Source organism: Paenarthrobacter sp. AT5 (assembly GCF_032764245.1).
In the GTDB taxonomy this organism is placed as follows: domain Bacteria; phylum Actinomycetota; class Actinomycetes; order Actinomycetales; family Micrococcaceae; genus Arthrobacter; species Arthrobacter ureafaciens.
In genome coordinates, this window is the sequence record NZ_CP136441.1 from 4527395 (window position 1) to 4639399 (window position 112005).

General features: G+C 62.8%; 114 protein-coding genes, 1 tRNA gene and 2 pseudogenes (2 of these 117 only partly in view). 42 read left to right on the plus strand and 75 right to left on the minus strand.

Going from position 1 to position 112005, the window contains the following annotated elements; translation table 11 throughout:
- Both RI444_RS21080 and RI444_RS21085 read right to left on the minus strand, forming a co-directional pair.
- On the minus strand, window positions 1–2242 hold the 5' portion of the coding sequence (locus RI444_RS21080; protein WP_179011411.1) for an ATP-binding cassette domain-containing protein. 653 nt of this gene lie to the left of the window's left edge; the window shows 2242 of its 2895 coding nt (coding positions 1–2242); its start codon is at window positions 2240–2242; the stop codon falls past the left edge of the window.
- Entirely contained in the window at window positions 2239–2808 is a 570-nt protein-coding gene (locus RI444_RS21085) for a hypothetical protein (RefSeq protein WP_021474507.1), read from the minus strand. The genes RI444_RS21080 and RI444_RS21085 overlap by 4 nt, the downstream gene beginning before the upstream one ends.
- Window positions 2809–3073: 265 nt before the next feature.
- On the opposite strand from RI444_RS21085, the gene RI444_RS21090 reads away from it, so the two are divergent.
- From RI444_RS21090 to RI444_RS21100, 3 genes are all read left to right on the plus strand, one after another.
- Complete coding sequence (locus RI444_RS21090; protein WP_192551631.1) at window positions 3074–3559, plus strand: flavin reductase family protein; 486 nt, start codon at window positions 3074–3076, stop codon at window positions 3557–3559.
- A 164-nt stretch (window positions 3560–3723) separates the two neighbouring features.
- Window positions 3724–4155, plus strand: coding sequence for a DoxX family protein (locus RI444_RS21095; RefSeq protein ID WP_021474509.1), 432 nt, complete (start codon window positions 3724–3726; stop codon window positions 4153–4155).
- A gap of 74 nt (window positions 4156–4229) precedes the next feature.
- Window positions 4230–4874, plus strand: a complete 645-nt coding sequence (locus RI444_RS21100; protein WP_031217239.1) for an NADPH-dependent F420 reductase — start codon at window positions 4230–4232, stop codon at window positions 4872–4874.
- Between the two features lie 539 nt (window positions 4875–5413).
- Here the strand turns inward: RI444_RS21100 and RI444_RS21105 are convergent.
- Window positions 5414–5536: a hypothetical protein gene (locus RI444_RS21105; protein ID WP_276514968.1), complete on the minus strand. Its 123-nt coding sequence runs from the start codon at window positions 5534–5536 to the stop codon at window positions 5414–5416.
- Window positions 5537–5684: 148 nt separating this feature from the next.
- On the minus strand, window positions 5685–6275 hold the full coding sequence (locus RI444_RS21110; protein WP_207605354.1) for a TetR/AcrR family transcriptional regulator: 591 nt from the start codon (window positions 6273–6275) through the stop codon (window positions 5685–5687).
- A 406-nt stretch (window positions 6276–6681) separates the two neighbouring features.
- Between RI444_RS21110 and RI444_RS21115 the strand changes: the two genes are divergently transcribed.
- The 4 genes from RI444_RS21115 to RI444_RS21130 all read left to right on the plus strand — a co-directional run bounded on the left by RI444_RS21115 (window position 6682) and on the right by RI444_RS21130 (window position 11954).
- Window positions 6682–8157, plus strand: a complete 1476-nt coding sequence (locus tag RI444_RS21115) for an MFS transporter (protein WP_207605353.1) — start codon at window positions 6682–6684, stop codon at window positions 8155–8157.
- Window positions 8144–8752, plus strand: a complete 609-nt coding sequence (locus RI444_RS21120; RefSeq protein ID WP_207605352.1) for an NAD(P)-dependent oxidoreductase — start codon at window positions 8144–8146, stop codon at window positions 8750–8752. Before RI444_RS21115 ends, RI444_RS21120 begins: the two co-directional genes overlap by 14 nt.
- A gap of 71 nt (window positions 8753–8823) precedes the next feature.
- Window positions 8824–9792 (plus strand): alpha/beta hydrolase fold domain-containing protein, encoded by a 969-nt coding sequence (locus tag RI444_RS21125; protein WP_207605351.1) that lies wholly within the window; start codon window positions 8824–8826, stop codon window positions 9790–9792.
- A gap of 803 nt (window positions 9793–10595) precedes the next feature.
- Window positions 10596–11954 carry an MFS transporter gene (locus RI444_RS21130; protein ID WP_207605350.1) on the plus strand — a complete coding sequence of 453 codons (1359 nt, stop codon included), beginning with the start codon at window positions 10596–10598 and terminating at the stop codon, window positions 11952–11954.
- 1584 nt (window positions 11955–13538) lie between these two features.
- Here the strand turns inward: RI444_RS21130 and RI444_RS21135 are convergent.
- The 7 genes from RI444_RS21135 to RI444_RS21165 all read right to left on the minus strand — a co-directional run bounded on the left by RI444_RS21135 (window position 13539) and on the right by RI444_RS21165 (window position 20105).
- Window positions 13539–14006, minus strand: coding sequence for a nuclear transport factor 2 family protein (locus RI444_RS21135; RefSeq protein ID WP_207605349.1), 468 nt, complete (start codon window positions 14004–14006; stop codon window positions 13539–13541).
- Window positions 14007–14023: 17 nt separating this feature from the next.
- The gene (locus RI444_RS21140) at window positions 14024–14782 is read right to left on the minus strand and encodes an HpcH/HpaI aldolase family protein (RefSeq protein ID WP_207605348.1); all 759 of its coding nucleotides are present in this window, start codon (window positions 14780–14782) and stop codon (window positions 14024–14026) included.
- Window positions 14772–16238, minus strand: a complete 1467-nt coding sequence (locus RI444_RS21145) for an MFS transporter (protein ID WP_207605347.1) — start codon at window positions 16236–16238, stop codon at window positions 14772–14774. The genes RI444_RS21140 and RI444_RS21145 overlap by 11 nt, the downstream gene beginning before the upstream one ends.
- A 117-nt stretch (window positions 16239–16355) precedes the next feature.
- Complete coding sequence (locus RI444_RS21150) at window positions 16356–17336, minus strand: PDR/VanB family oxidoreductase (RefSeq protein ID WP_207605346.1); 981 nt, start codon at window positions 17334–17336, stop codon at window positions 16356–16358.
- A gap of 2 nt (window positions 17337–17338) precedes the next feature.
- On the minus strand, window positions 17339–18472 hold the full coding sequence (locus tag RI444_RS21155) for an amidohydrolase family protein (RefSeq protein WP_207605345.1): 1134 nt from the start codon (window positions 18470–18472) through the stop codon (window positions 17339–17341).
- A gap of 2 nt (window positions 18473–18474) precedes the next feature.
- Window positions 18475–18858: a Rieske (2Fe-2S) protein gene (locus RI444_RS21160; protein ID WP_207605344.1), complete on the minus strand. Its 384-nt coding sequence runs from the start codon at window positions 18856–18858 to the stop codon at window positions 18475–18477.
- Window positions 18858–20105: an amidohydrolase family protein gene (locus tag RI444_RS21165; RefSeq protein ID WP_207605343.1), complete on the minus strand. Its 1248-nt coding sequence runs from the start codon at window positions 20103–20105 to the stop codon at window positions 18858–18860. Before RI444_RS21165 ends, RI444_RS21160 begins: the two co-directional genes overlap by 1 nt.
- Before the next feature lie 116 nt (window positions 20106–20221).
- Here RI444_RS21165 and RI444_RS21170 point away from each other — a divergent pair, with 116 nt between their 5' ends.
- From RI444_RS21170 to RI444_RS21205, 8 genes are all read left to right on the plus strand, one after another.
- Window positions 20222–20989, plus strand: coding sequence for a FadR/GntR family transcriptional regulator (locus RI444_RS21170; protein WP_207605342.1), 768 nt, complete (start codon window positions 20222–20224; stop codon window positions 20987–20989).
- A gap of 150 nt (window positions 20990–21139) precedes the next feature.
- Window positions 21140–22387 (plus strand): FAD-binding protein, encoded by a 1248-nt coding sequence (locus RI444_RS21175; RefSeq protein WP_316963851.1) that lies wholly within the window; start codon window positions 21140–21142, stop codon window positions 22385–22387.
- A gap of 156 nt (window positions 22388–22543) precedes the next feature.
- Entirely contained in the window at window positions 22544–23341 is a 798-nt protein-coding gene (locus RI444_RS21180) for an SDR family NAD(P)-dependent oxidoreductase (RefSeq protein ID WP_242703242.1), read from the plus strand.
- 139 nt (window positions 23342–23480) lie between these two features.
- The gene (locus RI444_RS21185) at window positions 23481–24539 is read left to right on the plus strand and encodes a 2,3-butanediol dehydrogenase (RefSeq protein ID WP_207605339.1); all 1059 of its coding nucleotides are present in this window, start codon (window positions 23481–23483) and stop codon (window positions 24537–24539) included.
- A gap of 323 nt (window positions 24540–24862) precedes the next feature.
- Entirely contained in the window at window positions 24863–24997 is a 135-nt protein-coding gene (locus RI444_RS21190) for a hypothetical protein (RefSeq protein ID WP_276514967.1), read from the plus strand.
- Between the two features lie 322 nt (window positions 24998–25319).
- Entirely contained in the window at window positions 25320–26060 is a 741-nt protein-coding gene (locus RI444_RS21195) for an SDR family NAD(P)-dependent oxidoreductase (protein ID WP_207605338.1), read from the plus strand.
- A gap of 382 nt (window positions 26061–26442) precedes the next feature.
- Window positions 26443–27612 (plus strand): serine hydrolase domain-containing protein, encoded by a 1170-nt coding sequence (locus RI444_RS21200; protein ID WP_207605337.1) that lies wholly within the window; start codon window positions 26443–26445, stop codon window positions 27610–27612.
- Window positions 27613–28248: 636 nt separating this feature from the next.
- Window positions 28249–28464, plus strand: coding sequence for a transcriptional regulator (locus tag RI444_RS21205; RefSeq protein ID WP_031216780.1), 216 nt, complete (start codon window positions 28249–28251; stop codon window positions 28462–28464).
- Window positions 28465–28478: 14 nt separating this feature from the next.
- On the opposite strand, the gene RI444_RS21210 is transcribed toward RI444_RS21205, so the two are convergent.
- The 4 genes from RI444_RS21210 to RI444_RS21225 are packed head-to-tail and all read right to left on the minus strand — an operon-like array spanning window position 28479 to window position 34331.
- Window positions 28479–29876: a carboxylesterase family protein gene (locus tag RI444_RS21210; protein WP_207605336.1), complete on the minus strand. Its 1398-nt coding sequence runs from the start codon at window positions 29874–29876 to the stop codon at window positions 28479–28481.
- Window positions 29873–31855, minus strand: coding sequence for a flavin-containing monooxygenase (locus RI444_RS21215; protein WP_207605335.1), 1983 nt, complete (start codon window positions 31853–31855; stop codon window positions 29873–29875). Before RI444_RS21215 ends, RI444_RS21210 begins: the two co-directional genes overlap by 4 nt.
- A gap of 17 nt (window positions 31856–31872) precedes the next feature.
- Window positions 31873–33486, minus strand: a complete 1614-nt coding sequence (locus tag RI444_RS21220) for an FAD-dependent monooxygenase (protein WP_410510793.1) — start codon at window positions 33484–33486, stop codon at window positions 31873–31875.
- Between the two features lie 2 nt (window positions 33487–33488).
- Complete coding sequence (locus tag RI444_RS21225) at window positions 33489–34331, minus strand: fumarylacetoacetate hydrolase family protein (protein WP_207605334.1); 843 nt, start codon at window positions 34329–34331, stop codon at window positions 33489–33491.
- Window positions 34332–34455: 124 nt separating this feature from the next.
- Here RI444_RS21225 and RI444_RS21230 point away from each other — a divergent pair, with 124 nt between their 5' ends.
- Window positions 34456–35160, plus strand: coding sequence for a GntR family transcriptional regulator (locus RI444_RS21230; protein ID WP_021473255.1), 705 nt, complete (start codon window positions 34456–34458; stop codon window positions 35158–35160).
- 31 nt (window positions 35161–35191) lie between these two features.
- Here RI444_RS21230 and RI444_RS21235 read toward each other — a convergent pair whose 3' ends face one another.
- The 13 genes from RI444_RS21235 to RI444_RS21295 all read right to left on the minus strand — a co-directional run bounded on the left by RI444_RS21235 (window position 35192) and on the right by RI444_RS21295 (window position 46588).
- Window positions 35192–36067: a VOC family protein gene (locus RI444_RS21235; protein WP_021473256.1), complete on the minus strand. Its 876-nt coding sequence runs from the start codon at window positions 36065–36067 to the stop codon at window positions 35192–35194.
- A 33-nt stretch (window positions 36068–36100) separates the two neighbouring features.
- Window positions 36101–36826: an SDR family oxidoreductase gene (locus RI444_RS21240; RefSeq protein ID WP_021473257.1), complete on the minus strand. Its 726-nt coding sequence runs from the start codon at window positions 36824–36826 to the stop codon at window positions 36101–36103.
- Window positions 36823–37512: a TetR/AcrR family transcriptional regulator gene (locus tag RI444_RS21245; protein WP_207605333.1), complete on the minus strand. Its 690-nt coding sequence runs from the start codon at window positions 37510–37512 to the stop codon at window positions 36823–36825. Before RI444_RS21245 ends, RI444_RS21240 begins: the two co-directional genes overlap by 4 nt.
- Window positions 37509–38345 carry an ABC transporter ATP-binding protein gene (locus RI444_RS21250; RefSeq protein WP_207605332.1) on the minus strand — a complete coding sequence of 279 codons (837 nt, stop codon included), beginning with the start codon at window positions 38343–38345 and terminating at the stop codon, window positions 37509–37511. The genes RI444_RS21245 and RI444_RS21250 overlap by 4 nt, the downstream gene beginning before the upstream one ends.
- Window positions 38335–39108 carry an ABC transporter permease gene (locus RI444_RS21255; protein WP_207605331.1) on the minus strand — a complete coding sequence of 258 codons (774 nt, stop codon included), beginning with the start codon at window positions 39106–39108 and terminating at the stop codon, window positions 38335–38337. Before RI444_RS21255 ends, RI444_RS21250 begins: the two co-directional genes overlap by 11 nt.
- Window positions 39105–39935 (minus strand): ABC transporter permease, encoded by an 831-nt coding sequence (locus tag RI444_RS21260; protein ID WP_242703182.1) that lies wholly within the window; start codon window positions 39933–39935, stop codon window positions 39105–39107. Before RI444_RS21260 ends, RI444_RS21255 begins: the two co-directional genes overlap by 4 nt.
- A gap of 102 nt (window positions 39936–40037) precedes the next feature.
- Entirely contained in the window at window positions 40038–41033 is a 996-nt protein-coding gene (locus tag RI444_RS21265; protein ID WP_207605330.1) for an ABC transporter substrate-binding protein, read from the minus strand.
- 122 nt (window positions 41034–41155) lie between these two features.
- Window positions 41156–42799 carry a bifunctional 3-(3-hydroxy-phenyl)propionate/3-hydroxycinnamic acid hydroxylase gene (locus RI444_RS21270; RefSeq protein ID WP_207605329.1) on the minus strand — a complete coding sequence of 548 codons (1644 nt, stop codon included), beginning with the start codon at window positions 42797–42799 and terminating at the stop codon, window positions 41156–41158.
- Window positions 42796–43548 carry an HpcH/HpaI aldolase family protein gene (locus tag RI444_RS21275; RefSeq protein ID WP_207605328.1) on the minus strand — a complete coding sequence of 251 codons (753 nt, stop codon included), beginning with the start codon at window positions 43546–43548 and terminating at the stop codon, window positions 42796–42798. The genes RI444_RS21270 and RI444_RS21275 overlap by 4 nt, the downstream gene beginning before the upstream one ends.
- Window positions 43545–43997, minus strand: a complete 453-nt coding sequence (locus RI444_RS21280; protein ID WP_207605327.1) for a nuclear transport factor 2 family protein — start codon at window positions 43995–43997, stop codon at window positions 43545–43547. The genes RI444_RS21275 and RI444_RS21280 overlap by 4 nt, the downstream gene beginning before the upstream one ends.
- Window positions 43990–44784: a 2-keto-4-pentenoate hydratase gene (locus RI444_RS21285; RefSeq protein WP_207605326.1), complete on the minus strand. Its 795-nt coding sequence runs from the start codon at window positions 44782–44784 to the stop codon at window positions 43990–43992. The genes RI444_RS21280 and RI444_RS21285 overlap by 8 nt, the downstream gene beginning before the upstream one ends.
- Before the next feature lie 5 nt (window positions 44785–44789).
- Window positions 44790–45650 (minus strand): alpha/beta fold hydrolase, encoded by an 861-nt coding sequence (locus RI444_RS21290; RefSeq protein ID WP_207605325.1) that lies wholly within the window; start codon window positions 45648–45650, stop codon window positions 44790–44792.
- Window positions 45647–46588, minus strand: a complete 942-nt coding sequence (locus RI444_RS21295) for a 3-carboxyethylcatechol 2,3-dioxygenase (protein WP_207605324.1) — start codon at window positions 46586–46588, stop codon at window positions 45647–45649. The genes RI444_RS21290 and RI444_RS21295 overlap by 4 nt, the downstream gene beginning before the upstream one ends.
- Before the next feature lie 185 nt (window positions 46589–46773).
- Here RI444_RS21295 and RI444_RS21300 point away from each other — a divergent pair, with 185 nt between their 5' ends.
- A complete protein-coding gene (locus RI444_RS21300; protein ID WP_207605323.1) occupies window positions 46774–47808 on the plus strand; it encodes an LLM class flavin-dependent oxidoreductase in 1035 nt (344 codons plus the stop codon).
- A gap of 77 nt (window positions 47809–47885) precedes the next feature.
- On the opposite strand, the gene RI444_RS21305 is transcribed toward RI444_RS21300, so the two are convergent.
- Window positions 47886–48809: a LysR family transcriptional regulator gene (locus RI444_RS21305; RefSeq protein ID WP_069696557.1), complete on the minus strand. Its 924-nt coding sequence runs from the start codon at window positions 48807–48809 to the stop codon at window positions 47886–47888.
- A 160-nt stretch (window positions 48810–48969) separates the two neighbouring features.
- Between RI444_RS21305 and RI444_RS21310 the strand changes: the two genes are divergently transcribed.
- A complete protein-coding gene (locus RI444_RS21310; RefSeq protein WP_069696558.1) occupies window positions 48970–49311 on the plus strand; it encodes a CBU_0592 family membrane protein in 342 nt (113 codons plus the stop codon).
- A gap of 13 nt (window positions 49312–49324) precedes the next feature.
- Here RI444_RS21310 and RI444_RS21315 read toward each other — a convergent pair whose 3' ends face one another.
- Window positions 49325–49525: a hypothetical protein gene (locus RI444_RS21315; protein ID WP_069696559.1), complete on the minus strand. Its 201-nt coding sequence runs from the start codon at window positions 49523–49525 to the stop codon at window positions 49325–49327.
- A gap of 152 nt (window positions 49526–49677) precedes the next feature.
- Between RI444_RS21315 and RI444_RS21320 the strand changes: the two genes are divergently transcribed.
- From RI444_RS21320 to RI444_RS21330, 3 genes are all read left to right on the plus strand, one after another.
- Window positions 49678–52176 (plus strand): CHAT domain-containing protein, encoded by a 2499-nt coding sequence (locus RI444_RS21320; RefSeq protein ID WP_207605322.1) that lies wholly within the window; start codon window positions 49678–49680, stop codon window positions 52174–52176.
- Window positions 52173–52526, plus strand: coding sequence for a CU044_2847 family protein (locus tag RI444_RS21325; protein ID WP_207605321.1), 354 nt, complete (start codon window positions 52173–52175; stop codon window positions 52524–52526). The genes RI444_RS21320 and RI444_RS21325 overlap by 4 nt, the downstream gene beginning before the upstream one ends.
- Window positions 52527–52673: 147 nt before the next feature.
- Entirely contained in the window at window positions 52674–53180 is a 507-nt protein-coding gene (locus RI444_RS21330; protein WP_069696562.1) for a universal stress protein, read from the plus strand.
- Window positions 53181–53533: 353 nt separating this feature from the next.
- On the opposite strand, the gene RI444_RS21335 is transcribed toward RI444_RS21330, so the two are convergent.
- The 5 genes and pseudogenes from RI444_RS21335 to RI444_RS21355 form a co-directional block, all read right to left on the minus strand.
- Entirely contained in the window at window positions 53534–54925 is a 1392-nt protein-coding gene (locus tag RI444_RS21335; RefSeq protein ID WP_207605320.1) for a GntP family permease, read from the minus strand.
- A gap of 22 nt (window positions 54926–54947) precedes the next feature.
- Window positions 54948–55583, minus strand: coding sequence for a bifunctional 4-hydroxy-2-oxoglutarate aldolase/2-dehydro-3-deoxy-phosphogluconate aldolase (locus RI444_RS21340; RefSeq protein WP_069696564.1), 636 nt, complete (start codon window positions 55581–55583; stop codon window positions 54948–54950).
- A pseudogene (locus RI444_RS21345) lies at window positions 55580–57234 on the minus strand (N-acyl-D-amino-acid deacylase family protein). The gene RI444_RS21340 and the pseudogene RI444_RS21345 overlap by 4 nt, the downstream one beginning before the upstream one ends.
- Before the next feature lie 7 nt (window positions 57235–57241).
- A complete protein-coding gene (locus RI444_RS21350; RefSeq protein ID WP_021473279.1) occupies window positions 57242–57736 on the minus strand; it encodes a hypothetical protein in 495 nt (164 codons plus the stop codon).
- Window positions 57737–57916: 180 nt separating this feature from the next.
- Entirely contained in the window at window positions 57917–59230 is a 1314-nt protein-coding gene (locus RI444_RS21355) for an LssY C-terminal domain-containing protein (RefSeq protein WP_207605319.1), read from the minus strand.
- 265 nt (window positions 59231–59495) lie between these two features.
- On the opposite strand from RI444_RS21355, the gene treS reads away from it, so the two are divergent.
- Entirely contained in the window at window positions 59496–61769 is a 2274-nt protein-coding gene (gene treS / locus RI444_RS21360; protein WP_082694619.1) for a maltose alpha-D-glucosyltransferase, read from the plus strand.
- A 96-nt stretch (window positions 61770–61865) separates the two neighbouring features.
- On the opposite strand, the gene RI444_RS21365 is transcribed toward treS, so the two are convergent.
- Complete coding sequence (locus RI444_RS21365; protein WP_207605318.1) at window positions 61866–62555, minus strand: hypothetical protein; 690 nt, start codon at window positions 62553–62555, stop codon at window positions 61866–61868.
- On the minus strand, window positions 62552–63079 hold the full coding sequence (locus RI444_RS21370) for an RNA polymerase sigma factor (RefSeq protein WP_179011319.1): 528 nt from the start codon (window positions 63077–63079) through the stop codon (window positions 62552–62554). Before RI444_RS21370 ends, RI444_RS21365 begins: the two co-directional genes overlap by 4 nt.
- 300 nt (window positions 63080–63379) lie before the next feature.
- Here RI444_RS21370 and RI444_RS21375 point away from each other — a divergent pair, with 300 nt between their 5' ends.
- The gene (locus RI444_RS21375) at window positions 63380–64642 is read left to right on the plus strand and encodes a helix-turn-helix transcriptional regulator (RefSeq protein WP_021473284.1); all 1263 of its coding nucleotides are present in this window, start codon (window positions 63380–63382) and stop codon (window positions 64640–64642) included.
- A gap of 2 nt (window positions 64643–64644) precedes the next feature.
- On the opposite strand, the gene RI444_RS21380 is transcribed toward RI444_RS21375, so the two are convergent.
- From RI444_RS21380 to hxlB, 3 genes are all read right to left on the minus strand, one after another.
- A complete protein-coding gene (locus tag RI444_RS21380; protein ID WP_021473285.1) occupies window positions 64645–65631 on the minus strand; it encodes a glucose-6-phosphate dehydrogenase assembly protein OpcA in 987 nt (328 codons plus the stop codon).
- Window positions 65632–65712: 81 nt separating this feature from the next.
- Window positions 65713–66336: a 3-hexulose-6-phosphate synthase gene (hxlA, locus tag RI444_RS21385; RefSeq protein WP_021473286.1), complete on the minus strand. Its 624-nt coding sequence runs from the start codon at window positions 66334–66336 to the stop codon at window positions 65713–65715.
- A 52-nt stretch (window positions 66337–66388) separates the two neighbouring features.
- On the minus strand, window positions 66389–66991 hold the full coding sequence (gene hxlB / locus RI444_RS21390; protein ID WP_021473287.1) for a 6-phospho-3-hexuloisomerase: 603 nt from the start codon (window positions 66989–66991) through the stop codon (window positions 66389–66391).
- 201 nt (window positions 66992–67192) lie between these two features.
- Here hxlB and RI444_RS21395 point away from each other — a divergent pair, with 201 nt between their 5' ends.
- The 3 genes from RI444_RS21395 to RI444_RS21405 are packed head-to-tail and all read left to right on the plus strand — an operon-like array spanning window position 67193 to window position 70234.
- Window positions 67193–67555: a metal-sensitive transcriptional regulator gene (locus RI444_RS21395; RefSeq protein WP_021473288.1), complete on the plus strand. Its 363-nt coding sequence runs from the start codon at window positions 67193–67195 to the stop codon at window positions 67553–67555.
- A 49-nt stretch (window positions 67556–67604) separates the two neighbouring features.
- Window positions 67605–67838 carry a heavy-metal-associated domain-containing protein gene (locus RI444_RS21400; protein WP_021473289.1) on the plus strand — a complete coding sequence of 78 codons (234 nt, stop codon included), beginning with the start codon at window positions 67605–67607 and terminating at the stop codon, window positions 67836–67838.
- An 8-nt stretch (window positions 67839–67846) separates the two neighbouring features.
- Window positions 67847–70234, plus strand: coding sequence for a heavy metal translocating P-type ATPase (locus RI444_RS21405; protein ID WP_207605317.1), 2388 nt, complete (start codon window positions 67847–67849; stop codon window positions 70232–70234).
- 23 nt (window positions 70235–70257) lie between these two features.
- Here RI444_RS21405 and RI444_RS21410 read toward each other — a convergent pair whose 3' ends face one another.
- Complete coding sequence (locus tag RI444_RS21410; protein ID WP_021473291.1) at window positions 70258–70530, minus strand: DUF2277 domain-containing protein; 273 nt, start codon at window positions 70528–70530, stop codon at window positions 70258–70260.
- Window positions 70531–70690: 160 nt separating this feature from the next.
- Between RI444_RS21410 and RI444_RS21415 the strand changes: the two genes are divergently transcribed.
- Window positions 70691–70954: a WXG100 family type VII secretion target gene (locus RI444_RS21415; RefSeq protein ID WP_021473292.1), complete on the plus strand. Its 264-nt coding sequence runs from the start codon at window positions 70691–70693 to the stop codon at window positions 70952–70954.
- Window positions 70955–71001: 47 nt separating this feature from the next.
- Here the strand turns inward: RI444_RS21415 and RI444_RS21420 are convergent, their stop codons facing one another.
- Entirely contained in the window at window positions 71002–72000 is a 999-nt protein-coding gene (locus RI444_RS21420) for an EamA family transporter (protein WP_170828588.1), read from the minus strand.
- Between the two features lie 89 nt (window positions 72001–72089).
- Between RI444_RS21420 and RI444_RS21425 the strand changes: the two genes are divergently transcribed.
- Complete coding sequence (locus RI444_RS21425) at window positions 72090–72638, plus strand: CGNR zinc finger domain-containing protein (protein WP_179011311.1); 549 nt, start codon at window positions 72090–72092, stop codon at window positions 72636–72638.
- Window positions 72639–72696: 58 nt separating this feature from the next.
- Here the strand turns inward: RI444_RS21425 and RI444_RS21430 are convergent, their stop codons facing one another.
- The 4 genes from RI444_RS21430 to aztD form a co-directional block, all read right to left on the minus strand.
- Window positions 72697–73044, minus strand: a complete 348-nt coding sequence (locus RI444_RS21430; RefSeq protein WP_021473295.1) for a hypothetical protein — start codon at window positions 73042–73044, stop codon at window positions 72697–72699.
- A 73-nt stretch (window positions 73045–73117) separates the two neighbouring features.
- Window positions 73118–73690: a hypothetical protein gene (locus RI444_RS21435; protein WP_241650903.1), complete on the minus strand. Its 573-nt coding sequence runs from the start codon at window positions 73688–73690 to the stop codon at window positions 73118–73120.
- Window positions 73691–73699: 9 nt separating this feature from the next.
- Window positions 73700–75040, minus strand: a complete 1341-nt coding sequence (locus RI444_RS21440) for an MATE family efflux transporter (RefSeq protein WP_179011309.1) — start codon at window positions 75038–75040, stop codon at window positions 73700–73702.
- Window positions 75041–75228: 188 nt separating this feature from the next.
- Window positions 75229–76518 (minus strand): zinc metallochaperone AztD, encoded by a 1290-nt coding sequence (gene aztD, locus RI444_RS21445; protein ID WP_207605316.1) that lies wholly within the window; start codon window positions 76516–76518, stop codon window positions 75229–75231.
- A gap of 295 nt (window positions 76519–76813) precedes the next feature.
- On the opposite strand from aztD, the gene RI444_RS21450 reads away from it, so the two are divergent.
- Window positions 76814–77800 carry an acyl-CoA thioesterase gene (locus RI444_RS21450; RefSeq protein WP_021473299.1) on the plus strand — a complete coding sequence of 329 codons (987 nt, stop codon included), beginning with the start codon at window positions 76814–76816 and terminating at the stop codon, window positions 77798–77800.
- A 16-nt stretch (window positions 77801–77816) separates the two neighbouring features.
- Here the strand turns inward: RI444_RS21450 and RI444_RS21455 are convergent, their stop codons facing one another.
- The 5 genes from RI444_RS21455 to RI444_RS21475 form a co-directional block, all read right to left on the minus strand.
- On the minus strand, window positions 77817–78572 hold the full coding sequence (locus RI444_RS21455) for a ZIP family metal transporter (RefSeq protein ID WP_031216794.1): 756 nt from the start codon (window positions 78570–78572) through the stop codon (window positions 77817–77819).
- 50 nt (window positions 78573–78622) lie between these two features.
- A complete protein-coding gene (locus RI444_RS21460) occupies window positions 78623–79279 on the minus strand; it encodes a GntR family transcriptional regulator (RefSeq protein WP_021473301.1) in 657 nt (218 codons plus the stop codon).
- A 111-nt stretch (window positions 79280–79390) separates the two neighbouring features.
- Complete coding sequence (locus RI444_RS21465; RefSeq protein ID WP_207605315.1) at window positions 79391–80401, minus strand: transketolase family protein; 1011 nt, start codon at window positions 80399–80401, stop codon at window positions 79391–79393.
- Window positions 80398–81288 carry a transketolase gene (locus tag RI444_RS21470; protein WP_021473303.1) on the minus strand — a complete coding sequence of 297 codons (891 nt, stop codon included), beginning with the start codon at window positions 81286–81288 and terminating at the stop codon, window positions 80398–80400. Before RI444_RS21470 ends, RI444_RS21465 begins: the two co-directional genes overlap by 4 nt.
- Window positions 81289–81351: 63 nt before the next feature.
- Complete coding sequence (locus tag RI444_RS21475; protein WP_021473304.1) at window positions 81352–82689, minus strand: MFS transporter; 1338 nt, start codon at window positions 82687–82689, stop codon at window positions 81352–81354.
- Between the two features lie 201 nt (window positions 82690–82890).
- Between RI444_RS21475 and RI444_RS21480 the strand changes: the two genes are divergently transcribed.
- The 6 genes from RI444_RS21480 to RI444_RS21505 are packed head-to-tail and all read left to right on the plus strand — an operon-like array spanning window position 82891 to window position 87555.
- Window positions 82891–83766, plus strand: a complete 876-nt coding sequence (locus RI444_RS21480; protein ID WP_207605314.1) for a sugar phosphate isomerase/epimerase family protein — start codon at window positions 82891–82893, stop codon at window positions 83764–83766.
- Window positions 83763–84536 (plus strand): SDR family NAD(P)-dependent oxidoreductase, encoded by a 774-nt coding sequence (locus tag RI444_RS21485; RefSeq protein ID WP_021473306.1) that lies wholly within the window; start codon window positions 83763–83765, stop codon window positions 84534–84536. The genes RI444_RS21480 and RI444_RS21485 overlap by 4 nt, the downstream gene beginning before the upstream one ends.
- Before the next feature lie 33 nt (window positions 84537–84569).
- Window positions 84570–86309: a dihydroxyacetone kinase family protein gene (locus RI444_RS21490; protein ID WP_207605313.1), complete on the plus strand. Its 1740-nt coding sequence runs from the start codon at window positions 84570–84572 to the stop codon at window positions 86307–86309.
- A gap of 10 nt (window positions 86310–86319) precedes the next feature.
- Complete coding sequence (locus tag RI444_RS21495) at window positions 86320–86778, plus strand: ribose-5-phosphate isomerase (protein ID WP_021473308.1); 459 nt, start codon at window positions 86320–86322, stop codon at window positions 86776–86778.
- Window positions 86779–86808: 30 nt separating this feature from the next.
- A complete protein-coding gene (locus RI444_RS21500; RefSeq protein WP_242703181.1) occupies window positions 86809–87150 on the plus strand; it encodes a DUF1304 family protein in 342 nt (113 codons plus the stop codon).
- A 21-nt stretch (window positions 87151–87171) separates the two neighbouring features.
- A complete protein-coding gene (locus RI444_RS21505; protein ID WP_021473310.1) occupies window positions 87172–87555 on the plus strand; it encodes a VOC family protein in 384 nt (127 codons plus the stop codon).
- 6 nt (window positions 87556–87561) lie between these two features.
- On the opposite strand, the gene dnaB is transcribed toward RI444_RS21505, so the two are convergent.
- Window positions 87562–88947 (minus strand): replicative DNA helicase, encoded by a 1386-nt coding sequence (dnaB, locus tag RI444_RS21510; protein WP_031216797.1) that lies wholly within the window; start codon window positions 88945–88947, stop codon window positions 87562–87564.
- A gap of 626 nt (window positions 88948–89573) precedes the next feature.
- Between dnaB and RI444_RS21515 the strand changes: the two genes are divergently transcribed.
- Both RI444_RS21515 and RI444_RS21520 read left to right on the plus strand, forming a co-directional pair.
- A complete protein-coding gene (locus RI444_RS21515) occupies window positions 89574–90026 on the plus strand; it encodes a hypothetical protein (protein ID WP_021473312.1) in 453 nt (150 codons plus the stop codon).
- 8 nt (window positions 90027–90034) lie between these two features.
- Complete coding sequence (locus tag RI444_RS21520) at window positions 90035–90610, plus strand: hypothetical protein (RefSeq protein ID WP_021473313.1); 576 nt, start codon at window positions 90035–90037, stop codon at window positions 90608–90610.
- Here the strand turns inward: RI444_RS21520 and RI444_RS21525 are convergent.
- The 6 genes and pseudogenes from RI444_RS21525 to RI444_RS21550 form a co-directional block, all read right to left on the minus strand.
- A complete protein-coding gene (locus RI444_RS21525; protein ID WP_373325249.1) occupies window positions 90607–90960 on the minus strand; it encodes a zf-TFIIB domain-containing protein in 354 nt (117 codons plus the stop codon). The genes RI444_RS21520 and RI444_RS21525 overlap by 4 nt on opposite strands.
- Window positions 90961–91009: 49 nt before the next feature.
- Window positions 91010–91591 carry an FMN reductase gene (locus RI444_RS21530; RefSeq protein WP_316963853.1) on the minus strand — a complete coding sequence of 194 codons (582 nt, stop codon included), beginning with the start codon at window positions 91589–91591 and terminating at the stop codon, window positions 91010–91012.
- Window positions 91592–91638: 47 nt separating this feature from the next.
- Entirely contained in the window at window positions 91639–92658 is a 1020-nt protein-coding gene (locus RI444_RS21535; RefSeq protein ID WP_225740121.1) for an IS3 family transposase, read from the minus strand.
- Window positions 92622–92813, minus strand: a pseudogene (locus RI444_RS21540) (transposase); the annotation flags it as partial. The gene RI444_RS21535 and the pseudogene RI444_RS21540, both read right to left, overlap by 37 nt.
- 174 nt (window positions 92814–92987) lie before the next feature.
- Entirely contained in the window at window positions 92988–94073 is a 1086-nt protein-coding gene (locus RI444_RS21545; protein WP_207605312.1) for an alpha/beta hydrolase, read from the minus strand.
- Between the two features lie 93 nt (window positions 94074–94166).
- Window positions 94167–94616, minus strand: a complete 450-nt coding sequence (locus RI444_RS21550; protein ID WP_069696576.1) for an SRPBCC family protein — start codon at window positions 94614–94616, stop codon at window positions 94167–94169.
- A gap of 110 nt (window positions 94617–94726) precedes the next feature.
- Here RI444_RS21550 and RI444_RS21555 point away from each other — a divergent pair, with 110 nt between their 5' ends.
- Window positions 94727–95608, plus strand: coding sequence for a hypothetical protein (locus tag RI444_RS21555; RefSeq protein WP_242703180.1), 882 nt, complete (start codon window positions 94727–94729; stop codon window positions 95606–95608).
- A gap of 2 nt (window positions 95609–95610) precedes the next feature.
- Here the strand turns inward: RI444_RS21555 and RI444_RS21560 are convergent, their stop codons facing one another.
- Window positions 95611–96510: a diacylglycerol/lipid kinase family protein gene (locus RI444_RS21560; protein WP_193592443.1), complete on the minus strand. Its 900-nt coding sequence runs from the start codon at window positions 96508–96510 to the stop codon at window positions 95611–95613.
- A 24-nt stretch (window positions 96511–96534) separates the two neighbouring features.
- The gene (locus tag RI444_RS21565) at window positions 96535–97386 is read right to left on the minus strand and encodes a PhzF family phenazine biosynthesis protein (protein WP_207605311.1); all 852 of its coding nucleotides are present in this window, start codon (window positions 97384–97386) and stop codon (window positions 96535–96537) included.
- Between the two features lie 57 nt (window positions 97387–97443).
- Here RI444_RS21565 and RI444_RS21570 point away from each other — a divergent pair, with 57 nt between their 5' ends.
- Window positions 97444–97866, plus strand: coding sequence for a DUF1801 domain-containing protein (locus tag RI444_RS21570; protein ID WP_062098873.1), 423 nt, complete (start codon window positions 97444–97446; stop codon window positions 97864–97866).
- 138 nt (window positions 97867–98004) lie between these two features.
- Here RI444_RS21570 and rplI read toward each other — a convergent pair whose 3' ends face one another.
- The 4 genes from rplI to rpsF form a co-directional block, all read right to left on the minus strand.
- A complete protein-coding gene (gene rplI, locus RI444_RS21575) occupies window positions 98005–98457 on the minus strand; it encodes a 50S ribosomal protein L9 (protein WP_062098874.1) in 453 nt (150 codons plus the stop codon).
- An 18-nt stretch (window positions 98458–98475) separates the two neighbouring features.
- On the minus strand, window positions 98476–98715 hold the full coding sequence (rpsR, locus tag RI444_RS21580) for a 30S ribosomal protein S18 (protein ID WP_003800144.1): 240 nt from the start codon (window positions 98713–98715) through the stop codon (window positions 98476–98478).
- Between the two features lie 63 nt (window positions 98716–98778).
- The gene (locus RI444_RS21585) at window positions 98779–99366 is read right to left on the minus strand and encodes a single-stranded DNA-binding protein (RefSeq protein ID WP_021473323.1); all 588 of its coding nucleotides are present in this window, start codon (window positions 99364–99366) and stop codon (window positions 98779–98781) included.
- A gap of 50 nt (window positions 99367–99416) precedes the next feature.
- On the minus strand, window positions 99417–99722 hold the full coding sequence (gene rpsF / locus RI444_RS21590) for a 30S ribosomal protein S6 (RefSeq protein WP_021473324.1): 306 nt from the start codon (window positions 99720–99722) through the stop codon (window positions 99417–99419).
- A 225-nt stretch (window positions 99723–99947) separates the two neighbouring features.
- Here rpsF and RI444_RS21595 point away from each other — a divergent pair, with 225 nt between their 5' ends.
- The gene (locus RI444_RS21595; protein WP_021473325.1) at window positions 99948–100286 is read left to right on the plus strand and encodes a YnfA family protein; all 339 of its coding nucleotides are present in this window, start codon (window positions 99948–99950) and stop codon (window positions 100284–100286) included.
- A gap of 82 nt (window positions 100287–100368) precedes the next feature.
- Here the strand turns inward: RI444_RS21595 and RI444_RS21600 are convergent.
- Window positions 100369–100451, minus strand: a tRNA-Leu gene (locus RI444_RS21600).
- A gap of 137 nt (window positions 100452–100588) precedes the next feature.
- Here RI444_RS21600 and RI444_RS21605 point away from each other — a divergent pair.
- On the plus strand, window positions 100589–100942 hold the full coding sequence (locus RI444_RS21605) for a cupin domain-containing protein (RefSeq protein ID WP_021473326.1): 354 nt from the start codon (window positions 100589–100591) through the stop codon (window positions 100940–100942).
- A gap of 119 nt (window positions 100943–101061) precedes the next feature.
- On the opposite strand, the gene RI444_RS21610 is transcribed toward RI444_RS21605, so the two are convergent.
- The 9 genes from RI444_RS21610 to RI444_RS21650 form a co-directional block, all read right to left on the minus strand.
- Entirely contained in the window at window positions 101062–101424 is a 363-nt protein-coding gene (locus tag RI444_RS21610; RefSeq protein WP_225740073.1) for an ArsR/SmtB family transcription factor, read from the minus strand.
- Between the two features lie 60 nt (window positions 101425–101484).
- On the minus strand, window positions 101485–102465 hold the full coding sequence (locus RI444_RS21615) for a DMT family transporter (protein WP_207605310.1): 981 nt from the start codon (window positions 102463–102465) through the stop codon (window positions 101485–101487).
- Between the two features lie 189 nt (window positions 102466–102654).
- Window positions 102655–104070 (minus strand): amino acid permease, encoded by a 1416-nt coding sequence (locus tag RI444_RS21620; RefSeq protein WP_207605309.1) that lies wholly within the window; start codon window positions 104068–104070, stop codon window positions 102655–102657.
- Window positions 104071–104306: 236 nt separating this feature from the next.
- On the minus strand, window positions 104307–105608 hold the full coding sequence (locus tag RI444_RS21625; protein ID WP_021473330.1) for a M18 family aminopeptidase: 1302 nt from the start codon (window positions 105606–105608) through the stop codon (window positions 104307–104309).
- A gap of 19 nt (window positions 105609–105627) precedes the next feature.
- Window positions 105628–106335 (minus strand): response regulator, encoded by a 708-nt coding sequence (locus tag RI444_RS21630; protein WP_021473331.1) that lies wholly within the window; start codon window positions 106333–106335, stop codon window positions 105628–105630.
- Window positions 106335–107615 carry a sensor histidine kinase gene (locus RI444_RS21635; protein ID WP_021473332.1) on the minus strand — a complete coding sequence of 427 codons (1281 nt, stop codon included), beginning with the start codon at window positions 107613–107615 and terminating at the stop codon, window positions 106335–106337. The genes RI444_RS21630 and RI444_RS21635 overlap by 1 nt, the downstream gene beginning before the upstream one ends.
- Window positions 107616–107633: 18 nt before the next feature.
- Window positions 107634–108485: an ABC transporter permease gene (locus RI444_RS21640; RefSeq protein WP_021473333.1), complete on the minus strand. Its 852-nt coding sequence runs from the start codon at window positions 108483–108485 to the stop codon at window positions 107634–107636.
- Window positions 108485–109432: an ABC transporter ATP-binding protein gene (locus tag RI444_RS21645; RefSeq protein ID WP_062098882.1), complete on the minus strand. Its 948-nt coding sequence runs from the start codon at window positions 109430–109432 to the stop codon at window positions 108485–108487. Before RI444_RS21645 ends, RI444_RS21640 begins: the two co-directional genes overlap by 1 nt.
- A gap of 167 nt (window positions 109433–109599) precedes the next feature.
- Complete coding sequence (locus RI444_RS21650) at window positions 109600–111105, minus strand: bifunctional phosphatase PAP2/diacylglycerol kinase family protein (RefSeq protein ID WP_021473335.1); 1506 nt, start codon at window positions 111103–111105, stop codon at window positions 109600–109602.
- Window positions 111106–111188: 83 nt separating this feature from the next.
- Here RI444_RS21650 and RI444_RS21655 point away from each other — a divergent pair, with 83 nt between their 5' ends.
- On the plus strand, window positions 111189–111893 hold the full coding sequence (locus RI444_RS21655; RefSeq protein WP_062098884.1) for a phosphatase PAP2 family protein: 705 nt from the start codon (window positions 111189–111191) through the stop codon (window positions 111891–111893).
- Here RI444_RS21655 and RI444_RS21660 read toward each other — a convergent pair.
- On the minus strand, window positions 111829–112005 hold the final stretch of the coding sequence (locus tag RI444_RS21660) for an MFS transporter (RefSeq protein WP_069696584.1). 1023 nt of this gene lie beyond the right edge of the window; 177 of the gene's 1200 nt are visible here — the last part of the coding sequence; the start codon falls outside the window, past its right edge — the gene reads right to left on this strand; its stop codon occupies window positions 111829–111831. The two genes, RI444_RS21655 and RI444_RS21660, sit on opposite strands and share 65 nt — an antisense overlap.

Sequence of the window (112005 nt, forward strand, 5' to 3'; positions counted from 1 at the left end):
CCACCACCGCCAGCGGCGCAATGGCAAGAGCCGCATAAGGAAGTGCGGCTGCGGCATCCTGGGGAAGCGCGGCTGCGACCAAGGGCCAGCAAAACGCTCCCAGGGCCAGCACGTTTGCTGCCGCGAGGATGGCCACTTCGACGGACCGCGGCATGCGGAAATGCCGGGTAGGGCGGCGGGTAGCGTGCAGTGCGGGCATGGCAACGTGGTCATGCCTTGGGTTCGCACCATGCAGGGAGATGGACTCCGGCATCGCCTCCGCCGGAACAGCCGGAGCAGGAGCTGGCGCAGCAACTGGCACGGGAGTAGGCCCGGGAACAGCAGGAGCCACACCCTCACGCATCGGGAGTATCCGGGCGCCGATTTGCCGGGCGAAATCAAGATCGTGCGTGGCAATCAGGACCGCCGTGCCTGTCCCCGCCGCCGCGCGCAGCGCCGTCGCCACGGCACCCCGGGCTGTGGGATCGAGGCCCCTGGTGGGTTCGTCGATGAGGAGGACCTGGGGGTCGTCGGCTGTCTGCAGGGTGATGGCAAGGATGCGCCGCTCCCCTGCCGAGAGATCCCGTGGGTGCTCGGTTCCGCCGGGCATCCCTGGCTGTCCACGAAGGAGTGCCAAGCGGGCCCAGGCCGGGATGGTTGATCCGGCAACCGTATCCCGTCCGCCGGCGCTGGCTGCATGCCGGGCGGTGCGTCGATCTGCCGCACGGAGTTCTCCTGCCACGGTATCCCGGGTGAAGAGGTCATCTGAGGCGTCGGGTACCAAGGCGATACGGCCGCCGTCGATCTTCGCTTCGCTACCGGTTCCCTCGCCGAGGGCCAGAGCAACCAGCAGCGACGATTTTCCGGCACCGTTCGGCCCAACCAGCGCCACGATCTCGCCCCGGTGCACGGACAGCGAAGCATCGCGCACCAGCGCCTTGCCCTCCCGGTGCACTGACAGGTTGCTCGCGGAGAGCACGCGTTCGGCTCCCCGAGGCTCTTCGATCGCCGCCGACGTCGGGCTTTCCTCGACCGGAAGCGAAGGTGCGGGTGCAGCGGCCGGTACCAGGCCGCCGTCGTGCATTGTCCACCAGGCGTCGGCGATCGGCACCAGGGGCCGCGCACGGTGCTCTGCGACGATGACGCAGGCTCCCGACTCCCGCGCGAGGCTGTTGAGGACGGCGATGACACGGTGCCGGGCATTCGGGTCGAGGTCGGCGAGCGGCTCGTCCACCAGAAGCACGGGCGGGCGGTCCACCACCGCGGCGGCGATGGCCACGAGGGTCGCTTCCCCTGCCGAAAGTGTGCTGAGGTCCCGGTGCAAGAGCGCCGTGACGCCGATGCGTTCCGCGACCTCGAGCGTCCGTGCCTTGGCGTCCTCGCGCGGTTCCCCGCGCAATTCCAGCGCGAGCGCGATCTCGTCCTCAACGCGCGTGCTCGCGAAGGCGGCCCGCGGATTTTGAAGCACGACGCCGATCAGACGGGCCGTGTCGCGTGGCGGCGCATCCGCCCTCTTCACACCGCCGATGTGGACCGTGCCGGAGAAATCTCCGCCGTCGACGTGGGACAGCAGGCCGGCAATGCCGCGAAGCATGGTCGATTTGCCGGAGCCCGTGGGGCCGGTGATCACGGTGACCGAACCGGGCGCAGGACGGAAATTGTCGATGCGGAGCCGAGTGCTGCCGATGGTGAAGAAGGCCTCATTGATCTCCACGGGTGCCCGGCCGGTTCCGTGGGGCGCGTGCCGGCTGTTCCGGCTGCCAAAGCCGCGCAACTCAAGGGCCGCGGCTACCCGGCTGGCATGCTCGAGCGTGCGTTCCAGCATGGGCACCAAGGCCCGCGGGCCGAATTTCTCGCCCCTCAGCCGGAAGGCCAAGCGGACGGAACGAGCGGCGTCGGCGAGCGCCGGAAGCGCGGCCCACGCGACCACCAGCGTGCGCGCGATGCCCTGGAACGGACCGCCGCGGGCAAGGCGCACAAACCCCCGGGCTACATCCACCCAGGCGTTGACCAGGCCGAAAGCGAGAATCAGGCCAGCGATCGGCAAGGCCGACAACACCGCGTCCCACAGCCCCGGTGCGGTGACAGGGCCGAGCAGGACGACGTGGGCGAACGGCGCCGGCAGCCTGACCGGCGGCAGGTTGAGAAGAACGGGACCGTCGGCGCCCGCTCCGTTAAAGAGGATGCGATAGATGACCCGCGCCGCAACGAAGATAACGGCGAGTGCCGCTGCCGCGCGTAACGGCGCGGGCCTGAAGGTCATGCCGTGGGTGTGGCGGGTGCGCCGTCAACCGTGTAGAGCAGTTCCAGGCTCTCGCCCGGCTTGACCTGCTGGGTGGCCAGGCCTTCCTGCGCGTAGGTCCAGTCACCGGAGGCGGGCTTGATCCAGATAGCCCAGTAAGCGAAGGCTGCCGGCATGGTGGCGCATTCTTCGCGGTAGGTGCCGCCCTTGTGGGTGATGTCGAAGTCGGCAGCGGGCACGCCGTTGACGCGGCAGACCAGCTCGGCGGGGTACTGCTTGGTGCCCTCGGTCTTCACGTCGGCTTGTTCGAGGACTTTGGCTGCGGTGGTGGCCTCGCTGACGGGCACGCAGACGGACTCGGTGGCGGCAGCTTGCTTGATGGCGCCGGAATCGACAATGACCTTGACGCCGTCGCAGGGGCCGGATTCAGCGGCTGCGCTGGCAGAGGTGCTTGATGCTGCTTCGCTGGAGGTCGCGGTGGGGTTCGGCCGGGTGGAGGCCGGCGTGGAACATGCTGCGAGGGTGATGAGGAGACCGGCGGCGGCGAGGGTGCTCGCGGCGGCGGTGCGGATCTTGGGAAAAGTCACGGATTAAGGGTAGGGGTTTTAGGCGTTTTGGGGCTTGGGAACAGCCTTGTGTGACGCCGGGTGGCATGCGGTCCGCGTTGTCCTATGCCGCCGGCCCGGTCCTTGCGCCCGCCACCTTGGCCGGGGCGCCTTGGCCCGTCGCTGTCGATTGGACCTCAACAATTGTTGAGGTCCTAGGGTAGTAGGGACCCCGGAAACCCGGGGACTGCTACGAAAGCGCAGGCCCATGCCCCCCTCCAGTGCCCCCGCAGACTCAAATCCCACGATGACCGACCTCTTCCGCAGCGCCTTCCGGTCCCACCCTGCCGGCGTAACTGTAGTGACCGCCGTCGGGCATTCCGGGCCGGTGGGCCTGACCGCCTCCTCTGTCGCGTCGGTTTCCGCGGATCCGCCGGCGCTTTCCTTCTCCCTGTCCGGCAGCCGTTCCGCCGAGCAGCTGATCGAGGCTGAAACGGTGGTGGTCCACATGATGGCTGCCTCCCAGGTGGACCTCGTGAAGATGTTTTCCAAGCCCGGCACAGAGCGGTTCACCGCCGGCATGGACTGGACGACGCTGCCGACCGGGGAGCCTCTTTTGGGAGGAGTCCTGTGGGCGCTGCGCTGCAGGATCACGCACAGGGTTCCGGTAGGCGCCTCGATCCTGCTGGCGGCGGAGGTGCTTGAGGTTGTGGGTCAGCCTGGACAAGGTACGCCGCTGGTCTACCGTGACCGCGGTTTCTACCGGCTGACGGAGGAGGCGCGGGTCGGGTAGAAGAGCCCGACGGCGGCAGGCGGGCCGAGGCTGGCGCAGATCTACTGTGGCGTTTACTTGACACTTCAACTTATTGCGTGCGACGCTAGTTGTAGCTTCAACTAATGCGTAGCGACAGTCCGACTCTCAGGACGTCGCTCCCCCTCGTTCGAACGGTAACCATCATGAATCAGTTCTCCCCCGCCGCAACCACGGCAGTGACCGTCCTGCGGGTCCTCGCAGGCTTCGTCTTTGCCGCCCACGGCTGGCAGAAGTTCAGCCAGTTCACCATTGCCGGCACCCAGGCGTCCTTCGCCGAAATGGGCGTCCCCGCAGCAAACATCGTCGCTCCGCTCGTGGCGACCCTGGAACTTGCCGGTGGAATTGCCCTGATCCTGGGCGTGCTGACCCGCGTGTTCGCCGCACTTCTCGCCGTGGACATGCTCGGAGCCCTGTTCCTGGTTCACGCACCGGCCGGCGTCTTCGCGGCCGATGGTGGCTATGAGCTGGTCCTGGTCCTGGCTGCGGCAGCAATCGCTATCGCGCTCTTTGGCCCGGCCAAGTTGTCGGGTGACTACGCCCTGTTCAGCCGGACAAGGTTTAAGGCCCTCGTCTAATACCGCCCGGCCCTTCCACAACCGAAATGATCCCCGTGAACTTCCTGTCCCGCCTTTTTGGAAAGAAGAAGAAAATGACTGATATCACCATCATCGGAACCGGCAACATGGCCCGCGGCCTGGCAACCCGGGCAATCGCCGCCGGCAAGAGCGTCCAGCTGCTCGCACACGAAGACAAGGCCAAGGCCCAGGTTCTCGCTGCGGAACTCGGCGGCCGGGTCTCAACCGGGGTTGTGGGCGACGAGCTCACCAGCAACCTCGTGATCCCGGCGGTCTACTTCGACGCAGCCAAAGCCATTGTTGACCGTTACGGCGATGCCCTGAACGGCAAGGTCTACGTGGACATCACCAACCCCGTGGACTTCGCAACCTTCGAAGGCCTGGCAGTGCCCGCAGACAGCTCTGCTGCCGAAGAACTCCAGAAAATCACCGGCGCAAGCGTCGTCAAGGCCTTCAACACCACGTTCGCGGCGACCCTCGGTGAAGGTGCCGTAGCAGGACACGTCCTTGACGTCCTGATCGCCGGAGATGACGAGGCCGCAATCCAGACCGTCGTCGACTTCGCCGCCGGAGCCGGGCTCAACCCGGTGGTCGTCGGCCCCCAGCGCCGTGCCCGGCAGCTCGAGCAGACCGGCTTCCTCCACATCCTGCTCTCCGCCAATGACGAACTCCCGGCGTACCAGTGGAACTCCGGCCTGAAGCTGGTCCCCGCCGCGTAGTCCTGATCCCCGCCGCGGTCCTGGTCCCCGCCGCTTAGTCGAAGTACCGAGGCATCAACGCAGGCCGCGCCCCATACAGTGGGGTGCGGCCTTGTTGTCGAAAGGTAGGCTGCGACGACGAGAGTCACCGGGATTAGGTCGGTTTCATGATCCAGTCGGCAAGTTCGGCAGCAGTTTCTGAAGTAATGACATGACCGCCGGGATCTTTGTGGGCCTTCGTGTTTGGTGGTGTTACGGGAGCCGGAGAGCTGGGACGCCACCAGTTTGCGGAGTCAGCGCTGGGGGCATTCCGGCTTACGGCCCGGCGGGATCCCTTAGGGCGTTGAGCTGCCGTATCACGCACCGGTTCTGGCTGGGTACGTCAATCCTGCTGGCAGAAAAGGGGCGAATTGGGCTGGTACGGGCAGCATCCCTAGATTTACGAAACGTCCATTATCGGCGTTAGGGCACTCGCTCGTTCACTGTGAACGGCCTCCTAATGATCCCCATGCGACGGCCTCGGTCACGGCATCACAGCTCAAAGCCCCTGTGGGCTGCACTTAGGCCTTGCTGAGATCTGCCGTCAGCTCGGCCCGCAGCAGTCCCGCAGTTTTCGGGATCTGCCCAAACAGCGCCAGGGACGCGATTCCCGTCCATGGCCCCGGGCTGACTGGCTGTGGCATCTTTTGCTGCTTGAAGGGTCTTGCCTCTGGCGGCAGAGTGTTGTGGCGCGTCGACAATTCGGCCAGCACGTCCGGCCCGACAGGACCACCTATGCATGGGATCGAAGGTCCACTCGATGTCGATAGAAGCGTCCCGTGCGTCGAAGCGTCAGCCGCCCCCGTTGGCGGTGTAGCCCTCGGCGATCAGATCGTGGAGATGATGGAGCGATGAATCATCAGCTAGGGCGGCCCCCCGGACCCAGCTGAACGCTAGTGCGGCGAGGAAAAGGTCGCGGCCACGCACCGAAGGGGATGCCTTGCCGTCACGCTGAGCGGCGGCCAAGAACTCGTCGGTGTACTCAATAAATCCATAGCAGGTCGTCGCGAGTGGATTTTGTTCTTCCAGCAACGCGTTGCGCAACGGCTCAGGAAGACCGTCAAAGGCAGCGAAGTAGCTCTCGAGGGCCGCCAACCAGAGGTTGAGCGCGGCACCGCTGTCGGCGAGCGTTTTAATGCGGGCGCGTTCGCCATCGAGCCGAGTGTTACGGTCCTGCAGGAGTTCGGCGAGCAGGTCATCTCTCGTGGGAAAGTGACGATACAGGGTGGCCGAACCCACCCCTGCGCTGCGCGCGACTGTTTCCAGTGAGGCATTCACCCCATGGTTGCTGAAATGCTTCTCAGCTTGGTTGAGGATCTCCGAACGGTTCCGCTCCGAATCAGCACGGGGACGTCGGCTTTGCACTCCGCCAGCATGAATCACAGGGCTCGCCTCTCATCCAATCCGCACACCTTATTAGAGCGCATTCTGTACGTCGACAGCCTGCTCGCGCGGGAGCACTGCCGTCTACCAACCTCAAAACTATACGCCCTGTAACCGCAGGCGTACGCGGTAGGGCGAGCGGCACGAGAGCCACCCCAGGGGCGGGCCAAGCAATTGCTGACTGCACGCCGGACGCTCTCGGTGGCCATTCTAAGATGCCCCGCCATGCAGTGCCCGGCTCATGCATTAGCGATGATCCTTTCGCTGGCGGCGAAAGCGGCATGTACGGCATGTACGTAACTTGCTAAACGGGGCATGACTCCGTTTATATATGGGGGCACCCCCCGTTTATAGCCGGCCAGGAGATCGGCGCGGAAGGTAACCCGTTCAGGAAGCGAGCACCCGCATGACCACAAGCGTCACCTCATCCGTTCCGGGCTCGGAACCGGACCCCATCGTCCCGTCCGAGACTGCTGCAGCTCCACCGGTTAGCGAGGAGGTTCGCACGAGGACGGGCCTTTCCCGCGGGGACAAGCTCGTCCTAGGCATCCTGATGGCGTCCGCCTTCATCGTCCTTACCAACGAGATGCTGCTCGGAGTCGCAATCCCGACCCTCATCACGGATCTAGGCCTAACCGCGTCCACGGCTCAGTGGCTTACAACCGGCTACCTGCTGGTGATGGCGGTGCTGATACCAACCACCGGCTACATCATGCGCTCGTTCCACTTACGGACGATCTACCTGACATCGATGTCGCTGTTCATACTTGGGACTGCCCTCGGCGCCGTCGCACCCGGATTCGGCCTGCTTTTCACCGGCCGGATCGTCCAAGCCGTCGGAAGCGCGGTGTTCCTCCCCCTACTCATGTCGACCACGATGCGACTGGTCCCCGTGGAGCGCCGCGGTCGGTTCATGGCAATGGTCGTCGTTATCACCTCCGCCGGCCCGGCTCTAGCCCCGGGTATTTCTGGCCTGGTCCTATCCCAGCTTGGATGGCGGGGGCTCTTCTTCGGCATGCTTCCACTGGCACTGCTCGTGCTCGTGCTCGGTGTACTAAAGCTAAAAAACGTCACCACCCCCGAACCGGGCAAGGTAGACGTTTTTTCCGTCATGCTGTCGGTTGTCGGATTCGGGGCTCTCATCTACGGCTTGGCAACTATGGGCGAGTCGATCGGCGGCCACCCTGTGGTTCCGCTCTTCGTGCCGATCACGGTCGGGGTCCTGGGGATAACGGGATTCATCGTTCGCCAGGCGATCTTGCAGCGCAGTGGTGAGCCGCTGCTCGACCTCCGCATCTTCCGCGCCGGCGGCTTCGTCCTTCCGCTCGCCGCGATGCTCGGACTGACCCTCACCGGTTTTGGTAGCGGAGTAATCTACCCACTGGTCCTGACCAGCATCCGCGGACTCGAGCCGCTCAACATCGGTTTCCTCCTCATCCCCGGAGGTGTGACTGTAGCCATTGTCTCGGCCATCGGAGGGCAGGTCTACGACCGTGTCGGGCCTCGTCCGCTTGTTATCTCCGGTGCGCTCATCGTGGCCGCGTCATTCGCCATGATGATGCAGGTGACCTCGGAAACCACAACTGGATTCATTGTGGCTGCGAACATCATCATGTTCGTTGGGCAGGCATTGATGTGGACCCCACTGACGACGGCCGCCCTGTCGGCGCTCACACCAGCCCTTTATCCCTTCGGCAGCGCCGCATTTGGAAGCATCCAGCAGCTCGGTGGCGCCGTCGGAACTGCAGTGCTCATCTCCGCATACTCCCTGGGAGCAGGATCCAGCCATACGGGTTCGTTGACTCTCGAGCAGGCGGTTTCAGCAGCGCAGGCTGCATTCACTGCCGGGCTCGTCATCGCTTGCCTCAGTGACACAGCATGATGCGGTCATTCGGGCTGCAGCCGCGGCGGAGGTCAGCGCACTTGCCTACACCAGCGTTTACCGCGCCTCTGAGAGCACGCTTCCGCTGGCTCCCATACACGCCGCTGCGGAGCGAGCCATCACCGCTACAGGTCTTCCCGCCGTGATTTTGCGGAACAACTCCTACACGGAGCTCTATCTCGGACCCGTCATCCGAGCACAAGAGACGGGCGTCATTACATCCGCAGCGGGCGGGGGGCGCATAGCCGCAGCAACGCGCCCCGACTTCGCTGAGGCCGCTGCCGTTGCCATCACCGACGACGCATATCTCGGTCGAACCCTTGAGCTCGCGGGCGACACGGCATTCACCCACGAAGATCTCGCAGCGGCAGCTGCGGAAATTTGGGAGCGCGAGGTCACGTACCGGGCGCTGTCCGAGGAACAACTGATTGCCGAGTTCTCCACCATGGGACTTGACGCGAAGACCGCGAAGCTCCTCGCCGCGATCGATGCTGCAATCGGAGCCGGGTACCTCGACTCCTCTGACCGCACCCTGAGCGAAATGATCGGCCGCCCGACCACCTCCCTGATAGACGCACTGCGCTCCGGTCTCTGATCCGACTGTCGGAGCCGTCGTGCCAGTCATCCGCAGACTTGCAGGAACCCCAACCAAAACAGGAGTACACCATGTCCCAACGCACCGACCGACCCCCCGTTGACCCCGCTCTCCAGGAAGTCCTCACGGCTCTTGCTGAAAAACTACCGGCATCAATGACCGAGGAAATGATCCCAATGATGCGCGCCGGCTCACCGGCAGATGTCATGCCGGAGACAATCGCCGCGCACAATCTCGTGCAACGTGATACCACGATTGACGGCTACGAGGGAGGGCCAATCGTCGTCACAACCATCGCCAGGTCTGATCACGCCGGACGCGGCCCGGGCTTCCTTCATGTCCATGCGGGAGGGATGGTGGCCGGCACTCGGACGACCGGCCTGGCGCCAATACTTCCTTGGATTGTGGAGCACGATGCGGTGATGGTAACCGTGGAATACAGGCTCGCTCCGGAGTTCCCCGACCCGTACCCGGTCGAGGACAGCTACTCCGCACTCGTATGGATGGCCGAGCACGCAACCGATCTCGGCATCGACCCTGACAGGATCATGATCATCGGAGCCAGCGCAGGAGCCGGAATTGCCGCCGGGACGGCGCTGCTCGCACGCGACCGCAGCGGCCCGAACCTGACCGGCCAACTGCTGATCGGCCCCATGATCGACGACCGCGATAGGACCATCTCCTCCGAACAGTACGACGGCATGCCGCCCTGGGACAGGAAGAGCAACCGTATGGGTTGGAAGGCTCTGCTCGGTGACCGCAGCGGAACAGACAACGTCTCCATCTATGCCGCACCGGCCCGGGCCACAAACCTGACCGGACTTCCGCCCACCTACATCGACTGCGGATCCGCAGAAGTGTTTCGGGACGAGGACGTCTCCTACGCCAGCGCACTCTGGGGGGCCGGCGTGCAGACAGAACTCCACGTCTGGGCCGGAGGCATCCACGGCTTCGACTTCGTGGCACCGGACGCCGCAGTCTCTCGCGCAGCTCGCGCAGCACGCACTGCCTGGGTGGCTCGCCACCTAGGAGACAAGTAGCCCGGCGGCCCCGCACACCTTCAAGGGTGCCGGTCCGATCTTCACCCGGACGGACAAACTGCCAGATTCGTTGTTTTCCTTGCCGATGAAGACCAGGCCTCGCACATCACCGAACAGGCCTGGTTCGTCAAAGCCGATCCGTCGGTTAACGCAGCAGGCGGACCATCGCCGCGCCCCGTGGGATGAGCAAAGTGGCGCCAGAAGATCCCGGTTGGCTCACCCCAACTAGGTCCAGACCGGTGTGGTTTTGTGGCGCGAAGGGCCGGCGCCCGCCCATCGAACCAAGATCTGGTTGAGAAGGTATCGCCGCCGACGCCCCACGGTCGGCACGAGGATCGTTCGGATCTACAGACTGCGTCCCTCCGCCGCCGTCAGGCTGGCCACGCCTGCATCGAGCCGTCAGCCGATAGTCGTCTAGAGGCCCGGGACTGTCGCAGCCCTTCGTGATCGGATTGCGGAGGTGACGAAACGATGAGTCTTCAACGCCGGGCCGGCACCGAGGGAGAGTCCCTTTTCTTAGTCTGAGTTGACCCTAGGAGTTCGAGGGCGTGTTCGGTGAAACCGCAGTACCTCGCCGCGCTCGTACTTGTCGGGGTACGCGGTCGCACCTCAAATTAGGAGCCTCTTTTACACAAGCCCAGGGGCTAATCTCAGTCGAAGAAGGGGGTTGCTAATTTATACAAATAGCACCCTATTTTCTGTTAACGCTGAAATGGTGTAGCAGCATCGCTACGTCATGCTCTGACGAGTCTGTCAGGAATCGTCCACGCCCTCACACTTTAGCGATCCAAGGGAGCATCGTTATGAAAGAAGCAAAGACCCGCGCCAACCGCGCATTGATTGGGTGCATCCTTCTAGTTTCAATGAACTTCGGCACCTTCATCGTGCTCTCGAACTACATCGGCGGGCTATCCGTGCAGTTCAGCGCAACGGTCGGCCAGATTATCTTGCTATTTTCTATCTCATCGATTGGCAGCTTAATCGCAAACCTCAGCCTTGCGCCCATGTTCCGACGCATGAGAATCCGCTCAATTCTCCTGATCGGGATCTCCTGCTATGCGGCCTTCTTCCTCCTTATGGCTTTCTCGACCTCGCTTCCGCTGCTCTATGTCGCTGCCCTGCTCTTCGGGATGGGTGTGGCTGGCTGCGGATTCGTCGTAGCCCAGGCCGTCATCATATGGTGGTTCGTTCGCGGTGTTGGGAAGAAGATCAGCTATCCCTCCATCGCCTACCCGCTGGTTTCCCTTGCTCTCTCCCCGGCGATTGCCTGGGGTATTGAGTCGGCTGGTTTCACTCCGACACTCTTGGTGCATGGGCTCCTTTGTGTTGCGGTGATGCTGTTTGCTGCTCTTGCGCTCATCCCTGAGCGACCCGAATTCTACGGACTGACCGCGTACGATCCCACACCGGGAACGAGGCTTGATGCCTCCTCGGCCGAAGTTCGGGAGGCCATCCGGGAGGCATCTGTAACAGGAGCGGAAGCGCCTTCCAACTCTGTGGTCAGCATGCCATCAGCGGAATCACCGGCAGGAATGACACTCAAGCAAGCATTGAGGACCCCTTCGTACTGGTTGGTGAGCGTCGCCGTATTCTTGATCGTCGGTGTGGCCACGGGGTTCGGTGGACAGGCGGTCGTAATTTTCGAGACCGCTGGCGGCGTTACAGCCATCGCTGCCGCTCTTATTCTTTCCGTGAAGAACCTCGCTGCAATGGCCTGGAACTTCGCCTATGGTGCTCTGGCTGACCGTATCGGCGGTAGTTCCGCCGGTCTTCTCTTCGGCTTGGGCGTCATGGTCTTCAGTTCAATTGCGGTATTCGTGTCCGGGACGGGGGGAGCGATCTTCATCGCTGCGGGCCTCGCGATCACGCAGTTCGGGGGAATGTACGCCGCCATAATTCTCCCCCGGATGTTTGGGCTGAAAGAGTTCGGAAGCATTCTTGCTTCAATCAATGTGAGCGCAGCACTCGGTGGCGCCGTCGTCGGAGCTCTCGGTGGTCTTATCTACGACGCCACGCTCAGCTACACAATGTACTTCATCTTTTTCGCAGCAGCGGCGGCAGCTATGGTGGTCCTCCAGGTCATGGCTACACGCCCGCGAGCCCTGAATCGCCTTGCGGAGACAGCTGCCGCGGAGCCAATCGAGGAGCGAATCACAACCTGACTTCCTACAGGAATGGCCACGTGATCGCCGAGCAAACCTGAAGATCTCTAAAACAAGCCGGATCGATACGTCGCTTCTTTGAGAACCCCGCGAAAGTCGTAAGTATCTGCGTGGATTGAGCCTCAAACCGAACCCCTTCGTCCGAATGATCGGTGATTTGCGCACGTTGACCCGCCCACGACGAACGCTTCGGCTGAACGCCTTCTTACGCCTCGTCGCGCGCTGTTGCGATGCTTCAACACGAGCACCTTCCGAGGCAGGTGCTCGTGTTGAAGCACTGGCGTATGCGGCTGTTATGACAGGCCGCACGCAGGCAATACTTCTTCGCCATCCGAAGTTCAGGGCGGGCACATGCAGATACCAACCTGGAATTCAACCGAGTAGCCGCCCGCGAGACCCACTTCGGAAAATGCAGGCCTACACGCGCAAAAGGGTCGGGTCCTGACCGGACTGGTCGAGCGGGCCGGTGGGCGCCTATGAGTTGCGGAACGCATTGGCAGAAGGGTGGATTTTCGACCGGGCCACCTGTTGAACTGCCGGCGTGGCCACGTGCGAGCCGCGGGAAACGACGACGCCCACGTCGAACGGGCGAACTGGACCCTGGGCGCGAGTCCTCGGTTACCGAGGTTACGACAGGGCGAGCTCAGCTGGGGCGGCCCAGCTTTCCAGATCTAGCTCGAACGCAAAGGTTTATTGCGGTCGGTCGAACCCGCGGTCCCGCCCGCAACTAGTCGGAACCCGTTCTGATCCGGCAGTGATTCGGGAAATCCCTATTGCATCGTGATGGCTCGGATTGAGCCAAGACGGATGGGCCTCAGATCGTATCGCGCATGCATCTTGCAACTTCCCGCACGGCAACGACTTGGTCCTGAAACCACATGATCTGAAACCCATCAGCGAGGGCGAGATCACTACGAGAGATCCTGCCGTGTCAAACCTCCTCGCGATAGCGATCCAAGTGTTGCCCCTCTTCCCTATGGCCCTGAGACTGTTCGTGCCAGCGCTGGTCGAAAAATGAGCCATTTCGTGGGCGTTTCATCTCTGCCAATTGCAACTCCTAAACGTGTTTGCAACGACTGCTAGACGCCAAGCCGTCACAATGGCTCACTTTTCGATCGTCACCGACAGTTCGCCCCCTACCTGCGCCAACAAGGTATCCATTGCATGAACGGCATAATTGCTGGCCTCAATGCTGAGGCGCGGGCAGCACGATGGATCCCGGCAGAACCTTGCTGCGGTGCCCAGGGGCGGCCAGCTGCAGCAATTCGCCGTCCCAAGGACTGCCACCCTCAGGACGATCCCAAAGGGAGGTCATCCGGCATCCTTCATTAGCGCATCAGTTCACGACGCATTTATTACACCGGTGGGGCTGAAATTCTGCATCACGGCGGCAAGCCCCCGGCCGACCGCCAGCAGTCCGGATATGCGACGGACCGCGTGTCAGTGGAGCCCATAGTGGACAGGCCTTCTGCCCTCTGAAAATACGAGAAAAGGACCCGCACCGCCGAGCGGTACGGGTCCTTCCTGGTTTGCTGAGGCCGACCTCGTCCTGTTGAAGGAGAAGGACGAGTTCGCTCGGATGAGCTAGGAGGTAAAAGGGGCTTCAAGGTCATCGAGGAGATTGGGCGGCTCAGCACCGTCCGGGAGGTAATAGGACTCCTCCATGTAGTGGATAAACCGCCATTGGCCATCGTCGTCAAGCTGGACCACCGCAGTGACGCGGGCAGCAGCGACTCGCGGTTGGTCGGATTCGATGCTGCGAATGCGCCATTTCACGACGAAGATCGCGAGCATCGTGTCCGGCGCAATTTCACGAATCCAGGATCTGGGGATGGAGACGGAAGCGTCGACGATCCTGGAGCGAGTGCGCGCCAGGTGACCTGCGATGGCAGTCCAACCTGACAGAATGTCGTCCAATTCCGGGGCCATGTAGGTGGTATCCGCAGATCGCGCCCACAGACTGGCCAGCGCGTCCCATTGCAGGGCTTCCCAGAACTGCTCGAATCGCTGGAGCACGGTCTGAACGTCGGATTTTTTAGTGGTCAGGGGCATGGAGGGATCTTTCGACATCAGTATGGTGAGTTCATTGTGGCGAAGCGAGCTTCGGCGCCTGAAGCCTTCAGCTGCTGATCAATTCCTGCAGCAACGAGTCGTTCCCCGTTGGCAAGAGTGAGCATGGTGAATCCGAGTTCGCGGAAGGTGTGGGCGAGCGTTGCATCCCCCGCATGGAGGGCTGCAATTTTCCTCGTCCGCTGTGCGGCGCTGGCGATGAGGCTGAGTGCGGCTCGCATCGGCTCGGACGGTGGGAACTGGTTTGCACCGTGTCCCAGAGCGATACCGAGGTCGGCTGGTCCTACGTAGCAGCCGTCGATGCCGTCGACGTTGAGGATCGCTTCGGCATTGTGTAGCCCGCTTTCGGTCTCGATCATGGCGAGGATGGTGACTCTCGAGTCGAGCTCGGACACGTCGCGGCTAAGCCATGTGGAAACAGGCCCGTAGCTTCGTTCTCCCCGGGGAGGGTAGTGGGCTGCTCGAGCAATCATCTGTGCCTGCTCCACGGAGTTGACCATTGGGACGATGATGCCGTCCGCACCAAGGTCGAGGGCGTATCCGATCTTCTGTGGGCTTGAGTCAGCCACACGAACGTAGCGGGGAACGCTGCTGGGTACTTCTAGCATTCGACGAAGGGTATGGTCCTCGATGCCATGTTGGCAGTCAATGCCGACGAAGTCTGCGGTGCTGCCTTCGATGGCCCTCAGCACTCCGATGTCATCGTTGGCGACCCAGAAGCCGTCGGTGGTCTTCCCGGGCGGGATGTCAGTGGACATGATTAGCTTCTGCGCTGTGATCCGGTCTGGCCGCCGCTGCGGTGGAAGCTGTCTTGTTGTGCCGAAGCACGCGAGCTGCAATGCCGGTGAGAACTAGCAGGATAAGGCCGGCTGCGGCGAGGACGGTGAACCCGGTGACATACGCCCCTGGGGCAGCCAGTGTTTTGTCCCCCAGGGTGACAGTCTGTGAGGCAAGGATTGCTGAGAACATGAGGGGCCCGGCGGCGAGCCCGACGGACTTCATCACCTGGTTGACGTTGCCGGCTTCGCTTGTGCGTTCGACCGGGACGCCGGTCATCAGCAGGATTGGGATTGCGGCATAGAGGAAGCCTGATCCGATAATCGCGATTCCGCCTCCGACCGCCAGTAGGAGGGGTGAGACCACGGGTGACAGCAGCAGAATCAGAGCTCCTGCCAGGACGAAAAAGCTTCCTGTGCCGAGCGCCGTGGGGACGCCGAACCTCCGAGTAAGGATTGAGGACAGCGGGCTGGCAAGGGCACCGCCGAGAACGCTGGCGGCACCCATGACTGCGGCGGTTGCGGCTGCGCCGAGACCCATACCAAGTCCTGCACCCGGCGGTGACTGTAAGGCGACCACGAGGACAAGCCAGAAGGCCAGCACGCCGAAAGCCATCACCAGCATCATAGTGTGGGCGACGGCTACCCGGCCGTCCTTAAAAGTACGGAAGTCGACTGCCGGGTGCGGGCTACGAAGCGAAAGAACGACGAATGCGGCGAGGGCAACGGCACCTGCCATGATGAGTGCGATGACTACTGCTCCGTTGGCCTTACCGAGGAGGGTGATTCCCAGGAGAATGGCGGCGACGGCGGCGGCAAAGATCAACCCGCTGCCCAAGTCGACGTCGCGGAGTTTGCCTGAGGCCGGGCTCGCAGGGAGCAGAATCAATACGAGGATCACGGTTAGTGCCGCGAGGCCGGCGCTGAAGGCGAAGATCGCCCGCCACCCGACCCCATCGATGAGGAGGCCGGCTACAAACTGGCCTATGGGCCCGCCGATGAGGGCTGTACCCGAGAGCAAAGACAGCACCATGGGCAGGTTGCGATCACCGAGCCGCTCGCGGGCGATGCCGAAGGCGAGCCCGAGGATGGCCCCGGTGGTTCCCTGGATCGCTCGGCCCAGAATGATGCCGGGGAGAGTGGGCCAGAGGAGAGCAACCATTGATCCCGCGGTGCCGAGAAGCAAAGCGGCGATCAGCACACGCTTTCGTCCCAACACGTCTCCGAGCCTGCCCGCGGTCGCGGCGGTAGCCGCTGCGACCAGAGCATATCCGGTTATCGACCATCCGACAGTGACGGGATCGCCGAAGTCGGCATAGAGGTGCGGCAGGGCGAGCTGAATCATGTTCTGCTCGAACGCGTGATTCATCTCCGCCAGCATCAACAGACCGATCAGCACGGGAGCGCTGACATGTGTCCACGCGCGAGTTTCGCTCATTCTTTGACTCCTTTGTCTGCGAAACGATGTAGACATGGGCTGCTGTCCACGTCTGAGGGGAGGAGCCGTGAAAGGTGAAGGACCGAGCTGCAGCCCTCCACCTTTCACGGGGATCGTTCAGAGGTCGAGGACAAGCCGACCCGATGCACATCGGGATACACAAATAGCCATCGTGCGGTCTTCATCGTGCTGCTCGGGAGACTTTGCCGAGTCAAGGTGCACGGGTGTGCCACTGACTACGCGCGTTTCGCACGTGCCGCACATCCCTTCCTCACATGAGGTAAAGACCAGCACGCCGGCCTCGCGGGCGACATCGACGATCGTCTGATCTTCCGGAACGGTGAGCACAAGTTCGCTTTCAACCAGCTCAATCTCGAAAGTCCCTGTTGGTCGACTGTCACTGACATCGCGCGCAACGAAGCGTTCCAGGTGCAGGTCACGGGCTGGCTTGCCCACGGCGTCGAAGGCCCCCACTACGGCATTTAACAATGGCTCGGGTCCGCAGGTATATACGAGTGCCTCACCGCTCTCGGCCATGACGTTCTTGAGCGGAATGAATCCTCTCTCGTCCTCGGGATAAATGTTGACCCTCTCGCCATATGCCAGCAGCTCCTCAAGAAACGCCATTGATGAGCGGGTACGGCCCCCATACCAGAGTGACCAGTTGGCACCGTTCGCTTCGGCGGCACGGATCATCGGCAGTAGAGGAGTGATGCCGATGCCGCCGGCCACGAACACATAAGTTTCCGAGTTGCGGAAGGTGAAGTTGTTCCTGGGCCCGCGGATGCGTATCTCTCCACCGGCCGACAGTGAGCCGTGAACCTCCAGGGAGCCTCCGCGACTGTTCGGGTCGAGCAGGACGCCGAACCGATATTGGCTGTGGTCGTCAGGGTCGCCGGCGAGCGAGTACTGTCGCACTAATCCGGATCTAAGGATGAAGTCGACGTGGGCGCCTGGAGTCCACTCGGGCAGCAGCGAGCCGTCCGTTGCCGACAACCTGATTTCGGCGACGCCATCGGCGGCAGCCTGTTTCATGGTGATCGTGGCATCGATCTCGGTTTCGAGTGACGTTGCCGTGCTGGATGTTGAGATGCTCATGGTTAGCTTCCGGTGATTGCCTGAGCGCCGATGGCGTTCAGGGCTGCGGTGTTCCCGAGCGCACGGAGCCGAGGCTCGTAGAGATCGGCGGCATTCCGGGACAGGATCCGCTCCCGGCCCTCGCTGGAGAGCCCGCTGGGCAGATCAGCCGGGCTCATCGAGGACCAGTGTGGGTAGTTACTGCCGTAGATGAGGAGCTCTTCAGCCCGGCTGACTTCCAGCCATGCCTTCTCTGATGCCTGGTCTGTTGGGGCTTCGAAACGGCTTGTGCGGAAGCGGAAATGGTCCAGGTGTTCGGACGGCATGTCGCTGACCCAGGGGGTTTCATGCCGGGAGATCCCCCAGTCCCCGTCCATCCGCCACAGGAACGGCATAAGCAGGTCGAATGCACCGTCCCCGAAGACGACGCGGAGGTCCGGAAGGCGGTCAACGACTCCTTCTAGGATGAAACTGGCCAGGTGGTACAGGCCGGAGATGTTCTCCTGGGAAGTGTACTCGATGTGCTTGGTGGGATAGCCGGCCATGGTCGGCTTGTAATTCGCCGCCGCCCCGCCGTCCGCATGTATGACAACGGGAAGCTTCAGTTCCGCAGCAGCCTTCCAGATCGGAAAGTAGTTGCGATGGCCGTAGGGGCGCCACGCGTCCAGCGGAACCCCGACCTGCACCATACGTGGATGGTCTGCCCACTTCTCGATTTCTGCGACCGCCTTATCGGGGTCTGTTGGGTTGACGCGGATGGTGCCCAGGAACCGATCCGCGGACTCGGGCGCGTCCAGCCAGGATTTCGCAAGCCATTGGTTGGTGGCGGCGCACAGTTCGGTGGCCATGTCGATGTCCGGTTGCGGACCACGGGTAAGGGGAGACAGCACGCCGACGCGGGCGTTGTCCCGGTCCAGTTTCGCCAGAATCTTGGCAGGACTAGACCCGGGAAGCGCTGACGCGTCGTCTTCCGGACGAGCCTCCTCAAGGTATTCCCCATAGGGTGCGATACCGGTAGGCGCGGTGTACATCTGACGAAGCACACCGGGCATGTGTCGCTTACTTGCCCAGGGCTCGGACATCCACAGATGCGGCTCGACCTCGGAGCGCCAGAAGGGTGTCACGCAAGTGTCGATGATGGGTGCGTTTTCGGACATTATTATGCAACTCCAAGCAGAATCACGTAGCCGTCCTCGACGACCACTTCGTAGCTTCGGACCTTTACTTTCGCGGCGGCGGCTTGCCCGGATTCGAGCTCAAACTCCCACCCGTGCCAGGGGCACTTGATGAACTCGTTTTCGCGCGAGAATTTTGACGAGTAGGGCTCCTCCCCTGCCGTCGTTTCACCGGTGAGCTGCCCGACACACATCGGACCGCCCCGGTGCGGGCAGTAATTGGCGATTGCCGACAGCTTGCCGTCGATGTTGTAGACACCGACGCCGAACTTGCCGGCGGGCACGACGACCATTGACCCGGGCAGAAAGTCTTCGATCTTGGCAACGACAGTGCGCGAGCCGACTGTTGTGGAGTTATTTGCTGACATCAGTCGGACCCCACAAATTCGTGCATGACCTGGAGCGTGTTGACCTGGGAGATGACGTGCCCCGAGTTGTCGACCTTGTTTTGATTCACGCCGTGGCTGTACCGCGTCATGGGGTCGGCGGTGAGGTCGAGTTCGTCGACGGGTCGGAACTCCGGCAGGTTGTACAGTTCACGGGCGTTCTCGAACAGGACCTTGTCCCGCCAGCTGGCCGGGAGGCGTCCGGCAATGAAGCGCGGGTCGTCGTAGTCCCAGTGTGGGTAGTCGCTCGAGAACATCAGCATGTCCTGTAGTCCGCCGGCTTCGATCAGCTTGATTACGTCCCGGGGGTTCTTCGGCTCCTCGAACGGTTGGGTGGTGATCCGAATCTGTTGGCGGATGGAGTCGCTGGGGCGGCGCTTGACGTTGGGAACCTCAGCGCCGAGCTCCTGCCAGTAGCGGTCGAACCGCCACATTGCCGGTGTGAGCCAACTGAAGCCGCCCTCGACGAAGACCACACGCAGGTCGGGAAGCTCGTCGAAGACACCGTCGAAGATGAGGCTGGCGAGGTGGTTGACGTAATAGTGCGACCACGAGCCCATGACTTCGATGTGGTAGGAGCTGTAACCGACGGGGGTCATCGACTGCATCGAGCCTTCGCGCGTGATGTGCATCGCGATGGGCAGACCGAGGCGGGCAGCCTCCCGCAGGACCGGGCGGTAAAGCGGATGCCCGATGGGATGCACGAGCGCCTCCGGTGCGAACTGAACCTGGGGAAAAAACCCGTGCCCGACCCATTTGTTCATCTCGGCGATCGCTCCGGCCGGGTCACCGGGTGAGATGCGGATACCTGCGCGGTAGCGGCCGTGCGAGTTGTTCGCAGACCCCAGCCAGTCGGCAGCAATGTACTCATTGATGCCAGTGCAGCGGGCAGTTTCCCATTCGGCGTCCCACCACTTTGCTCGGGTCAGGGGAAGGAGCATCGCGTAGTCAGTGCTGGATTCCTGGAAGACCTGCTCGGCGTAAAGCTGCTTGTCTTCACCAGGACGCATGCCCGTGACCAGGGCGTCAGTCCGTGCAGGGGTCGGGGACGCGTAGAAAAGGCGGGCATTCTCCACGTCCGCGGCCCTGTTGGTGTAGTACCTGGACCGCCACGGCTCCGGGATGTAATCGATCATCTCGTGCATGGGGACGTCCGGGTGCGTGTCCGCGTCGATCGTGGCGACGCGCTTCTGGTCGCCGATCTTCAGGTCGCTCGTTTCTTTCGTCATTGAGGAACCTCCTTGTCCGTCAAATAGGAGCCTATTTCCAGCCACTCGGGCCGTTGTAGTTGATGAATCTACGCGTGATACTGGTCATAAATAACGTCCTATTTAGGAGGTCAGAGATGATCGGAACGGGTGAATTCGACAAGGCCGGCGCAGTGACAGCCGACAGGATCCAGAACTGGATCAGCAATGAGGGCTGGCCGATTGGGTTGCGTTTGGGAACCGAGCCGGACCTGATGGCCCGCTTCACTGTGAGCAGAGGGGTGTTGCGGGAGGCTCTCAGGATGCTTGAGCAGCAAGGCGTGGTTGAAACCCGGCGCGGACGGGGAGGTGGGGTGGTGGTTTCTCAACCCTCAACAGATGCGGTTGTTGAAGCGGCCATTCCTTACCTCCGGTTCCGCGGGGTTCGGACGAATCACACCTTTGAGGCGCGTCGTGCGCTCGAACTGTCGATGGTGCCGCTGATCATCGACCGCATGAACAATGACAACGCCCGCACCCTGGAACAGTTCCTGGAATGGGAAGGGACCCTCGCCAAGGCACCAGACGAATTCTTCGAACGAAAACACACAGCCTTCCGCGGATTCCACACCATCCTCGCAGCGCTGACCGGCAACCCGGCACTTGAGTTGTTCGTCCACGTCCTGGAGTCGCTCACGTTCGCCGCTTACCGCCGAAACCGGGATACGGGGCAGATCCAGTTGGAAGACAACACGATCTACGAGCGGCACTGCGCCGTAGCAGCGGCACTAATCGCAAAGGACGCAGACCGCGCCCTGCGCGAGCTCGACGAAGCGATGGCGTTGGCGCGGGACCTATACGGGGAACCGGACCCTGTCGAACGTTTGAAGGCCCGGGCGGCCAGCATCCTGCTACCCGATAAATAGGACACCATAACGCTCGTCAGCTAGTGCCAATGTTGTCCATGCAGTCCGCACGGGCTGTTCGGCTACGGAGCCTTGATACTCGGCTCCTCTAAACAAAAATAGGAGCCTCCAACGATGACGATGGTGAGCAACCCGGCAGAGTTGACGATCATGTCTGACCAGCCAAAGGAAAACGAAGCGTGGTCCAACTGGGCCCAAAACTTCACTTCGAACCCGGCGTTGACTTTTTACCCTGATTCCGAGACCGGAGTGGCCGATGCCGTCCGAGTGGCAGTGCGCGAGAACCTCACCCTGCGCACGGCGGGCAGTAGCCTCTCCTTCTCTCCGCTGGTGACAACGCAGGGCGTTCTGCTGCACCTCGACAAGCTCACGGGCATCACTTCCATTGACGAGACGAAGCAGCGCGTTCGGGTCCGGGCGGGTACAACGATCAAAAACCTCGCGGCGGAATTGTGGGAGCGCGGCTGGTCGCTGAGCAACCAGGGCATCATTTGGGAACAAGCAATTGCTGGTGCTTTGAACACCTCTACGCACGGAACGGGCAGGGGCCTTCGCGGATTCTCCTCGATGCTGACCTGGGTGCGTCTGGTCGACGGCCGCGGCGAGATCATCGAGATCGGTGAAGATGACCCCCGCCTCCACGGCGTTCAAACCGGCCTCGGACTCATGGGCGTGTTCCTTGAAGTTGAGCTCAAGGTCGTCCCGCGCTTTTTCCTGGAAGAAAAGTTCCAGTTCCCGCACTGGGATGTCGCAGCGAATGCGTGGGAGAACGAGGTTGCGAATAACCGTAATCACGGCCTGATGTGGCTCAAAAGCGACACCTCAGCTCAGGAATACAGCCTTCCGTCTCCTGACGGCGAGAGTATGGCGAACCGGACTGTCTACTTCCAGGCCAACGAGATTGACCAGATTCCAGAGAAAGAATGGTCCGATGTGCTTGGTGCCCGTCGGGGCCCCGCATACCGCGTGCTGTCGGCGCCCATCGGCGAGGGCGCCAAATTGTTCTACGAACTCGAATACGCCGTTCCGTACGAGGACGTCCTCGAAGCAGTGGCCCTTGTTCAGCGCCAGAGCGAGGCCCACCCAGAGCAGAACCACCCGATCTTCATGCGGGTAATAGAAGCCGACGACTCATGGATGTCGCCGTTCTACCAGCGGAAATCAGCCACGATCTCGGTAGCTGGAATGCCGGGCACCGACTACTGGCCTTTTCTGCGCGCCGTGCATAACACGCTGCTGCCGTTTGCACCCCGGGCCCACTGGGGCAAGCTCCATCTCATGACCCGCGAGCAGATTCAGAGCGCCTATCCCAAGTTTGACGACTACGTCGCACTCCGACGTGAGCAGGATTCAAACGGCATCTTCCTCAACGACCACCTGCGGCCCCTATTCGGATAAATTCCCGCGGGGCCGGAGCAGCATTAGGAAGCGCCGGCCCCATCTGGCCAAGGTCCCCAGATATCCACACGACGGCATTTTTTGAACCCAGAAACGATATCGTGCACGCCCTGCTCACCGCCGCCGCAAACATGAAAGCAGATAAACGTGAACAGAATGACCGGTAAAGGAGCTGTTGTTACCGGGGCAGGCTCTGGGCTCGGACGGGCCGCCAGTATGGCACTGGCGAGGGAAGGCGCAGCCGTGCTCCTCGTCGACATTGACGCTGCGGGGCTACAAGAGACCGCTGAAAACATCCAGGCGGCAGGCGGGAAAAGCATCGTCTTCATAGCTGACGTTTCCAACGCCGAACAGGTGCGTGACTACGTGACCCGCGCACAACAGGAATTCGGGACCATCGACGCGTTCTTCAACAACGCGGGAATCATCGGGCCGCAAGCGCCCCTGGTTGAGTACCCCGAAGACGGTTTCGATAAAGTCATGGCCATCAATGTCAAAGGAGTTTTCCTCGGCCTCAAGTACATGCTGCCCGTCATGATGGCCCAAGGGTCCGGGGCCGTCGTAAATACCGGTTCTATGGCTTCCGCAGGCGCTTTACCCGGCAGTACAGCGTACGCGGCAGCCAAACATGCAGTCATCGGGCTGACCAAGACCGCTGCTGTCGAGACTGCCACGACCGGCGTACGCGTTAACGCAATCCTTCCGGGCAACATCAAAACAAAGATGGCACTGGCCGGCACTCCCGGGCAGACGATAGCTGAAAAAGAAGCCGTCCTTGGTGCAACGGTTCCCCAGGGACGGGCAGGGCAGCCCGAGGAAATCGCAGAGGCGGTTTTGTTCCTTGTCTCCGACCAGGCCCAGCACATAACAGGGGTTCAGCTGCCTGTAGACGGAGGAATTACCGCGCAGGTCTACCCCAGGGCCACGACTTCCCGCGCAACGTCTCTGACCTGAACACCAGGCTACAAAATTCCTTACTCCGTACCAGGCAGCCAAAGTCCGAGCACCAGATTTCCCAACCGGAGAAATCAGTCAGCGCACTGCCGCCCCACCCGGCACGGCGTCCACCGCACAACACAAAGAAGGAATCACAATGCGAACACTCCGCCTGCATGGCCCCCGAGACGCCAGGATCGAGGACGTAGAACGACCCGATCTACGACCCGGAACGGTCCGTATAGATGTCTCCTACGCCGGTATTTGCGGATCCGACTTGGCCCTCTACCAAGACGCTCCGGTTCCGAGGGACTACGCAAACCCAATAATTGGGGAAACAGGCCCTCACAGCCTCGGCCATGAATTCGCCGGCTACGTCGTCGAGGTCGCAGCCGATGTCGAATCGCTCACGATAGGTGACCTCGTCGCGGTGCAACCAAACTTTGCCGACGGGACGTGCCCATCCTGCCTGTCGGGGCACCCCAACATGTGCGACAACTACGCCTTTATTGGAATCCACGGCTGGGGCGGCGGTTTCAGCGAGTCACTTGTCGTGCCGGCGGACCACGCCTTCAAGCTACCGTCCGAATTTTCGCCCGAAATTGCTGCGCTCATTGAGCCCTTGGCGGTCGCATGGCACGCGGTGAACACCTCTGTCCTACCCGACGGCGGAACGGCCCTTGTGGTCGGCGCCGGACCCATCGGATTGAGTCTGCTGCTTTGCCTTAAGGCCCAAGGCGCTGGAACGGTCATCGTCAGTGAACTCAGCGAGGTGCGCAAACAGCTCGCGCTGGAGCTCGGCGCAGACCTAGTCATCGACCCACGCGAGGAAGACGTCGCACAAGCCGTATTGCGGGTTACGCACGGACGCGGTGCCGACGCTTCGTTCGACGCCTCCGGAGTCGGAAAGGCGAGCCTTCAGGTCGCAGTAGATTCACTCGCACCCGCCGCTCGAGCAGTTATCGTTGCAGGATTTCACCACGACGTACCCCTGGACGTCATGCCTTTCCTCTTCAAGGAAAAGATCCTGACCGGCTCGTTCGCCTACACCGCACAAGAATTTGAGGCAGTTCGCGATGCCATCGTCGACGGCCGGATTAAACCGGAACGCCTCATCAGCAGCACGATCAGCCTCTCCGAAGTCGTCGAAAAGGGCATTAAACACCTGCTAGGAGACGGACGCTCCTCAGAAGTCAAAATCTTGGTTAAGCCCTAATTTGCCAAACCCGCTGGATCCGCATTACACGTCAACCACCAGTGCAGCGTGCAATGCGGATCTCCGCGTCCTGCACAAATGGCCCATGCGGCGGAGCCCCGTGGACTTGGACAGTCATACCCGTCGATTCATCATGTATCCAGGGCAGCTTAGGAGGCGACATGAGTTCAGCAGCACCATCTGGAACTCCGTGGATGCCGAAAATTTTTCTTCAAGATTCTCGGTCCCGAACGAGTTATACACACCAAGTCCATGACTGGTCCGACCTCCGAGGGGCAACTGTGGAAGTTCGACTTAAGGGAACATATCTCAGAACCGGTTGCGTGGAAGAAGCAACCGCCGAAATGCTATGGCTGGAGCAGGATGGCGTCGAATCGAGAATGCTTATTGATAAACTCAATGGCTACGAACTCTGGATCGATCCCCAGCAACTCCCCTTCTTAAAACGCAGAGGATAGGACCCGAGCCGGTCCTTAACTGGTTGATGACCATCTCGAGAATTCCGATCTGTTGCAGTGCCAGGTAAGTGACGGAGACGTAGGCCAGAAGAGAGGAGTCGGGCAGTTCGTCTTGCCGCGATGCCGGCGCCTTAGGGAGCACCGATACAACGCACGGCTGCGCCGCACTATTCGACGGCAGGATATCTCCTCACGCATACCAGCGTCTAAATAGGGCCCACTTTAATGGCAACACAGAGGCTAGCATTTTCTTCCGTGCATGGCCTGTCAGAGGCCAGAGAACTTATATAGAAGCCTATTTGTAGGCGAAGGAGACATCACCATGGCACGGTTCACAGGGAAAGTTGCACTCGTAACGGGAGCGGCATCCGGTATCGGGGAAGCGATAGCGAGGAGGCTCCACGCAGACGGTGCGACAGTTATCGTTGCCGATGTGTCCGAAGCCCGCGACGAGATCGCGGAGTCTTTGGGAGAGAGGGCCGTGGCACGAAGGCTCGATGTAGCAGATGAAGCAGACGTTCGCGCCACGGAGGAATGGATACTGGCGGAGTACGGGAAGCTGGACATTCTTGCTAACAACGCCGGTATTGGTGGGGCGCAGGCTCTGACGCATGAATATCCGGTTGAAGAATTTGACAAAGTGATGGCGGTCAACGTCCGCGGACAGTTTCTGGTACTTCAGGCCGGTCTGCGATTGATGCTGGCCAATGGCGGGGGCGCTATCGTGAATACGGCGTCCGTCGGCGGTTTCCGCGCTACCCCGACCTCGATAGCGTACATTGCTTCGAAAGGTGCCGACGTGATGCTCACCCGCACGGCCGCACTGGAGTACGCCCCGCAGGGAATCCGCGTCAACGCGGTCGGACCGGGTACGATCGCCACCCCGATCCTTGCGAATTCACCTAAATCGTTTGTCGACATGCTGGAGTCGCAGATACCGCAGGGCAGGCTCGGCCGAGCGGAAGAAGTCGCCAACGTGGTTGCATTCCTTGCCGATGACGACCAGGCCTCGCATGTTACCGGACAGGTCTGGCTCGTCGACGGCGGCCGTTCAGCGGGTTAGCACAGCACACGGGCAATCGCCCCGAGGCAGGAGGACTGTAAGAGGTCCCAGAAGCTCTTGGGGCGGCCCGCTGCATCCTAGGCGTTGTTGGCCTTCGCGCTACCCTGCCATAGGTTTCGCCTGCACTCACTCTGTCCGGCGCGAGTCCCAAGACAGCCACTTCGCCTATTTACACCACACCCCAACCTGACGTCAGAATCCGTTGGACGTAGCGTCGGCTTAGGGCCGGAAAGTTGATTTCGTGACGACCTGCAGTGCAGGTCTGAGACTTCAATCTGACACCACCGCCACTCTCAGGACCGGGACGCGGATGGGTGGCGAGGGGGTGGTTCCGCACGCATTTTCGCTTGTTTTCCCTGGGAGGCGAGTGTAGAACGTCGCTATGGGCCATCGGCGGAAGTCGCCGGGCGGTGTCCTTGGCGTCTGTGTTGTTCTCCTGTTGACGGGTTGCACGGGAGGCAGTCCTGAGCCTGCGCCTGAGGTCTCCACCACTGCGGACCCAACGGATTCGCTGGAGCAGACCGTGCAGCGATTCATTGCGGACGGTGTCAGCTCTGTTGTCGTGCAGGTTCGGTGGCCTGGCGGCGAGTGGTCCAAAGGCTTTGGGCTGCGGGACCCGTATGGGCGCGAACCGGCACAGCCGCAGGACCGGTTCTCGATTGGCAGCGTGACGAAATCGATGGTCGCCGCCGCCACGTTGCAGCTCGTGGACGACGGCCTTATCGCTCTGGATGACCCGGTGAACGCCATGCTCGAAAGCTTCGGTGCGGGGTTGAAGCCGCCGACGCCGATCACCGTCCGCCAGCTGTTGAACCACACCTCGGGCATGCCTGACTATGTCCAGGCCCTTGAACGGACCAATCCACCCCAGGATGTGGTCTCTACGAGCGTGAGCGTCCAGCATGGCTTGGAACTGACAGCCGCCCTGCCGTGGGATTGGCGCAACGTGGGCTTCTTCTCATACTCAAACAGCAACTACCTGGCCTTGGGACAACTGGTTGAAAAGCTTCGTGGCCGGCCACTGGACGATGTACTCCGGGAACGCGTTTTCGGGCCCCTTGGACTTGATCGGACATCACTGAGCAACAGGGATCGGGCCGCGCCGGACAACCTGAGGGCATACATGTCGGTGGGTGGCGGCCGGCTTGAGATCACCCAACCTGAGGTCGTGACTGGCTCACCGGCAGGTGGAGTGGTGTCCTCAACCGAGGACGTCAACGACTTTTACCGTGGTCTCCTCAGCGGAGCTTTGTTGTCGCCAGGGACGCTGCAAGAGATGAAAATGGTCAAGTCCATGAACTACGGACTCGGCATCACCAGGTTCCCCGACGCTTGCTCGTCGTCAGCGTACCGGTACGGACATTTCGGCTCTGTCTACGGCTACCTCACCTCGTCCATCTCCAGCGAAGACGGCAGCCGGCAAGTCACCCTGGCCATGGCCTTACCCACTCTGCCAAGTGAAACGCCCGACCCCGTCACTGGCCGCCGCATCGATCAATACATCTCACAGATGGAACTCGCAGCGCAGAAAACCCTCGACCAACTGTGCTGAGGCGCGGACTGGCTGTTATCCGGCGGGATGGCCGTGAGTGCAGGAACTAGCTCCGGGTGCCATCTCATGGCCATACAAGCAGGTACGTTCCGGCGCCCGTGGAGCGCCGTGATGGGACCAGAACAAGCTGCTGGTCCCGCCGGTGACACCGGCATCCTCACGTTTAAGCCAGTCACCCAAATGCCGGCTCAACCGGGGGTGCGGTTTGCCCGGATTGGGTTTCTGGCCGCTGTTCTTCTTCATAGTCATGGTTTCCTCCTTGCGCTGGTTCAAGTTCTCGCGGGGCTTGACCGGGCAACCGGACCAGTTCCCCTTTCCGCAACGCTTGAGCCACTAACCTCACCCGGCCTGAGCATCACCTTCAGGTTTGAACTCTGGAAGACGACGGAAGAGCCAGCACTACATCAGGTCTACGCTCGCAATGCAACGGCGTCAATGAGCCGATAAGACACCGCCGGCATGCTGAGGGAAATCGTGCCGGACGTCCCGCGCAGGGAGTGGGATGAGCCGGCCTGCGCCGGGTGGCCGCCGCCGAAGGTCTCTACCGGGACGTGGACGCAGCCGACGAAAAACACTGTTCGCGGCTCTACGTCAACATTGGTTGACGCCCTTTCCGCCGTCAACTAATGTTGACGCATGGAGGTGGAACGCATGAAGACCTTGGTTGCATCCATGGACGGCAAAGGACCCGCCGAAGCGTTGCAAGCGATCACCGAACTACAGAAGGAAGTCAGCCGCACCGAAGCTTCCCTCGTCAGGAAAGCCCGGCAGTCGGGCCTTTCCTGGGAAGCAATCGCGCTGTGCCTCGGCGTGAGTAAACAGGCGGTCCATCGCAAGTACGGCAAGCGGTAACCGGGCGGGTGCCTCTACCCCAACACCCGCACTTCCGCCTCACGGACCGGCTCCCACCGCACGCCAGCGGTGTCAATCACCAGCGACCGCGGCGCCCCGGCGTCGTAACGGCTGCCTTCGGCCACTCCGCAATACAGGAACCGGCAGATCAGCTCCCGCATCGCGTTGGTCACCCGGGCAGTTTCTAAATCTGAGGCATCGACCATCATGGGGGAATCACCCCAGCGGTCTGTGCCGTCAAAGAGAAAGGCCAGCGGGAAGCAATGGGCTGCGTAAGCGCCATCGAGTTTGCTTTGGTGATCGAACCGGACCACTTGGGCAGGTACGGGTGAGTGCGCTGCGATCTCCAGGGCGGGGAGGCGGAATTGGGCCAACGTGGCGGCCCGGACCATCCGAAGATAAGCGTCGTCAGCCATCAGCAGTTCCGCGGCCAATGCCGGGTCCTTGAAGGTTCGCGCAAGGTACTCGTCCACGCCGGCATCGGAGAACCCGTCTCGCGGCTGGTTGCGCAGGAACGCCGCGGATTCCTCCGCCGTGGTGAGGATGAGCACGGCGCCGGTATGGATCCTCTGCACCGAATCCGCAAACCTCGCCACGTCGGCGGGAGCCTCCGTTGACTCGGCGGGCATGTACGGGAACGCCCGCAGCCCCGCCCTTGCAGCTTCCTGGGCATCAAGAAGCGCCGCAACAGGAGCCGTGGCGAGCTTCGACCCAAGAGCCTCAAATACGGCAGTGCGGTGGTTAAGCCACGCCTCTACAGGTAGGGGCGCCAAGCGGGGCATGCTGATCAGCAGGGTCTGGGCCGCCAAGCCTCGGAGAGACGGGTCAATGCTCAGCGCATAGGCATACCAAGCCCCGGCGGAGTCCCCGGCCAAGGTAACTCTGGCCGGGTCTCCCCCGAAAGCACTGATATTGTCCCGAACCCACGCCAGCGCGGCTTGAAGATCACGCAAAGGTTTGGTGGATTCGGAGGGATCTCCGAGCGGGCCAAAATGCCCGATCGCCCCGAGCCGGTAGTTCACGGTGACCAGAACAAAGCCACCGTTCCTGACCAGTTCCGGCGAGTCGTACCACCGGCTCTCTCCTGAGCCGGTGGTGAAACCGCCGCCAGGAATGAAGAAGAGCACGGGCAGTCCATGAGCAGCGGCAGGCGCCTGCACCCGCAAGGTAAAAGCATCCTCGCTCTGTTCGAGTTCGCTCAGCGCCGTACCCAGCAAGCCGTCCAACATGCCCGGCCGCTGTGGGAATGCCGCGGGACGGGTTTGCGGTTCACCAACAACCACGGCGGAAACATCACCGCTTCGTGGGCCCAAAAGAGCCGTGCCGTAGCGCAGTCCGGGCGCGTCCACCACTCCCGCAGAGAGGCTCGCCCGGACCCGCCCGGCGGGAGTATCAATCAGCTGAACCGTCACGCAAGGAACTCATGATCGTCGGCCTTGACCGTCTCGGTCGCTTCCCAATACTCCACATTGGTGTAGGGCCATACCTGCGAAACCCGACCGTGCGCGTTTTGGTACCAGCTGCGTACGTACGGCTGCCCCCACGCCATGCGCCGGTTGCCGGCGTCGACCCAGTCCACAAAGCGGTCCAACGCCGACTGCTTGACGTCGATCGCGGAGGCACCACGACGCAGGACCTCGTGGACGGCCTTGAGGGAGAACTCCACCGCCCGCTCAATCATGAAGTGCAGGCTTCCGGCCACAACACCGCCAACATTGGGCCCATACATCAGGAAGAAGTTGGGGAATCCGGGCACGGTGACGCCGTTGTAGGCCCGGGCGTCGCCCTTCCAGAAATCGTGGATCTCCAGGCCTCCGCGGCCAATGACTTCCACCTCATCGAGGTAGTCCGAGGGCTTGAACCCCGTAGCGAAGACAACAATGTCCACCTGGTGTTCAACACCATCGTTGTCAACAATCCCTGTTTCCGTGAACCGGTCGATCCCGGCAGTGACCACGGTGGTGTGCTCGGACTTGAGGGCAGCTGCCCATACTCCGTTGTCGCGAAGCATCCGCTTGGCCCCCGGCGGATAATTGGGAATGGCGTTCTCCAGCAGCTCGGGCCGGTCGGCCAACTGCTCCTTCAGGCGCTCGATCAGCACCTCCCGGACTTCCTGGTTCTTGGCGGAAACGCTCAAAGGCGCGCCCTGCCATCCGTCCTCCGCCGTGACGGTGTGCATGCGGCCCGGAATCCCCTGAAGTGTCACCCACAAGCGGTACCACTGGGCGTAGTGGGGCACCTTGCGCCGCAACCACGCGAAGGCGTCGCTGACGCCGTCGTGATAATTGGGTGCCGGCAGCATCCACGGCGCGCTGCGCTGGAAGAGCACCAGCCCGGAAACCTCGTCAGCCAGCGCCGGCACAATCTGGTAGGCGCTGGCACCCGTGCCGATGACCGCCACGCGCTTCCCGCGGTAATCGACGTCGTGCGACCACTCCTGCGAGTGCATGGTCACTCCGCGGTACAGCTCAGCGCCGGGGAAGTCGGGGATGTTGGGCCGGTCCAGTTGGCCCAGTGCGCTGACGACGGCGGCAAAGGCGCGGACCCGCTCCTGCCCGCCGCTATGGCGGGTGGTCGCCTGCCAGGTGAGGGACTCCTCGTCCCACACCAAGCGGACAAGACGGGTGGAGAACTCGATGGACTCCACCAGCCCTGCGCGCTCAGCCACGTCCCGGACGTAGTCCAGGACGTCTCCGCCTTCGGCGAATTGGTGTGGCCAGTCACCGCGCTGGGCGAAGGAATACGAATAGCCGAACGTGGGGGTATCGAGGCGGACACCGGGGTAGGTGTTCTTTGCCCAGGTGCCGCCCAGAGTGGGCGCGTCCTCCACCACGGTGAAGGGCACACCCGCCTGCGAATAGCGGTAGGCGGCAGCGATTCCGGCGATTCCGGCGCCGATGATCAACACCGGGAAGTCGCGTCCGTCAGCTACCTCATCGAAGGTCCACTGGGGAGCTCCGCCCTTGTCAGGAGCGAGGTCGAGCTCATGCTTCAACGACGCAAACCAGTGCTCGCGGCCACCGGTGAGGTACCCGAGGAGGTCCGTTACGGCGTCGTCCTCCAGCAAATCAACGCCGGTGACCTCCTTGTCCCGCAGTTGACGCAAGCCATCCAAAGCAAGTGCCCTGGCGCGTTCCTGCTGCTCCGGTGACATGCCTCCGTGCGGATGGGGCTGGGTGTCCACCAGGGTCAAAGGAGGCTGCAGATCGCTGTCAAGGAAAGAGGTGTCCCCCAGCGCCGCCGCGAGGGCGGCGAGCAGGACAGGAAGTTCCGCTTGGGCGACGATCTTTTCCAGTTCGACGTCGTCCTCGACGATCGGCTCTGAGCTTGCTTCCCAGTAGAGGTCGTCAAACCGCATCGTCTCAGACCTCATTTCCTGCATGCTGGGCATTTTTCCTCCTTGATTCCTCAGGACCGCGACAGCGGATCGACGTATGAACGCAGTTTGTTGATCACGGCCATCTCACTGTGGTCAGTGAATACAGCAGCGACGTAACGGTCCGGCCGGACCAGCACAGTGTGGGTTGTGGCCAGCCCGGGAAGCGCAAGAACGCGTCCCGCGTCCACGAGGACCTGCTCATCACCATTCCGGCGCGCGCTATGGGAATTCCCTGTGAGGGTGATCCGGCGAGCGCCCAGCAAGGACCAGAACTGGTTGCCCGCGATGGTCCCGGTGCTTCCTGCGCCAAGCGTGATGAGTGCCCATCCACTCCCCAGGTGGGAGTCCAGGGGTGCCACGGATCCGTCCTCATCAGCCAGGCCGGGTTGGCTAAGGGCAAGCCCCACCCAAGCTGCGAGCCGACGATCAACGTCGCGCGCGGCCTTGATGGCAACACCGTTGCGGTAGTCCGGCGGGGTGATGAAACGCATGGATCCCAGGTACCGGTGCACGGCGGGAATCAAGCTGACCGTACGGAAGGCAATATCCCGAAGATTGGTCCTGAAGGCACCGACGGCCATGACCACAGCGCCCGTCCGGCGCGAGACCTTGACCATCTTGGCCGCGTGCGTGCGGCGTTCGGACTCGTAGGTGGACAGCAAACGGTCTGTGCCCACGCCGCGGAGCACCTCCAGCAGCTTCCAGCTCAGGTTCAGGGCGTCCCGCAGGCCTGCGTTTAGTCCTTGTCCGGAGAAGGGAGGCATCAGGTGTGCCGCATCCCCGATCAGGAACGCCCGGCCCGAACGGTAGGTGCGGGCCAATCGCTGATGGGCTACATAGACCACAGCCCGCCTGACGTCTTCGGTGCGGAGCTCCGGGTGGAAGGGCCTGGACAACTCCAGGATCTTCTCCGGGGCGGTCATCACGTCCGGATCTTCGTGATCGAAAAGCATGAACTCAAGGCGCAGGCGGCCCTTGATTCCCGGAACCAGGACGTAGGGACGTGTCCCGTTGCCGTGGAACTCGGCGAAGGGTTCGCGCGCTCCTGGGACGTTGAGCAAGTCCACAACAATCCATCGTTCCTGCTGGGTGGACCCCACCAGGTCGATGCCCAGGCTTTCGCGGACGAAGCTGCGACCGCCATCTGCACCTACCAGCCACGAGGCTGTTACGGTGCCGGCGCCGGCGTCGGAATCGAATCCGACTGTTACCCCGTCCGCTTTTTGGCTGACGGAATTTACCTGGGCACCGGCAAGAAACTCAATCCCCTGATGGTCACGGGCCTTGTTCCACAGCAGTTCTTCCAGCACGGGCTGGTCGAACTGCGACTTCGCAGGATGCCCGATGCGGGAGGGAACAGGTGTGGACGACGCAAGTGGGCGGTCATTCAGCCCGAAGTAGCGGCTGCCGGTTCCCAGCAGCGATTCCGCTTTCAGTGCTTCCGCGAGGCCCAGCCGGTCCATCGTCCGGAAGGTCTCGTCAGCGATGCTGATGGCCCGCGGCAGGTCCATCGGCGCCTTCGCGGTTTCGAGCAGCGCAACGCGCGCACCGCCGTCGGCCAGCAGCAGCGCCGCTGTCAGCCCAACGGGCCCGGCCCCCACAACCGCAACATCGAAGTCATCCATAGTGTTTCCTCCACGCATCCTTAAACAACGAGGACGTTGCGAAGGGTGCCCAGTTTGCCGACCTCAACCTCAACGACGTCACCCGGAACCAGGAATGTGGGCGGCTCCATGAAGAGTCCCACGCCGCCGGGCGTACCGGTGACAATGACGTCGCCCGGCGCCAACGGAGTGAACGCGGTGACGTACTCGATGATGGCGGGGATGTCGAAGATGAGGTCGGCGACGGCGGCACGCTGCCGGACCTCGCCGTTGACGCGGGTTTCCACCACGAGCTCGGTGACGTCACCGACTTCCTGGGCGGACATGAAGTACGGGCCGAAGGCGCCGCTGAGCGGGAAGTTCTTGCCCGGAGTCCACTGGCCCGTGTGGCGCTGCCAGTCGCGGGCACTGAAGTCATTGAATGCGGCGTAACCGGCAATGTAGTTCCAGGCGTCTTCCGGCTTGACGTGATCAGCGTGGGCCCCGATCACCAGCGCCACTTCGCCTTCGTAGTCGTACATGGAGCTTTCGGCGGGAATGGGCAGGTCTGCGCCGTGGGCGGCCAGGGTATCGGAGAAACGTGCAAAGACGGTGGGCTTGCCTACCTCGTCCCGGCCGGTTTCTTCACGGTGGCTGCGGTAGTTAACGCCAATGCAGATGACCTTGCCCGGCTTGGACAGAAGGGGAAGGAAGGTGGTTCCTTCAACGGGCTGAACCGGCGCCTTGTCCCATTCCAGGGGAGCTGACAGCAGATCTTCTTCGATGGCCGCCTGCAGCGAAGGGCTGAGGTTGGCTCCGCTGGGACCGAGGTCCAGCAGCTCTCCGTTGGTCTCCAGGCCCCACGTAGGCTGGCCTTCCTGGTTCAAGTAACTCGCGTAGCGCATGTGAATCCTTTCTAGGGCCGGCGTCATTGCCTCCGGCGTGCCGGTGTTTGAACTATACGAAGAATGCATTCTTGCGTCAATAATGTACTTACGGTGCGTTAGTGCCTAAGTGTACGCTTGTCCCATGGCACGACAAGCAAATGCAGAAACCATCAGTGAAGTAGTCCGGGGCAAGTTGCGGGCCGACATCTTTGCTGGCCAGTGGGCCCCGGGCACCAACCTCCAGGTCGGTGAGCTCACCAAGCGGTACGGTGCCAGTTCCACGGTCATCCGGGAAGCACTGGTGCGTTTGGCTGGTGAAAAGTTGTTGCAATTCCGTCCCAACAGAGGCTTCTTCGTCTCCGAATACACCTTGGAAGAACTGCGCGGCCTCGGTGAACTTCGCTGCCGGGTGGAGGAGTACGGACTGACCCTGGCCATTGAACAAGGAGACGTTGCCTGGGAATCCGATCTTCTCGCCGTCCACCATCGCCTGGAGCGGACCCCGCGCCGCACCAGCGAGGACCCGAACCACATCTCGGTGGAATGGTTTCTGGCCCACCAAGCGTTCCACGCCAAGTTGCTGGAAGCCTGCCCGGTCCCCTTGCTCCAGGATTTCGCAGCCACCCTGGGCGAGGCTACCGCCCTCTACCGCCTCTGGACCGCGCCGGATAAACGCGCTCAATCCCGGGACATCGAGGCCGAGCACCGCGCGATTCTCGAGGCGACCATTGCCCGCGATGCTCCGACGGCCACCAGGCTCCTGCGTGAGCACTACATGCGCACGATCGATGTGATCGAAGAAGCCGAGTTCCATGCCGCCTCCGAAGCCGGGCTGCCCAAGGAGTAAGGTCAGCCCGGCCCGTTCCCATTTCGATGTGCTAGTTCAATGCAATGGGGAACGCTCCGTGCTTGCGGAAATCCTCGCCGTTGTAGACGCCCCACCGGTTGAACCACGTCCGGTCATCCTGATCCCATTCAATGGGCGGACGCTCCAGCTCGTAGATCTGCTCCAGGTCGGTGTAAAGCTCCACCACCGTCCCGTTGGGTTCAACGTAATACGCTGCGATGTTGTGTCCCGCACCGTGGCGGACAGGACCCCAGATCAACCGACGCCCCTTGGCGAACAACCGGTCGCCGAGGCGGCCAAGGTCGGCAATGGACTGCGTCTGCCACGCGTGGTGGTGGAGGGAGCCGCGGCCCTTGATCAGGGCAATACCGTGATGATCCGGGTTGCAGCGCAGGAAGTAGGCAAAGTCGTTGCCAATGATGTCCGAGACCTTGAAGCCAAAGAACTCCACCAGGAAGTCCTTCATGGCGGTGGGGTTCTGGGGATGGATGTTGATGTGGCCGTACCGGTCCGGGCCAAAGGACGACGGCCCGTGCCGGTGGTCCTTCATGCCCACATAGACGTGGTAGACGTAGCCTTCCGGGCCCAGGACGGCGAAGCCCTCGCCGATTTCCCGCTCAAGCGGGCTTCGGGTCAGGATCGGGAACCCTGCCGTTTCAAGGCGCTTGCGGATGATTTCCAGCCCCTCCGGGCTGTCTGCCACAAGGCCGACGTGGTCGATTCCGTCCTCGTCGCCTTTCACGTAGACCAGCTCGTGGTGGCGGTCCGCGGCGGACAGGTAGGCACGCTTGTCGTCGTTCAGCGTCATACGCAGGCCGAGGACGTCCGTAGCCAGTTCGAGGGACTCGTCATAGTCCCGGGTTCGCATTGCGAGATAACCCATTTCGGTGATCACACCAAGTGACATAGCTAAAAAAGCCTTTCTTTCAGGTGCCGGCCCCTACACGGAGCGCGACGAGCCACCATCCACGCGGATGTTTTGGCCTGTGATGTAGCTTGATTCCTCGCTGGCGAGGAACCGGATGACGCGGGCCACTTCCGTGGAGCTGGCGGCCCTGCGCAGCGGTATCCGGGTGGTCCATTCAGCCGGCACGGTACCGGGGTCCTCCTTGGTGAATCCCGGGAGGACGTTGTTCATTCGGATTCCGGACGGCCCGTACTCGTCGGAATACAGTTTGGTGAACGAGCCCAGGGCGGCACGGAAAGTGCCGGACACCGGGTAGTTCGGGTTGGGTTCAAAGGGGGAACTGGTGGATACGTTCACTATCGATCCCCCGCCCGCGGCCAGCAGGTGGGGAGTGACGATTCGGGCCATGCGGATGACGTTCATGAGGTACATCTCGTACCCTTCCAGCCACTCGTCGTCGCTGATCTCAAGCACCGGCTTCCTGGCCGCGTGACCGGCACTGTTGATGACGACGTCGATCCGGCCGTAAGTCTCCAGCGCCAAGTCAGTTATTGACTGCAGGTCCGCAACGGAACGGTTCGAACCGACCGCGCCAACCCCGCCGAGGCTGCGCGCCAACTCCATGGCGCTGCCGGAGGGTGAAAGGGCCGCAATCTTGTACCCGTCATCAGCCAGCGCCCTGGCAGCCGCACCGGCGATCCCGCGACCGCCGCCGACCACCAGCGCAACCCTGCCTGATGCGTCGACCGGCGCGTTCACCCCTTGTCCTCTGCCGCCCCGAGCTCGGCGTAGTGCTGGACGAGCTTGTCCATGGCGAGCGCAGAGAGCTCGGCCGCTTCAGTGAAGTCGATGTCGTCTCCTGCGGAAGCGGAAATGTAGAAACCATCCGTCAGGGCACGGCCCAGCATGACCACTTTCCGGGCAAGATCCGGCTTGACGCGCAAAGCCGCTTCCGGGAGTCCCGGCGTAACGGCCTGGACCATGAGTTCGTACATCTTCTCGCGCACTTCCAGGTACTTCTGGCGGGCCGCGTTTCCTGCCAGACGCTTCTCCAGGGCAAACAGCAGCCCGATGATCCAGAACGCCTCCTGCGCATTGGCAGGATCGGCTGAGTTGGCTGCGGAACCTGCGATGCTCGTGCGGAGGATGACCCTGTTTTCCGGGCCGCGGTGGCGCGTCTGCCAGTGTTCGAAGCAGTAGTCGATCAGCGCGGCAAAAAGACCCTCTTTGTTTTCGAAGTGCCAGTAGACCGAACCGATCGGCAGGCCGGCAACCCGGGCAACCTCGGCCATGGTGGTGCCTTCATAGCCCACTTTCACGGCCAGCTGGAGCACCGCCTCAAGGATGGCGCGTTCATTTTCCGGCGTGGACTGGTGGACCCGGCGACGCTTGCCGGTCTCGGTCTTGCCGTTGCTGCTGACGTCCGCGCCTGCCCGGGGGCTCATGCGTGCAACCCGTCGTGCGCGGTCATCCGTTCGCCGCCGGGATTGGTCTTGGCGAACTGAACCTCCTCGTACACCTGATGGCGAAGTTCGCCGAAGCGGTGCAGGGATCGCGTATCTGCCTGGCTGCGCTCATCGGGGAGGTCAATGTGGATATCGGCCTGGACGATGGTGGGCGAGCTGGACAACACCAGGACACGTTCGGCAAGGTACACGGACTCGTCGATGTCATGAGTCACGAAGAGGATGGTCATGTCCAACCGCTTCCAGACCTCGCGGACCAGGTCCTCCAACTCTCCACGGGTCTGCGCGTCCACTGCCGCGAAAGGCTCGTCCATGAGCAGGACGCTCGGGTTCGATGCCACAGCCCGGGCGATCGCAACGCGCTGCTGCATGCCGCCGGAAAGCTGCCACGGGTAGCTCTTGGCAGCGTGGGACAGCGTGACTGCCTCAAGCGCTTCCCGGACCCGCGTTTTCCGCTCAGCTTTGGGCACGCCGGAGGTCTTGAGCGGCAGCTCGACGTTGTCCTCCACACTCAACCAGGGGAAGAGGCTGCGGCTGTACTCCTGGAAAACCACGGCCATGCCTTCGGCTGGCCCGGAGACGCGCTTGCCGTCCAGGACCACCTCACCGGAAGTCGGATCCAGGAGGCCGGCGATGCATTTGAGCAGCGTGGTCTTTCCGGAACCCGAAGGCCCTACAAGGCAGGCGAACTCGCCGGCGTGGAGATCGAAGGTCAGCGACCGCACGGCCTCCACCTCGTTGCGCGTGCCCACACCGTAGACCTTGCGCACTTGCTGGACACTGAGCCGGATATCCGACTTGTTAGCCGTCATTGGAGGCCTCCTTCAGACCGTAGTACCATCCCAGAACCCGCTTCTGGATTGCCTGGAATACCACCGAAAGCAGCACTCCTATGATCCCCAGGAGAAATATTCCGCTCCACATTTCGGGGATCGCGATGCGGTTCTGGAAGTTAATAATGGAGTAGCCAATACCGTCGGTCGACGCGAACATTTCCGAGACGACCAAGAGGATAAGCCCCACCGCAAGGCTATGCCGGATTCCGGCCATGATGAGCGGCATCGCACCCGGCAGCACCAGGTAGCGCATGCGGTCGAAGCCGCGGAGCCGGTAGACGAGCGCCGTATTCTTAAGCACTTCGTCAAGGGACCGTACGCCTTCGATCGTGTTGAGCAGGACAGGCCAGAGGCAGCCCAGGACGATCACAGTGATCTTCATCGTGTCATTGATGCCGATGAGCAGGAGCAACACCGGGATGAGGATTGTTGAAGGCACTGCCCGGATGAATTCCAGCAAGGGTTCCAGGAACCAGCGCAGGGTGCGCGAGAGTCCGATTGCGATTCCCAGCGCCACCCCGAGTACCAGGGAGACGGCAAGGCTGATGAGGAGCCGGCCCATGCTGGGTATGACGTCGGTAAAGAACTTCTCGCTGAACCATACGTTGATGAACGTGGTGGCCAGTTTGTCCGGCTTGGGAACAAAGAAGTTGGCTCCCTGGGCTGTGAACGCCCACCAGATGGCAATGAGGATTGCGGGCAGGCCGAACCACATGCCCAGGCGTTTGAGGACGATCATGCCGCCACCTCCGAACGGACCGAGCCGTGCCAGAAGAGCAGCTTGCGCTCGATGAAGCGGAAAACAAGGTTCACCAGGATGCCCAGGAGACCCGATGTCAGAATCAGGGCGATCATCGCCGGTGGGTTGTCGTTGAGCTGGGCCTGCGCCACCGCCCTGCCGATTCCGGGCGTACCGACGATGAGTTCGGAACTGATCGCCAGGATCAGGGCCACCGTGGCAGCAAGACGGATGCCGGTCATCAGGTACGGCAGGAGCGTCGGCAAGACCAGGTGCCTGACCCGCTGGAGCCACGTCATCCGCAGCGTCCGAACGGTGTCGTCGGCCACCTTGTCAATGTCAGTGATGCCGTACATGACCTGGATCATCACAATCCAGAAGCAGCCGTAAACCACAATCAGGAGTTCGGCGCCGATGCGCGGTCCAAACAACAGTGCGGCCAGGGGGATGAGTCCTACAGCAGGAATGGGACGCAGGAACTCCACCGTGGTGTGCGTCGCGGCGCGCAGGAAGCTGCTCGAACCGATGAGCAAGCCAACTGCGAGGCCACCCAGGGTAGCGATGGTCAGCCCAAGGAACCAGGCCCACATTGTCTGGCCCACGGTAAGCCAGAACTGGGAGAACGTGAAGTTTTTGAGGAAGGTAGGAATGACCACGGAGGGTGGTGGGAGGTGGTGCTGGCTGACTGGGCCAAAGGCTGAGAAGAGTTCCCAGGCGATGAGTGCCGTCAGGATGCCGGCGACGCCCAGGACGTAGGGTCCCACAGCAGTCCACCGGGCAGCGCGACGCACTCTGTGCTCCCGCGTAGGCAGGGTACTCACAGCCACGCTGCTCAGGGTTGGAGTTTGCGTTTCCACGGTTTTTGTTCTGCTCTCATTTTGTGCGATCGGTTGGGGGTCGGGGCCGCCGGGCGGCCCCGACACCTTCAGTTACGGCTTCCAGATCACCTTGGCCACATCGGGCTTGGTGTTCACGATGCCGTACTTGACGAGCAGATCCGCGAACAGCTGGATTGTCTCCTCTGAGACATCCGGGCTGTAGAGCGAGAGCTGGGCTTTCTTCGCGGCGGCCGGATCAGTCCCGAGGGCTGCCGGCATCGCATCGCGGATCAGATCATTGTTTTCGGTCAGGAAAGGCAGGGCCTCCTTCATGGCTTCAGTGAACCGCTTGACCTTGTCCGGATCGCTTTCCACCAGTTTGCCACTGGAGATGGAGACCAGTTCGTTCTCGCCAAGACCGGTGTCGTGGATGAAGTCGCTGACCACCCGGCCGCCCTTGGAAACCACCTGCTGGATAAACGGGGAACCTGCCATGCCGGCGTCAATCTGGCCCGCTTCAATCTGCGCTGCAACTTCCGGGAAAGACAGCTGAACGAACGTCACCTTCTTGGGGTCGCCGCCGTCCTTGGCTACTGCCTCACGGATGCCGATTTCACCGATGCTGCCCAGTGCGTTGACGGAAACCTTCTTGCCTTCAAGGTCCCGGGCGGTCTTGATGCTGGACGAGGCGCCCACCACTACGGCAGTGGAGTCCTCCACGATCTTGGGATCGTTCCGGGTGACACCTTCAACGATCCGGACATCGAGTCCCTGGGTGGTGGCGGTCAGGGCCGTCACCGGGCTTGCCAGCATGAAGTCCAGGTCACCGGTGGCCAATGCCGGGAGCTGTGCTGCACTGCTGCCTGCGCCCACCACCAGTTGCAGGTCGATTCCATGCTTCTCGAAGAAGCCTTTGTCCTTGGCGACTTGGAAGGCTGCCACGGTGTTTGACGGGAAGATTCCGTAGGTGACCTTGGTCAGGCCTCCGGAGCTGCTTCCTCCCGCAGCGGGGGCGCTGCCGTCAACAGATCCGGATGCGCAGCCACTGAGCGCCAGTGCCAAGGCTACGGCGCCAATGGCCGCTGCGCGGGTTTTCTTGATGTTCATGGAATTCGCTCTCCCTTGAGTGAACGCTGCGCGGGCCTTTGCCTGCCGTCTTCAGCGACGAGTTGCAGCAACAGTATTGGTGGATAAAGCCTTTGTCAATGGATTATGCATTCTTGGATTTATTATGCGTTCTGTGGTTCAAAAGTGACAGTCGCCACACGGAAGACCTGGTCCAAAACATCGCCGAGTTCCTGCGCAAGGCACTCCGCCGCCACCACGTGGTCCGGCCGAACGATGATCGCAGAGAAGGGCCTCTCGTCGAACCAGGACTTCAGGACGCCGCTTTCGTCACCCACAACGCGAACCCCGGGTGCAGCAGCAGCTTTGGCCCATGGCAACTGCGTGGCCGGCACTGCATGCACCAGCACGCCGCCAAGCCGTGCGAGTTTCTCCGCCGCCACCTCACTCACGAACGCCATGGGATCGTTGTTCCAGACCACCACACGCCAGCCTTGGCCGGTGGCATCGTCCAGCAGGACCGACCTGCCGTCCTCGCTGCGGACTGTGGGCTGGGGGAACAGCGTTCCGACCGTCCGCGGCGCGTCTTCCCTGTCCGGCAAGGACTTCCACGTGGGGAGCTTCGATGGGACCACAATGCCGTGATCGTACTTCGGCATCGGCTTGTAGCCTTGGCTGTTCAGGCGGGCGCGGGCTTTGGGGAGCCGGTCCACCACGGCGGCTGCCATGTCACGAACAGCCGTGCGCAGCTTGTTGTGGTCCGTGACCAGGTTCGCCATGTTCAGCGACAACGCCACCATGGCCTTCACGTGCTCCCGGCGCTCGTCCTCGTAGGAGTCCAGCAACCTGTCGCCGGCCTTGCCTTGGACAACGGCCGCCAGCTTCCAGCCGAGGTTCAACGCATCCCGGATCCCCGAGTTCCACCCCTGGCCGGCCACGACCGGCATGACGTGGGCGGCATCCCCCGCCAGAAGGAAGCGTCCCACACGGAACTTCTCCGCGACGCGGGCATGATGGGCATAGACCCGACGGCGGATGATGTTCAGGCCCGCCGGATCGGGCACGTGGGGGGCAAGAAGGGAGAGGACGAACTCATCGTCCTCGGCCACTTCTTCCGACTCCCCTTCAAAGAGCGTGAACTCCCAGCGCCGGATACCGTGGGGCAGGCTGAGCGTGGCGTAACCGCGGTTCGGGTCGCCACCGAAGACCGCGTGCGGTGTGCCGATTGGATCGTTCGCGACGTCGATCACGAGGCCGCGCGTCGATCGCGTTTCGCCTTCGAACTTGAGCCCCAGGTGCGAACGGGTCAGCGAGCGGCCGCCGTCGCAACCCACCACGTAGCCGGCCGTAACCCGCTCCTCACCGGTGACCGTGCCGACTGTGGCGGTAACGCCGTCGGAATCCGACTCGAAAGCCTCCACGCGGCAACCGAAACGCACCTCCACATGGGGGTAGCGCGCCAAGCCTTCCAGCAGGGCCTTATCAACCAGGGGCTGGATAAAGCCATTCCTTCGGGGCCAACCGAACTCACGGGTGGTGGGGTTGATTTCCGCCAGTATCTTGCGGTCACCGTTGACGATCCGGATCTTCTGGTCCGGCACCGTGTGCGGAAGCACCTTGTCCACCAAACCGATGGTCTGCATGGTCCGGAGCGCCTCGTCGTCGATGCCCACAGCGCGCGGATAGTCAATGAGTTCGTCACGGCCTTCAAAGACCACTGTGCTGACGCCAAACTGGCCCAGGAGGTTGGCCAGGGTCAAACCGACCGGACCGGCTCCGATGATAATAACGTCCTTGCGGTCGCTCATTCTGTGCCCCTCAGGGTCTTGATGGATTCCTGTGCCGCACGGCTGAGGAATACGAGGTCGATGCCGAGGCCGACGTAGTCGACGATTTCCCGGTCAAGAAGGTCTGCGGCGTACGTACCGGAGCCCGAATAGATGCCCAGGGTCACGCCGTGCTCCCTCGTCAAGGCAGCCAAGTGGACGATGGCTTCGCGGACCGGTCCGTCTTCCCAGTCGCCCCTGCCCGGAAGGCCGAAGGACACTGCAAGGTCGGCGGGTCCGATGTAGATGGAATCCAGGCCGGGAGTCGCGACAATCTCTTCCGCGTTCTTCAGGCCTGCCACTGTTTCAATCTGGGCGATGGTGGACACTGCACGGTTGCCCGCCTCGGTGTACGACTCTCCCATATATAAGGCAGGCCTGCTGGGACCGAGGCTGCGGTTGCCCACGCCGGGGTACTTGGTGGCCTCCACCAGCATCCGCGCCTGTTCTCCCGACTCAATGGTGGGTGCGATGATTCCGCGTGCACCGCTGTCCAGGAGGCGGAGGATGGGGGCCGGATCGAGACTTCCTACCCGCGCATAGCTGTACGCCGAATCGCGGGGCGCTGCCCGCAGCATGGTGCAGGCCGCTTCGAGTCCCACTTCGCCGTGCTGCAGGTCAACAACCACTCCGTCGTAGCCGGCAGCGAGCGCCCACTCCGTGACGGAGAGGGAAGGGATGGCCTGGTGCAACAGTGCCGGTGGCCGGCCGCCACGGCTTTCCCACTTCATTTCGCGGTGCTTTCAGTCAGACGCTTGGCGTGCGCGGCAGCGTTCATTCCGCCGAAGATGGGGTTGATCTCGCGGCGCGCGATCTTCCATTCGCCGTCCACTTCACGGTAGACCTCCCGGAATTCACCCACGCTGGCAGGCATGAGCGGGTTTTCCGAGGAGTCCCGGAACGTCAGGTACTGGGTCCAGCCGTGGAGTTCCTCGCCCACCCATTCCAGACGGATACCGCCAATGAGGTGGCGGCCCACCACTCCGGTGACCTTGGCGCGACGTTCGCCCCAAGCCTTGATGGCGTCACGGCCATTCATGTCTCCGAGGGGGCCTGTGGAGACTGCGTCTTCCGTGTAGAGCTCCCAGGTTGTATCCGCTTTGCCGTGATCGAGCCGCCACAGCAATTCCGCGACGAGTGCCTCGATGGCCACGCGGGTTTCGATCGTCACCTTACGCATGGACAGCCTCCGACAGGTGTGCAACAACGTCGCCGAACCCGTGCGAGTACTTCGCGGTGTACGTGACGTTGGGATCCCAGTCCACGATCAGCCCGATGGATCCGGAGAGCAGGATCTCTCCGGCGCGGAGGGGCTTGCCGATCCGCAGCGAGGTCTCCGCCAACCACTGGATTGCGTTGATGGGATCACCCATGACGTTTCCGCCAACGCCGCGCGTCAATTCTTCGTCGCCGCGGTAAAGGACCATCTCCACCTGCTTGAGGTCCACCTCGCCGTACGGGATGCGGACCGAACCTGTGACGATTCCCTCGCAGGCAGCATTGTCGGCAATCGTGTCCACGATGCCCATCTTGTAGCTGTGGTACCGGTTATCCACCAGTTCCATTGCAGGCGTCACATAGTCGATGGCCGCTTCCACGGACGCCAGATCGGTGTCCAGGATGTCCGACTTCAGGACGAAAGCCAGCTCGGCTTCGATCTTGGGGTGGAAGTACTCCGACGACGGCCGCTCAACCGGGGACTCGAAGACCATGTTGTCGAGGATGATGCCGTAATCGGGCTCGTCCACGCCGGCACGCGCCTGCACCACAGGATTGGTCAGGCCGACCTTCCGGCCAACACGACGGCGGCCTTCCGCGGCTTCGCGCTGCTGGGTGACGAGCTCGGAGATGCGGTACGCCGCGTCCTTGTCCTTCTCCGGCAGCCGGTGGCGAACGAACTCGATCGGGGTGCGCGTTGTCCGCGCCTTGTAGAGATCTCCAGCGATCTCCGTAATGATGTCCGACATCTACATCAGGCCTTTCTGCTGAGGAAGTCGAGTGTTTTTTCGTTGAATGTGGTGGGGTCCTCCCACTGCGGCCAATGGGCGGCGTTGCGGACCAGCGCGAATTCGCCGTCCGGAATTGCCGCCGCCAGGGTCTCGCCCGTGGCCACGCCGCCCGTGGGCTCATGGTCCGTCCACACAAGCAGGGCCGGCACCGGAATGGCAGCGTAGTCTTCCTTGGTCACTTGGTTCCTGGCACGGATATCCGGCACCTGAAGTGCCATGATGTGCTCCATGGAGGTGATGAAGCCCGGCCGGCCGTAGATGGCGCGGCGTACTTCCACCAGTTCGTCCGTGATTTGTTCGGGATCGTGGATGACCACTTGGAGCCGGGCCTTGACGTTCTCGTAGCTGGGGTCCTCCACGGCTTTGCGGCTCACCGGGCTGACACGGTCCATGGACTTGGAAGCGATCATGCGGCCGCCGGGAGCGCTCAGGACGATCGTCTGCAGGCGCTCGGGATGGTGTGCGGCGAACTTGATGGCGATCCACCCACCGAGGGATTCACCCAGGAGGTGCACCTTGTCCAGGCCGAGCACGTCCAGGAGGTTCAGAAGGTGTTCCTCGTAGTCGGGGATCTCCAGGTCGGCTTCGGCCAACGTGGAAAAGCCATGTCCCGGGTAGTCGTAACCGATAACCTTGTAATTCTGCGCCAGCGCACGGATGTTATGGGTCCACGCTTCGATGTGGCCGCTGGTGCCGTTGAGGAGGACCAGGGTCTGCTCCCCGGCACCCACGGTCAGGACGCGCGTCCGCCATTGCCCCACGTGGACATATTCGAGGGTGTGGGGCAGATCGGCGATCGCTTCCCACATGGTTGCCTGCATCATGCGTTGCGGGGGATAGCAGCTGTGATGCCGAAGCCGGCGCCCCAGGTCTTAACCGGCCAGTAGCGATCCACCACCATGCTGTAGTCTCCCGCCGTCGACAATGCGCTGAAGGCCGCGATCCAGGAACGCATCTCATGCGCCGCGCTGCCACCTTCGGCAATGAACTGGTCATTGTCCCAGCCGTCCACGTCGGTCAATGAGCCGGAACGGAACACCTTCATCAGTTTCTGGTCCCATTCCTCATTAAGGGGGGCGCTGGACCTGAGGCCATCTGCAATCGCCTGGATGCCCTCGATGATCTTGCCTTCGCGTGCCGCCCGGTCTTCTTTGGACGGCGAATAGGAAACCAAGCGCTGCTGGACTGGTTCAGGGGAGCCGTCGTACTCGGGAATCGGCGGGTTGTGCGAGAGCCCGCCGGAGGCCACAAGGAGAACGCGCTTATCCAACTGTTGGGCAGCGCGGCCCATGGCTTCACCCATAAGACGGATGCGGGCCATGGGGGTGAGGGGCTTGCCGATCGCGTTCACGAAGACGGGGACGAACGGGTTGGTGAAGCCCGGGCCATACAGGAACTCCAGCGGCTGCATGACGCCGTGGTCGACTTCGAGGCGCTCCGAACGGGCGATGTCGATTCCCTGGGCAATGGTCAGCGCATGCAGTTCCCGGGCAGTCTCGGAATCGACGGGTAGGGCGCCTTCACCCGTTCCGTAGTCTCCGACGCCTACTGCCTGGGCACCAATGGCGAACGGGGGCATCATCGAGTAGAGCACCCCGTTGAAGTGGTCCGGCCCGAAGATGACCGTGACATCCGGGGCGAAGTCATCCACGAACGAGCGAACTTCGGCCAAAGACTCATTGATTTCCGCGAAGATCGTTCCGCCCGGATCGACGTTTCCAAATGATGGCGCGTGTGACAACGCGGCAAGCGCAAGCGACATTGCTTTCCCTCTCAGTGATCTCGACCACATACGGTCTTCCCTAGAGTGTAGATTCTAGATTCGGTATTCCGCAATAGCTCAAGGGAAATTGACGGGCGCTCACAGAAGGTAACCTCCCGCCGTCGTGACGGTGATCGGAGCCTATTCTGGGGAAGTAACGGCCTGTAGAGAGCAGAAGGAAGCCCATGCCCAGCCCCGTCCGCCCCCTCCGTAAGCTTGGATTCCTCACCATCGGCCTGTTCGACCCCGCGGACCCGGCGGCGGGCCACCTGTCCACGCTGGAGATCATCGAGCTCGGCGAACGGCTGGGGTTCGACTCCGCGTGGCTGCGTCACCGGCATCTGCAGTTCGGCATCTCATCACCGGTGGCGGTCATGGCGGCAGCGAGCCAGCGCACGTCGAGGATCGAGCTCGGCACCGCCGTGACTCCGCTGGGCTGGGAAAACCCCTTGCGCCTTGCTGAGGATCTGGCCACTGTTGATCTGCTCAGCGGGGGTCGCATCAACCCGGGCGTCAGCGTCGGGGAGCCCATGACGTACAGCACTGTGAAGCATGAGCTCTACCCTGACTCTGCGGACACGGAGGACTTCAGCTATTCGCGGGTGGAACGGTTCGCGCGCCTGGTGGCGGGGGACAACGTGCGTGATTTTTCCGGCAAACAGGGCGTTGTGGAGGAGTTCTCCGACCGGGTTGAACCCCACTCCCCCGGCCTGCGTGACCGGCTTTGGTACGGTGCCGGAAGCTTGAAGTCCGCCATCTGGACCGGCGAAAACGGCTTCAACCTGCTCTCCAGCAGCGTCATCTTCCCTGAAAAGGACCAGGCCCCGGACTTCGCGGCGGTACAGCAGGCACAGATCCGGGCCTTCCGTGATGCGGCAGCGCGCGCCGGACACTCAAACGCCCGTGCCTCGCAGGGCTTGGTAGTCATTCCCACCGACTCCGCCTCGACGGCGCAGCGGGAAAAGTACCAGCGCTACGTCGATGAGCGCACACCCCGTACGCTCACGCCGCAGGGACCGAAGGGCATGATGTTCGCCGCGGACCTTATCGGCTCCAGCGACCAAATCGCGGAGCAACTGTACGCACACGGGGGCTTCCAGGAAGTGGACGAGGTGGCGTTCGCGCTGCCCTTCAGCTTCGACCACGAGGACTACGTACAGATCCTCACGGACATCGCGGAGAAGTTGGGGCCGGCTCTGGGCTGGGCTCCGGCGTACTGATAGCTAACGGCCCTTAACCACGACGGCGGACCGGTCACTCGCCGCTCAACCGGCCACCCGCTGCATCACCCGCCGTCTCAGCCGCCCGAACGCATGTCGAACTGGGCCGCAGATTCCCTGAGCAGGCGGGCAACCGTATCCACGGGCAGGCTCGTTGGCTTCTTCCTGTCGAAGCGCCTGAGCGCAATGTGCCGGGTACCAAGGCCCGGAACATCGAGGATGTCCACCTGGTCATGGACGACGCCGGTCAACGCCAGGGTGGGCACAATCGCCACTCCTTCGCCGGCCGCGACCAGGGCAAGTGCGGTGAGCGTGTCGACGTACTGGTGCACCGTCTCGATCCGCACTCCGGTGGAATGGCGGAGGCGCCCCAGCACGGCGCTGTTGGCGGCGGACTGCTCGACTCCCAACCATGGCAACGGGAGCCGGCTGAGGTCGATGGCTTCGGTAGCGAGCAAGGAACCTGCGGGAACTACCAATTTCCACGGTTCGTCCAGCAGCGGCTCCTGCACCATGCCGGCAGCGAGCGGCCGCTGTTCGGCCGCCGTCGAGTCCTGCTCGATGACCAAGGCGTCAAGTTGCCGTTGGCGCAGCAGCCGCATCAGGGGCGGGAAGGCGTCCTCAACGATCTCAATCCGCAATTGCGGGTACTGGCTGCGCCACTCGGGGATCCGCGGAATGACCACCGTCCGCATGAAACTGGTGAATCCGCCGATTCGAACGACGCCGGAAACCTTGGCTTCGCCCTCCATCCGGGCCCGCGCAACATTGAGCGCCCGTTCGATCTCTTCGCCCGCTTCCGCCATCGCCAAGCCAGCGGGTGTCAGCACCGAACCTTTGGGGGTCCGCTGAAGCAGGGCCTGGCCCACTTGGTGCTCGAGTTTGGTGAGTTGTTGGGACACCGCGGACGGTGTGAGCCGCAGTTCATCGGCGGCTGCAAGCACCCCGCCAGTGCGCGCCACAGCCAGCAAAACCAGGAGTCTGCGGGGGTCCATGTCCATGTTAAGCAACTCTAAATACCGGCTTCAGAAGATTGCAATTGATCTAAACCAAGACGTGCCCCAATATTTATCTCATAGCCGCAAGTTCCACGTCTTAGCGGCCCTCCTCTTACGCGCAAGGCCGCTATTGTCGTGCGCCCGATTTACGAAAGGATTCCACATGGAACTGCTCTGGGAAGTGACCGGATGGGCTGGCGCGGCGGCGATGCTCGGCGCCTACTTGGCGGTGTCCATGGGGTGGCTGCAGCCTGGACGTAAATTCCAGACCGTCAACCTCTTTGGGTCCTGCGCGTTCATCATCAATGGCACCCTCCACGGCGCCTGGCCGTCAGTGGCCACCAACGTTGCCTGGTTCGTCATCTCGGCCGTAGCGCTCTACCGCATGCGCGAAAAGAAGCCGGCTACCGCCGTCGTCGTTGAGGTCCCAAGCCGCGCACCGGAAACCGGTGCGCAGTTGATCATCCCGGGTGCCCCGGCCGCCTCCGTAACAGCCGCCGCGTAGCGGGGCCTTTCCCTCAGTCCACGAACTCCGACTGCGTCTCAATGAAGTCCCAGTCCGCGGCCGTCAATCCCCCGCTGAGATTGTCCGGATGCGGTCCGCCGGCTTCAGCAATGTGTTGCAGCACCTGCAGGGGAAGTTCCTCTGCCCGCAGGTTTTCCCGCAGCCATTCCTTGCTGTCCAGGTGAAGATCGAGCCACCACATGAAGATTTCCATCGCACGCCGCCTTCCGTCGACTCATCGCCAAGTGAGACCACGGATTAACGGTAGGCCCGGCCCGGTATGCCTACAAGGACCCGCTGATAAAACCCCTTGTATGGAACCTCCGTCAGGGCCAATCTGTACGTAAGAACCACGAGGGATCCGCGATGGATTGTGACATCGAGCTGGAGATCGGCACCGGCTCAACACGCGGTGAGTACACGGTGCATGTGGTCCGTGCACCGGCGGGAGGCCACGCGTCCGGCCGCTTCACCTTGGACATCGACGGCATCCACGGCAGGCTCCCCCAACTGGAAGCCACCGTCCTTGCCTCGGCCGTCGCAGCCCGGCGGACGCTTCCGGTTGCCGAAGTTGCCGTTCGTGAAGTGGGCCAACAACTGTTCCAAGCCCTTTTCACCCGGGAGGTTTACGGCACCTACCGCGCCAGCCTCGGCGCAGCGCAACATGCCGGCCAGCAACTCCGCGTGGTCCTGCGGCTGGCCGCCCCCGAACTGGCCACCATGCCGTGGGAAACCCTGTTCGACCCCGAAACGGAAACCTACCTCTGCCAGACGGAGCCCCTGCTGCGGCACATCCCCGCCCCGGATTACCACCAGAACCCGCTGGACGTCGCCCCGCCGCTGCGGATCCTGGGTATCGTCGCCTCGCCCCGCGACCTCCCCGCCCTTGATGTCCAGGCTGAGAAGGACCACCTCACCCAGGCCTTGGCCGGTCCTGCGGAGGAGGGCCGGGTGGAACTCGTTTGGACCAGGAGCGGCACTTGGGACGACATCCAGTCCATGCTCCTCGCCGGCCCTTGGCATGTGGTCCATTTCGTTGGACACGGCGACTATGACTCCCGCACCGACGAGGGCCGCATCGCACTGGTCGGCAACGATGGCCGCGCCGCCATGGTCCGCGCCGTCAGGTTGATGGCCCTCCTGAGCGTTGCCGCACCCCGGCCACGGCTGGTGGTGTTGAACTCGTGCTCCTCGGGCGAGATGGGCCAGACGGATCTCTTCTCCGGCACCGCATCCGCCTTGGTCAGGAGCGGCATCGGAGCGGTGGCTGCCATGCAGTTCGCCATTAGCGACTCCGCCGCCATCGCCTTTGCACACGGCTTCTACGCGGCCATCGCCAACGGCCGCACAGTGGATGAGGCCGCCCGCATCGGGCGCATCTCCGTCATGGCCAGCCCGGACGGCACCCTCGAATGGGTGACGCCTGCCCTGTACGTCCGCGGCGGTTCAACGCAGCTGTTTTCCCTGCAGGGCACCCCGCGCGGTCGCACCCAAGCGGAACGTACGACGTCGGCAACGGCCTCAGGCGGGCAGCCCGCCTCGACGCCCGCTGCCTATGCGACCCCTGCCGGCTCTCCGGATCCCGCAACCACCAAACCACTGCCGGAAAGCACACCGGCGCGGGCATCAACGGGGGACAACGACACGGACCACATCCGGCGGAGGGCGCAACTGCGTGCCCTGTATGTGGAGGCATCGGCCGAGTTGCGGGCCAAACACTACGAACAAGCCCTTGAATCCTTCAACGACCTCCTGACTTTGGAACCCGGTTACAGGGATGCTGTGGCGCTTAGGGACTCAGCAAGCAAGCGGCTCAGCGAAGAACGGGCCTACCGGGAAGCCGTGGCTGCGGAGGAATCCGGGGACTGGATCGCGGCGGCAGAGGGCTTTGCGAAGGTGCTAAACAGCCCTTACTACCCGGACGCTTCCCGCCGCAAGGAAGGCTGCGAGCGCAAGCAACGCATCGCCGACCTCCAAGGAGAACTCCGCTACCACCACTCCAAGGGTTCGTGGGAGGCGGTCATTGATGTCGCCAAGGAGCTCAGGACCCTTGATCCGGGTGCTGCAGATCCGGACGGACTCACCACCGCAGCGAAGGCTGAGCTCAATAAAACCGTCCAGCACGGCGACACTGAGGAGGAGCACGGCTCCTACACCGCCTACGATCTACCAGCCCCGAAGAAGCAAGCCACCGCTCCGACCAAAGCGAAGGCACCCGGCCAAGTGCCGCCGTCGGGCTCTGACGAACCTCTCTGGAAAGCGGTCCCGCGGCCGCACCTGCCGCTCGCCGGCACCACGATCGCCTGGGCGGGGGCAGCGCTGGCAACCGCCGGAGGGCTGGGGGCCGGGTTCGTGGTGTTCTTCATGTGGTTCGACCAGAACTCCTGGCAGGACAACGGGGGCGACATTGTGCTCCGCACCCTTTACGGCGTCGTCACGGCGTTCGGCTATCTGCTCCTTGTCATCGCCGGGCTCCCGGACCACACAGCGCAGGGGCGGTTGGCGATGACCGGGTTGGTGGTTTCGCAAGGTGTGTTCGGGCTGGCCGGGCTCAACTACACGGTGGAGGCAGCCGCCGTCGTGGGCAGTTTTGCGGTGGCAGGATTCGGGCTGTGGGCCGGAGTGCTGGCCATGCGGTATCCCGCGCAGCACACGTTGGCCTGGCTTCTGCTGTTGCCCACGGTGCTGCAACCCATCATCTGGATCCAAGGGAAAGGCGTGTTCATGGCGAGTTGGTACATGACGCAGGCATTGCCGCTGCTGCTGCATCTGGTGTTGCTGTGCGGGGTTGGCATCGCGTTCATTGTGACCGCCCAACGCCTGGTCAGCGTGCGAGGCATGGGCGTCACGAAGGACGCGCCATGAGCCGACTGGTTGAATTCGCGACGGACGACGGCGGCACCGTGGTTGTGGAGGTGGCCAGCACTGCCGGGAGCCTCGTAACGAGAGGAGGGGATCACGCGGCCGAACATTCGGGGGTGTTTGCCCGGGCCCAGCAGACGTTCCAGCGGGCACTCGAGCACGTCAGGCCTGCGGTCCAAGGCGTCATCGACGAACTCCTGAGCCTGGAGAACCGCCCGGATGAGCTGAGTGTGGAGTTCGGGATCGATCTTCATGCCGAGGCCGGCGCGTTCATTGCCTCGGCCAGCACGGGTTCCAACTTCAAGGTGTGCCTGACGTGGAACAAATCCTCCGCCCCAAGCAACCCCGAGTAACCCCGCCGCGCCCAACCCAACCCCGCCCCGCAAACCCAACTAGGTCGCAGCAGAGCACGTTTTGAGCCCTGAAAACGCGCACTATTGCTACCCAGTTGGGGGGCCGGGGAGCCTGTTCAAGGGCAGGCCGCAGCGCAACAATAAGGTATGGTCGGCGAAGAATTCAGCGGACGCATTCCTTTGGTTGTAGGGGTGCTGCCGGATCAGCACGTGGAGGTCCTGCAGACGGCCCGCGCACTGGCCGAGCAACTCGGCGTGCCTCTGGTCTGCGCATATGTGGACGAGGCGAGTTACCTCGTGGAGTGGGATCCGTCGCGGGAGACCCACAGGATGTCGCTGCACCCGGAGAAGGACGACGAGGACGTGGCCGCCATCCGCAACGACCTCGGCAAGGAAATCGCAGAAGCCATGGAGGGCGGCTCGGCAGACTGGACCTTGCGGCTTCTGGCAGGTGACCCGGCCCGGGCCTTGGGCAGGCTGGCCGAGGACATCAAGGCGTCAATGATCATCGTCGGCACTCCCGAACCCGGGCTTGGGCACCGGATTTCTGAGGCATTGAACGGTTCGGTGGCCGCGTGGTTGAGCCATCATCAGCGCCGTCCGGTGTTGATTGTGCCGCAGAAAAAGCGGCCGGATCACGCGCCGGGAAAATAAAGCGAAAGTACTAATTCCAAGTGGTGGCAATGCCGTCACACCCAACGTAGAGTTGTTACTGCAGGTCAGCGGAAGCGCCTGCCACAAAGCTGCTCCGGAGTGCGTATCCCCCAATAACGCACTCCGGAGCTTTTGTTTAACCAGCTTAACCAGCGTGGGGTCGACGGGATTGCGTGCCGTCGCAACCGACATTGAAGCCAAAACGGCCCCGACACGCCGTCTCAGGGGCAGGTCGGGGCCGTTTCGCAGCCAAAGCAGGTGGTGGCGGCACGGGTCCGCGGGAAAGTACGACGGCGGCACCCACCGCAGGCGCGGCGGCTCACCAGGCGCGGCGGCTCACCAGGCGCGGCGGCTTACCTCACGAACGTGTACAGCAGGGCCGCCATGCCGAAGCCCACAATGGACAGGACTGTTTCCAGGACGGTCCAGGTCTTCAGGGTGTCCTTCACTGACATGTTGAAGTACTTGGAGATGATCCAGAACCCGCCGTCGTTGACGTGGCTGGCGATGATGGATCCCGAGGAGATGGCCACAACAATCAGGGCGAGCTGCGGCTGGCTGTATCCGGAGGCGAGGCTCGGCGCGAGGATGCCACCGGTGGTCACGATCGCCACCGTGGCCGATCCCTGTGCGATGCGCATGCCGGCGCTGATCACGAAGGCCGAAAGGATGATGGGAAGGCCCGCCTGGGACAATGTGTCCGCAACAGCCTTGCCGACGCCGGTGGCTGAGAGGACGGCCCCGAAGAACGCGCCGGCACCGACCACCAGCAGGATCATGCCCACGGGACGCAGTGAGGAACCGGTGATCTCGCTTAGTTCGGTGGCGGTCATGCCGCGGCGGATGCCCAGGAGCCACATGGCCAGGAGCACGGCAACGGTCAGCGCAATGGCCGGGTTGCCGAAGAACTGGAGGGTGTCGCGGAAGGCGCCGGCCGGGACGAAAATGTTGCCGAAGGTGCCGCCGAGGATGAGGATCATGGGCAGGCCGATGGCCAGGAGAACCAGGCCAATGGAGGGTTCGTGTCCGCGGGCAGTGTCCGCCTCCTCGATGATGCGGTCCTCGGGAACGTGGACCATCACACGCTTCCCGATCCACGTGCCCCACAGAATACCGGAGGCGAACCAAGCGGGGATGCCGCAGATGAGGCCCATGAGGATGATCCAGCCGAGGTCCACGTGGAACAAGCCGGCCGCAGCAACGGGTCCGGGGTGCGGGGGAAGGAAGGCGTGGGTCACGGAGAGGCCGGCCAGCAGCGGCAGGGCATACAGCGCGAGGGACTTGCCGCCGCGGATCGCCGCAACGTACACCAGCGGTGCGAGCACGAAGATGCCGATGTCGAAGAACACGGGGATGCCCAGCACAAAGCCGGTGATACCCATGGCGAGCGGCGTTCCCTTCTCGCCGAAAATCTTCACCAGCCGGCCAAGGAGCACCTCGGCACCGCCGGACCGTTCGAGGATCGCGCCAAGGACAGTACCCAGGCCGATGATCACCGTGATGTGCCCGAGGATGCCGGCGAAGCCCTTCTCAATGAGGGCGTCGCTGCTCTTGGTGGCCGATCCCACCAAGGCCTCCACCGAGATACCGCCCACCAGGGCCACCAGCACGCCGGTTCCCACCAAGGCGATGAACGGTTCGAGTTTGACCTTGATGATCAGGAACAGCAGGAGCGCAATGCCGGCGCCTGCCAGGAGGAGCAGGCCGGCGGTATCGTGCCGCAGCCAGTCGAGGAATTCATTCATGGACGTGTCTTTCCGGGTAGTCCTACTTGAGGGTGCCTGTGAAGGCGGCGGCACGGGCCGCGATGTCTGCCCAGTCGCCGGCAGCAACTGCCGCGGGCGGTACCACGCTGGTGCCGCAGCAGACTGCGGCAGCACCGGCGTCGAGGTAGCTCTTGGCGTTGGAGGCGTCGATGCCCCCGGAGGGCAGCAGCCGGATTCCCGGGAAGGGTCCTTGCAGGTCCTTCAGGTACGCGGGTCCGATCTGGCGGGCAGGGAAAATCTTGACGGCGGCCGATCCCAAATCGAGAGCCTGGGCCACCTCGGTGGGGGTCATGGCGCCGAGGCTGAACGGGACACCGGCGGCGGTTGCGACGGCGGCTACCTCGGGCCGAAGCCCGGGCGTCACCAGGAACTTCGCACCGGCGTCGATCGCAGCGCGCGCTTGGTCACCGGTCATGACCGTGCCGATCCCGACGGCGGCACCATGGTCCGCTGCCGTTTCCGCCGCGCGCTGGACGTGTTTGAGCACATCAGGCGTGGTGAAGGTCAGTTCGACGCTGCGGATGCCGCCGTCGGCCAGCGCCCGGCACAGCTCGGCAGCGTCCGTGATGGACGGCGCGCGGACCACCGCCAGGGTGCGGTCGACCTCGAGCTGATGGATGAATTCTTCGGGGGTCATTGCATTCCTTCTCGGTTGAATCCGGCTTCCCGGGTGAGGCCGTCACGGTGCCGACGGAGGGCTCGGCCGGAACGTGCGCCGGTGGGCCGGCCGCCGTCGATCGCAGCCGTTCCGTTGACGAACACGTAGTGGATGCCGCTGGCGGCTTGGCGGGGATTGTCGAAAGTGGCTTCGTCGCGGATGGTTTCCGGATCGAAAAGTACGACGTCGGCGGCGAACCCTTCGCGGATCAGTCCCCTGTTGCGGAGCTTGAGTCGTGCGGCAGGCCGGCCCGTCAGGTGGTGGACCATGTCCTCCACGCTCAGCAGTCCGAGGTCGCGTGAGTAGTGGCCGAGGTAGCGCGGGAATGTGCCCCACGCCCGCGGGTGGGGCTTGGCGCCGACCAACAACCCGTCGCTGCCGCCGGTGTGCGTGCGGTGCTTCATGATGGTTTGGACATTTTCTTCGTGGCCCACGTGCTGCAGGATGCCGGTGCCCAGGCGTTCATCGGTGAGGATGCGGGCGAACACATCGAACGCTTCCTCTCCTGTTTCCGCGGCGATGTCCTTGATGGTCCGGCCCACGTAGCCTGCGAGCGCAGGGTTTTGGACGCCGCTGATTTCCAAGGTGTCCCATTCGGCCACAACCCCGTGGCAGCCGTCCGAGCCATAGATCTCCACGGTTTCGCGGATGCGTGCCCTCGTGGCGGGGTCGGACAGGCGTGCCAGGGTTGCTTCGGTTCCTCCCGCGGATGCCCACCCGGGGAGGATCGCGCTCAGCGTGGTGGCGCCGGGAAGGTAGGGGTAGGTGTCCAGCGTGATGTCCGCACCGTCATCAAGCGCGGAGTCGATCAGGTCCAGGAGTTCCCCGGCACGGCCTTTGTTTTCGGCAAAGTTCATGGTCGCGTGGGACAGATGCAGGGCACATCCGCTGTGCCGGCTCAGGTCGATCATCTCGGCATAGGCGCCCAGGGCATTCTTGCCGTAGGAGCGGTGGTGCGGGGCGTAGAACCCTCCCAATTCACCGACAACCCGGCACAGTCCGGCCAGCTCTTCCGTTGTTGCGTACATGCCCGGGGTGTAGGTGAGCCCGGAGGACATCCCCACGGCGCCTTCCTCCATCGCGGCGCGGACAACGTCCTGCATCCGCTGCTGTTGTTCCGGCGTGGGATCACCTTCGTCGAAGCCCATCACCATGGCCCGCACGGTTCCTTGCGGTACGAGGTAGGCGGCGTTGGTGGCGATCCTGCCGCCGGAATCTTCAGCGTCCAGGCGGTCCAGGTACTCGCCGACGCTGCGCCAGTTCCAGTCGAAATCCGCCGGGTTGCCGTTCCAGCCGGCGATCTTCTCCCGAACGCCTGCCAATGTTGCGTCGTCCACGGGTGCGTAGGAGAGCCCGTCCTGGCCCAGCAGTTCAGTGGTGACGCCTTGGCTGAGTTTGGCGTAGTGGTCCCGGTTGACCAGCAGCTGGAGGTCGGAGTGGGCGTGCATGTCAATGAAACCGGGGCTCAGGACCAGGCCGTGCGCATCGATGACGCGATCCGCTCCGGCAGCGGTGAGGCTGCCGGCGTCGGCCACCTCCGCGATCACGGAACGTCCAGCAGGACGTCCGCTGCACGGCGCTCCGCTCCGCTTCCATCCACCACCGTGGCGTTGCTGATGAGGGTCTTCATGGGATTCCTAGAAGAAGGTATGGATAAGGTCGACGACGGTCAGGTCGGCCGGGCTGCCAGCGTCGGCACTGCTGCCGGTGCCGCTGCTGCCGTTGCCGCTGCTGCCGTTATCCGCCAAGACCGGAATGACGGTCCACTTGTCGAAGGCGGTGCAAGGATGTGAGAGGCCCAGTCGTACGACGTCCCCGGGTGTGACCGTGACGTTTGCGGGGTAGGCCATGAAGCAGTGCTGGTCGTTGATGGCCGTGATCCTGGCGCCTTCCAGCGGCTCCATCGCTCCCCCGAGGGCCGGTCCAATGAGTTGGGGCTCGGGGAATCCTTCGTCGAACGGCAGGTCACGCTTGCCGGCGTCGAGGATGGCCAGCCCGGCCCAGTCGTACGACGTCCCCGGGTGTGACCGTGACGTTTGCGGGGTAGGCCATGAAGCAGTGCTGGTCGTTGATGGCCTTCCCTGCTGGCCTGCAACGGTGTCAGAACCCGGCACCCACGTTACGCACGACATCTACCAAACTGCCCTGCCCACATCAGCGGTCTCCCAACACCCGCCAGCCCCGGTGACAACACTCTCAAAGATCATCGATCAACAGAGCAACCCAATCATGCCGGAACCAACAGGCCAACACACCCACATCCTGCACCAGGAAACGGGCTACGAAAAAGGTAACGAGCAACGCCGGGCGGGTCAGGGGGTCAGGCGCTTCGGGGCCAATCCCGGCGGGACCGCGGGGACTCTCTGCCGCTTCGCATAGACCCGGGCGCGCTGGCTGGACAGGGCCAGGAGCACCAGGATGTCGGTGGCAAGGCCCGGAAGCCCGGCTTCGAGCGTGATGCTGGTGCTGCCCGTAGAAGCATCGATGGCCTGCACCAGAATCGATAGTGAACTCAGGCCCATCGCGATCACCCGGGCGGCATTGCTGCCAAGGAAAATCCGCCATGCCAGGAAAACCTCCCCCAGCCCGAAGACCAACACAACAATCCCCAGGAACGTGAGCACCGCCGTCGTGGTTTGCGGATCGGCCGCACCGTCATCAAGGGTGACATCCGAGAAATCGCCTGAAGACGTCAACAACGCGACGGCGAGCGCGAGCGCCGCAACCGCCCTGACCACCACAAGGGCAGCGCCCACAATGGTTGGTGCCGGACGGCGGTCACGGCTGTCCGTGTTCTTCCGTCCGTCGGCTTCCGCGACGGGAACGCCACGGGCGTCGACGACGGGAAGGTCGCCGTCCGTGGAAATGGAATCGCCGCCACCATTGCGCGAGTGGTACCCCGTTGAAAAGTCCTTGATCACGTGGACGCGGACGGCGGGTTCGGCTTCGGAGACTGTCCGGACGATGTGGTCACGTTCGACGTCGGTATTCTGTTCAATCTTGTGGGTGATCTGAAGCGTGAACAGGGAAAAACCCACGCTGCGGTCGTACGTTCCGGCGGCAAGCCAATCCACTGTGTGGCCGCCGGGGAGCATCCACCCGTCGGGGCAGCGCCAAAAGCGGACGTGATGCCGTTTGCCGGGATTATTGTCCACCTCCTGCTGGTAGGCGAAGTCCTGCTGGCGGTCGAAGAGGTAGAGGGGACTAACCGGTGCCTGGGTGTAGCTCTGGCGAAGGATGGTTGAACTGATGATGCGGCGGCTGCTGGCAAAGGTGACATCGTCCGCGATGGTCCAGCCCGCGCGGTGCATGATGGCATGGATCTGGCGTTCGGCACCGAGGAGGGCAACGTTCACGGGGTCCCCGAGGAGTCCGTCACTGGTGCGGGCCCGGCCGATGAAGTAGCCCGGAACGTAGATCGTGGTCAGGATCCGGTGGAGTCGGGGAAGTAACAGGTATGCCAAAAAGGCCCAGAAGAGGAACCAGGACCACAGTTGTCCCCAGCCAAGCTGGAAGCTCTCCCCCGCCAGCAGGAAGGCCAACCACACCGCCGATGCCCCGGCCAGGACAAAGAAGGCGTGATCTATCCAGCTGTCACCAGGCTGTTGCTCCATTGCCTTGTACATCGGCCCCCTCCGAAATATCACACATCCGGTTCGTGCTCATGTCACGCCCCTTAAGCTTGGTCCGCGATGCCTTATCTGTACACAATCAGCCAGTATTCGGCACGGGTTCGACAAACGTTGAGGTGCTCCGACTAGCATGAATACTCCCGGGCTGCCCGGGTACGTGTCCTCTTGAGCAAGCCCTCGGAAGGCCGGCGCCAAGTGCGTGGGCCGCGTAAAGGAGAAGACTGTGCAGGAGCCGAAAGTCAGCGACGATGTGTCCGGCATGAAGGATGCTGCCGGAGATTCCACAGAGCTGAATGAGTCATCGAACGGCACAAGCGGGGAAGAGACGGTAGAAGAAACCGAAGTCCCGGAAGTCTCCTTCGACGAGCAGTTCTACCCTGCGCGGCCCAAAGCGCTGCGGCCCGTAGCCCGCCGTCGCCAGTTTTTCGCCGCGCGCCCCTCCCTTGAGTTCGACGGGCTGAACAAGACATACGTTGATTGGCTTCGCAACCAGTCGATGCTGGGAGATGCCAACACCATGGCGCGGCAGTTGTCAGGCCAGGCGAGCATGTGGCAGAACGCCTATGCCCGGCCGAACCCGCGGGCTGCCGTGGAGAAGGCCCCGGTCTGGTTCACGGCCTATCCTCTTTCCTTCATCACCAAGGAAAAGCAGTCCTTCCTCGCCGCCCTGGGGGACCCCGAGCTGTGGGAGGCATTCCGCGAGATCGGCATTCGGGGCCTGCACACCGGACCCGTGAAACTGGCCGGCGGCATCAGCGGCTGGTCCCAGACGCCCAGCGTTGACGGGCACTTCGACCGCATCAGCATGGCAATCGATCCCGCCTTCGGGACGGAAGAGGAATTCCGCCGGATGTGCGAGGTGGCAGCGGACCACGATGGCACTGTCATTGACGACATCGTTCCGGGCCACACCGGAAAGGGCGCCGATTTCCGTCTCGCCGAGATGAACTTCCGGGACTACCCCGGCATCTACCACATGGTGGATATTCCCGAAGAGGACTGGCACCTGCTGCCTGATGTTCCTGAGGGCAAGGACTCGGTCAACATCAGCCCCGAGGCTGAACAGGCGCTGCAGAAGGCCGGTTACATCATTGGCCGCCTGCAGCGTGTGATCTTCTACGAACCGGGCGTCAAGGAGACCAACTGGAGCGCCACGCGTCCGGTGGCAGACACCACGGGCAAAATCAGGCGCTGGGTGTACCTGCACTACTTCAAAGCCGGGCAGCCCTCGATCAACTGGCTGGATCCGACGTTCGCGGGAATGCGTTTGGTTGTGGGCGATGCCCTTCACTCGCTGCTTGACCTCGGCACGGGCGCGCTCCGCCTTGATGCCAACGGGTTCCTGGGCGTTGAAAAGAGTGCCGAAGAGCAGCCGGGCTGGTCTGAGGGCCACCCGTTGTCCGAGGCCGCCAACCAGCTCATCGGTTCCATGATCCGCAAGGTAGGCGGGTTCTCGTTCCAGGAACTCAACCTCACCATCGACGACATCAAGGCCCAGTCCGAGGCCGGCGCCGATCTGTCCTACGACTTCATCACCCGCCCGGCCTACCACTACTCCCTGGTCACGGCCGACACCGAGTTCCTCCGACTCACCCTGCGGCTGGCCATGGAGATCGGGGTTGACCAGGCTTCATTGGTCCATGCCCTCCAGAACCACGATGAACTGACGTACGAGCTTCTGCACTTCGCTGCCGGCCACCGCGAGGACGTGTTCGAGCTCGGCGGCGAGGAACTCACCGGCGCGGAGGTGGCGGAGAAGGTTCAGCAGACCCTCCGCGATCGCCTCACCGGTGAGAGTGGCCCGTACAACGCGCTCTTCACCACCAACGGCATCGCATGCACCACCGCGAGCTTCATCATGGCAACCCTCGGCATCCCGGACCCCGAGGCCATGACGCCCGAGCAGGAGGCACAGGTTCGGGACGTCCACGTGCTCATGTCCATGTACAACGCGCTCCAGCCGGGCGTCTTTGCCCTGTCCGGGTGGGACCTCACGGGCATCATCGCCCTGCCGCGCGACGTCGTAGGCGAACTGACCGCGCAGGGCGACACCCGTTGGATCAACCGCGGCGCCCACGACCTCATGGGCACCCGCCCGGATGCGGCCAAGTCCGCGGCAGGGATGCCCCGCGCCCGGAGCCTCTATGGTTCATTGCCGGAGCAGCTCAAGGATCCCAACTCCTATGCGCGCCGCCTCCAGGAGATCCTGCGGGTGCGCGAGAGCTCCGGCATCGCCACGAGCGTACTCCTGGATGTGCCGGAGGTCTCCAACCGCGCCCTCCTGGTGCTGGTCAACCAACTCGGCGACGGCAGCCTCGAGGTCACGGTCCTGAACTTCTCCGATCAGGAAATCGCGGGCAGCATCCAGTCCCCGCATTTGGTCCCCGGTTCAGTGGTCCATGACCTCTTCAGCAGCGAGGACGTCGGCCATGTGGACGACCTCCACAGCTTCTTCCTGGAGCTCGGCCCGTACCAAGGCACCGCGCTGGTACTGCGGGAACCGGAACCTGCCGAGGAGGAACAGGCAGAGTAAGGGCACGACGGCGGTGGGCGGCGGTGGGCGGCGGCGGTTTCCAGGCGCCGCCGTCGCGGTTTCCTGCGGCCACTCTGGAAGGTGCACCTCCGGGAGTCAGCGGGTGGAGTCCCAGCTCTGAACCAGGAAAGCCGAACCACGGGGGGCGCACTGCCCCTCATCTACCTCGGCGGAACCGCCTCCGAACACGAAATCGTCGCCAATGGTCAAGGTCGCGCCGTCGGGGAAGACCACTCCAGAGTCGATGATCCTGGTCCCCGAAGGGAAAATGAGGCTGCCCTCGCTGCCGTCGGTATAGGTGCTCACAAAACACCCGGCCGCGTTAATGCCGAGCTTTCCCGGATTGGCGGCGTCCATGTGGAAGTCAGCTTCCGGGTCATTGGCGACCGCGGCTTTATTGCCATTGCCGCCCGTGACGATGTGGTTGTCGAAAGTCGGCATGCGGCCCGTGATCTCCGGCAACGGAGATCCCGACTCCTCGGTTGCGACAGTCTGGGTGGCCGCGGGAGCCGGCTGCTCCGCTGCCGCCACAAACACTCCGGAAACAGCAACGCCGGCAATCACGGCCGCCGTCGCCGCCACCAGGCCAACTCCCGCCACCAGTCGGAACCGCCGAGAGGACGACTGATTGTGGAAATCTTCAACGGAACCTCCCGCAGTGAGTTGCTCCGCGTCAGAGAGGATGACTGCGAGGCTCCTCTCCCGGCTCTTGGCCAACTCCGCCTCCGTCACCGCCAGGGCCGGGTCGGCCGCGACCAGTCGTTCCAGGTCCTGCTTGGTACTCATTGTGTGGATTCCTCTGCAGCGTGGTCGGTCAAAAGCATCCGGCTGAGTTCTTTGCGGGCCCGGTGCAGTCGCATCCGGACGGCCGTGGGAGTCAGCCGAAGCAGTTTGGAGATTTCGGTAGAGCTGAAGCCATCCCAGTACGTCAGGAGAAGAACCTCGCGTTCCTCTGGCTTGAGCATGTCCAAGGCCTCACGGACGCCCTGATCGCGGGTGTCCGGCATGTGTGTCCGCTGCATCTCCAGCAGCTTCGTGAGGTTGTGGGAGCGAAGGTTTGCCCTGTAGTGGTTGCGGAGGACGTTCCGGGCTATGCCGAACACCACCGGCACGGATAATTCCTGGTCACGACTGCATTTCTCCCACGCGATCCTGAACACCTCCGCGGAGAGATCCTCTGCGGTGGACGCTTCCTCCGTCCGGCGCCGAAAGTACCGGTAGACCTGGTCGTGGCAGGCAACGTGGGCCGCCAGGAACTGCTTTTCCCGGGTCGGCTCCACACGACCCCCTTGATCCGTCTCAACGCTCATAGCCGGTTAATGTCCGGCAGTCAGAAGAATGTAACCAGTTTTGCTGAAGGGCACGGGATCCCGTGTGCCGTCACCACCTACTTTGAGTTGCGCACCCCGCCCACTTGCCAGCTTTCACGGCGTGTCTGCCCAAGTTCAGGCCAAAGTGGGTCGTGACGGTACACCTTGCGGTAGTCGCCCACGCACAGGGCACGACGGCGGAACGCGTCTAGGTGCCGACGCCAAGTTTGGCTACACTTTCGGGCAGGATGTGTCAGTACCCGGTCGCCTGTCCGACTGACGAAACAACAAGGACATTTCATGCCTGAGCCCGAACTTCCGTGGCCGTTGCTGCGCGCTGTGGCTGCACTGGCCGATGCGCCCTTGGCGGAGATTGCCGAGCGGCTGCGGGATGCCCTTCTTCCAACGTTCGGCTGCAGCGCCTTGGTGATCTTTACCGAGGATTGCACCGGCCGGCCGCAGAAGAAGGCGGGCGCCGAGGAGATCACTTCCCGCGTGTCCATTGCAGAGCTTGACGTTCTCCGTGGTGCGCTGCCCGACGAGGCACCTTGGCAAGGGGAAGCCGATATCGCAGGGCAAGCCCGGCAGGTACTCGCCCTACGGCATGGGCCCAGCAATGCCCTTCTTGTGTTGACGGATCCCAAGCTTGCAGAACCGGACCCCGGGTTTGGACTGTTGGAGTACCTGTGGGACCTCACGGCCAAGCGCATACGCGAAAAAGTCGCGGATGCACCGCCGTCGTACTTGCTTGAATCACGGGCGGCCTCGGCCGAGCGGGTCCGGGTCACGGCGGAACTGACGGACCTCCACTCGACCACTCTGGAGACCTTGCTCGCGGCCTTGCGGTCGAACGCTTTGGACGATGCAACCGCCCGAACGACTGCCACGAACCTCGCAGCGAAGGCCTTGGTGGCGCTCCGTTCATACAGCGACCGCACCACCGATCTGGTGGAAGAACCGGTTGTCAGGGCTTTCGAACGCCTGCGCGAGGACCTGCGCCCGTTGACGAGTTTCAGCGGAATCGAAGTCCAGTTCATCGAACCGCCGCTCAATGGAAGGGCGCTGCCGGGCGAGGTCGCGCATGCGGCCCGGGCCATTGTCCGCGGGCTGGTGCTGGCAATGATGGAACAGCCGGAGGTGCGCCGCGTCCGCACGCAATGGGATTGTGACGGCGAGAACCTGCTGATCAACGTACGCGACGACGGCGGTGGCGCACTGACCACTGACGACCCCGGCATTGCGAGGCTGGACCGCCGGGTCCAGGCCCTCACGGGTCAGATGCGCATGGATGTCATGTCCGGCTGGGGCGCGGACGTCTTCGTTTCGCTCCCACTGGACTTGCCGACGCGGCCGCCCGGAGACGTTGCCGCGTGGAACCTTGCCGCGCGCGAACTGGAGGTGCTCCAACTGCTGGCAGCAGGGCACCGCAACCGCACCATCGCGTCATCCATGGGGATCAGCGAGAATACGGTGAAATTCCATGTACGGAACCTTTTCAAGAAGCTCGACGTCGGTTCGCGCACCGAGGCGATCGCACTGGCCCACAGCCGGGGCATGCGGTAAGGCTAACCGACCCTCACCAAAGCGTCATCCCACCTGTCCGCCCCGCTGAGAAGGACATCCTCGGCGCTGGCCTGGACGTTAGTGAACGCCTCGAAGCTGCGCACCGTGTCCCCGAAGACTTCGTCGGGGTCGAGCCGGCGGAGTTCTTCTGCGAGGCAGTCCCTCAGGCTGCGGCGTGGGAGGGCGATGCGTTGTGCGGGCTGGCCTGGCTGGACGAGTTCGACGATCGAACCCCGTTCCCTGGTCAGGCTGATGGTCCCGGATGGCGTGGCAAGGTGGACCCCAACGATGCCCGTTCCTGCCTGGCCGGCAACGATCGCCACGGGAACCTGGAGGGCGCGTCCCAACCAACTTCCGAGCAGCAGGGTGCTTGGGGAATCGCCGTCGCCTTCCACCGTCACTGCGGTGACCTCAACGTCGTCGGACTGCTCCAAAGCCGCAGCGAGTTGGATGCGCCAGTTGGTCAGTCGGGTCCAAGCGAGGTCGGTGTCGCCGGCCTTGTAGGTTCGGCGGATGTTCTCCAGGGCCTGGGCGGGGTCCGGTTCGTTCGCGGAGTCGGTGATCCGGCGGTGCGCGATCGCTCCGATGGAGGTCTCACACGCGGATTCGGGTGCCCCGTTCGGCCACCAGGCCACGATCGGGGCGTCCGGGAGCAGCAGCGCAGCAACCAGGGATTCGCTTTCGTGCGCCATCTGCCCGTACCCGCGCAACACGATCACCTCCGACGCGCCTGCATCGCCACCGACCCGGATCTGCGCGTCCAACCGGTTCGGGGCCTGCGCTCCGGCGTCGGCCAGCACGATGATCCGGCAGGGGTGTTCCCGGGAGGCTTCGTTCGCGGCCTCGATGGCTTCTTCTTCCTGCCCGGACTTGGTCACCACCACCAGCGTCAGCACCCGCCCCAGCGCGATCACCCCGCCCTGCTCACGCAACGAGGTGATCTTCTTGGAAATCTTCGAGGTGGTTGTATCGGGAAGATCTACGATCATGGCCTTCTCCAGGTTCGTCCGATATGCGAAAGGTGGCGCCCCGCAGTCCAGCTGCGGGGCGCCACCTTGGTGCGGAAGGAATCAGGCGATGGCTGCGCGCAGCTGCTTTGCGGCCAGCGCAGGATCCTCGGCGGAGTAGATGGCGCCACCGGCGACGGCGACGTCGGCTCCCGCCTTCTGCACGTCGGCGATGGTCTCCAGCTTCACGCCGCCGGCGACGGAGAACGGAACGCGTGCTTCAGAGCCGGCGCGCAGCAGGCCGTTGAGGTCGAAGCCGGGCTTGGCCTGCTCGTCCAGGCCGGCGTGCATCTCAACGAACTTCGCACCGAGGGCACGGACTTCCTGGGCACGGGTGACCTTGTCCTCGATGCCAATGAGGTCAACCACGACGCCCTTGTTGTGGGCCTTGGCGGCCTTCACGGCACCGGCGATGGTGGAGTCGTCCGCTGCGCCAAGGACGGTGACCAGGTCGGCTCCTGCCTTGAAAGCGATGTCGGCTTCGAGTTCGCCGGCGTCCATGGTCTTGAGGTCGGCGAACACGATCTTGTCCGGGTGGGCGTTCTTGACGGCAGTGATGACCGGCAGGCCTTCGGCCTTGATCAGCGGCGTGCCGAGTTCAATGATGTCGACGTACTCGGCTACCTGGCCGGCCAGTTCGAGGGCGGCTTCGGTGGTCAGGAGGTCGATGGCAACTTGGAGCTTCATGGGAAGGGACTACTTTCTGTTGTGGTTCTGCTGGAGGGAAATCGGGGTGGCTTTACTCAAGGTTCGCGTGACGCAACCACAGCTCTTCAGCGGGTTGCGCGTCGTTGTCCCAGAGGGTTTGGAAGATGGTTTCAGTGGCCAGGAAGAGTGCCTGCTCGAACAATGAGCCGGAGTACTGGCGGGTGACGGCGGATCCGTGGTCGGTCTTCTGGGCCGCCGGGATGACCACCACGGAATCAGCCAGACCCGCCAACGGGGAGTCCGGGTTGGTGGTGAACGCTGCGATCCGGGCACCCGCCCGTGCAGCAGTCTCCGCGGCCTTTACGACGCCGGAGGTCGTTCCGGAGCCGGACGCCACCAGGAGGAGATCGCCGGAAGCGATGGCAGGAGTAGTGGTGTCTCCGGCAACGTGGACGGTGAGGCCAAGATGCATCAGCCGCATGGCGGCCATTCTGAGGACCAGCCCGCTGCGACCGGCTCCTGCCACAAAGATCCGCCCGGGGTGTGCCAGGTGGCTGGCTACCCGGGCCAGCTGAAGTTCGTCGATCTTGGCCGCGGTCCCCGTCATCTCGTCAGTGATGAGGGAGAGGTTCCGCACGATATCGGACGAAGTCGTTGATGCAGCGGTCGTGCTGGCGCTTGCTGGCGGGTTCACGGGTTTTCCCTTCGATTCGGTCCCGGCTCCGGGAGTCTGCGGAATGCTTGCTTGCTGACAACCATGTTTCCGAATCAAAAAGGGTAGGGTAACGCTATTTTTTGACGGTTCTGCCCATCCTTAAGGATGGGTTGGCCCTTTGGGGAAGATACCCCCTGGGGGTACTTGCTTTATACCCCTGAGGGGTATACGTTTGATCCCATGAACACGGCAGACCTGAACTACCCGGGATCAGACCTCCCTGCACTGGAGGTTGATCTTGGGCCCACCACCCATGGGTACACGGGCAACAAGGATGCTTATCTGAGGCGCCTGAAACGTATTGAAGGCCAAGTCCGCGGCATCGCGAGGATGGTCGAAGAGGACAAATACTGTATCGACATCCTCACCCAAGTGGCCGCCGCAACCAAGGCCCTTCACGCAGTGAGCCTGGGGCTCGTTGAAGAGCACATCGGCCATTGTGTTGTGGGGGCCGCTTCCGAGCCCGATCCCCAAGCCCGGGCGGAGCAGATCGACGCCAAAGTCAAGGAAGCCACCGATGCCATCGGCCGCCTGCTGCGGTAGCCGGTCAAATCCGCACTACCCCATTCAACCCACCACCAAGGAGCACTTCATGAGCCAGACAATCCAAACCAACGTCAACGTTTCCGGCATGACCTGCGGGCACTGCGTTTCGAGCGTGAGCGAAGAACTTGAAGCACTCAACGGGGTCGAGGAAGTCTCCGTTGACCTGAACCCCGGTGGACTGTCCACCGTGACCATCACCTCCACAAGCGAGCTTTCACCGGCTGAAATCGGTGAAGCGGTCGCAGAAGCCGGCTACGTGGTGGTAGCCAACCAGGCATAGGAGTTCCCTTGACCAACCAGGAGACGTTCCACAAGCCCGATACCCGGGTAGTTGAACTGGACATTGAGGGCATGACGTGCGCGTCGTGCGTCAATCGCGTAGAACGGAAGCTCGGCAAGATCGAAGGCGTCGAGGCCACCGTCAACCTTCCCCTGGAGTCAGCCCACGTCACCGTCCCGTCGACCGTCACGGACCAGCAACTCGTAGACACGGTCAACGCCACGGGCTACAAGGCCACCATCCGCCAAGTACCAACCCAACAACCTCGCCACTCCGTCGAAGTGGGGGACATGCAGCAGCATGCGTCCAAGCGAGGTACGGGCGAGCATGCAGAGCATGTCGCCCACAGCGACGACTTCGGCGCACAGGGGGCCCACGCCGCACATGGCGAGGCTCCTCACAAGAACCACATGGAGCATGGCCCGGCTGCATCAACCCTGTTTCCCCGTTTGATCCTGGCAGCCATCCTCACGGTCCCCGTTTTCGCGATTTCCATGATTCCGGCCTTCCAGTTCCCCAACTGGGGCTGGGTTGTGGCCGCGTTGGCACTCCCGGTGGTGAGCTGGGCTGCGTGGCCGTTCCACCGTGCCGCAGCCATCAATGCCCGGCACTTCGCGTCCACCATGGACACCCTTGTCTCCATGGGTGTGATTGCGGCCTACTTCTACTCCGCCTGGCAGTTGTTCGCAGACCCGCGGATCACCGAGCATCCGGGCATGGAGGGCATGTCCGGCGGGCTGTACTTCGAGGTCGCCGCAGTCGTCACCACGTTCCTGCTCCTCGGCCGCTACCTGGAGGCCAACGCCAAGGCGAAGGCAGGAAATGCCCTCAAGGCCCTGCTGAACCTCGGCGCCAAGGACGCAACCATCCTCGTGGACGGCAGGGAACAGAAAGTTCCGGCGGACCAGCTCCAAGTGGGGGACATCTTTGTGGTTCGCCCTGGTGAGAAAGTCGCCACTGACGGCGTCGTAGCGGAGGGTTCTTCCGCCGTCGATGCATCCTTGGTGACCGGCGAATCGGTTCCTGTCGAAGTCGGACCGGGAAGTCCCGTCACCGGCGCCACCATCAACGCATCCGGGCGGTTGCTGGTCCGGGCCACCCGGGTGGGGTCGGATACCACCCTCGCGCAGATGGGCCGCTTGGTCAGCCAGGCGCAAACGGGCAAGGCGCCCATCGCCAGGCTCGCAGACCGCATCAGTTCCGTGTTCGTGCCGATCGTCCTGATCATTGCCGTTCTGACGTTTGTACTGTGGGTGGTTTTCAGCGGAGACCTCAACGCGTCGTTTACTGCCGCTGTGGCAGTTCTCGTAATTGCCTGCCCCTGCGCCCTCGGCTTGGCCACTCCGGTGGGCCTGCTGACCGGAACCGGCCGCGGCGCCCAGCTGGGCATCCTCATCAAGGGCCCCCAAGTCCTTGAAGACACCCGCCATGTGGACACCATCCTCCTGGACAAGACGGGCACCGTGACCAGCGGCAAGCTTGCCGTGGACCATACTATTACGCTCAACGGCCAGGCCGAAGAGGACGTGCTGCTGCTTGCCGGCGCCGTTGAGGCCGCGTCGGAACATCCCATCGCCCACGCCATAGCTGCCGCCGCCAATGAAGCAATGCCCGACGCCGGCCTCATGCCACGCGTGGAAGGCTTCACTTCCGCTCCCGGAGGTGGGGTCAAGGGCACCGTTTCGTTGAACGGAGCCCGCAAGTCGGTTCTTGTTGGCCGCACCGGCTGGCTGGAGGAGAACGGCGTGAAGCCCACGCCAGCCCAGCAGGAGACCTTCGCGGAGCAGGAACGTGCCGGAGCCACGGCCATCTGGGTCGCGTTGGATGGACAAGCTGCGGGAATCGTGAGCCTGACTGACACCATCAAGCTTGGTTCAGCGGACGCCATCCGCAAGCTCAAGGAGCTGGGAATCCGTCCCATGCTCCTGACCGGAGACAACGCGGCCGTGGCCGCTCAGGTTGCCGACGCCGTCGGGATCGCACCGGATGACGTCTTTGCCGGTGTCTTGCCGGAAGGCAAGGTCGAAGCCGTCAGGAAGCTCCAAGATGCCGGTGCCACCGTTGCGATGGCAGGAGACGGCGTGAACGACGCTGCCGCATTGGCCCAGTCTGATTTGGGCATAGCCATGGGGTCCGGTACCGACGTCGCCATTGAAGCATCAGACCTGACCGTCATGGGGAGCGACTTGAACCAGTTGGTGCAGGCCATAGAGCTTTCACGGAGGACCTTGTCCACCATCAAGACCAACCTGTTCTGGGCGTTCTTCTACAACGCGATCGGCATCCCGGTGGCTGCCCTTGGCTTGCTGAATCCGATGATCGCCGGCGCGGCCATGGCAGCCAGCTCCGTCCTGGTTGTCGCGAACTCGCTCAGGCTGCGTTCCTTCGGGAAGTAGCGCCACCCAGTAGCTGGCCCGGGCTAGGCCGTTCCAAAGCGGACGGCGGCCCGGGCCTTAGCCTTGGCCGCTTCCTCTTCACGGTTCTTCGCGGGGCCGTGGCTCACCATCGAATCAAGCAGATGCTGCGTGATGTGTGCGATCTGGTGAACAGCCTCCGCGAAGGCCTCCTCGTTGGCCTTGGACGGCTTGGTGGAGCCACTGATCTTGCGCACATATTGAAGGGCAGCAGCCTCAACTTCGGCCGACGTGGCACGCGGTTCAAAGTTATGCAGGGTCCGGATATTTCGGCACATAAACCCATGCTAGCCATGGGCAGGGCTCTATGGGGAGGGGTGCCCATCGACCGTCCAGCGATTCCCGGGATAGGTTTTATTCATTGGATCTTCCGGATGAGCCGGAGGCCGCTGGGGATGCCGAAGAGCTCGGGTCCGAAAAGAATGAAGGAGATATCTCATGGCTATTTGGGGTGCAGACGTTGATCAGCTTCGCCAGCTCGGTAACAAGCTGAAGGCTGGTGCAGAGACCATCGAGCAGCAGCGCTCACAGCTGAAGGGCGCACTGGACGGCACCGACTGGAAGGGCCCGGACGCTGACAAGTTCCGCGGCGAGTGGGACAGCCAGCACGCTTCCAGCCTCAAGAAGGTTGCCGACGCACTTCGCGACGCCGGCGCACGCGCTCAGAAGAACGCCGAGCAGCAGCAGCAGGCTTCCAACTAAGACAGTTGGGAAAGGCCCGGACGCCACAGCGTCCGGGCCTTCGCCTGTTAAGGACCAGGGACCGGCTCGACGTCGTTCGCGTGGTCAAGGACGCGCTCCGCCACCGGGTCTACTCGGGCAGCCCGCTTGTCGCCCCGCAGTTCATCCACCCGGACCAACACCACACCGCCCACAATCAGCAGGCCGCCCAGCAACTGGATGGATCCGGGCAGTTCGCCCAGCAGCAGCCAAGCCCACAGCACGGCGAAAAGTACTTCCGTCAGGGACACGAACGACGCCACCTTGGATCCGAGGCTACGGGCAGCCATGATGCCGGAGACGTATGCGAGCACGGTTGCCAGGATCACCAAGCCGCCCACCGAAACCCACCACGGGGTCTCCCAGGGTCCGAGCGAGGTGTTGGCCGTGCTGAACGTCATGGGCAGCAGGCCCACGGCTCCCACCAGCCACATGACCACCGCGCCCACAACCAGGCCACCCGAAGCCAGCACCAGCGGCGGCAAGGTGTCATTCTCCTTGGCAGTGATGAAGAAATAGATGACAAGGCACACGGCTGCGGCCATGCCCCACAAGACACCGATGAAGTCCACCTTCACGGAACCGGTCAAGTCCAGCACCAGCACCAGCCCCGCCAGGGAGAGCAAGGCTCCGGCAGAAGTGAGGGCGCGTGGCCGGCGTCGGCTGGAGATCCAGAGCCACAGGACGATCATCACCGGCGCCAGGTACTCCAGCAGGAGCGCAACGCCCACAGACAGGCGTGCCACCGCGTTGAAGTAAAAGAGCTGGCAGCCGGCAACGCCGATCAGGCCGAAAAGCAGGATGGTGAGCCAGTTGTCCTTGAGTTGGTGCCAACGGCCGCGAAGAACCACGACGGCGGGAATCAGCAGGATAAGGGCAGCGCCACTGAGCCGCACGGCAACGGCGGCCCCGGGAGACCAGCCGGTCTCCAGCATCGACTTGGCGAAGGACCCGGAAGTGCCGAACACTGCCGAGGAAATGATGGCGATGCCAAGTCCGGATGCCAGGAATCCTTTTGCATCAGCCATGGTCCTTGTTGCTGACACAGCAGCCTCCTGTCAGGAGTAAAGTGGGCTTATGGTCATGACAGTACTCCCCCAGCATGTAAGGAGTCAAAGTGCTTTTTGCGCCTGACACCGAGGTTGCCCTCCGCAGTGTCGTCAACCTGATCAACACCGCCGCCAATGGAGAGGACTCGCTGGCCACCGTCGAGGACCTTGACGCTTTCCTGGATGCCGAAGGCTTCTCCGGTTCGCGCACCAGAACGGCCTCTGAGTTGCGCAGCGTAAAGCGCCTCCGGGGTGAGCTCGCAGCACTCTGGAGCGCCGATGAGGACACCGCTGCCAAAGCCATCAACAAACTCCTCGCCGATGCCAAGGCCCTCCCCCAGCTCGTCAAGCACGATCAGTGGGACTGGCACCTCCATGCCACCACCCCGGAAGCTCCGCTGGCGGATCGCATGGGCACGGAAGCTGCCATGGCAATCGTCGATGTGATCCGGAGCAAGGAGATGGAGCGGATGCGCCTCTGCGCAGCGGAAGACTGCGACGCCGTGGTCCTGGACCTCAGCCGCAACCGTTCAAAGCTCTACTGCGACACCGGAAATTGCGCCAACCGGACCCACGTCGCAGCGTACCGGGCCCGGAAAGCCGCCGAGGGCGACTAGCCTTCACCCCACCGCAACAAAAAAGCGCTCCCCCATCAAACGGGAGGAGCGCTGGAACCTAGTGTCCGCCGTCGTGCGTTTCCGGCGTATCAGGCGAGTCCGGCGAACCCGGACGGCCCTGCGGCCGCTTGGAACTGAGATTGACGCCCGAACCCTTGCCGAGGTGTTCGGCGTTCTCCTTGTAGCTCATGGACAGCATCGCAGCCACCACGAGGCTCACAATGAAGGCGATGCCGGCGCCGGTGAAGGCGAGGTCGAACCTCGGAGCCTTTGCGCTGCCGCCCGAGGCGAAGATCAGTACGGCGACGAACGCCAAAACGGCAAAGAATGCGGAGAAGACAAGCGGTCCCTTGACCGAAGTCCGCATCTTGCGCGGTTCTCCTGGTGTCTGGTCAGCCACGGTCATTCCTCCAATAATGGCGGCTTCTAAGAGCTGCCGCCGGTCTGCAAAGTTCTACGATCAGTAGAACGTCCAGCTACTAGTTTACGGCCTCGGGTGACGAGCCGGGTGCAGAGGGTCCGGAGGACGTCTTGGCTTCGTGACGCAAGGTAAGCCCCGAGAGAATCCACAAGACCCCGCAGATGATGGCACCGCCACCGGCCACACCCAGGAGCGCATGGGCGCCCATGGAAATGAAGAACGGCAGCACCACGGCCGTACCCACGGAGACTACGCCGGAAATCAGCCAGTCCCGGGCGAGGTCGTCGCGCTTCCGGACGCCGCGAGTCAGTTCGGAAACCCCCAGAACCAGCAATGCAACGACGGCGGAGAGTGCTACGCCGACGTCGGACCGGGTAACCATCGCGCCGATGCCGCCCAGGGCGATAACCGCCGGAACGAACACGGGCAGGGTCCGGAACATCCACACTGCCCCCGCCGTCGCCAGCAGATACAGGCCCATCGCCCAGGCAAGCCCCTCGCCGGAAGGGTTGCTCCAGAACGCCGTGGCCAAACCGAACGCCAAACCGATTGCGGCGCGGAGCAGCACGGGCTTCCAAGGCGTGGGCCTGGAGGCAGAACGGGGCTGGGCGGCATTCGCTGGGAGAGTCACGCGTCCAGTTTAGTGCGAACCCAGGACCATCCACCGATCCGTCCGCGCCCGAAGGCCAAGGGTCACCCCGCGCGCCAGCATGTAGCCCAGCGCGAAGGCGAGCCACAACCAGACCAGCCCCGCCGCGCCGTCGGGCCTTGTCAGGTACACCGCCGCCAGGAGCGGCAGATAGACAGCAAGATTTACGACGCCGGCAATCGCCAGGTAGCGGGCGTCGCCGGCTCCGATCAGCACACCGTCAAGGACGAAGACGTAACCGGCGAGGGGTTGGCCGACGGCCAGCACCCACAAGGCAAGAGTGAGCGCAGACCGGACTCCCGCGTCCGAGGTGAACAGATAGCCGGCAAAAGGTGCCACCAAGGCCAGCAACACCCCGGTGATCACGCCGAAGCCCAAGCCCCAGCGAACCATGGTCCGTGTCAGTTCACGGGCCCGCCCGGCATTCCGGGCGCCCAGCTCCTTGCCGATCAGGGCCTGGGCTGCAATCGCCAGGGCATCCAGCGCAAACGCCAGGAAGGAGAAGATGGTCATGGCCAACTGGTGGGCTGCAAGGTTGACCGCACCCTGTGCCGTGACAACCACAACGGTGGCGAGGATGGCCACGCGGAGGCTGAGGGTGCGGAGCATGAGCCACGAGCCCACTTTGGTCATGGCGCGGATGCCGTGCCAATCGGGTTTGAGGGAGACGTTGCAACGTTGGGCATTGCGTCCGACAAACACCAGGTAAACCGCGGCCATTGACCACTGCGCGATGCTGGTTCCGATCGCGGAACCAGCCACGGAAAGGTTCAGCCCATACACCAGGAACCAGTTCAGGGCGATGTTCAGCGCGAACCCGGCAGTGGCCACCACCAGCGGGGTGCGGGTGTCCTGCAATCCCCTCAGCACACCTGTTCCGGCAAAAACCAGGAGCATCGCGGCCAGGCCCGGCATGGACCAGCGGAGATAGTCGACGGCGAATCCCTGCACGTCTCCGCTCGCGCCCATGAGTCCAACCAGCGGCTCGGCGAAGATGAAGCCGAGCACCGCGAGCGCCACGCCCAGCAGCAGAGCCAGCCATACGCCGTCGCGCCCTGCCGCCAAAGCCTTGCCGAGCTTTCCGTCGCCGATCGCGCGGGCGACTGCCGGCGTCGTCGAATATGCCAGGAAAACCATGAGCCCAACCGCGGTGTGCAGAACCGTGGAGGCGAGTCCCACACCGGCCAACTGGTCGACGCCCAAGTGCCCGACGATCGCCGAGTCGGCCAAGAGGAACAGGGGCTCGGCGATCAGGGCGCCGAAAGCGGGCACGGCTAGCCGGAGAATTTCCCGGGCATTGGAACGGCTGGGGGCGGTTGTGGTTTCAGGCACTCATCAAGGGTAGATGCTCCCCCACCCCCCGGCGCTCTATCACATCCCACCCCCAAACCCCCGACGCTCTATCACATCCCACCGCCAATCCCCCGACGCTCTATCACTCTCTTCAGGGGAGTGATAGAGCGTCGGGCTGAAGGAGGCAGGATGTGGAAGAGCATCCGGGTGAGGGTGGAAAGGAGAGATCAGCCCGTGACGCCCGTGAGCTCATTCGGCACGTGCTCAAGCTGGGCCGATCCCGCAACCTTCCCGCTGGAAAGGTTCACAGCGCGGATGGTTCGCGTCGCAGGCTCTGTGACGAACGCCGTCGAACCTTGAACGAACAGGGTGGGCCGCGGGTCCTGCCAGGTTTCCGACTCTTCCCATGCAGCCACCACAGGGATGTTCTTTTCCACAGCGCCCGTCAGCGGGTTGATGACGCGCAAACCGCCGTCTGTTCCCAAAACCAGCGCTTCGCCTGCGGGTCCCCGTCCCAGCGAACGGAACGAATAGCTGGTCCCGATGTCCACGAGTCGCAGCGATGCGGAGTCGGTATTGACCAACGAGATCCTGGTAGGACGCTCCAGCTTCGCACCCTTATCCACCTTGTAGTCACCGAGGATCACGGGAGATTTCTCCGAGCCCGCCTGGTTTCCCATCCGGCCGTATGCATCCGGGCTGGGCACCTTGGTGATGACGCCGTCCTTGTAGATCAGCATGCCGTCGGTGCACCCCACCGTCACGGCTTCACCGCCAGCCACCGCTTCGCCATGCACGCCCGGGCAATCCTCATTGCGCGCAATTTCCCGGCGATCCTGGCCCTTGCCCGCCGACAAAATGGCGATCCCCTTCCGACTTTCCTCATTGCCGAGCGTCACCAGCATCTTGCCGTCCTCTAGCTCAACGGCGACACCATGGTGGGGCTCGGGCGTCGTGTACTGGTCGGTGGCAGGCAGTTCGCCCCCTTTTGTGAGGTCCGCAGAGGCGAAGCTCTCCACTTTCCCGGAACCGTCGCTAAACAGGACGGTCCTGCCGGCGTGGGTAACCACGTGCCCTGCCTCGTCGGCGTCGAAGGAGAGCCCGGTCAAGGCGGGGTCGGAGACGTAGTGGTGGCTATGGTCGCCGTGCGCCTCGGACCAGGCACCGGAGTCAAAGACACGGAAAGCGTCCCCCGTTGAGATGAGCACATGCCTGCCGTCACCCGCCGGGTTCAGCCTATTGAAGCCTTCGAGCTCCACGCCGCCGACCGGCTTCAGGGTCCTTGCGTCCAGAACGGCCACGCCGCCGTCGTGGGTGTAAACGAGGCGAGGAGCGGGACCGGGCGCCTCCTTGGTGGAGGCTGTGGACGGGCTTGGTTCCGGCGCCGCACCTGCTTGGTTGCCGGGCGCCGCGCAGGCGCCAAGCAAAGTGGCGGAAAGCCCGACGGCGGCAACCGCCCGCAGACGGCGGCGCGTGGTTCTCGAGGGCAGGTCGAAGGAGGGTGTGATTGATGACATGCGTTAATAATAATGATTCTCAATTGCATCGCAACTGCAGTGTCACCTACTGCCCGACACCCCAGCCACCCCCAATCCCCCGGTTCCTCTATCACTAAACCCATCGATCTCCCGGTTCCTCTATCACTGCCTTCAAGAGAGAGATAGAGGCACCGCGAAAAGGCGCCGGGAAGTGATAGAGCAACGGCGGGGAGACGGCGGGAGACGATAGAGGAACGGCAGAAAGGGGGGCGGGAAGTGATAGAGGAACGACTCAGTCACGTAACAGAAACACGCCGACAGTAAACTTCGAACCATGAGCGAGTCCCCCGCGAATTCCGTGACCCTCCGCTTCCTCGCAGCCCCCATGGACGTGGGCCACAGCGGCTCAGTCGATGCCGGCACCGTCCTTGAGTGGGTGGATAAGGCGGCGTACGCAGCAGCTGTCGGCTGGGCAAAGTCCTATTGCGTCACGGCATATGTGGGCAACATCCACTTCGCAGATCCCGTCAACAGCGGCGACATGGTTGAGGTCACCTCCACGATCGTCTACACCGGCCGCTCGTCCATGCACATCCACACGACCGTGAGCTCCCGGGATCCCAAGGGCGGGCCGGAGACAATGCACAGCCAATGCATGGTGATCTTTGTTGCCGTGGGACCCGACGGAAAGCCGATCCCCGTCCCTCAGTTCGAGCCATCCACGCCCGCCGAAATCGAAGCACGCGAACATGCCCTTGCCCGCATAGATGTTCGCGAACAGATCGTGAACGCAATGAACGCCCAGGAATATACCGACGCCGGAACGGCCGAGCGTGTGACGCTGCGGTTCATGGCGTCCCCCACGGACGTGAATTGGGGCGGGAAAGTCCATGGTGGCATCGTGATGAAGTGGATCGATGAAGCCGCTTATGTCTGCGCGTCGCGGTACTGCGGAAAGGACACGGTTGCCGTGTTCTCCGGCGGCGTCCGCTTCTACAGGCCTCTCCTCATTGGCCATGTGGTGGAAGTGGAAGCCCGCTTGGTCTACACCGGCGCCAAAGGTATGCACATTGCGGTACATGTCCGTTCGGGCGATCCAAAGACCCGGGAGATGAATCTGACCACGTATTGCCTCACCGTCATGGTGGCCCGGGACGAGACCGGCACCGCCGTTCCTATCCCTGCTTGGGTTCCGGTCTCCGAGGAGGACAAGAAGCTGCACGCCCACGCGCGGGAACTGCTGGAAATCCGCGGCAGGGCACCTGGAAATCGGCTGCCGGACCATCTGTTGAACGCTGGCGGCCAGAGACCAGCGAACTGATCGACTGCGGAAGAGGCTAGCCCCCGAGTTCGCTGATCGTGAAGGCTGTCAGGAAGCCCAGCGAAGCAATCAAACCGCTCAGCAGGTGATGTTCCTCGAAGGCTTCCGGGATCATGGTGTCCGCGAGCATTGCCAGGATGGCACCGGCTGCGGTGGCCGTGATGAAGGCAATGACTCCTGCCGGTGCGTTCTCCAGTGCCGAGTAACCGACCAGTGAGGCAATACCGCACAGCACTGCGATGCCGCCCCAGACTCCGAAGACGTAGGCGGCACTGCGTCCGGATTTCTTCATGCCCGCGGTACTGGAAAGCCCTTCCGGGACATTGGAGATAAAGACGGCAGCGAGCATCGCCGGGCTGACGCCTCCCCCGGTGATCAGCCCGAGGCCCAGAACCACCGATTCGGGAATGCCGTCCAGGAGGGCACCGACGGCGATCGCGGTCCCACTGCCCGGCGACTCTGCTTCGCTGGGCTGGTGGCCACCCGAGCGTTTCCGGTGCTTGGCCCCCCGGCGGGCCAGCAGGAAGTTTGCTCCCACATAGACAACCGCGCCGGCCAGGAACCCGAAGACAGTCGGCCATAGACCCCCGCCACTGGCGGCTTCGTCCACAAGGTCAAAAGCCAATGCGGAGATGAGGACGCCTGCGCCAAAGGACATGACGGATGAGACGATTTTGGGTGGGATGGACCATTTCCATGACAACGCCGAGCCGAGCACCAACGCGCCGCCGGCGATCGTGCCCCACATCAGGGCCTGCATCCACATCGGCAAATCCGCGCCCTCCTCAGTAATCCATCAACTCACGGATTCACCGAGCCTACCTAGCCCACCAGGTTTTCGGCGGCACCGTCCATGTGTCCGATGATGGTCTCGCGCGCCTTGGCAGCGTCTCCGGTTTCGATGGCGGCCACAATGTCGTGATGCCGTCCGACGCTCATGTTCCTGGTGGCACGCTCCAAACCGGCGAACATAATGGACATCCGGATGGAGCCTTCCAGTGATTCCCACTGATGGAGCAGCGTTTCGTTCCCGGAGAGCCGGCACAGCGTCCGGTGGAACTCGAGGTCGGCTTCGATCTGTTCCTCGAGTGAGAGCTTTGCGGCGTTGCCCATGTTCTCGACGGCGGCACGCAGTTCAGCGAGGGCGGCCTCTTTGTCCGGCATGTCGCTCAGGGTACGCGCAGCGAGCGATTCGAGGACGCCCCGGACCGCGAAGATGTCCCGGATTTCCTTGACGTCCAGGTGGCGAACGGAGAGCCGGCCCCGCGCCCCGGCAGACACCAGCCCTTCCTGCTCCAACTGCCGCAGCGCTTCACGGAGGGTTCCGCGGCTGATCTGGAGCATCTCGGAGAGTTCGGTCTCTACGAGGTGGCGGCCGGGCTCCAGTTCCCCGCTGGTGATGGCACTCCGCAGAGCGATGAGCGCCTGTTCGCGCAAGCTCTTCTTTTCCAGTCCCAGCAGGGATGCGGTCAGGGCCATGATGTGTCCTCAATGTGTACGGGCGACTGCCAACAGTCCGGTGTTAACAGTTGATACTACGGGCAGGGGCGCAGGACCGGCAGTCCTGCGCCCCTTCTTGCGGGTTTGTTCTTAGCCGAGTTCGGCCAGGACCTTGGCAACGATCCTGTCGACGGAGAGTCCGTAACGCTCGTGAAGCGTCGGCAGCGCGCCGGCGTCGATGAACTGGTCCGGAAGCGCGATGGGCACCACGCGCTTGCCCAGACCGGCAGTTACGACGGCGGAGGCGACGGTTTCGAACAGACCGCCAACAACGGTGTGGTTTTCCAGGGTGACGGCGAGTCGGTCCGCGTTCAGTTCGGCGAGGACGGTCGCGGAGTCGAACGGCTTGATGGTGGGGGTGTGAACCACGGCAACGTCAACGTTGTGCTTGGCCAGGGCGTCTGCCGCTTGGAGGGCCCGCATGGTCATCAAACCTGAGGAAACGAACACAACGTCGTTGCCGCCGCGCAGCACTTTGGCTTTGCCGAGTTCGAACGTGTAGTCGTACTCATCCAGCACCGTGGGAACGTTGCCCCGCAGCAGGCGGAGGTAGGTGGGCCCTTCCGAGGCTGCCAGCTGGGGAACAGCCTGCTCAATGTCGACCGAGTCGCAAGGGTCCACGATGGTCAGGTTGGGCATGCCGCGGAAGATCGCCATGTCCTCGGTTGCCTGGTGGCTGGGTCCGTAGCCGGTGGTCAACCCCGGCAACCCACCGACGATGTTGACGTTCAGGTTCGGCTCGGCGATGTCCAGGCAGAGGAAGTCGTAGGCACGGCGGGCAGCGAACACGGAGTAGGTGGAGGCGAAGGGGATCATGCCGGTCTCGGCCAGGCCTGCGGCGGCTCCAAGGAGGAGCTGCTCGGCCATGCCCATCTGGAAGAACCGCTCCGGGAAAGCCTTCGCGAAGATATGCATGTCGGTGTATTTGCCGAGGTCTGCCGTCAGACCGACAATCCGCTTATCAGCCTCGGCGGCGGCAACCAACGCGTGACCGAACGGGGCGGAGGTGGTCTTCTGGCCCGGGTCGGCGAAGGAAGCGATCATCGCCGACGTCTTCAACTTCTGCTTTGCGGGCGAAGCCGCTGCGGTGACTGTGCTCATGCTGATGCCGTCCCTTCGTATCCTGCGGTCAGCTGCTCGCGGCAGATCTGCCATTCGTGTTCTTCGATGCGCATGAAGTGTGCCTTCTCCCGCGTCTCCAGCAGCGGCACCCCGCGCCCAACCTTGGTGTCGCAGAGGATCACGGACGGCTGCCCGACCGGTGCCGAAACTGCGGCGATGTTGTCGAACGCTGCCAGCAGCGCACCGACGTCGTTCCCGTCCACGCGCTGGGTGTACCAGCCGAACGATTCCCACTTCTCGGTGACCGGTTCGGTGCGCAGCACCGTATTGGTGGCGCCGTCGGCCTGGAGGGCGTTGATGTCCACCATGGCTGTCAGGTTGCCCAGCTGGTGGTGGTGGGCGCCCATGGCAGCTTCCCAGGTTGAGCCCTCATCCAGTTCACCGTCGGAAAGGAAGTTGATGACGCGGTTGGAGGAACCCTGCGCCCGGAGGCCGAGAGCCATCCCGACGGCGATGGTCAGGCCGTGTCCCAGCGAACCACCGGAGATTTCCATGCCCGGAGTGTAGGTGGACATCCCGGACATCGGGAGGCGGGAATCGTCCGAGCCGTAGGTTTCGAGTTCAGCCACGGGAACGATCCCGGCTTCGGCCAGGGCCGCGTAGTGCCCAATCGCGTAGTGCCCAGTGGAGAGCAGGAACCTGTCGCGCCCCTCCCAGTGCGGATCTTCGGCACGGTACGTGAGCTGGTCGGCGTAAACGGCGGCGAACATGTCCGCTGCGCCCAGGGCCTGGCCGACGTAGCCCTGGCCTTGGACCTCACCCATGTTCAGGGCGTGGTGGCGGATGCGGTAGGCGGCAGCGCGGATGCGCTCCACCCGGTCGGCGGCCGGCAAAGCGGGCGCTGCTTCGACTGATGGAATAGTCACGGGAATCCTTCCGGGGTCGGGCGTGTACCGATGGGGAGAACACGCCCGACGTCGAGTGGTTGCTTAGGCGGTTACCGTCTGGGGAGTTTTGCTGGCGGCTTCTTCCGCGAGCCGGCGCTCACGCTTGCCCCAGGTTTCCTTGGTGATCAAGGCGGCCCAGAGACCGATGGCTCCGTAGATGCTGAAGAGGGCCGCGGGGCCCATCCAGCCGAAGCTGACGAACAGCAGGGTGGTGATGAACGGGGTGAACCCGGAGACCATGGCGGAGATCTGGTAGGCGAGGGATGCGCCGGAGGAGCGGGTCTTGGCCTGGAACAGCTCGGGGAACCAGGCACCCTGGGCGCCGGCGAGCGAGTTCTGGCATACGGCGTAGGCGATCACGATCGTGGCGATGATGAAGATGAACATGCCGGTGTTGACCAGGAGGAACATCGGGATGCCGAAGGCCACGGCGAAGGCCGTTGACCAGATGTACACGGGACGGCGGCCCACCTTGTCGGTCAGCTTGCCCCAGGCGTAGGTGGCGAAGATGCCGATGGCGGCTGCGATGCAGAGGGCCACCAGGGTCTGGGTCTTGTCGGCCAGCTTGGTGCTGTGGAGGTAGGAGATCATGTACGTCACGGAGACGGCGTAGCCGGCGGTTTCGGCGATGCGGAGGCCGATGCCGCGGACGATGTTGCGCCAGTCGGTCTTGATGACCTCGACGATCGGGGACTTAACAATGTCGCCCTTGGTCTTGACGTCTTCGAAGACCGGGGACTCGGGCACCTTGGAACGGATGATGAGTCCTACGGCGACCAGCAGGATGCTGGCGAGGAACGGTACGCGCCAGGCCCATTCACTGCCGAGGCCGACGCTGAAGAGGAAGACGAGGTTTGCCAGCAGCAGTCCTACGGGGAAGCCGGCCTGCACGATGCCGGTGAACTGGCCCTTCTTCTTCCACGGTGCGTGCTCGTAGCTCATCAGGATGGCACCGCCCCATTCGGCGCCGAATGCCAGGCCCTGGATGATGCGCACGATCACCAGCAGTGCGGGAGCCAGCAGGCCGACCTGCTGATAGGTCGGGAGGAGGCCAATAGCGAAGGTCGCCAGGCCCATCAGGATGAGGGAGGCAACGAGGACGGGCTTACGGCCAAGCTTGTCGCCAAGGTGCCCGCCAATGATGCCGCCCAAAGGACGGGCAGCGAAGCCAACACCGAGTGTCGCGAAGGACGCCAACGTACCGGTCACCGGATCGGCGCCCGGGAAGAATGCCGTACCAAAGTACAGTGCGGCAGCGGTGCCGAACCCGATGAAGTCGTAGGTTTCGATGACTGCGCCGACGCCCGAACCGACGGCGACTCGCTTGGCTTCCTTGGTTCCATGAACCGGACCACGCATGGTCAGAGCATCATTGCTCATTGCTTATTCCCTTTCGAAGAGTGGGCTGCATTCCGCAACACCACTGTCGACAGTCAACATAATACGTCAACTGTGACCGACACCACCAGCAATGTCAACAGTCAACTTTAAGGGTTGACTGTTAACAGTTAACTCCGATAACGTGGTCCGCATCACTAAAGGCTCTCTCCGTCGAGAGCCGCAACCTGAGGATCAACGACGATGTTCCATCAAAGACTGGGCTGTTCTTCCATCAGCTTCCGGCATCAGGACCTGGCAACAGCCCTGCACACCATGAGCGGTCTCGGCTTCGAAGAGATCGACCTCGGAGCACTCCCCGGCGTCTGCGACCACGTGCCCTACGTACTGGACGCCGAGGCAGTGGAGGCGGTTGCCGCCGTCGTGCGTGAGTCCGGACTGCGCGTCCGCAGCGTAAACGGCGACATCGGGGACCTGAATGCAACGCTCGACGCCGACGCCCGGCTGGAACGCGAACGCCACCTTGAGATGCTGCTAAGCCTCGCTGCCAAAACCGGGGCGAAAGCACTGGTCCTGCCGTGCGGTGCGATCGACCACGAACCCGTGGGCAGCCTCGAGGGAGATATCGAAACGGTTGGCGCCCAACTCATCCACGCGTCCGAACGGGCCAAAGAGTTCGGCGTAGAACTGTGGACCGAGTCCCTGCACTACTTCCGGCTGTGTTGGAACACAGAGCGGGCCCAGCTCCTTGCCGACCAGCTCATCGGTTCAAACGTCGGAATCGTCATGGACTTCAGCCACATCGTGGCCTCCGGGGGCAATCCGGTGGACTTCATCGAACGGTTCGGCGACCGCATCACCCACGTGCACCTGCGCGATGCGGTGCCCGCCACCGAAACCGGGCCCGGGAACATCAACCTCAGTATCGGCAACGGCCAAGCGGACTTCGCGGCCGGTCTCTCCGCCCTGCGGGACATCGGCTACACGGGCCACTTCTCCCTGGAACTCGAAACCCGCGACGTCACCCATGACGAGCGACCCGCTGCCGCAGCCAAGGCCGGCAGCTTCATCACAGACCTCATCCAGTACCCCCTGCACACCATTCAAGGAGCATCATGACCACCACCCAGCGCACCGCAGTCCTCACCGGAGCCACCTCCGAGCGCGGAATCGGCCTCACCACAGCCCGCCGCTACGCCGCTCAGGGCTGGGGAGTCGTCATCCTCGACCTCGACGGCGAGAAGTCGGCGAAGGTCGCTGCCGAAATCGGCAACGAATTCAACGTCCCCGCGTTCGGTTACGAAATCAACGTGGCCGATGAAGCCTCCGTTGCCAGGGCCCAGGCTGCCGTTGCGGCTGAAGTATCGGCCGGAAACCTCCCGGTGGTGGGCGCTCTGGCGAACATCGCCGGCATCACCTCCCCCGTTCCGTTCCTCGAAACCACCCTTGAGCTGTGGCACAAGGTCATGGACGTCAACGCCACCGGCACCTACCTGGTGACCAAGGCATTCCTCCCGGACATGATCGCCAACGGCTGGGGCCGCATCGTGAACATGTCATCCGTTTCCGCCCAGCGCGGTGGGGGCGTGTTCGGCAAGGTTCCCTACTCCGCAGCCAAGGCAGCCATCCTCGGCTTCACCAAAGCCCTGGCCCGTGAAATCGGCGAAACCGGCGTGACCGTTAACGCCATCACCCCCGGAGCGGTAGACACGAACATCCGCGTAGGCAGCACCCAGGAGCAGGAAGACGCCATCAACGCCGGCATCCCCCTGGGCCGCAACGCCACTACCGAGGAAGTTGCCGCCGTCATCACGTTCCTGTCCTCCGAGGATTCCGCGTACCTCACCGGCACCACCATCGACATCAACGGCGGCAGCCACATTCACTAGTCCCCCGCATTCCGAGGAACACCAGGACCCACCATGACCAGAATCTTCAACGATCCCGCCGACTTCGCCGATGAATCCCTCTCCGGCTTCTGCGACGCCCACTCGGACCTCGTACGCCAGGTAGAGGGTGGCGCCGTTCGCCGCAACCGGCCCTCCGCTCCCAAGGTGGCAGTTATTACGGGCGGCGGTTCGGGGCATTACCCCGCGTTCTCCGGCATCATCGGCCCGGGCTTTGCTGACGGGGCCGTGGTCGGAAACATCTTCACCTCACCGTCCACCCAACAGGCCTACTCCGTGGCAAAGGCCGCGAACTCGGGTGCCGGCATCGTCTTCACCTATGGCAACTATGCCGGCGATGTCCTCAACTTCGGCATGGCCAGTGAACGGTTGAATGCCGAGGGAATCCGGGCGGAAAACGTACTGGTCACGGACGACATCGCCAGTGCTCCTTTGTCCGAGGTTGAAAAGCGCCGTGGCATTGCCGGGGACTTCGTGGTCTTCAAGGTCATGGGTGCAGCCGCCGAAGCCGGGCTGGACTTGGATTCGGTGGTGCGCTTGGGACGCAAGGCCAATGACCGCACCCGCACCATCGGAACGGCATTCAGCGGCTGCACCTTCCCGGGAGCGGAGCAACCCCTCTTCCGCCTTCCCGAGGGTCACATGGGCCTGGGCCTGGGTATCCACGGCGAACCGGGACTGTTCGATACTGAACTGCCTACCGCCGTCGAACTTGGCCACGAACTGGTGCGACGCGTCCTGGCGGAAGCGCCCGCAGCCGCGTCCGGTCGTGTTGCCGTCATCCTCAACGGGCTTGGCTCCACCAAGAACGAGGAACTTTTTGTCCTGTGGCGCACGGTCGCCCCGCTCCTCCGCGAGGCGGGCTACACCCTGGTCATGCCCGAGGTCGGAGAACTGGTGACCAGCCTGGACATGGCAGGTGTTTCCTTGACCCTGACATGGCTGGACGAGGAACTGGAGGAGTACTGGACGGCCCCTGCCCTGACTCCGGCCTATCGCCGGGGTTCGGTTGGGTTCGATATCGCCGCGCCCGGCGACGCTGTGGAAGAAGTCGTTGCCTCGGACGCCGCCAACTACTCCTCCACAGAGGGATCGCGGGCCTACGCCGGCAAGTGCCTTGCCGCGCTGGAAGCCACTGCGGAGCTGCTCCGCGAATCGGAGTCGATGCTCGGAGACATGGACGCAATCGCCGGCGATGGTGACCACGGCCGCGGCATGGTCCGTGGGTCCGCTGCCGCCATTCAGGCCGCTGCCGCCGCTTACTCGGCCGGTGCCGGGGCGGGCTCCGTGCTGATCGCCGGCGGCGACGCGTGGGCCGACAAAGCCGGCGGAACGTCGGGTGTCCTCTGGGGTGCCGGGCTGCGCGCCTTTGGCGAGCGGCTGGGCGACTCGGAAAGCCCGACGGCGGACCTCCTCGCGGCCGCTGTGCGCGCTTTCGCCGACCGCATCACTGGCCTGGGCAAAGCCAAGATAGGCGACAAGACCATGGTGGACTCCCTGCTGCCGTTTGCTTCTTCCTTCACTCACGCCGTGGCTGCAGGGTCCCCCGCAGAGGAGGCGTGGGCTGCCGCGGCTGCAACAGCAACGTCGGCAGCAGCCGCCACCGCTGATCTTCGCCCGCTCAAAGGCCGCGCCCGTCCGCTCGCCGAGAAGAGCATCGGCACCCCCGACCCCGGGGCGACGTCGCTCGCCATGGTGTTCACCGCCGTCGGGCCCCACTTCACGGCAGTTCCCGTAGCTGCAGCCGCCAACTAGGAGAGTAACCATGCGCATCATCGTGGGCGCCGATGAAGCCGGCGTTGACTACAAAGACCGGATCCTCGCGGATCTGGAGGCAGACGACCGGATCACCGAAGTGATTGACATCGGAGTGAACCGTGCCGATGCGGACTTCACCAGGCCGTACCCGTACGTGGGCATCGCGGCAGGCGAAATGATCCGCGACGGCAAGGCTGATCGCGCCATCCTCTTCTGCGGTACCGGCATCGGCGTGGCCATCGCCGCCAACAAGGTGCCCGGTATCCGTGCCACCGCGGCCCACGATTCGTTTTCCGTGGAGCGCTCCATCCTCTCCAACGACTGCCAGGTCCTCACCATGGGACAGCGCGTGGTGGGCGTGGAACTCGCCCGGCGGCTGGCCAAGGAGTGGGTTGGCTACGCCTTCGATCCCTCGTCCGCTTCCGCGGAGAAGGTGAAGGTCCTCAGCGACTTCGAAGGCTGCTAGCTGTCTCGGAGGATCTGCGGCCCTCCACTCTTGACGCTGGGCAGCGTCGGCATTCTTGAGATTTTCTTCCACGGCGATCAACGCTTCCACCGGATCTTTCTGATCCAACCGGACGACGTGAGGGCCGTCAGGATGTGGGCCATGAACGTAGGTGCCTACAACTTTGCCTTCGCATTTGGATTGGCCGTGGGTTTGTTGATGGTGAACACAGGCAACGCGGCTGGTGGAACGTCAATCGTCCTTTTTTGCTGCGCAAGCCACGTGTTCCTGGGCTTTTGGCTCTGGGTGACGGAGAAACGCTTGTGGACGAGTGCGATAGGACAGGCCCTCATCCCCGGATTGGCAATCGTGTTCTATCTCTTACTGGGCTGAAGCCCCACTACACTGGCGTCCATGTCTTGCCGAATCAGCGAACTGGTCCTGAACTGCAAAGATCCCGAACTGCTCGCCAAGTTCTGGAGTGACGTGCTCGGATACGTCGAACTCGACAGGGATGAGGGCTCGATTGAGATCGGGCCGTCCGATGCCGGCTTCGGCGGCCTGCAGCCCACCATCATCCTGAGCCCCAGCAGCAACCCGCGGGCGGGCCGCCTGCCGCTCCATATCGATGTCAATCCCGTGGACCGGGACCAGGCTGCTGAGCTGGAGCGCCTGCTTGCCCTCGGAGCCCGTCCAGCCGACGTCGGGCAAACGGGCGAGGAACAATGGCATGTGCTGCAAGACCCCGAAGGCAACGAGTTCTGCCTGCTGCGGAAGCAGCTTGAGGACGCTGCTTAGCGGGTGCTAGAAACCGCCGCCTCCGCCGGAATCGCCGGCCATGTTGGCGAACCGGGAGTAGTGACCTTGGAATGCCACGACGATGTCCTTGGTAGGGCCGTTACGGTGTTTGGCGATCAGGATGTCCGCTTCACCTGCGCGAGGGGACTCCTTGTCGTAGACATCCTCACGGTGGAGGAGGATGACCATGTCCGCGTCCTGCTCGATAGAACCGGATTCACGGAGGTCGGAAACCATGGGCCGCTTGTCCTGACGCTGTTCTGAACCACGGTTCAGCTGCGAGAGGGCGATCACGGGGACCTGGAGTTCCTTGGCGAGCAGCTTCAGCGCACGCGAGAACTCGGACACTTCCTGCTGGCGGGATTCAACCTTCTTGCCCGAGCTCATCAGCTGCAGGTAGTCGAGCACCACGAGCTTAAGGTCATGTTGCTGCTTGAGGCGGCGGCACTTGGCCCGGATTTCCATGAGGGACATATTGGGGCTGTCGTCGATGAACAGGGGCGCATCATTCATCCGGCCCATGGTGGTGGCGATCTTGGACCATTGCTCATCCTTGATGGTTCCCTTGCGGAGATCCTGGAGGCTGATGGTGGCCTCCGCGGAGAGCAGGCGCATGGCGATCTCGTTCCGGCCCATTTCCAAGGAGAACATCACAGTCGCCATGTTGTTCTTGATGGCTGCCGAACGGGCGAAGTCCAGCGCAAACGTGGACTTACCGACCGCGGGGCGTGCTGCAATCACGATCATCTGGCCAGGGTGGAGGCCGTGCGTGAGTTCGTCCAGTTCATAGAAGCCGGTGGGAACACCCACCATGCCCTCTCCACGGTGCCCGGACGCCTCGATCTCGTCCACGGTGGACTCCAAGACGTCTTTCAACGCAACGTAGTCTTCAGCCGTGCGCTTTTCAGCAACAGCGTAGACCTCGGCCTGGGCCTGGTTGACGAGGTCTTCGACCTCTCCGTCCTGGCCGTAGCCCATTTGCACGATCTTGGTTCCGGCATTGACCAACCGGCGCAGGACTGCGCGTTCTGCAACGATTTCCGCGTAGTAGCCGGCGTTTGCGGCGGTGGGGACAGTCTGGATCAGTTCATGGAGATAGGCCGGCCCGCCGATCCTGTTGATCTCGCCGCGTTTGGTCAGTTCATCCGAGACGGTCACTGCGTCAGCGGGTTCTCCGCGTCCGTACAGGTCAATGATGGATTCGTAGATGGTCTCGTGCGCCGGGCGGTAAAAATCGTGCCCGCGAACGATCTCCACGACGTCGGCAATGGCGTCCTTGGAGAGCATCATGCCACCGAGGACTGATTGTTCAGCCGCGATGTCCTGCGGAGGTTTGCGGCTCGAATCCGAAGCCCGGGTGCCCTCGAGTGAGTCCAAGTGCGTTACTGACAAAGCCGTCCTCCATATGTGTACCGCTGCAGAGATTCCGTCCCTCGGCGGTGCGTAAAGCGCGGGTGGACCTGGAATGGATAACCTTGGCATCCGGACCAGCCGAGTGCTCCTGTTATATCGTCCGGGACCGACATTTTTAGGGCCGTCCCCGTTACCCACAACTTATCCACAGAAGTATCCCCAAGCTGATTTGCGCGCCGTCGGCTGAGGGTATTCGGGAGGGTTATTTCCATCCTGAAACAGGTACCTGAGCCACGTTATCCGCGCTCTTGGGAAGCACAAAGCCGGCCGTCTTGCACATCTGTGGATAACCTGTGGAATAAGCCCCATTGGTTGTGCACAGACTGTGCGTGAACCTGTGGATACAAAAATTCTTTTCGCTCAAAACCGCTTTTGACATGGGAAAACGTCCCTCACAGCTTGTGGAGCAAAAGATTTTTTAGTGGATAACCATCCACAGGTACATTCACCAGGAGGGAAGCCCATCACGCCTCGACGAGGCACAAACATGCCCAGAATGTGATGCATTCAACAAGTTCATGCCGTATTTGACACTTCCCTCTCGGAAGCTTATGCCGCTCATGGAATGTGCTGTGGATAACCTCAATCTGGCATAAGCTCTAAGCATGGGGAACAACCTTGGCGACCTGCTCCTGACAGCCCTCCCTTTGGTGATCCTTATTGGCCTGCTATGGGCCGTGTCCACGGCGCTTCGGCCCCGTGATACCGGAGTGTCCGAGGCGGAGCGCTACCAACGTGAACTGGCGTCACGCTCCGCCGCGCACCAAGCCTCGCAAATCCAGGCGGCACTGGCCCAGCGGGCACGCATAGAAGCTTCCGCGCAGCCCAGCCAGAACCGTTCCCACACTTCGCGCCCGGCCCCTGGCCAGCAGTCCCCGAATTCCCCTGCCCGGGATCAGCAACCCGCAATACTTCCCAACGGCCAGCTCAACCCACAGTTGGCATTTGAGCTCCAAAACCTTGTCCGCAGCGGCCAAAAGATCCAAGCCATCAAGGTACTGCGGCAGGCAACACACTCAGATCTCATGACCGCCAAGAACTACATAGATCGGCTCTGATAAACGCCATGGATTCGCTTCTCATCCCGCTCGTGATCCTCATTGCGGTCATTGCGGGCGTGCTGCTGCTCATTCGCTCCTACACCAAGCGATCTGCCGAGACCCGTGCCGACGCCGCGGCCTTGAACGTGCCCAAGGATGCAGTCACCCTCGCCAAGGAGTCGGCAGCCAAACTAAATGAGGAACAGCACCGTCGCCTGTACTCCCTCATAGCGCAGGGCCAAGGGATGGCGGCCATCAAGCTCTACTTGCAGGCCACCGGAGAAGGTCTGCGGGCCTCTCGCGACGCCGTCGGAGCCCTCGCCGCCCATCCACAGCCCTACCGGCCGGAAGCTCCCGCCAAGGACCTGCTGGCGGACGATGACGACGAGCCCGAGCGGTTCCCTTACCGGTACCGTGCAATCGTCAGCAAGGGCGATGTGACCCGCGAGGTGAGCAGCAATATGCTCAATGACGAGATCTACGGGCGGATCAGGACCCTCGCCAAAAGCGGGGACGTGGAGGGCGCAGCGCTGGCCCTGACCCGCCACTCGGACATCACCATCAAGCAGGCGCGCGAATTCATCGAGCTGCTGGACGACTAGAAGTCGAACAGGTCTCCGAGCCAGCCTTCCTTCTTCTTCCGCTTGCGGCCATAGTCATCGCGACGGTCGTAGTCCCGCCGATCAGCGTCCCTCCGCTCATAATCCCGGCGCCCACCCCGGTCGTCGTACCGCGGCTGCCCGGGCCTCGATTCGAAAGGGTTGTAGAGCGGTGGCGGGGCTATGGGAGGTTGGCTTGGAACGTGCGGCGCCGGAGCGGGTGGGGGGTCGGCGGCCACCCGATCGATGATTTTGTCCAGCTCACCGCGGTCCAGCCACACACCCCTGCATTGCGGGCAGTAATCAATCTCAACCCCGCTGCGTTCGCTCATCACCAGGTCTACAGAATCCACAGGACATTTCATGCCTTGCCCAACGACCCGGCACGGCGATTAGTTCGGCCTACTGCGCAGCAGAGATTCCTGCCAGCAATTGCTCGAACGGCAACGACTCCAAGGCGGGCGACTTCCGCCCGGGCTGGGGGCCGCTCAGCAGTTGCACGAGCTCACCGGCCGCCCGGTCCACGCGCGCGGAAAGCGGTGAGCCGCCGTCGTCATTACCCCAGTCCTGGGGCCCGGCGAAGATGGCAGTCGCCGCCATCCTGGTCCGCAGGTAGCTGAAGAGCGGCCGCATGGCGTGGTCCAGAACCATCTGGTGGCGGTCGGTGCCGCCCGTGGCGCCAATGAGGACCGCCTTGCCGTCCAGCGACTTGGGATCCAGGACGTCGATGAAGGACTTGAAGAGGCCGCTGTAGGAGGCGCTGAAAACGGGGCTGACGGCGATAATGCCGTCGGAGTCTTCGACGCCGGCGATCACCTCCGCGAGGCGGGGAGCTGCGTATCCGGTGACGAAGTTGTTGGCGATGTCCACCGCCAAGTCCCTTAGTTCAACGATGTCGATCTTCGCCTGGTACCCGGCTGCCTGCAGCTGCCGTTCCGTGGAGGCAGCCAATTGGTCGGCCAGCAGACGGCTCGACGACGGCACGCCAAGCCCTGCTGAAAGTGATTGGGCCCCCTTTAGCAGTCCAGCGGCTATGCGATAGCTGATTGGTGGTCTGCGGTCCACTGATTCCAGTAGTTGGATGGTGTCATTCCATCCAGGGATCCGTGGGGCCGTTCATGATTGTAGATGTCTTTCCATTCGTCGGCCAAGTACTTTGCTTCGGCCATGGTGTCGATGATTTCTCCGGAGAGTTGTTCCCTTCTGAATTGGGCGTTGAATGATTCGATGAACCCGTTCTGCCAGGGCGATCCCGGGTCGATGAACGCGGTCTTCACACCGGCTGTGCTGCACCATTCGATCAGTGCGGCGGCGGTGAATTCCGGTCCGTTGTCGCAGCGCACGTACGCCGGTTCGATACCGGTTTCGGCGATGATGTTCTCCAGCACGGCGACCACGTCGGAAGCCTTGAACGAGCGCCGCGGCACGATCGCCAGCGCCGTGCGGGTGCATTCGTCGATGACGTTGAAGAAGCGGATGTGGCGCCCGCAGGAGGTGACGTCGGACTGGAAGTCGAAGCTGATCACGTGCATCGGGTATTCGGCTTTCAGGCGCTTCTGTTCCCCGGCGTCCGGGCCGGTCCGGCGCTTCTTCTTCGGCTTGGGTTTACAAACCAGTCCCTCGTCGCGCCAGAGCCGGCGTACCCGCTTCTTGTTCAGCGCCACGTCCTGCCACTGCGGCTGGGCACGCAGGTGCCAGCGGGCCTTCTTCCAGCCCCACGCCGGGTGTTTCTGCGCGACTGCCCGCAGGTCAGCGCGCAGCCGTGTTTCCTCGAAACTCATTTCGGGTTTCTTCTTGCGCAGGGCGGAGCGGTTCTGCCCCAGCACTTTGCAGGCAAAGCGTTCCGACGCCCCGAACTTCTCCATCGCCATGCGCACGGCACGGCGGCGTGGTTCGGGGCTCAGAATTTTCCCTTGGCCACCTCGTTCAGGATGTCGATGGCTAGCTCTTTCTCGGCCAGCAGCCGCTTGAGCCTCGCGTTCTCCTTCTCGAGCTCCTTGGTCCGTTTCGTCGCCTCGGCGTTCTTCTCGGACCCGTACTGGTTCAGCCACCGGTACCAGGTCGCCTCGGTGACCTGCAGTTCCTTGACGACCTCGATGAGGGGCCGTCCTTCATTGAGCATTTTCTGGCCCTGCCGGACCTTCGCGATGACCTGCTCGGGGGTATGCCTACGTGCCATAACTAGTGAATTTCCTCCTGCGTCCATTCTCGGACACGAAACTCACATAGTCACCGGACTCCTACACGGGGACCCAACCAAAAGGACGGTTATGCGGCGGGTTTCCATGGCGTTCTCCTGTTGCTCGATTCAACTCAGCTTACATGCATATGCATCTATGTGGTTGAACCGGGCGGGCTCCGGAAGTATTCCCGGACGCTTCTACCGGCCCGGGCGCACGTGAGCGGCCAGAAAGTCCAGGGTCCTGTCCTTGGCATCCTTGGCTTCGGTGAAATTCAACTGGAACTGGTACTCATGAGGAAGTGCCGGAGTGTGGTCGGCTGGCCAGAAAAGCTCTGTCACGGGAACTCCGGCTGCTTTCAAGCGATTGCTGTAGGGAACGGACTGCAACCAGGTCAACCCGTCTCCGTTGCCGCCGCTTATGAACGTAGGGGGCAAGTCACCGGTGACGAACCCGATGGTAGACATGGTTGCCCCGGCATAGGTGGCGGACCAGTCCTTGGTGCCCGTGTAGGACCACAAAGACGTCTTGAGACCCCACTCCAGCAGACCGTTGAGCTTGCTCATGGCGTCCAGATCGTAAACACCGCAGTGAAGAATGGTGGCAGCCAGATCCTCCTTGCGCAACGCCGGCTCTACGCCGAGCAGGTTGGCGTAGGCAGGATTGACTGTCAGGGTGGCCATTTGGCTGGCCAGCTGTGCACCCGCAGAGTCCCCTGCCAGGACGATGCGGCCCGGATCCACGTTCAGTTCAGCAGCGTGAGCCTTGATGTAAGCCAGGGCGTCGTTGATTTCACGAACCGCTGTGGGATACGTGGCCTCGGGCGCAATCGTGTAGCCCACGCCGATGGTTGTGTAGCCTTCGGCGGCGAGAATCCGAAGATAGGGCTCAACGTTGGCCTGGGTCCCGGAAATCCAGGCACCACCATGAATCCAAACGATCGTCGGCAGTCCACCCGCAGCTCCTTCGGGGCTAAAGGCGTCGAAGGAGAGCCCCGGCCTGTAGACAACATTGGCTCGTGTCTGCAGCCCGGCCTGCGGAACGTAAGGAGTCATTTCTGCAACGGTGTCCTGGGCCCCGCGCTCGAAAACCCCACGGATCACCATCGCCGATGGCCACGGGGTGGCAGAAAGGGCCAGGAGTACGGCCAGGACCAGCACGACGGCGAGCTCCAGCCTTCGGATTCTCCGCGGACGCCTGCGCCTGCCCGGCTCACTCTCCGTCTTGGGAGGCCCTGCACTGGCCGCTGCCGCCACCCTGGCTTCTGCCGCTTCCGATGACCCCATGAACCCATCCCCCGCCTGTGCACCGTCCGTGTGCGCACCTGCGGACCATGCTAGGACGGAAGAGGCCCTGGGCGAAGGATCTTGCCGAAAAGGCTACCTCTGCCGCCCAGCCCCGCCGACTGCCATCAGTTCCAGTCGTCGCAGGGTCTCGTTGTTCCTAACGTCGATCACAGGATCCCGCAGGACTTTGGGAACCAACTTGCCGGGACCTCGCACTGCGTCCTCGGAGATGGAGACGCGGCATTCGTCCGGACCGGCCTCTTCCACCGTGATCAGCACCTTGGCCTCACCCATCGGCCATCCACGGGCAAGGAGCTCAAGGGAGCGTCCGGTCTGGACCGCAGCCACGCTGGTGCTGTCATCGATCAGGAAGGGCCATACGCCTACGGAGTGATGAAGCTTCGCACCGACCTGGGGCCACTGATCATCCACAGCGCGGATCCGTGAGGCACCCACCACCCAGCCAGGGTAAAGCCAGCCGTCGGCGATCACTTTCCAGACGTCGGCTGCTGAAGACTTGAAGGGCCGGGTAACAGTGGACATGACTTCCTTTCCGGTGGCGCACCAGTATTGGGAATTAAGCTAAGCATGCTTACGAAGCTATCACCAGAGGAACCCGTACAGGTTCCCAACGCCAGGCCTAGACTGATCGCATGGCCCGGCAGCGGCATTCATGGTTGGCACTCATCTTGTTGCTGTGTGCCGCGGGTGCGGTCTCTTCCTGCCAGCCCGTGGCTGCTCCGGAACCGGGCACCAGTGAGCCTGCCGCGGAGATCGTGGTGGACATCAACCAGTCCCGCGACCAGTACGGAAAGCAAGCCATCCTCATCCAACTGACCAACACCTCCGGCTCGCCCGTCACGGTCAGCGGCATGGACCTCCGCTCAGGCTTGTTTCAGCAGGACATCACATGGAGGCCGGAAAACGGTCCACTGGAACTACCGCCGAACCAGCCCAAAAGCCTCCCCGCCAGCCTTCCGGAGCCACGCTGCGGGAGCCATACGGGCGAACCCCCGGCAACCACCATCCACTACGCCCGCACCAATAATGAGCAACGCCAACTCAGCACCGGAGCCACCGACTCCTTCGGCGTCCTGCAGCGCAACTCGGACGAACTCTGCCTCGCCAAGGAGGCCGCGGCGGTGGCATCCATCGCCTTGGCCCCGGAACTGGACGTAGCGCCGGACGGAAGAACCGCCGTCGTGCGCCTGATTATCACCCCAACCAGAACCGCTACGCCCAACCAGACCCTGGTCATCGAGTCGATCGGTGGCACCACGTTACTGGCGGAGCAGCCGTCGGACCCGTGGCCCCGCGACGTCGCCATTGCGGCCGCAGCGGACGCCCGGGTGCTGTCCCTGCGCGTACGCCCTGCCCGCTGCGACCCCCATGCCGTCGCTGAAGACAAGGTGGGAACACTGGTTCCATTGAATGTGGCCATCGGCAACCGTCAGGGTGCCCTGAAGGTGCCGGCTCCTGCAGATCTGCGCGGACGCATCCATGACTTTGTCACCGCTGCCTGCAGCGCGGGCTGAACTCAGCCGATGGTGGGCAGCGCCGCCGGTGCGCTCTCCACGCGGACCTTGATCCCGGCTTCCACGTTCTTTACTTCCCCGTCCATTTGGTACGGCAGGGGCTTCAGCGTGGTGAATTCGTAGCTGCTGACGCTCGGCTGATCGCCCAGGCCCTGGGTGGTGGCCCGCAAAGCGTTCAAGACCACCCGCCATTTGGGCATGTGGGGGAAGAAGATGACCTCAAACTTGCCGTCACGGGGCGTCTCCTCCGCCTCGCTGAGGGTGGCGTACTTTGCCATTTCGGGGATGTTCGCAAAAACGAGGCTGTCCACCTTCTGGCGCTTGCCGTTGTCCAACCGGATTTCGAACGGCTTGAACTCAGAGAACGTCTTGATCACGGACACCATCTCCGTCAGGGCGCCCTTGCTTCCCTTTTCCAACTCCGTCGCCACAACCGGAGTCAGGCCGAACCCGATGTACGAGTGGGCGTATTCCAGCGGCTCATTCTCTTTCTGGCCGGTGTGGATCCGGAGCAGGTCGATGTTGTGGACGTTGCCCTCCGCGATGGCCTCCTCCAAAGGCTTGGTTCCAACCGTCCGCCGGTGGTCGTTCGCGTTGCCGGCAGCCATGACTGCGGCCACTGCCTTGGGGTTCTCCGCCTGCATCACGCCGTTGACAACCTCGTTGTAGCCGCCGTCGCCGCTGACCGAGACCACCAGGACGTCGCCGCCCTTGCCGGCGGCCTCACGGGCCAGATCGACCGCGTGCCCCGCGTGCTGGGTTGGTTCAAGGATGATCTCCGGCGAGTACGGCAGCATCTTGATGAGCTTCCCGTGCAGCTCTTCCGCAAGCTCCGGGGCATTCCCCGTGCTGTTGGGGTTGAAGATGATGACGATCGACTCAAATGTCCGTGCGGAACCCATGCGTTCTCCTTTAGTTACCCAGGCCTATAACAGTACTGTCCCCTGGATGCAGGTAGTCGAATCACCGCCCACCCAGACCTGGTCCCCTTCAGCCTTGACGTGGATGCGTCCCGCCCTCCCAAGTACTGTCCCTTGGGCGGCCACGTAGTCCTCCGGTGCCCGCCCACTCCCTATGAGCCATTGAGCTGCTCCGGCGTTGAAGCTCCCTGTCACCGGGTCCTCGATCATCGCGTCACCCGGGATGAACGTCCGAACCTCGAAATCCACCTCGAAACCCGCCGGATACGGCCCTATGACTCCCACTTTCAAGTCACCCAAAGCAGCCATGTCCGGCTCCAATCCCAAGACCTGGCCGCCAGATTCGAGGAGGACGCCAATCCACTCCGGACCATTCACCAACCAGGAGGCATCGAGGATGTCAGCCTCATTTAGACGAAGTCCCGCCGCCAATTGCTTCCGCACAGCGTCCTCTACCGGGCCGAAGCGGGTCAGTGGCGGTGCCGCAAAAGCCAGCCTGCCGCCGTCGTGCTTTACGCGCACCAAACCCGCTCCACACTCCTGAACCACCACGCCAGCAGACTTGGGCACTCCCCCGGCCTCCAACCACGTGTGCGCCGAACCGAGAGTGGGGTGCCCTGCAAACGGGAATTCCTCACTGCCCGTGAAGATGCGCACCTTGTAGTCCGCGTCCGGATGCGTGGGCGGGATCAGGAAGGTGGTTTCGGAGAGATTGGTCCAGTTGGCGAACCGCTGCATGGTTTCGCTGTTGAGCCCTTCGGCATCTACGACGACGGCGAGCGGGTTGCCGAAATAGGGACGGTCGGAGAAGACGTCTACTTGGTGGAATGGGCGGTTTCGGGGGGAAAGTGGACTCACCGGTGCAGGCTATCACTGGTGCTGGTGAGCCTGTGGCGTGTCTGCAAGACTACCTGCATGGCAGAGAACAAGACGCAGCCCACCGACGCGTCCGTAGAGGAGTTCCTCGGTGCCGTGGAGCACCCGACGCGGCGTGCGGACGGCTTTGAATTGCTGAACATGATGCGGGAGCTCACCGGCCAGGAAGCCGTGATGTGGGGTCCCACGATCGTCGGCTTCGGCAAGTACCACTACAAGTATGCGAGCGGCCGTGAGGGTGATTCCGCGGCCGTCGGTTTTTCATCCCGGAAGACCAACCTGGCCCTCTACGGACTGACCATGGGGCCGGAGGCGGACCGTCTGCTTCCAGAACTGGGTAAGCACAAAACCGGCGCGTCCTGCCTGTACGTCAACAAGCTGGACGACGTGGACAGGGATGTGCTGGCCGAGCTGATCCGCACCGGCTACAACCACACCATGACGGAGATCCATAGGCCCTAACCCCGCGCGAGCCCTCCGCGAGTTGGCATTTAATGGCAATCCGGGGCTCCAACATTGTCATCAAATGCCAACTCGGGGCATGCAAAAGGACCCCGTTCCCGGAATCCGGGAGCGGGGTCCTTCAGGTTTAGTCAGAGACTACTTGCCGGCAACGACCTCAAGGTCGATGACAGCGGAAACATCCTCGTGCAGGCGAACGTTGGCCTGGTACGAACCGACAGACTTGATGTGGTTCGGCAGTTCAACGTTGCGCTTGTCGATGGCGCCGAGGCCGGCAGCCTCAACAGCAGCAGCGACGTCAGCAGGCTTGACGGTGCCGAAGAGACGACCGGACTGACCGGCCTTCACCTCGAGCTTGACCTTCTTGGAGGACAATGCCTGAGCCTGTGCCTGTGCAGCTTCAACAGTTGCGTGGGCACGGGCAGCACGTGCTGCCTTGATGCTCTCAACCTGCTTCTCGCCACCACGGGTCCAGGTCAGAGCGAAGCCGCGGGGCAGAAGGTAGTTACGTGCGTAACCGTTCTTTACCTCGACAACGTCGCCAGCAGCACCGAGACCGGTTACTTCGTGGGTCAGAATGAGCTTTGCCATGTTAGTTAATCCCTTCCCTTAGCCGCGGCCAGCGCCGGAGTAGGGCAGCAGAGCAACTTCGCGGGCGTTCTTGATTGCCTGGGCGATTTTGCGCTGTTCCTGAACGGTAACGCCAGTGACGCGACGAGCGCGGATCTTTCCGCGGTCGGAGATGAACTTGCGCAGCAATGCTACGTCCTTGTAGTCGATGACAGTGATGTCAGCGGCCTTCAAGGGGTTGGACTTTGGTTTGGGCTTACGGAGTTCAGCCTTAGCCATCGTGGAGCTCCTTTTCTATGGAGCCCGTGGATATTGATCCACGGGATGGTGGTGTTTTTTTGTTTAGAAGGGAGGTTCGGAGTCCGGGCCGTTGCCCCAGCCACCAGCGTTGCTGACACCGGGCGTAGCCCAAGGGTCATCCTGCTGTGCGGGCTGGTTGCCGCCCCAGTTTCCACCGGAGTTGCCGCCCTGGTTTCCACCAGCGGGGCCACCTCCGAAGCCACCTGCGTTGCCGCCACCGAAGCCACCTTGGCCACCGTTGCCGGCGCCGAACCCGCCGCCGGAGCGCTGGGTGCGGTTGACTTTGGCATTCGCGTAACGCAAGCTCGGGCCGATCTCGTCGACCTCAAGCTCAATAACGGTGCGCTTCTCGCCTTCTTTGGTTTCGTAAGAACGGCTCTTCAAACGGCCGGAAACAATGACGCGTGTTCCCTTTGTGAGGGACTCGGCAACGTTCTCGGCTGCTTCCCGCCATACGGACGCGCGGAGGAACAGGGTTTCCCCGTCCTTCCATTCATTCGACTGGCGGTCAAAGGTCCGGGGAGTAGAAGCGATGGTGAAGTTCGCTACTGCTGAGCCAGACGGGGTGAACCGCAGCTCCGGATCATTGGTGAGATTACCGATGACCGTAATAGTGGTTTCGCCTGCCATCTACTGCCTCCTTGTTCGTTCCTGCGGGGTAAAGATCCGGAAGGGGCTGATTACTCAGCAACAACCTTCTGGTCTTCGGGGCGGATGATCTTGGTGCGCATGATCGTCTCGTTCAGAGACAGCTGGCGATCAAGTTCCTTGGCGGTAGCAGGCTCAGCGGTGAAGTTCACCACTGCGTAGATACCTTCGGACTTCTTCTTGATGTCGTATGCCAGGCGACGACGGCCCCAGATGTCTACCTTTTCGATGGTTCCACCATCGGTGGTGATGACATTCAGGAACTTCTGAAGCGACGGCTCTACGGTACGCTCTTCGACCTCGGGGTCGATGATTACCATCAATTCGTAAGGACGCATATGTGAACCCACCTCCTTTGGGCTAAGCGGTTACGGTATCTCCGTAACAGGAGGTTCATTTGCGATTGCTGTGCCTCGCTCCCCCGCCAAAGATTCGGAAGGAGGGCGCAGCACAGACTTCAATATCTTAGTGCATCTCCTGCATCCAAAGCTATTCGGCGGTGTGTCGTGGCCGAAAGCACCGGGAAGGCCTATGTGGATAACGGGCCAATGAATACTTGAGCCATGACCATCCTCAAGTCCACAGTCCTCTTCGTTCTGGCCGCGGCAGCCGAAATCGGAGGCGCCTGGCTCATTTGGCAGGCAGTCCGGGAGGGCAAGGCCTGGTGGTGGGCCGGGCTGGGAGTCGTTGCCTTGGGAATCTATGGCTTCTTCGCGGCGTTCCAGCCCGACGCCCATTTCGGAAGGGTTCTCGCGGCGTACGGGGGCGTTTTCATAGCCGGCTCACTTGCCTGGGGCATGCTGGTTGACGGATTCCGCCCGGACCGCTGGGACATCATTGGAGCCGTCATCTGCATAGTGGGCGTCGGCGTCATCATGTTCGCGCCGCGCACGGGCGCGTGACGGCCGGCGGCTTACCGGCTGGAACATGGGAGCTTAAACATGTGAGCCCTGGAAGATCATTGACCTTCCAGGGCTCATTGTGTGCGCGGAGGGGGACTTGAACCCCCACCCCCTTTCGAGGACTAGCACCTCAAGCTAGCGCGTCTGCCATTCCGCCACCCGCGCAGGGTGATTCGGAGAACCAGTTTCCTTTTTCTCCTCAACAGCGTCAAAAACACTAACACGTCATTGGCCATTCTGTTGATTCGGGACCTACGGCAACACCCCTCGGCAGAACAAGGAAACGTGGGTACGGTGACCTCATGCAGAAAATATCGATCGAGGCTCTCGCCCGCCAGCAAATCGAAGCCGCAGTTGCCGCACCCAGCGGACGCGCTGCAGACACAGCATTCGGCGGGCATGAGAAGACCCTCCGGCAAACAGTCATGGCTTTCCGCGCAGGCACGCGGCTCAGCGAACATCAGAACCCCGGCGAGGCTACCGTCTTCGTGCTGAAGGGAAATGTCTGGCTCAAGGCAGGCGAAGACTCGTGGCAGGGGAAAACGGGAGACCTGTTAATCGTGCCGGACGGCCGCCACAGCCTCGAAGCGGAAGAGGACTCAGCGGTGCTCTTCACAGTAGTCAAGACCGACCGTCAGGCGCAGCCGTCGGCGTGATTGGAGAACGACGGCGGCACCTTGCCTGCGCACGCCTGGCTACGGGCGTGGACCACCGAGTCAAAGCTCACTGCCGTCGCGTTGAAGCCAGCGGGGCAGCCACCGTTGCACGCTCAGGACTACCCCTCCCGCCGCTGCGTTTCCCGCCTATGCTCTGCCCGGGCAAGCTGGGCCAGTTGTTCGACAAATCCCGGGAAGTGCGCTTCAAGCTCCTCAGTACGCAGGCCCGTCCACCGGGTGGTCCCTTCCTTGCGGGACAACGTAACACCAGCCTCACGCAGGGTCTTGAGATGGTGACTCATGGTGGGGAGCGGAATTTGGACTTCTTCGGCGAGCCAGGAGCAGGTCCGTTCCGGTCCATCCCTGAGGAGCTCGACCACGCGGAGCCTTACAGGGTCAGCTACTGCTCGGAGCATGCTAACGACGCTGATACCGTTCAGGTCCGGGTGATGGAGCTGGGTGGCCATGATCTTCTCTTCCACGAAAAGGCTTATACACTGCTATTTTCATAATTATGGAAGATTGATCCTAGCATGCTCGGATTAGCGTGCGCGGACCCCCTCTGATTCGCTGGCCGCCTCAGCACTGGCCGGCACCTGCTGCGCCCGGATGGCGCGTGCAGACCGCCTGGAGAAGTAGTTGTTCGTGAGCAGCGCCGCAATAACCAGAACAGCCCCGACAAGAGCAGTCACAGTCGGTTGATATCCGCGGATCATCGCAATGGCGAAGGCAACGACGGGGACGACGTTCATGAACAGAGTTCCATTGAGCCGTCCCAGCAAGCCGATGCCTTTGTTCCATGAGAGAACAGCAACCACTGCAGCGAAGATTATGAGGTAGGCAAGGTGTAACCAGCCGCCCAGAATAGCTCCAAGATCTGGTGCAGTGACGTAGCCAACCCCTGTAGCGATGAGGACTGCAAACAGAATGCTGATGCAGCCGAGCACCGTGGTAACCGTGGTGTACCGCAGTGCGGACCACCCTTGGAACCCGATGGCTCCCCGGGTGTACGTCACCCAACAGACGGCTCCCAAGAGGGCGAGCAGTTCACCCAGTCCGAGTTGGCCACTGAACAGTCGGCCATAGTCGCCGTCGGTGATGACAAGCGAAACTCCGGCAAACGCCACCAGGATTGATGCGACAGTGTAGCTGGCAGGCAGTTTCCTCGTAGCCATCGCACCTACAACCGCCCCAATGGCGGGCATCATCGCCATAATGAGGCTGACGTTGGGCGAGCTCGTATATCGCAAAGCCGTAAATGCCAGCAGGCCAAATCCAGCGAACCCGGCGCTGCCCAGCAGGAACAACCTGCCCAAGCGACCATCGACGCGGAGCGCGCGAAGACCCTCGGCCCGCCAGAGCATTAAAACGAGGAGGGCCGCAGCAATGACATACCTGATCAAAGTCATGTGAAAAGCGTTGACGGTCGTAGCAAGATCGTTGGCGATCGGGAACATGCCGCCCCAGATCAGAGGCGGGATGAGGCAGAGGATGAGGCCGCGGGTCGCGGTTGATAACTGCATGAAAGGTCGATGCATAGTGAAACCCCAAGTTTCGTAGTAGCAAAGTTATGTAATTTTACAAGCATGAAAATATGAGAACTGGGAGTCCAATGTCAACTACTTTTTTGGGCTGTGAGTTGCCAAGCTTTAACGCGAACGGGGCAGCCGCCGTCGGTATTGACGGCAGCTGCCCCGCAGCAAAGCAGACGCTTACGACGCCGGACCGGCACCGACGCTTGCAGGCTCCTCTTCGCCACTGGTCGCTTGGGCGGGCGCAGCTCCGCCCTTGCGGTAGCGCCAGACGCCGATGCCTACGACGATTACCGCCAAGGCGAGCGACAGGAACAGCGATTCGCGGGTGGATTCCAGGATGACCATGCCGATGATGAGTGCCACGATGCTCGCAATGGCAATCCACGTGAGGTAGGGGAAGAACCACATCTTGAGCTGGAGGTCCTTCGCGGCGGCCCCCATGCGGCGGCGGAGAACCAACTGGGAGGCTGCAATGACCAACCACACGAACAGTGCGATGGCGCCGGAGGTGTTGACGAGGAACAGGAACACCGTATCCGGGGCAATGTAGTTCAGTCCCACAGTGATAAATCCGACCACTGTGGACGCAAGCACGGCCGCCGCAGGCACACCGCGCTTGGAAATACGCGTCCAGGACTTCGGTGCATCTCCGCGGCGGGACAGCGAGAACAGCATGCGGCTGGCGGTGTAGAGGCCCGAGTTGAGGCAGGAAAGCACCGACGTGAGGACAACGATGTCCATGATGGTGCCGGCTCCCGGGATGCCATAGAGCTCGATCACTGCAACGTACGGGCTTTTGGCAACGGAGGCGCTGTTCCACGGGAGCAAGGTGACCACAATGGCGATGGAGCCGATGTAGAAGATCAGGATGCGCCACACGGTGGACTTCACGGCCTTCTTGACGGCGTCCACCGGATTCTCGGATTCCCCGGCAGCAATGGTTGCGATCTCCGCGCCAAAGAAGGAGAAGACGACCACGAGGATGCCGGCGAGGACCGCGCCCGGCCCACTGGGCATGAAGCCGCCCTGGTCCAGGAGGTTGGTCACTCCCGGTGCAGGAACGCCCGGCATGAAACCGAGGATGGCGACGATTCCTGCAAGCAGGAAGATGACGATTGCCGCGACTTTGATGGACGCGAACCAGAACTCGAACTCACCGTAGGACTTCACTGAACCGAGGTTGGTGAGGGTGAGGAGCACCATGAGTATCAGGGCCCAGATCCACTGATCGACGCCGGGCACCCAGCGGTGCATGATGGCGGCACCGGCAGTGGCTTCGATGCCCAGCACGATGATCCAGAACCAGGCGTAGAGCCAACCGATGCTGAACCCGGCCCATCGGCCAAGCGCTTTGTCGGCATAGGTGGAGAACGAGCCGGTCTCCGGATTGGATGCAGCCATTTCGCCCAGCATGCGCATCACCAGGATGACTACCAGGCCCGCGGCGAGGTAGGCCACGAGGATTCCTGGTCCCGCCTGTTGGATAGCTGCGCCCGAGCCCACGAAGAGGCCTGCGCCGATGACGCCCGCAATGGCGATCATGGACAGGTGCCGGGGCTTAAGCGATTTGGAAAGTTGTTGGTCAGCGTGCATGGAACGTCGCCGTCCTTTGAGTACTTGGAAGGCCCACGGAGATGTGCAGTGGGCCACTTGGCTTTCCCACACTAGCCACCCCATACCGGGGCTGATGCTGTGCAGACAAACATTTTGACGTCAGCCAAACCGGGAGTATGCACAAAATGTATCGCTTAAAGCATCAAATGTTTCTTATTGAGAACTTTTGAAACCGTCCTGAAACGACCCCTTGAGGCTTTGGGCCGTGGCGGGGGTCACATGGCAGTGGCGAAGAACAGTTCCGTCACCCTGGCCAAGGAGTAGGGATCCTCCACGCCACACAGCTCACGCGCGGAGTGCATCGAAAGCAGCGGAACTCCGACATCAACCGTGCGGATGCCGAGGCGCGTGGCCGTCAACGGACCAATGGTGGAACCGCAGGGGATGTCGTTGTTGGAAACAAACTCCTGGTACGGAACACCCGACTCTGCGCACAACCGGGCCCAAAAAGCTGCGCCTGTGGCATCTGTTGCGTAGCGCTGGTTGGCATTGATCTTCAGCAACGGGCCCCGGTTGAGCAGCGGACGGTTGGCGGGGTCATGGCGCTCGGCGTAGTTCGGGTGGACAGCGTGGCCGGCATCGGCAGAAACACAGAACGACGCCGACAACGCCTGCCGCCGCTGGCTCACCGAAGCCCCGAAACCGTCTGAGATCCGGGCGAGGATGTCCTCCAGGATCGGTCCGCAAGCACCGGAGCGGGAGTTGGAGCCGATTTCCTCATGGTCGAAGGCGGCAAGGACTGCGATGGGTCCGTCGGCAGGCGCCGACCCCGCGTGGGCGATGAGCGCCACCAAACCCGCATGGGTCGACGACAGGTTGTCCAAGCGTCCGGAGGCGAAGAACTCACTATTGACCCCGAAAACCGCGGGCGCTTGCGTGTCTGCCACGACGACGTCGTACCCGCCGATCTCCGCAGCATCCACCGAGGCGTCCTTCACGCGCGAGGCGAGCAGGCCCAAAAGATCCTCCCCTGCGGGATCTCCCAGCCCGAAAATCGGGTTCATGTGCTGCTGTTTGGACAACGTCAGGCCTTCGTTGACTGCCCGGTCCAGATGGATGGCGAGCTGCGGGAACCGCAGGAGGGGGCCAGTGGCCGTCAGGTGCTGGGTACCGTCACGCATCACCAGGCGGCCGGCAAGCTGCAGTTCCCGGTCCAGCCAGGAATTGAGCAGCGGGCCGCCGTAGACCTCCACGCCCGCCTGCAGCCAACCGAACTTCCCCGTTGTGGGCTTCGGCTTGAGCTTGAAGGACGGGGAATCGGTGTGGGCGCCAAGGATGTTGAACCCCGTGGCGGGACCTGCGTTCTCCGGCGATACCCAAGCAATCAGGGCGCCGTCCCGGATGACGTAATAGCCGCCCGCGCCCCCGGACCACGGCTCCAGCTCATTCAGCCCCGTAAAGCCGGCTGCATCTAAGCGGCGGGCCGCTTCATCGACGGCATGGAAGCTCGACGGCGACGCCGAAACGTACTCGCCAAGGTCCTTGATGTGCTCTGCTGCGGAGGCGTTCGTAGGCATGCTCCCGAGTCTATCCGGATCAGTAGTCCGGGTTGCTGGGCACCACGAGCCCGGTTTCGTAGGCGTAGACCACCACCTGCACGCGGTCCCGCAACTGCAGCTTGCTCAGGATACGGCGCACGTGGGTCTTCACTGTTGCCTCGGACAAGAAGAATTTGTGGGCAATCTCGGCGTTGGACAGGCCTTCGGCGATGGTGGTGAGGATCTCCGTTTCGCGCGGAGTCAGTTCATCCAGCAGAGGGTCACGGCGGGCCGGCGTGATCCCTGGCGTGTGTCCCCCGCGGACGTAAGTCTCCAGCAGCCGCTGGGTGATCCTCGGTGCCACCACTGCGTCCCCGCTGGCCACCACCCGAACCGCGTGGACCAGCTCAGCGGGAGCAACGTCCTTCAGGAGGAAGGCGGACGCCCCGGCCTGCAGACCGGAGAAAGCATATTCATCGAGGTCGAAGGTGGTAAGAATGATGACCCGCGCATCAGCACCCGCGGCCGATATGCGTCGGGTGGCTTCGATGCCGTCCATGGCGGGCATACGGACGTCCATGAGGACGACGTCCGGCTGCAGCTCTTCCACCAGGCGGACGGCCTCTGCGCCATCCGATGCTTCGCCCACCACCGTCAGGTCATCTTCGCCCTCAAGGATCAGCCGAAAGCCCATCCTCAGAAGTGGTTGGTCATCCACCAACAGGATCTTGATGGTCCCTTGACCTGTCAGTTCGTAGTCCCTCATTACTCCCCCTTGTCGCCGTTCCAGTTCAGCTCGGCGTGTACCGCCCAGCCGCCGTTCCTGCCAGGTCCGGCCCCGATTTTTCCGGCGTAGATTCCGGCCCGCTCCCGCATGCCTGCAATTCCTTGGCCGGTGCCCAGGCTTCCCTTCCCGTTGCCGTCCCTGGTTCCGCGGCCGTCGTCGAGCACGTCGATGGTGACCAGGTCGCCGTTGCGCGCCACCTGCACGTCCACCCGGCTCAGCGACCTTCCGTACCTCAGGACGTTGGTCAGCGATTCCTGGACAATCCGATAGACCGTCAGTTCGAACGCAGGATCGGCCGGGAGCGCGGGTCCCGTATGAGCATAGTGAAGCGGAAGCCCTGCCGTCCGGAATCCATCCAGCAGCTTGGAAAGGTTGTGTCCCGATTCCAACGGTGTGAGCGGCGCCGGACGGCCGGAATCGTCCCTTAGGACGCCCAATACCCTGCGCATGTCAGCCAAGGCGTTCCGCCCCGTCCTGGATAGTTCACCAAGCACCTCGCCGGCGCGTTCGGGATCCTTCTTCACTACCACTGCCGCACCGTCGGAAAGGCTCACCATGACCGTGAGCGAGTGTGCCACGACGTCGTGCATCTCGCGGGCGATCCTGTTGCGCTCGGTGACCTTGCCCAGCTGGGTCGTGCGAGCCACCCAGGCGGCGATCTCTGCCTCATGCTCCCGGCGCTCCCGGACCGAAATGCCGATTCCCGTGGCCAGGAGGTTGGACAGCATGATGGTCACGGCCGTGGCGATGTTGTTGATGAGGTGGAAGTTCTCCGGAACCTCCCGGAGCGTGTCCATGTTGCTGGGGCTAGTCCACATGAAGAGATAGAGCAAGCTCAGGGGGAGGCTGGCCGCGCCCAGCACCACGAAGGCAACGGGACGCTTTCTGGCGGATGCTACGGCGTAAAGGGCGAACCAAAGACCCGCCGAGACGTTCGATCCCCAAGGGTTGAGGATGGTAGCGGCGATTTCCAGGAGGGCAACGGCGGCCGCCACATGAATCGGGCTCTGCCGCCGGAACCACAGTGCCAGGGCGATGAGCAAAAGGAATGACGTGACCAGCCACTTGCCCTCGATGACCGAAGAGATGATGGTGGGCAGCGCCAGAAGCACATAGCAAGAGACCACCACGGCATCCATGGCCAGCGGGTGCTCGTAGAAATAGCGCCGCACGCGTCCGCGGCGGCGCTGGGTGATTTCCGCGAAGGACGCGTCAGCCGGACCGGCCAACGCGTCCTTCCTTTGTGGGACTTCGATCATGAAGAGAGCCTAAACGCCCTAGACGTCCCGCTTCTTGAGCAGAACCATGGCAATTGCCACCGGCACAACAACCCAGGCGGTCAGCACCAGCGCGGCCTGCCACGCTTCCAGCGTGTCCGGGACGTGCTCGACGGCGGTCATCGGGTTGATGGTGCTGGTGGGGAGGTACTTGTTGGCTTCCTTGAAGAAATCGCCGGGGATGAGCTGGAATGCGATGGGAGCCACGAACAACAGGCCGACGAGGCTCATGATGCCACCGGCCGAGTTCCGGACGATCGTTCCCAGGGCCATGCCGATCGCAGCCACGGCGGCCACATAGATGCTGTTCACCAGCAGGAGCTTGATGGACTGCGAGCTGCCAAGGTCCAGCTTGAGGTTGTAGTTATCCACGATCGGCAATGAAACGAGCCCTGCTACGTACGTGGCAACAGCGGTCAGAAGGAACGCGCTCACCACCACCACAATGAGCTTCGCCAGGAACGGGGAGAGGCGCTTGGGCACGGCGGCGAAGGTGGAACGTGCCATGCCGGTGGTGAATTCCGAGCTCATGAGCAGCACGCCCAGGGAGCCAAGGATGAGCTGGGCGAACGAGATTCCGGACGTCGGAATGCTGACGGCCAGGTCTCCGCCCTGGGCTGCCATCGCGGCGGCCGCTTCAGGATCGCGGGCTGCCTGGTCGGCGAACTGTCCTGTTCCCCATGCAGCCAAGGCCGCGAAGCCGACCATGACCACAGCCGTGGAGGCCAGGAGGATGAGGGTCGAAAGCAGAGTGCGGAATTTGATGAATTCGGAGTTCAGAACCCGGTGGAAAGCCGGTCCTGGGCCCACCGGGGTGCGTGTGGGTTTGCTGTCCGTGATTGCGGTGCTCACTAGTTCTTCCCTCCGGCCGAAGCGGGAACCGACGTCCCGGTGTTGATGTGCGAGTGGTACTCCACCTCGTCCTTGGTCAGCTCCATGTAGGCCTCCTCGAGGCTCGCTTGGAGAGGCGTGAGTTCGTAGACCATGACCTGGTTATCCAACGCGGTGCGTGCGATGGCGCGTGGATCAAGTCCACTTACCTCCAGAAGCTCGCGTTCGTGGACCTCCACCGAAACGCCTTGCCCGGCCAGCAGCTGCATGAGGTGTTCAGGCTGATCGGTGCGGACGCGGGTGCGGGCCTGGCCCTTGCCGGTGATGATGTCAGCGATGGGTGCATCGGCGATGATCTTGCCGCGGCCGATCACTATCAGGTGGTCTGCCGTGAGTGCCATTTCGCTCATGAGGTGGCTGGACAGGAAGACCGTGCGGCCCTCGGACGCCAGGTACTTGACCAGGTTCCTGACCCACACGACGCCTTCAGGGTCCAAGCCGTTCACCGGCTCGTCCAGGATGATTGTCTGGGGATCCCCCAGAAGCGCGGCGGCGATGCCCAGGCGTTGTCCCATGCCGAGCGAGAATCCCTTGACCTTCTTCTTGGCAACATCGCCCAGGCCGGTCATCTCAATCACTTCACGCACACGGCTCTTGGGGATGCTGTGCGTTGCTGCCATGGCCAGCAGGTGGTTGTAAGCCGTGCGGCTGGTGTGGACTGCCTTGGCATCCAGCAGGGCGCCAATCTCACGCAGGGGAGCCACATGCTTTTCGAATGGCACGCCGTTCACGGTCACTGAGCCGGACGTGGGCGTGTCCAGTCCCATAATCATGCGCATTGTGGTGGACTTGCCGGCACCGTTCGGGCCGAGGAAGCCCGTTACCCGGCCGGCCTGGACCGTAAAACTGACGCCACCTACGGCTGTTTTTTCGCCGTAGACCTTCGTCAGGCCTTTTGCTTCGATCATGGAAGCGTTCCCTCCCTAGACACGTGTACGTGCAGATGAGTTGTGAATGTACTTAAACGCTAGTCAGGGAAGAGAAGGAAATCGCCTGTCCCAGGGATGATTCAGGGTCCGGTCAGGGTAGTCCTACCGGATGACCCGCCCGGATATCCGCCCGGATATCCGGCCGGTTATCCCACCGGGGGAAGCGGCGAGTACACGCGCAGTCCGCCTGTCCGGATCGAGAATTCGGCACTCCGGACGTTGGCCTTCGCCTCACCGTCGACGGCCAGGGCCAGGGGCTGGTCCGCGGCCTCAATCGTGATGCTGCCGGCCTCGGACAGGTGCGTCACCTTGGAGGAGGCTACAGTGCCGGTCACCACTGCCCACAGCAACCGGGCACGGGCGAACGGCTCGTCCGCCGAAATCATCCGCAAGTCCAGGACGCCGTCGTCCAGCACCGGGCGGCGAATGGGCGCATGGTCGGCGGGGTAGTAGCGTCCACGGCCCATGTACATGATCCACAGCTTGTGCCTGACGCCGTCCACTCTGAGCGTGGTGGGGGAGTTCACCGCGAAGGTCCGCAGCGATGCCACCAGGCTCGCCAGCGGCTTACCGAGTGCCGGCTGCAAACGTTCACGCCGTCTCACCAGGTTGGGGTAAACACCCACGCTGGCCGTATTGAGCATGGCCAGCTCGATGGTTTCCGGCATCTCCGGCAGACCGCGCTGCACCACCACCCAGCCCAGGTCCACAGAGGCGCCCCAGCCCTTGGTGAGCGCTTCCACGGCATCGTCCATGGAGTTGCTGCCCAGGTCGCGGGCAAAGTGGTTGAGCGTTCCGCCCGGCAGGACCAGTAGTGGAAGGGAATGTTCGACGGCGGCAGCCGCCGCAGTGCCTACCGTTCCGTCACCGCCCCATACCCCCAGGGCGACGGCCTCGGGTCTTGACGCCACAGTGCGGACAGCTGCCTCGACGTCTTCTCCCTCAGCGATCTCGTGTATATGCGCCTTGGGGAATAGTTTCTTGAGCAGCTCGCCGGTCTCTGGCGTATAAGACCCTCCCATGGCGTTGACGGCGATCACCAGCCCGTCGCCGTCGGCGATTGCCGGTACGTCCGCCGGAGTCCGCCGGGGCGTAGGCTCCGGCGGACGGGCCGGCCACCACTTGCGCGTCAATAAGGCGGCTCCGGCGCCGAGGGCCGAACCGAAGACAACATCCGAGGGCCAATGGGCGCCCGTGTGGACCCTCGAGTAGGCCACACCGGCAGCCACGGGAGCCAAAGCGAGGCCGATTGCCGGTGAAACGATCCCGGCTCCCACCGCGAAGGCCACTGCCGAGGCGGAATGTCCCGACGGCATCGATGAGCTGGTGGGCTGAGGATTCACGAACCTGAAAACAGGAAGGTGATCGGGCGAGGGCCTGGTGCGCGGCAGGACGGTCTTGAAAACCAGGTTCGTGACGGCGGACGCGACGCCCAAGGCGAGCAAACCGTGCAGCGCGGCCCGGCGCGGCCTGCCCGGAACGGTCGCCATGACCCCCGCGATGCCGAACCACAGCTTGCCCTTGGTGGCGGCAGCGGACAGGTAACGGAAGAAGTCGTCGTGGTTGCCCTGGCGCTGGCGGGATACGGCCCGCACGAGGAAGTGATCGAATTTCGTCACGTTGTGGGGACCTATGCCCGGGAAGCCTCGCATCAACCCACAGTATCGCCCCGCTCCGGAGTTCGGCGGAGGTCCCTTCCCCCGAATGCCCAGGAAGCTCTGGCTACCATGAAGGCATGCCACGCATATTGGAACCCCGCCACCGGCCAAGCTCGCTGCTCGTCGCACCTGCCGCGCTGTTGTTGACGGCATTCCTCGTGCCCGGACTTTTGATCCTCGCCGGGCAGGGCGAACCGGCGTTCAACGGGGTAGACACCCAGTGGCAGGCCTTGATCTTTACGCTTCATTCGCCGTTCTGGGACCAGGTCAATGCCTTCCTGAACTGGCTCGGTTATGTGGGCGTGCTCATTCTGGAAGTCCTCTTGGTGGCGGTGTTGCTCCTCTGGCGCAGGCCGAAGATGGCCCTCTTCTCCGCCCTCGCGGCGTTGATTGCGTTGGGAGTGACCCAGCTTGCCAAAGCAGTGGTTGGGCGCGATCGTCCTGAAGGCGCAAAGGTCCTGACGGACACTGGTTCATACCCTTCAGGGCATGTATCCGCAACGGCCGTCTTTCTCATGACCCTCGTACTGCTCACAGGCAAGCTGTGGTTCAAGCTTCTGGCCATCGCGGGAATCCTCGTCACGATGGCCAGCCGAACCTATCTCTCCGCCCACTGGCTCAGCGATGTCCTTGGTGGTGCATGCGTGGGAGTGGGCGTGACGCTGCTGCTGTGGGTCCCTTTCATGAAGATATGCATCCAGGAGAATCTATCTGCGGTTACTTCTCCTGTGTGGCAGGCAAGGGCTTCGCGACGCCAGCCAGCAGAAGGGCAACCAGAATAGGTGCTCCAATGGCCAGGAGCGCATTGTGGATACCTGTGTGGTCGCCCAGGTAACCCAGCAGGGGAGGACCCGCAAGGAAAGCTACGTACCCGATAGTCGACACCACGGAAAC

What these genes read in the sequence shown, in the direction of transcription:
- RI444_RS21090 (WP_192551631.1), top strand. Translation starts at nt 3,074, where the DNA reads ATGACCGACCTCTTCCGCAGCGCCTTCCGGTCCCACCCTGCCGGCGTA.
- RI444_RS21095 (WP_021474509.1), top strand. Translation starts at nt 3,724, where the DNA reads ATGAATCAGTTCTCCCCCGCCGCAACCACGGCAGTGACCGTCCTGCGG.
- RI444_RS21100 (WP_031217239.1), top strand. Translation starts at nt 4,230, where the DNA reads ATGACTGATATCACCATCATCGGAACCGGCAACATGGCCCGCGGCCTG.
- RI444_RS21105 (WP_276514968.1), bottom strand. Translation starts at nt 5,536, where the DNA reads ATGCCACAGCCAGTCAGCCCGGGGCCATGGACGGGAATCGCGTCCCTG.
- RI444_RS21115 (WP_207605353.1), top strand. Translation starts at nt 6,682, where the DNA reads ATGACCACAAGCGTCACCTCATCCGTTCCGGGCTCGGAACCGGACCCC.
- RI444_RS21125 (WP_207605351.1), top strand. Translation starts at nt 8,824, where the DNA reads ATGTCCCAACGCACCGACCGACCCCCCGTTGACCCCGCTCTCCAGGAA.
- RI444_RS21130 (WP_207605350.1), top strand. Translation starts at nt 10,596, where the DNA reads ATGAAAGAAGCAAAGACCCGCGCCAACCGCGCATTGATTGGGTGCATC.
- RI444_RS21135 (WP_207605349.1), bottom strand. Translation starts at nt 14,006, where the DNA reads ATGCCCCTGACCACTAAAAAATCCGACGTTCAGACCGTGCTCCAGCGA.
- RI444_RS21140 (WP_207605348.1), bottom strand. Translation starts at nt 14,782, where the DNA reads ATGTCCACTGACATCCCGCCCGGGAAGACCACCGACGGCTTCTGGGTC.
- RI444_RS21145 (WP_207605347.1), bottom strand. Translation starts at nt 16,238, where the DNA reads ATGAGCGAAACTCGCGCGTGGACACATGTCAGCGCTCCCGTGCTGATC.
- RI444_RS21150 (WP_207605346.1), bottom strand. Translation starts at nt 17,336, where the DNA reads ATGAGCATCTCAACATCCAGCACGGCAACGTCACTCGAAACCGAGATC.
- RI444_RS21155 (WP_207605345.1), bottom strand. Translation starts at nt 18,472, where the DNA reads ATGTCCGAAAACGCACCCATCATCGACACTTGCGTGACACCCTTCTGG.
- RI444_RS21160 (WP_207605344.1), bottom strand. Translation starts at nt 18,858, where the DNA reads ATGTCAGCAAATAACTCCACAACAGTCGGCTCGCGCACTGTCGTTGCC.
- RI444_RS21165 (WP_207605343.1), bottom strand. Translation starts at nt 20,105, where the DNA reads ATGACGAAAGAAACGAGCGACCTGAAGATCGGCGACCAGAAGCGCGTC.
- RI444_RS21170 (WP_207605342.1), top strand. Translation starts at nt 20,222, where the DNA reads ATGATCGGAACGGGTGAATTCGACAAGGCCGGCGCAGTGACAGCCGAC.
- RI444_RS21175 (WP_316963851.1), top strand. Translation starts at nt 21,140, where the DNA reads ATGTCTGACCAGCCAAAGGAAAACGAAGCGTGGTCCAACTGGGCCCAA.
- RI444_RS21180 (WP_242703242.1), top strand. Translation starts at nt 22,544, where the DNA reads ATGACCGGTAAAGGAGCTGTTGTTACCGGGGCAGGCTCTGGGCTCGGA.
- RI444_RS21185 (WP_207605339.1), top strand. Translation starts at nt 23,481, where the DNA reads ATGCGAACACTCCGCCTGCATGGCCCCCGAGACGCCAGGATCGAGGAC.
- RI444_RS21195 (WP_207605338.1), top strand. Translation starts at nt 25,320, where the DNA reads ATGGCACGGTTCACAGGGAAAGTTGCACTCGTAACGGGAGCGGCATCC.
- RI444_RS21200 (WP_207605337.1), top strand. Translation starts at nt 26,443, where the DNA reads ATGGGCCATCGGCGGAAGTCGCCGGGCGGTGTCCTTGGCGTCTGTGTT.
- RI444_RS21205 (WP_031216780.1), top strand. Translation starts at nt 28,249, where the DNA reads ATGGAGGTGGAACGCATGAAGACCTTGGTTGCATCCATGGACGGCAAA.
- RI444_RS21215 (WP_207605335.1), bottom strand. Translation starts at nt 31,855, where the DNA reads ATGCCCAGCATGCAGGAAATGAGGTCTGAGACGATGCGGTTTGACGAC.
- RI444_RS21220 (WP_410510793.1), bottom strand. Translation starts at nt 33,486, where the DNA reads ATGCGTGGAGGAAACACTATGGATGACTTCGATGTTGCGGTTGTGGGG.
- RI444_RS21225 (WP_207605334.1), bottom strand. Translation starts at nt 34,331, where the DNA reads ATGCGCTACGCGAGTTACTTGAACCAGGAAGGCCAGCCTACGTGGGGC.
- RI444_RS21230 (WP_021473255.1), top strand. Translation starts at nt 34,456, where the DNA reads ATGGCACGACAAGCAAATGCAGAAACCATCAGTGAAGTAGTCCGGGGC.
- RI444_RS21235 (WP_021473256.1), bottom strand. Translation starts at nt 36,067, where the DNA reads ATGTCACTTGGTGTGATCACCGAAATGGGTTATCTCGCAATGCGAACC.
- RI444_RS21245 (WP_207605333.1), bottom strand. Translation starts at nt 37,512, where the DNA reads ATGAGCCCCCGGGCAGGCGCGGACGTCAGCAGCAACGGCAAGACCGAG.
- RI444_RS21250 (WP_207605332.1), bottom strand. Translation starts at nt 38,345, where the DNA reads ATGACGGCTAACAAGTCGGATATCCGGCTCAGTGTCCAGCAAGTGCGC.
- RI444_RS21255 (WP_207605331.1), bottom strand. Translation starts at nt 39,108, where the DNA reads ATGATCGTCCTCAAACGCCTGGGCATGTGGTTCGGCCTGCCCGCAATC.
- RI444_RS21265 (WP_207605330.1), bottom strand. Translation starts at nt 41,033, where the DNA reads ATGAACATCAAGAAAACCCGCGCAGCGGCCATTGGCGCCGTAGCCTTG.
- RI444_RS21270 (WP_207605329.1), bottom strand. Translation starts at nt 42,799, where the DNA reads ATGAGCGACCGCAAGGACGTTATTATCATCGGAGCCGGTCCGGTCGGT.
- RI444_RS21275 (WP_207605328.1), bottom strand. Translation starts at nt 43,548, where the DNA reads ATGAAGTGGGAAAGCCGTGGCGGCCGGCCACCGGCACTGTTGCACCAG.
- RI444_RS21280 (WP_207605327.1), bottom strand. Translation starts at nt 43,997, where the DNA reads ATGCGTAAGGTGACGATCGAAACCCGCGTGGCCATCGAGGCACTCGTC.
- RI444_RS21285 (WP_207605326.1), bottom strand. Translation starts at nt 44,784, where the DNA reads ATGTCGGACATCATTACGGAGATCGCTGGAGATCTCTACAAGGCGCGG.
- RI444_RS21290 (WP_207605325.1), bottom strand. Translation starts at nt 45,650, where the DNA reads ATGATGCAGGCAACCATGTGGGAAGCGATCGCCGATCTGCCCCACACC.
- RI444_RS21295 (WP_207605324.1), bottom strand. Translation starts at nt 46,588, where the DNA reads ATGTCGCTTGCGCTTGCCGCGTTGTCACACGCGCCATCATTTGGAAAC.
- RI444_RS21300 (WP_207605323.1), top strand. Translation starts at nt 46,774, where the DNA reads ATGCCCAGCCCCGTCCGCCCCCTCCGTAAGCTTGGATTCCTCACCATC.
- RI444_RS21305 (WP_069696557.1), bottom strand. Translation starts at nt 48,809, where the DNA reads ATGGACATGGACCCCCGCAGACTCCTGGTTTTGCTGGCTGTGGCGCGC.
- RI444_RS21310 (WP_069696558.1), top strand. Translation starts at nt 48,970, where the DNA reads ATGGAACTGCTCTGGGAAGTGACCGGATGGGCTGGCGCGGCGGCGATG.
- RI444_RS21315 (WP_069696559.1), bottom strand. Translation starts at nt 49,525, where the DNA reads ATGGAAATCTTCATGTGGTGGCTCGATCTTCACCTGGACAGCAAGGAA.
- RI444_RS21320 (WP_207605322.1), top strand. Translation starts at nt 49,678, where the DNA reads ATGGATTGTGACATCGAGCTGGAGATCGGCACCGGCTCAACACGCGGT.
- RI444_RS21325 (WP_207605321.1), top strand. Translation starts at nt 52,173, where the DNA reads ATGAGCCGACTGGTTGAATTCGCGACGGACGACGGCGGCACCGTGGTT.
- RI444_RS21330 (WP_069696562.1), top strand. Translation starts at nt 52,674, where the DNA reads ATGGTCGGCGAAGAATTCAGCGGACGCATTCCTTTGGTTGTAGGGGTG.
- RI444_RS21335 (WP_207605320.1), bottom strand. Translation starts at nt 54,925, where the DNA reads ATGAATGAATTCCTCGACTGGCTGCGGCACGATACCGCCGGCCTGCTC.
- RI444_RS21340 (WP_069696564.1), bottom strand. Translation starts at nt 55,583, where the DNA reads ATGACCCCCGAAGAATTCATCCATCAGCTCGAGGTCGACCGCACCCTG.
- RI444_RS21350 (WP_021473279.1), bottom strand. Translation starts at nt 57,736, where the DNA reads ATGTCGTGCGTAACGTGGGTGCCGGGTTCTGACACCGTTGCAGGCCAG.
- RI444_RS21355 (WP_207605319.1), bottom strand. Translation starts at nt 59,230, where the DNA reads ATGTACAAGGCAATGGAGCAACAGCCTGGTGACAGCTGGATAGATCAC.
- treS (WP_082694619.1), top strand. Translation starts at nt 59,496, where the DNA reads ATGAAGGATGCTGCCGGAGATTCCACAGAGCTGAATGAGTCATCGAAC.
- RI444_RS21365 (WP_207605318.1), bottom strand. Translation starts at nt 62,555, where the DNA reads ATGAGTACCAAGCAGGACCTGGAACGACTGGTCGCGGCCGACCCGGCC.
- RI444_RS21370 (WP_179011319.1), bottom strand. Translation starts at nt 63,079, where the DNA reads ATGAGCGTTGAGACGGATCAAGGGGGTCGTGTGGAGCCGACCCGGGAA.
- RI444_RS21375 (WP_021473284.1), top strand. Translation starts at nt 63,380, where the DNA reads ATGCCTGAGCCCGAACTTCCGTGGCCGTTGCTGCGCGCTGTGGCTGCA.
- RI444_RS21380 (WP_021473285.1), bottom strand. Translation starts at nt 65,631, where the DNA reads ATGATCGTAGATCTTCCCGATACAACCACCTCGAAGATTTCCAAGAAG.
- hxlA (WP_021473286.1), bottom strand. Translation starts at nt 66,336, where the DNA reads ATGAAGCTCCAAGTTGCCATCGACCTCCTGACCACCGAAGCCGCCCTC.
- RI444_RS21395 (WP_021473288.1), top strand. Translation starts at nt 67,193, where the DNA reads ATGAACACGGCAGACCTGAACTACCCGGGATCAGACCTCCCTGCACTG.
- RI444_RS21400 (WP_021473289.1), top strand. Translation starts at nt 67,605, where the DNA reads ATGAGCCAGACAATCCAAACCAACGTCAACGTTTCCGGCATGACCTGC.
- RI444_RS21410 (WP_021473291.1), bottom strand. Translation starts at nt 70,530, where the DNA reads ATGTGCCGAAATATCCGGACCCTGCATAACTTTGAACCGCGTGCCACG.
- RI444_RS21415 (WP_021473292.1), top strand. Translation starts at nt 70,691, where the DNA reads ATGGCTATTTGGGGTGCAGACGTTGATCAGCTTCGCCAGCTCGGTAAC.
- RI444_RS21420 (WP_170828588.1), bottom strand. Translation starts at nt 72,000, where the DNA reads ATGGCTGATGCAAAAGGATTCCTGGCATCCGGACTTGGCATCGCCATC.
- RI444_RS21430 (WP_021473295.1), bottom strand. Translation starts at nt 73,044, where the DNA reads ATGACCGTGGCTGACCAGACACCAGGAGAACCGCGCAAGATGCGGACT.
- aztD (WP_207605316.1), bottom strand. Translation starts at nt 76,518, where the DNA reads ATGTCATCAATCACACCCTCCTTCGACCTGCCCTCGAGAACCACGCGC.
- RI444_RS21450 (WP_021473299.1), top strand. Translation starts at nt 76,814, where the DNA reads ATGAGCGAGTCCCCCGCGAATTCCGTGACCCTCCGCTTCCTCGCAGCC.
- RI444_RS21460 (WP_021473301.1), bottom strand. Translation starts at nt 79,279, where the DNA reads ATGGCCCTGACCGCATCCCTGCTGGGACTGGAAAAGAAGAGCTTGCGC.
- RI444_RS21465 (WP_207605315.1), bottom strand. Translation starts at nt 80,401, where the DNA reads ATGAGCACAGTCACCGCAGCGGCTTCGCCCGCAAAGCAGAAGTTGAAG.
- RI444_RS21475 (WP_021473304.1), bottom strand. Translation starts at nt 82,689, where the DNA reads ATGAGCAATGATGCTCTGACCATGCGTGGTCCGGTTCATGGAACCAAG.
- RI444_RS21480 (WP_207605314.1), top strand. Translation starts at nt 82,891, where the DNA reads ATGTTCCATCAAAGACTGGGCTGTTCTTCCATCAGCTTCCGGCATCAG.
- RI444_RS21485 (WP_021473306.1), top strand. Translation starts at nt 83,763, where the DNA reads ATGACCACCACCCAGCGCACCGCAGTCCTCACCGGAGCCACCTCCGAG.
- RI444_RS21490 (WP_207605313.1), top strand. Translation starts at nt 84,570, where the DNA reads ATGACCAGAATCTTCAACGATCCCGCCGACTTCGCCGATGAATCCCTC.
- RI444_RS21495 (WP_021473308.1), top strand. Translation starts at nt 86,320, where the DNA reads ATGCGCATCATCGTGGGCGCCGATGAAGCCGGCGTTGACTACAAAGAC.
- RI444_RS21505 (WP_021473310.1), top strand. Translation starts at nt 87,172, where the DNA reads ATGTCTTGCCGAATCAGCGAACTGGTCCTGAACTGCAAAGATCCCGAA.
- RI444_RS21515 (WP_021473312.1), top strand. Translation starts at nt 89,574, where the DNA reads ATGGGGAACAACCTTGGCGACCTGCTCCTGACAGCCCTCCCTTTGGTG.
- RI444_RS21520 (WP_021473313.1), top strand. Translation starts at nt 90,035, where the DNA reads ATGGATTCGCTTCTCATCCCGCTCGTGATCCTCATTGCGGTCATTGCG.
- RI444_RS21545 (WP_207605312.1), bottom strand. Translation starts at nt 94,073, where the DNA reads ATGGGGTCATCGGAAGCGGCAGAAGCCAGGGTGGCGGCAGCGGCCAGT.
- RI444_RS21550 (WP_069696576.1), bottom strand. Translation starts at nt 94,616, where the DNA reads ATGTCCACTGTTACCCGGCCCTTCAAGTCTTCAGCAGCCGACGTCTGG.
- RI444_RS21555 (WP_242703180.1), top strand. Translation starts at nt 94,727, where the DNA reads ATGGCCCGGCAGCGGCATTCATGGTTGGCACTCATCTTGTTGCTGTGT.
- RI444_RS21560 (WP_193592443.1), bottom strand. Translation starts at nt 96,510, where the DNA reads ATGGGTTCCGCACGGACATTTGAGTCGATCGTCATCATCTTCAACCCC.
- RI444_RS21570 (WP_062098873.1), top strand. Translation starts at nt 97,444, where the DNA reads ATGGCAGAGAACAAGACGCAGCCCACCGACGCGTCCGTAGAGGAGTTC.
- rplI (WP_062098874.1), bottom strand. Translation starts at nt 98,457, where the DNA reads ATGGCAAAGCTCATTCTGACCCACGAAGTAACCGGTCTCGGTGCTGCT.
- rpsR (WP_003800144.1), bottom strand. Translation starts at nt 98,715, where the DNA reads ATGGCTAAGGCTGAACTCCGTAAGCCCAAACCAAAGTCCAACCCCTTG.
- RI444_RS21585 (WP_021473323.1), bottom strand. Translation starts at nt 99,366, where the DNA reads ATGGCAGGCGAAACCACTATTACGGTCATCGGTAATCTCACCAATGAT.
- rpsF (WP_021473324.1), bottom strand. Translation starts at nt 99,722, where the DNA reads ATGCGTCCTTACGAATTGATGGTAATCATCGACCCCGAGGTCGAAGAG.
- RI444_RS21595 (WP_021473325.1), top strand. Translation starts at nt 99,948, where the DNA reads ATGACCATCCTCAAGTCCACAGTCCTCTTCGTTCTGGCCGCGGCAGCC.
- RI444_RS21605 (WP_021473326.1), top strand. Translation starts at nt 100,589, where the DNA reads ATGCAGAAAATATCGATCGAGGCTCTCGCCCGCCAGCAAATCGAAGCC.
- RI444_RS21615 (WP_207605310.1), bottom strand. Translation starts at nt 102,465, where the DNA reads ATGCAGTTATCAACCGCGACCCGCGGCCTCATCCTCTGCCTCATCCCG.
- RI444_RS21620 (WP_207605309.1), bottom strand. Translation starts at nt 104,070, where the DNA reads ATGCACGCTGACCAACAACTTTCCAAATCGCTTAAGCCCCGGCACCTG.
- RI444_RS21625 (WP_021473330.1), bottom strand. Translation starts at nt 105,608, where the DNA reads ATGCCTACGAACGCCTCCGCAGCAGAGCACATCAAGGACCTTGGCGAG.
- RI444_RS21630 (WP_021473331.1), bottom strand. Translation starts at nt 106,335, where the DNA reads ATGAGGGACTACGAACTGACAGGTCAAGGGACCATCAAGATCCTGTTG.
- RI444_RS21635 (WP_021473332.1), bottom strand. Translation starts at nt 107,615, where the DNA reads ATGATCGAAGTCCCACAAAGGAAGGACGCGTTGGCCGGTCCGGCTGAC.
- RI444_RS21645 (WP_062098882.1), bottom strand. Translation starts at nt 109,432, where the DNA reads ATGATCGAAGCAAAAGGCCTGACGAAGGTCTACGGCGAAAAAACAGCC.
- RI444_RS21650 (WP_021473335.1), bottom strand. Translation starts at nt 111,105, where the DNA reads ATGCGAGGCTTCCCGGGCATAGGTCCCCACAACGTGACGAAATTCGAT.
- RI444_RS21655 (WP_062098884.1), top strand. Translation starts at nt 111,189, where the DNA reads ATGCCACGCATATTGGAACCCCGCCACCGGCCAAGCTCGCTGCTCGTC.